Source organism: Bradyrhizobium sp. YCK136, assembly GCF_044570075.1.
In the GTDB taxonomy this organism is placed as follows: Bacteria; Pseudomonadota; Alphaproteobacteria; order Rhizobiales; family Xanthobacteraceae; genus Bradyrhizobium; species Bradyrhizobium diazoefficiens.
This window is the reverse complement of record NZ_CP172424.1, coordinates 5,992,473-6,107,066: the sequence shown is the minus strand read 5'-3', so window position 1 is coordinate 6,107,066 and position 114,594 is coordinate 5,992,473. Positions and strand designations below refer to the sequence as shown.

The following is a 114,594-nucleotide window of genomic DNA, read 5'->3' as shown; positions in this document are numbered from 1 at the left end:
GCTCAGCACCATCTGGTTGACGCCGGTCTTGTGCCCCATCACGGTGAAGGTCGCGAAGATCGCGCAGCCGACGATGTTCCCGAGCACGATGACCGCGATCGTCTCCATCAGCCCAAGCTTCAGGATGATCCCGAGCGCGCCGAGCGCCCAGTTGACCGGCGCGATGTTGGCGCCGGCCCAGATCCACATCTGCTGCGGTCCGGTCGAGTCCCGGTCCGCATCGGGAATTGGCTCGATGCTGTGAATATCAGCGCGAAGTTCGGAATCCGTCATGACATCCCCCAATACGAAGCACGCTTCGCATCGTTGCAGCATAAATCGTGCCATTGGTTGCACAACCGCCGGAGCAGGGCGTGCGCCGATGCCGGATGCAATGAGGTTTGCGCCGGATTGTCATTGGAATTTCAAGCGTGCCCTGAACTCACGCGCCGGTTCGCCACCGTGCCCGGGAGACGCTGATCTCCTCCGCGCGCTTGCGGGTGAGAGGCAAAAGACGTTGCATGGTCCTGCAGCGGTACGATGATAAATTAAGCAGCCCCACCCCAAAGCGCAGCAGCCGCTTCTAATCGAATAGGGCAGCGGCGCTGTCGCGACTTGGGTTGCCGGCCACGATGCGCTGCATCATTTCGATGAAGAGCGCCTGTTCCCGCTGGCTCAAATCGCCGAGCGTCGCACGGTGCGCCCGTCGCGCCGCGCCTTCGATCTTGACCAGAAGCGCGGCGCCTTCAGGCGTCAATCGGCACAGGCGCGCGCGGCGATCGTCCTTGTTAATGGCGCGCTCGACCAGGTTCCGTGCAGCGAGCCGCTTCAGCGCACCGGTCGTCGTGGTGCGATCGAGGGCGATATCGGCCGCCAAAGTGGTCTGATCGGCGGTTTCGCGCACGGCCAGCGCCGAGAGCAGGCTGTATTGCAGCGGCGTGACCTCGAACGCGCCGCACGCTTCCTGAAACAGCGCGACGTGAATCTGGTGCAGCCGCCGGATCAGATAGCCGGGACGTTGCGACAATGGCCAGGGGCGGTGCTTGCCCCCGCTGCGACGCTTCTGTGCTTGCCGCAATGCACGCTCTCCCAACCCAAAAACTCGCTCGCGCTTAGCTCGATTCTCGTGCGCTCGCCACCGCCAGATCATGGCACGAAGCTTGCTTTTGTAAAATACGAAGCATGCTTCGTAATTCGAGGGCGGGGCAACCGCCCGTACGAAATCAAGGAGAGCGCCATGCCTTCTACTGCCAGCTCCGTCACTGCCAGCTTCGACCTTCTGCTGCGAGGCGGTCGCGTGATCTGCCCGGCCTCGGGCGTGGACGGCATCAGGGATGTTGCGATCCGCAACGGCAAGATCGCGGCGGTCGCGCCGGACATCTTGCCGACCAGCGCGAAGGAAGTGGTCGACGTCACGGGCAAGCTGGTGCTGCCCGGGCTGATCGATACCCACGCGCACGTCTATCAATATGTCTCGGGCCGCTTCGGCATGAACCCCGACATGGTCGGCGTGCAGTCGGGCGTGACGACGCTGGTCGACCAGGGCGGCCCGTCCTGCATGACGCTGCCCGGGTTTCGTCATTTCATCGCCGAGCCCTCGGCCTCGCGCGTCTACGCCTTCTTGTCGGCCTATCTCGTCGGCGGACTGGAAGGACATTATTATCCGCAGCTCTATAGCCCCGACGGCGTCGACATCGATGCGACCGTCAAGGCGGCGACGGCCAATCTCGACATCGTGCGCGGCATCAAGGCCCATGCCGAGATCGGCGGCTTCGCGCGCTGGGGCATCCGCGTCATCGAGATGGCGGCGGAGATCGGCAAGCGCGCCGATCTGCCTGTCTATGTCCATTTCGGCCGCCTCTGGGGCCTGCCCGAGAGCGGCGCCAATGGCGAAGATGCCGACACCATCCTCACGCGTGTGATCCCGCTCTTGCGCGAGGGCGACGTTCTCGCCCATCCCTTCACGCGCCATCCCGGCGGCTTCGTCAACCGCGAGGGCGAGGTGCATCCGGTGATCCAGGCGGCGCTCGATCGCGGCCTGAAGGTCGATGTCGGCCACGGCAGCCATTTCTCGTACCGGCTTGCGAAGAAGGCGATCGCCGCCGGCATCATTCCGACCACGCTCGGCGCCGATATCCACGGCTACAACACCCATGTGCCCGCGCCGGCCGGAACGCCCGACCAGCACGAGGACGAGGAGAACCATCCCTTCGCGGGGCAGGCCAAGTTCAGCCTGGTCCAGGCGATGAGCTCGATGATGGCGCTCGGCCTGTCGCTCGAGCAGGTGGTGCCGATGGTCACCGCCAATCCGGCCAAGATGCTCGGCCGCAGCGCGGAGATCGGCGCGCTCAAGGTCGGCATGGACGCCGACGTCTCCGTGCTCTCGGAGAAGAAGGGGCGCTTCATCCTCAAGGACAACGAGAACAACGAGGTGATCGCCGAGCGCCTGCTGCAGCCGGCCTTCTGCCTGCGTGCCGGCGCGCGCTTCGACGCGGTCGCCCCGATCCTGCCGCAGGCCGTCGCGGCGTAAGGCCGGGCGGTGAAGGAGGGCGCGGAGTTGCGCAACGAGCGAGAGTTTCCTTCTGGAAGGTCCGGGCAGGGCGTCGGCGTGCGCCTGCCGCGGAAGGAGGACGACCGCCTGATGCGCGGCCGCGGCCAGTTCGTCGCGGACATCAGGCTTGCGGGCCTTCAGGATGTCGCCTTCGTGCGCAGCCCGCTCGCGCACGCGCGCATCCGCGGCATCCACGTGCCCCAAAATTATCGCGGCAGTGTGTTCACGGCGGCGGACCTCGTCGGCATCAAGCCGATCCGCGCAGTGTCAGGACTTCCGGGCTTCAAGATCTCGGAGCAGCCGGTGCTGGCCACCGGCAAGGTGCGCCAGGTCGGCGAGCTCGTCGCCATGTGTCTCGCGCCGACGCGGGTCGAGGCCGAGGACATCGCGGCCTCCGTGACGCTGGATCTGGAGGAGCTGCCCGCGGTTTATGACATGCTGAAGGCGCGCGAGCCGGGCTCGGCGCTGGTGCACGAGCATTGGGGCGACAACGTCTTCCTCGAGACCAATTACGAGGTCGACATCTCCTTAGCGCTCGACGCGCCGATCAAGGTGACGCGCGAGATCTCCACCGCGCGGCAATGCATGTCGCCGCTGGAGGGCCGCGGCGTGGTCGCGACCTTCGATGCCAGGCTCGACCAGCTCACGCTGCATTCCGCGGCGCAGATGCCGCATATCACGCGCAGCGGCCTTGCCGAATGCCTCGGCATGGAGGAGGGCCAGATCCGCGTCATCTCGCCCGATGTCGGCGGCGGCTTCGGCCACAAGGGAATTCTGCTGCCTGAAGAGGTCTGCCTGTCCTGGCTGACGATGCGCTGCGGCCACCCCGTGCGCTGGACCGAGGATCGCCGCGAGCATCTCGTCGCCAGCTCCAATTGCCGCGAGCATCATTACAAGATCACGGTCTATGCTAACAGCGACGGGACCTTGCGCGGCATCGATTGCGAGGCGACGGTCGATTCCGGCGCCTACTCGTCCTATCCGTTCTCCGCCTGTCTCGAGGCCGCGCAGGTCGCGAGTATCCTGCCCGGTCCGTACAAGATGCCGGCCTATCGCTGCCGCACCTTTTCGGTTGCCACCAACAAATGTCCGATCCTGCCCTACCGGGGCGTCGCGCGCACCGGCGTCTGCTTTGCGCTGGAATTGATGCTCGACCTCGTCGCGGTGGAGGCCGGGCTCGAGCCCGGCGAGGTGCGACTGCGCAATCTGGTGCGCCCCGAACAGATGCCGTTCGACAACATCACCAGGAAGCATTTTGACAGCGGCGATTATCCGGAAGCGATGCGCCGCGCGCTCGCCGCGATCGATGTCGAGGCCATTCGCGCGAAGCAAAAGCAGGGCAGGGCGGATGGCCGCCGCATCGGCGTCGGCGTCTCCATCTATTGCGAGCAGGCCGCGCACGGCACGTCGGTCTATGCCGGCTGGGGCATCCCGATGGTGCCGGGCCATGAGCAGGCATCGGCGCGGCTGACGCCGGATGGCGGTCTCGAGCTGCGTGTCGGCGTGCATTCGCATGGGCAGGGCATGGAGACGACGCTCGCCCAGGTCGCGCATGAAATGCTGGGAATAGACGTCGCAAAGATCCGCATCATCCTCGGCGACACCGCGATGACGCCCTATTCGACCGGCACCTGGGGCTCGCGCTCGATGGTGATGGCGGGCGGTGCGGTGGCGGCGGCCTGCCGCGAGCTCGGCGAACGTGCAAGGCGCATCGGTGCCAAACTGTTGCAGCACGAGCCGGCTTCGGTCGTTTTGCAGAACGGCGAGGTGCGTGGCGCCAACGGCAGCGTTAGTCTGAAGGCGATCGCCCACACCTGGTATCGCCGCCCGCAGGATCTGCCGGCCGATGTCGATCCCGGCGGGCTCGAGGTGACGCAGGGCTACAAGCCCGTGCGCGACAGCGGGACGTTCAGCTACGCCGCGCATGCGGCCGTCGTCGCGGTCGATCCTGATCTTGGCGAGGTGGAAATCCTCGACTACGTGATCGTCGAGGACGGCGGCGTGCTGGTCAATCCGCTGGTGGTCGACGGCCAGATCTATGGCGGTCTCGCGCAGGGCATCGGCACCGCGCTCTACGAGGAGATGCCGTTCGACGCCTCCGGCCAGCCGCTGGCGACGACGCTGGCCGACTATCTGCTTCCCGGCGCGACCGAGGTTCCGGCGGCGCGCCTCGATCACATGGAGACGCCGTCGCCCTATACGCAGTTCGGCGTGAAAGGCATCGGCGAGGGCGGTGCGATTGCCCCGCCCGCCGCGATCGCCAATGCCGTCAACGACGCGCTACGCCCGCTCGGTGTCGAGCTGATGCAGTCGCCGATCACGCCGCATCGCGTCGTCGCGGCTGTGCTGGCCGCTCGCGCGGGCGAAAGGAGCGCGGCATGAAACCGGCGCCCTTCGCTTATGAACGCCCGCGCGATCTCAATTCGGCGCTGTCGATGCTGGCAGCGGCAGGCGGATCGGCGAAGATCATCGCCGGCGGCCAGTCGCTTGGGCCCATGCTCAATCTGCGGCTGGTGCAGCCGGAGCTGATCGTCGACATCTCCGGGCTTGCCGAGCTCAAGCAGGCCGAGCTTCGCGATGGCGGGCTGGTGCTCGGGGCCCTCGTGACGCATGCCGATATCGAGGACGGACGCACGGCCGACGTGACCCGCGGCGCCATGCGCGGCGTCGCGGCCAACATCGCGTACCGCGCCGTGCGCAACCGCGGCACGATCGGCGGCTCGCTCAGCCATGCCGATCCCGCCGCGGACTGGATTTCGGCGCTCGCGGCCTTGGGTGCGCAGGTGACATTGCGCAGTCTTGCCGGTGCGCGCACGATGGCGATCGAGGCGTTTGTCGTCGGTGCGCTAGAATCGGCGCTGCACGCCGGCGAAATCGTCGAGGCGATTCACGTGCCGGCCCGATCGGCCTCCGCGCATTGGGGCTATGCCAAGAGCTGCCGCAAGACCGGCGAGTTCGCCCATGCCATCGGCGCGGTGCTGGTCGACCCGGCCACCGCCACCGCGCGCATCGTGATCGGTGCGATCGATACGGCGCCGATCGTCGTGACCGATGCCGCCGGGTTGTTCGGCGGCCGGATTGCGGCCGACTACAAGCAGCGTTTCGACATCCGCGTCGTCGACGCTCTTCTGATGAAGGCCGGCATCGACGATGCCGCGCAGCGCCATATCCATGTCAGCGTGTTGAAGCGCGCCGTCCTGGAGGCCGCGGCATGAACACGGTCTCGCTTCAGGTCAACCGGCGTGCGGTGGAGGTCTCGGCCGAGCCGCGCACCAGCCTTGCCGATTTCGTGCGCGAAAAGCTCGATCTCACCGGCACCCATCTCGGCTGCGAGCATGGCGTCTGCGGCGCCTGCACGGTGCTGCTCGACGGCGTGCCGGCGCGCTCCTGCATCACCTATGCGGTGGCCTGCGAAGGCGCCGACATCACCACGATCGAAGGCCTCGACGAGGACGAGGTCACCACCGAGTTGCGCGCCGCCTTCACCCGGGAGCACGCGCTGCAATGCGGCTATTGCACGCCCGGCATGCTGGTCTCGGCGCGCGACCTGGTGTTGCGCCTGCCTGACGCCGACGAGCGGCGCATTCGCGTCGGCCTCAGCGGCAATCTCTGCCGCTGCACCGGCTATGTCGGCATCGTGCGCGCCGTGCAGTCCGTGATCGGGACGAGGCGTGCGCGCAACATTGCGCCGCAGGCCGACGGTGGCCGGACCAGTCTCGGCCCCGCCGGATCGGGGCGAGCCGCACCCGATCAAGATCGGCAGTCGCTGCAGCCTACGCGACAGGCGTTAGCGCCGGTGTCAGAGAGTGCTGCACCGGGCAGAATTCCCGACTTCACCCCAGCGACCGTTCTCGATCAGCGCTTCTCGCTGCCGTATCCACCGGCGAAAGTGTTCGCGATGTTCGATGATATCGCGGGTATTGCAGCCTGCCTTCCCGGCGTATCGCTCGCGGCGCCGCCAAGGCCCGAGCATGTCGAAGGCGTGATCCGCGTCAGGCTCGGGCCGATCGCAGCAAGCTTCGAGGGGGCCGCGCGCGTCGAACGCGATCCCGCGACGCTCTCCGGCCGCATCGTCGGCATCGGCACCGACCAGCGCAGCCATTCGGCGACGCAAGGCGAAATCCGCTATCGCCTGATCCCGCTCGATGGCGGCGCGGCGACCGCGGTCGACCCGTCGATCGGCTACACGCTCACGGGCATGCTGGCGCAGGTCGGCCGGCCGGGCCTCGTGCGCGATCTCGCCAGACGCCTGGTCGCTGAGTTCGCGGGAAATCTTGACCGCCACATGTCGGGCGCGCCGTCGGGGGCGGCGGCCCCGGCGGAGCTCAGCTTCTGGTCGCTTGCATCGGACGTTTTGCGTGCTCGGCTCGTGCGCATGTTTGGCCGCGTCTTCACTGGAAAAGGTGGCGCGGAATGATCGGCGCGCTCGCGCCGCGGAGTGACGAAGGCTGGACTGCCTAGAGATCAACAGCGTTGGATTTGGAGAGACAACATGAAACGAGCACTCGGACTGGTTCGGACAATCGCGCTGGCGACGGCCTTGTTCGGCGGCGCGGCAGGGGCGCAGACCATCAAGATCGGCGTCAACGAGCCTCTTACCGGCGCCTTCGCGGCCTCCGGCACCTACGTCGTCAACGGCGCCAAGATCGCCGCCGACGAGATCAACGCCAAGGGCGGCATTTTGGGCAAGAAGATCGAACTGGTGATCGAGGACAACAAGAGCAACCCGACGGAAGCCGCCGCCGTCGCGGAGAAGCTCATCACCAGCGACAAGGTGCCGGTGCTGATGGGCGCCTGGGGCTCGAGCCTGACGCTCGCGGTGATGCCGAAGCTGATGGAATACGAGACGCCGATGGTGGTGGAGACCTCGTCCTCGGGCAAGATCACGACGACCGGAAATCCCTTCATCTTCCGCATCTCGCCGCCCTCGGCGGTCGAGGCCGCGGACCATCGCGGGCTTCGTGCTCGCGATCCTGGTTGCCGGGCTGTGCGGTTATTTCGTCGGACTGCTCTCGTTCCGCGTTCGCGGCGCCTATTTCGTCATTGTCACGATCTCCTTCGCCGAAGTCGTCCGGCTGGTCGCGTTGAACTGGGTCGAACTGACGCAAGGCCCGCTGGCGCTGACCAATATTCCCTCCATCGCACTGCCGTTGCCCGGCTTCGGTGAGCTGACGCTGCGCACCAAGATGCAGAACTACTATCTCGTGCTGGTCGTGGCTCTCACCGCCTATCTTCTGATCACGCGTCTCGTTCATTCCCATTTCGGCCGCGCCATGCGCGGATTGATGGAGAATGAGACGCTGGCGGTCTCCGTCGGCATCGACGTGACCAAGACGCTGACGCTGGCGGCGGTGATTTCCGCCGCGATCGCTGGCGCCGCCGGCAGCCTCTATGCGCACTATATCCGGATCATCGATCCTGAAGTGTTTGCCTTCATCAACACCGTCACCATGGTGATCATGGTCATCAGCGGCGGCAAGGGCTCGCTGGCGGGGCCCGTCGTCGGCGGTCTGATCTTCGGGCTGCTGCCGGTCGCGCTGCGTCCGGTGATGGCGCCGGAGGCGCAGTGGATCGCCTATGGCGGCGTGCTGATCGCCATCCTGTTCGTGCTGCCGCGCGGCATCGTGCCGTCGCTCGCGCAGCGATTTCGCCGGAGACGGAGCGGCACGACGGCGCTGGCGCCGGTGGCGCTCACTGAAACCGCCGTCAAGGAGCGGGCGTGATGACGGCACGCAGCGTTGCCATGACGATCGAGCAGGTCGCGGTCCGTTTCGGCGGGCTCGTCGCGATCTCCGACATGAGTTTCACCGTGGGCGAGGGCGAGATCGTCAGCCTGATCGGACCGAACGGCGCCGGCAAGACTACGGCCTTCAACGTCATGACCGGTTTTCTGACGCCGAGCGCAGGCCGTGTCACCTATCAGGGCACGACGCTTACCGGGTTGAAGCCGCATCAGATCGCGGACCTCGGTCTGATCCGGACCTTCCAGCGCACCAGCGTGTTTCCCAATGACACCGTGTACGACAATCTCCTGATCGGCCTGCATCGTCAGGGCCGGGTCCGGCTGCTCGACGCCATCCTCGGGCTGCCGGGCGCGCGCGCCTCGGAGCGCAGGCTGCGGCAGCGGGCAAGCGAGCTGATCGAATGGGTCGGTCTCGAACGCCGTGCCCACGATGCGGCCGGCTCGCTCTCCTACGGCGAGCAGCGCCTGGTCGGCGTTGCGCTGGCGCTCGCGGCGGAACCCTCGATGCTGCTGCTCGACGAACCCGTCTCGGGCATGAATGCCTCGGAAACCCACCGGTTCGTCGAGCTCATTCGCGACATCCGCGGTCGCGGCATCACGATCCTTCTGGTCGAGCACGACATGCCGATGGTGATGACCGTCTCGGACCGCATCGTGGTGCTCAACTACGGCCGCATCATCGCCGAGGGAGCGCCGGACGTGATCCGCAACGATCCCGCCGTGATCGAGGCCTATCTCGGACATGGAGCGGCGCGTGCTTGAGATCCGCGACATGGTGTGCGGCTATGGCGGCGTCACCGCGCTGCGCGGCATCTCGCTCGACGTGAAGGCCGGGCAACTCGTCGCGTTGATCGGGGCCAACGGTGCCGGCAAGAGCACGACGCTGCGCGCGATTTCCGGCCTCGTGCCGCCGCGCGCAGGCCAAATGCGGTTCGAGGGCATCGACATCACCGGGGCGAGGCCCCCGCGCGTGCTGGCGAGCGGGATCGCGCATTGTCCGGAAGGGCGGCGCGTGTTTCCGCACATGAGCGTCGAGGAAAACCTCGACATGGGGGCTTACCTCCGTCGTGGTTCAGGCGAGATCGCGGCCGATCGCGATCGCATCTATACGGAATTTCCGCGGCTCGCCGAGCGGCGCCGGCAGGCGGCGGGCACGCTGTCCGGTGGCGAGCAGCAGATGCTCGCGATCGGGCGTGCGCTGATGTCGCGGCCGCGGCTGATCATGTTCGACGAGCCTTCGCTCGGCCTTGCCCCCAACATCGTCGAGCGCACCTTTGCGATCATCCGTGGCATTCGCGATGCCGGCACCACGGTACTGCTGGTCGAGCAGAACGCGTTCGCCGCGCTCGAGATGTGCGACCACGCCTATCTGCTCGAGAACGGCCGCATCGTTCTGTCCGGAGCCGGCACCGAGCTGATCGAGAACGAGCATGTGCGGAAGGCCTATCTCGGTGGTTGATCCGGTTGTCCGTTCGGACGAGCCCGGATGGATTCCGGTCTGTGACCTCGGTCGCCTGAAGGCAGAGACGATCGTCCGCGTTGCCGGGCGCGATATGCTTGTGATCTGGAGCGAGGGCGATGTCGTCGCGTGCGACCGTGCCTGCCCCCACGAACAGGCCGATCTTGGTCTTGGACAGGTGACAGCGGGGCGGCTGCAGTGCCCGCGCCATGTCGCATCATTCGATTTGCGCGACGGGGCGATTACAGCGGGCTGGCCAAGTCCGCCATTGCGGCTCTATCCGGTCAAGGTCACGGGAGAGCAAATCTGGGTTGAAGAGCCTGAGCGGCGATCGGGGCGATGATGGCATCATGCCCCTGTTTTGCCCGACGAGTCAAAACGATCCGCGTCGTAGATTTTGCCTTTGGAAACAACGGCGTTCTACTGTGCATGGGGTTGTTTTCGCGTTTTTAGTCCAGCAACCGGCGTGCAGCCTCCACCAGAGCGCCGTCCGGCCGACGCAGCGCCTCGAGGATGGTGAAATGGTCGGCGCCTGCGACCGGAATGAGCTTGCCGGGCGCCTGCGCGGCCGCACGCTTCTCATGAAGGTTGATTGAATCCAGCACCAGGGCGGGGAGTTCGTTGCTGCCATAGGCGATGTCGAGCCGCTTCTGTGTCACGGGCAGGCGAAGCGGCGAGAGCTTGGCGATTTCTTCGTCCGTCAGCTTCAGCGCGCTGTTGAGGCCGGTATCGCGGATCGGCGCCAGATCGTAGACGCCTGATATCGCAAGCCCCGCATGGACACGCGGATGGTCCAGCGCCATCGCCACGAGATGGGCGCCGGCGGACCAGCCCGACAGCACGACCGGCCCGCCGATGCCATAGGATGCGCCATGCGCGGCGAGCCAGTCGAGCGCGCGCGGGATTTCGGCGACGATGTCGGTGAGGGACACCTCGGGCGCCAGCGAATAGCCGGGAATCGCAACTGACCAGCCATGTGCGGCAACGCCTTCGACCAGCATGGCGAACAGCTCGCGCGAATTGCGCTGCCAATAGCCGCCATGCACGAACACCAGGCAGGGCGCATCGGGCTTTGCGGCGGGGTAGAGATCGAGCTTGTTATTCGCCCGCTCGCCGTAACGCAAATCGAGATGGGACTTCAGCGTACCGCGCAGCCGGCTGGAAGCTTCGTTGCGCTCCGCGATCAGGGCAGGGCTGTTCTTGACCGCCGCATTGTTGTCATAGGCGGCGCTGCGTTCCGCCTGGGACAGTTCGGCCCATTTGCTGCGGGGATCGAACGGCCGATGCGTCGAGCTTGTGTTGTTGACCATGGAGTCTCCGAGCGGCCGGTCGTGGCAATGACCGGCGTCGCTCGCTCCTGTCTGCCACGAATCCCGCTCGAATTGCAGATCGCTCGTGCTCAGACGAGGGATGCGCCGTTCGCGGAACTTGTTTCAACTGGCTGTGGAGGGACGGGTCCGGGGCGGCAAAGCCGGCGACGGAAATTGACGCGCAAAGGCGCTCGTCTTCGGCTGAACACGCGATCCGTCGATCACCTCCAGCCGGCCGCAGCGGTTCAGGGTGTGCAGCTTTCGGCCGGGCCATGCGGGTCCCGGCTTCAGGGAGTGGCGGACGATCTGCTTGAATGTCGTGGGCGACAGTTCGATGACCCCCGCCAGGGCGAGCGCCGCGCCGTATCCGTCGGCACAATTCTGGACCGGGCGCCACAGTCTTTCGTTGATGGTGACGAAATTCCCGGCCGGTCGCGTACTCGCGCGATCGATCAGGACCGGGTTGCTGGCATGAGGCAGCCAGGGGCCGAGCAGGTGGTCGGCGTAGTAGATCGCAAGCGAATCCGAATAGCCGCCGGCTCCGTCGCGCCAGGCGCCAAACAGATAGTTCAGGCCGTTGTGCCGTGTGATCGTCGCGTCGGCGAGCTCCAGGCCCGAAAGCAGCGTCGCATGCCGCTCCCATTGGTCCGGAAACCGAACGCATTTGTAGAGGTCGACGTCCCCGTTGATCGAGCTCTCCGGGATCATCCACAACTCGCCGTCGTCCTCGATCAGGAACGGATAGGACAGGTGCCAGGGCTCTTCCAGCACGGGCATGACGTCGCCGACTGGCCCGGTGTCACCGAACTCGATCGCTGAAATGATTCCCTTGCCGACCCGGTGATCGAGATCTTCAAAAAAGACGAACGTTCGTCCACGCCAGGTGACGGGAAAGGGATCGGCGTAGAAGTGGTTTCCGGGATCTCCCAGAACGTTCCAGCGGGGCCCGGAGAGATCTCCGGTCTGCCAGACGCCTGCGCCGTCATTGAAGCGCCATCCGATATGCCAATGCGGGGCGTAGCAGCAGAGGCGATAGATCTCCTTGGCGATCGAGACGGCAAGGCCGCGCACGACGTAGCCAACAGGTCCACGTCGGTTCGTGGCGCCGGCAGGACGCGACAGCTGTGGCAGAATGCGCGGCCGTCCCGACAGGATTGCCGCCACCATGGTCAGGGTTCGCGCCATGACCGTTTCGAGCGCGCCGCTCAGGCCGGCTGCAGTTTCTCCCGACGGGTGGCCGCGATCGAGGACGGCGCCGTCGATCTCGTTGACGATGTCGATCACCGGCATGTCGCCGGCAAGAATGGCGGCGAGCGCGGCGTTTTCTCCTGCAGTTCCGTTGAACAGCGGGCGCAGATACAGCGAAGCCGAGCAGTCCCGATCGCGCGCGCCGCCTGTGAAATCGACGATCACGTCGGCCGTGCCGGTGCGAGCCTGCGTCCGCTCGGGAATGATCTTCAGCCCGTCGGCACCGCCGGGTTTGCCCTTGTGCAACACCATGCGTTCGAGCGCGAACAGCGCGTCGAGACCCGCAGGCCGTGACTCCGCCGTCGCCGTCCAGGCGATCTGGACCGGAACGTCCCGCCCGTCGATCGACAGCGTCTCGCGGTGCATCCACCGCCGCGCATGCTCACGTTCACAGCGAAACTCGATGATCATGTCGAGCCAATCTATTCCAGCGGATCAGGTCAAATGACTTGGCCGAGAATTCGAACATATTCCTCAACCATGGAATCCACCGAATACCGCAACCTCAGGCCTTTGGCGTTTTGTCGCAGTTCGTCGCGCAGGGTTTGGTCGGTCAGGAGTTTCGAGACGGCGGCCGACAGCTTCGCATGATCGGAGGCATCCACGAACAGTGCTGTCGGTTTGCCTTCGAAGGACAGCACCTCGCGCAGGACGGGAAGATCGGTGACGACGGAGGGAACGCCGGCGTTTGCGGCTTCGACCGCGGCGAGGCCGAAAGTCTCGGCTTGTGTCGGAAATACGAACACGTCCAGGCAGGCGAGAAAGTCGGCCATCTGGCGCGGGGTGATTTCCCCGAGCAGATGCAGTCTGTCCGAGACTTTCAAATCATCCGCCAGCTGCCTTAGCCGAACCTCGTCGGCACCCTGGCCGGCCAGTGCGAGATGCCAGGACGGTTGATCCGGCAGCAGGCGTATCGCTGCATCGAGCCGCTTGTGCGGGTGCAGCCTGGCTGCGCAGCCAAGCAATATGCGGTCCGGCGGAAGATTGAACTTCTGTCGCGCAGCTTCCTTCGGCAGGGTGAGGGCCTTGTCGTCGAAGCCGTGCGGGACATGCACCATGCGCGACCGGTAGGCCGCAGGGTAGCGCGAATATTCGCGCTGCATGTCCAGCGAGTTCAGCGTGATGCGGTCGAAGAAGCCGAGGCTGCCCATGACGATGTCGGCCGTGCGGACCGGCCAGCTCATCGACAGTGCGGACGATACCTGATTGGCGACGACGGGCGCGCGGCAGACGAGGCGAGACACGCCCGCGCCGATGACGTTGCCGAAATGCTGAAAGGTCAGAACGGCGTCGGGCCTGGTGGTTCTGATATGACGGCCGAGCGTCCACAGCATTTGCAGCAGGGCCAGCGGGTGTCCCGGCCGGCGCGATGCGCAGTAGAGCGTATCGGGAGGCTCGTCGAAGGAATCCGATTTGCGGAAGAAGAACAGATTGGTGACCCGATAGCCGCGCGCGGTCAGGCCGGCGCCGAGCAGCCTGGAAATCTCCTGGGCGCCCGCATTCTCGGCTTGCGTCTGGACGAGAAGCACGTGCGGCTTTCGTCGGCCGCTGCCCCGACTTGCGAGTGCTGCCGCGGTCGACGGCAGCTTCGGTGCCTCGCCCAGTTCTGCGCCTGGCTGGTAATGCAGCACGGATCCCGACCCGCTAATGAAACGTTCACCTTCTTAACGCCGTACCTATCATGCGAGCGTCGCGCGGACACCGGCTAGCAACAAACGGAGTTAATGCCCTGTCCGCCGGAACAGCATCGTTCACAGGAGAATGGCAGCGGTTTGCGGACGGAGCGAAGCGAGCGCGTTAACCAATTGTTCATCTTCGCGCGGAGGCGGGTAACCGCGGATTAACCATAGATATTTACGGTGGCGCAGGCCACTGAACAGTGCTTGCCAGTTGAATCCGAGTAAAGTCCATGACGTTCGGTCGCCGCGCAGACCCGACAAGTTCCGGATCGACCGGTGTCTCCGCGTCGTGGCAGACTCAAGATGCGTCGAACGGTGAGGCTGGCGGAGCCGCAGCCCGCCTTGGCAGTGTGCTCACTGCCGCAGGCGCGCTCTCCTTCATTCGGGACAATGCTCGCCGTATCCTGGCGCTCGCTCTTGCGATCTTCGCCCTCGGCGTCATCGTTCTGCTGGTGATCCCGGTTCGATTTGCGGCGACCGCGCTGGTCGTCGTCGATCCCCGCGAACAACGCGTGACCGCGGATCAGGACGTTCTGCCAGGCATAGGGCAGGATAGCGCCGCGCTGCAAAGCCTGGTCGAAGTGGCGAAGTCCGACGGCTTTCTCAAGCCGCTGATCGAGCAGCTCAAGATTCGGGATGACGAGGACATTTCCGGGGGACATACCGACCCCGCGCGCCTGCTCGAGAGGTTCCGCAACCGTCTCGACATTTCCCGCCGCGGGCTCACTTACGTCATCGCCATCCGCTTCACCTCGAACCGGCCGGAGCGGGCGGCTTATTATGCGAACGCGATAGCCGAGGCGTTCGTCGCGAGCCAGAGTCGCAACCGCACCGATGCGACCGACGAGGCGGCCGACTGGCTCAGTGGCCGGCTGAAGACATTGAACGACCGGTTGAGGGCGTCAGAGGACGCCGTGGCCACGTTCAAGCTCGAGCACAGGATCGTCAACGCCGGCAAGGATTCCACGACCCAGCAATTGCGCGTGACCGAGCTGTCGCAGCAGGTCGCCGCCGCGCGCGCCCGGACCGAAGAGGCCAAAGCCCGCTACGAGCAGGCGCAGCGCGACGTGAAGGCGAATGTCGAGGGTCCTGCCAAGCAGGATCTCCTGAGCGCGCTGCGCGCGCAGCGGTCGGCGCTCAATGATCAAATCGCGCAGAAGCGCGCGGTGTTCGGCGATCGCCATCCCGACCTCGTCATGTCCTACAGCCAGCTGAACGATCTCAACAGGCAGATCGAGGTCGAGCGGGCCAAGAGCATCGACACCGCAAAGTCGGAGTACGAGGCCCAGCGCGAACAGCAGAAGGCCCTCGAAGGCCAGATGAAGGCGGCTGAATCGCAGCTCCTGGTCGACGGTCAGGCTCTGGTCAGGCTCCAGGAGTTGCAGCGCGACGCCGAGGCGAACAGAAACATCTACGAACAATTCCTGTCGCGCTCGAAGACGACGAACGAGCAGCGTCTCCTGCAGAGCTCCCAGACCAAGATTGCGTCGTCCGCCATTCCGCCGCTTCGCTCGACCCTTCCGCCGCTGCCCTTGCTGCTTGCCGCGCTCGCGATCGGCTCGCTGCTGACATCGACGGCGGTCGTTGCCGCTACGGGACGCCGATCGGACAAGCCCGTCGAAGACGTTCGTGCCCCCGATCCGGCTCCGCGCCAGCCCGCGTCGTGGCCACGCCCGCCCGTGTGGGCCCGCATTCCCGACCTGCTGCCGGGCGATGTGCCCAGAAACATCTGGCAAGGTCCGGTCTCCGCGACGGCTGCGCTCGATCTCGGTCCGCATTTGCGCCCGCTGCTCGACCGGCTGGAGAAATTGCCGGGAGCCCGGGGCAAGGTCGCGCTCGTGATGTCGGTCGGCAAGCGGGCCGGCGGCAATACGGTCGCGCGGTCGCTGAACCGGTGGGCGGTGAACAAGGGGAAGTTGAGCGTCCTGATCCGGGTCGAGCCGGACCTCGGTGGTGCCGCGGTTAGCCTCGTCAAGGAGCAGGCGGACGGCATGACCACGGCGGACTTTCGCAGCGTCGACGCGCTTCTGGGCGCCGGCAAACGGCTCGAGGCGTCGCCCGCGGATGACATTCGTTCGGAGTTCGATCTGATCGTCGTCCACGCCACCTCGCTGGCCTTGCAGCCGGAGGCGGCGGCGCTCGCCGCTCACGCCGATCTGGTCGTCCTGGTCGCTTGCGAAGACGCGGTCGATTCCGCTGCAATGCGCAGGGCAATGGCGGCGCTGTCCCGCTTTGGCAGCGTGCCGACCGGGCTCGTCATCAATCGTGTCCCGCCCGATCCGTCGGCGGCGCGTCGTCGGGGCGAAGTGTTGGGCCTGGCCGGTTGATCGACGCCTAATCGCAGGAGTCGGCACCGCGGACCGCAAAGGCGCCGCGTTTCGATGCCGAGAAGCGCAGAAGCACGAGAATTGAAGGGTCGACTCCGGTTCGCCGGCGACAGAGGATGTTGAGCGCGATGGTCGCGAACGCCAGCGACACGGTCGCCGAGATCGCCGCGCCAAGCACGCCGAGCCAGGGAATCAGGACGAGAAATCCGACCAGCCGCAGTGCGACATTCGCCGCGACGACGGGGACATAGATGCGCTCATGGCCGGTCAGCTGCAGGATCGCCGCGGATGGACCGCCCGCCGCCTGGAAAGCCGTGCCGATCGCGAGCACGATCAGGACCCAGTGCTGTGCGGCGAAATGAGGCCCGAACAGGTTGAGAAGATGGGGGCCGCCGATCCAGATCAGGAGAAGTCCGCTGGCCACGCAAAGTGCGGTCACTTCCGCCATGAGCCGCAACGTTCGCCCGAACTCCTGGTGGTTCTTGCTGAAGTACAGCGAAGGAAGCCGGCGCGCCCCGAAACTGTACAGCGCCGCCGACAGCATGGCGAAGATGTTGGCCAGGCGCGAGGCGGCGAAATAGATTCCAGCGGTCGCCGGATCCAGCATCCAGTAGACCAGGATGACGTCGAAATACTGGTTGGCCGCTTCCAGGATGGACGCGACCCAGAAATGAAGCGCGCTGGCTCTCCAGCGAGAGGTCTCGTAACGCGCCGCTGTGCTGCGCAAGTCCGGCAGGGCTCGCGCAATGGCAATGACCTGCGCGACAAGGCCCACCGACATGGCGATCGTCATCACGGCGAACAACTCGGCGGGATCGAGCTGCCGATGGCCGAACAACATGGCAAGCAGAAACAGGACGACGATGACCCGCCAGAAGAGCTCCCGGTTTCCTTCGCCCATGAGAATGCTGACCAGCGAGCGGGCGATCTGGCTGCCGAGCATCAGTCCGGCATTCACCGCCGTGTAGGCCGAGAGAGCAAGGATCAGCAGCCACCAATCGCCCCTCAAGCTCGCGGCCAACGCGACCGCGGCGATCGCGATCAGCATCGCGACGGAGGTCATCTTGAAGCTCGACAGGAGGACGCCTTTGGTGAGGTCGGGCCTGTCTTCGACCTGATACTCGTTCAAAAATCGCACCAGAAGCGACTCCTGGCCGACCAGCCCCACGACCGCTGCGATCTGGGCAACGGAAAGCCAGGTCGCAAAGATGCCGAATCCATCAGGCGACATCGTTCGCGCCGCCAGCGAGAACAACGCAAACGCAAGCGCGCCGCTGCCAACCTTGAGGAGGATGGTCCCGACAACGCCGCGCGTCACGTCGCGCCGCAGGAACTGGACGATGGATTCGATCATGGACGTTGAGGGACGACTTTCCCCTGGAGATACGCGCTGCGATGGCGGTGACAGCCTAGCATGGTGAAAAACCGCGAGTGTTAATGGGGCCTCTGGAGTCTTGTTGGTTGCGGCCGATGTCGGCGAAACATCCGCTGCGTCACGGTGGGACACCTTCGCTCCGGCTGTCCCAGTTAGAGCGCAGGCCGGCTTCGTCGAAAAGCGGCGTGATGTCGCTCTGACGAGAAGCAGCCATGCGTTCCGCCGTGGCGTTGCCGAAGACCGGTTCTTGTCGAACATCCGGAGCAAGACGCGTGCCGAAACATCGTCCGGCCAGATCGAGTCTTCGGTTCGTTAACCTCGATCGACGGAAATGATCGCGTTCGGTCCTGCGATGCGACATCAGGCGGGATAATTGCAAATGGAACCACCGTTAACCGTGGGAGCCTGGATCATGACGGCGGATAGCACCGTGACCGAACCGATCGCCGCAGCTGCGACCACGACGATCGTTGCGGACGTCGCGATTGTCGGAGGTGGCCTTGCAGGTTCGCTCGCGGCTGCTGTCCTTGCGCGGGCAGGGCATCGCGTCGCGCTGGTGGACAAGCGGGCGGTCTATCCGGACGAGTTTCGGGTCGAAAAGATCGGCGGCCATCAGCTGGAGATGTTCCGCAGGCTGGGCTTCATCCGCGGCCTCGCGAGCGTCGCTTGTCCATACGATCAGGTGCTCAATGTCCGGGAAGGCAAGGTGGTCGATGTCAGCGTCGGCCAGGCTTACGGGCTTCCCTATGCCGGTCTCGTTGCCATGGCGCGTGGCCAGATACCCGATCCGTCCAGTCTGATCGTCGACGAGGTCACCGCAGTCACCTGTAGCGACGACATCCAGCATATCGAGCTCGCCTCCGGGCGCCGCCTCAATGCGCGTCTTGTCGTTCTGGCGACGGGCATGGCCGGAGCCCTCGGCTACAAGCTGGGCATCAGGCGGCGCGTGCTGGCCGCAGGCCACTCGGTCTCGTTCGGCTTCACGATCGTGCGCCGTGACGGCACGCCGTTCGATTTCAAGGCGCTGACCTGTTACGGCGAGCGCACCTCCGACGGCGTCGATTATCTCAGCCTGTTTCCGGTACCCGCCGGCATGCGGGCCAATCTCTTCATGTTCCGCGACCCGACCGATCCGGTCATGCGTGATCTGCGTCGCGACACGGAGGCGACAGTCCTGCGGCTGCTGCCGGGATTGCAGCCCTATCTCGGCGATTTTCGCGTGACGGATCGGGTACAGAACTGGGTGATGGATCTGTCCGTCGTCGAAGGACATCTCCAGCCCGGCGTCGTGCTGATCGGCGATGCGTTTCAGACCAACTGTCCCGCCGCCGGAACGGGCGTCGCCCGCCTGCTGGTGGACGTCGAGCGTCTCTGCACCGAATATGCACCGCGGTGGCTTGCGACCGAAGGCATGGGCAAGGAGAAGATATCGGAGTTCTATTCCGATCGCGACAAGATCGCCGCGGACCAGCAGTCACTGAAGATGGCGCGCTTCCGCCAGGCGCTGACGTCCCGCGACGATATCAGCTGGGACGTGCGGCGACGGCTGCACTTCCTGCGGCGGAGCATTACCCATCGGGTCGATCAGATGCGGCCGGGCTGGCTCGCGCAGGTCCGCAGCGCGCTGCGCGCCTGAGGGCTGAAACCCGCCAGCGCCTCGCGCCGGTCAGCGCGTTGGCGTCGAGGTGCGGGTCGGCGAGAGCCTGACCTCCGAAATTCGCTTCGCGGCAAGTTTGAGCCAGGGCGCCTGCTTCAGTGCGAACAGGGATATCGCGCCTGTGGTGCTGCCGGCCTGCGTGACCGCCCACATCGGCGAGGCCTGCGCGCCGAACAATTTCTTGTATGGCTCGTCGCCAATGGTGAAGTCGAGCATCTGATCTCCGCGCTCGATGCAGTCCTTCGCCACCTGCTCGAACATCAGCGCGCCCAGCGACTGGCTCTTGTATCCGGCAATGTCGAAGGCACTCATGATGACGAGGAAGCTATCGCGGTGGTGCAAGCCGAGCACGGCGGCGATCACCTCGCCATCCATCTTCATGGCATAGAGCCGCGCAAGGGAACCGAGACCGCGGACCGCGACGTCGGAATAGAAGTCGTAATATGCGGGGCGCTGGAGTAGGTCTCCGTCGCCCTGCGCCTGGAACCGCGGACCGCGAAATTTTCTCATTACGTCCAGCGCCTCGAGGACGGCAGCGCCGTCGCTGCAGCACGAGAAGCTCAGCGCGCCCTTCTTCTGGAGCTGCCGATACTTCTTTGCGAGCTCCTTCTGATAGGAACGATCCATCGCACTGGCCCGCCATTGCTCGAATGGGGCGACGAGAACGGTCGCGTAGGCATTGGTGTCCATCGCGACGCGGCGGGGCGCGGCCAGAAGGCTCTCGATCGGCAGCCGCCCGTCCGGCAGCTTGGTCATTCGGAGCAGGTCGAAAGGGCGAACGAGGCGGCGAATCCGGGCGCATGCCTCCGCATCCCCAAGCAGTTCGGAAAACACCGTCGGACTGCAAACCGGCGCCAGATAGTCGGAGACGCGGAGATCTGCGAATTCGACGGTCCGTATCGGACCGCGCCGGATCCGGAGCAGGGGCAGCACCATCGCAAGGGCGCGCGTCGCGCGGTAGCGAACCACGACAACCAGAGGGGTTGCTCCCGCATGAGACGCGAGCCTGCTGTAGAGGCTGTGCAGCCAGAGCGGATGCTGGAACGCGGTGGCGGCCGAGTGGTCGAACAGCTCTGCATAGTCCGCCGACAGGAAGTCGAATGCCGGCTCGACGGCGATATCGAACGTGTTGCCGGGCGTGTTCATGCGTAACCAGGGAGGCCAGGGAATTCGGGAGTGCTCGATCGAGCTGAGGGCTTATAGCAGGGGAGTGACGGTCGAGATACCGAGGTGGTACGATTTGCATCAAATGGACTGAGCCGGGTTCGTATCGTTACCGAAGTCTTAAGGCTTCGCGGCCGCGGAGGCTGCGATGTGGAGACCTGGCCGCGCTAGCAAATAATTAACCGCGTTTAAGGAAGGTCAATCATGGCCAGCCTACAGACCGAGGTGGACTCCGGGGCTCCCGGGAGCGCGATCTGGAAGACGCGCAGCGTTGGCGTTGAGAAGATTGCCAGGGCCGCGATTGGCTGTTCGATCACCATCAACGTCGTCGCGTCGATGGGCACCTTCAACACCGGGCTGTTGCCGGCGGAGCTGACCTATCTGCAGCAGGCTGTCGCGGTCCTGATGTGGGGCGTCCTGATCTACGCCAGCGCATTCGTGCGTCCGCCCCTGCGTTTGCAGTTCAATCCCGATCTGATCGTGCTGGTCGCATTCTACGCCTTCGCCGTCATCTCCGTGTTCTGGACCAGCCTGAATGCCGCCGCGATCATGAAGAGCCTGGCGCTCGCGATGACGACCTTCGGTGCCTTCTGTCTCATCACGCGCATCGACATGGACGAGGTTGTCAGGGCCACGGCGTTGGGCCTTTTCATATTGGTCGCCGCGTCGGCCTTCGTTGCGCTCGCCGTACCCGATATCGGGATAGACCACAGCTGGATGCATAACGGTCAATGGCAAGGCGTCTATGAATCGAAGCAGACCCTCGGTTTCGTCGGCGCGTATCTGATGTTCTTCGCCTGCTATCTGAAGATGAAGGGGCAGGGGTGGCCGGCTTTCCTCCTGACCTTCGTTCTGGCGTCCACATGTGTCCTCGCGTCGGAATCGCGGGGCGCCGGTGCCGTTGCCCTGGCCGCATGCGCATTGCTGTTGACCTCGATGTGGTCGGTCATCTGCATGAGACTCTATGCGGTCCTGCCGTTCGTCATGTGTTTGCTGGCCGGCGCGCTGATCTTCTATTTTTACGCGACGGGGTATGACGCGATCCATGTCGGCGACGCGTCCGTCGATTTGACCGAGCGGACGTTCATCTGGCATTACGCCATCAGCCATTTCGATGACGCGCCGCTGCTCGGCTTCGGGATCAACGGCTTCTGGACGATCCCGTCGATCTACGACTATTTCGAGCAGAACCATGGCTGGGTGCTCGACAATTATCACAGCGGCTATATCGCGATCCTGATGGAGACGGGGTTTCTCGGCTACACGCTCTTCGCCGCGAGCGTCCTGCTGTTTTCGAGCAAGGTTCTCCATCTGATTTCGGCCCGCGCGATCGACCGGTCGCACTGCGCGCTGATCATCGGATTTGCCGTTCTCAGCTTTCAGACCAATTTTACCGAGACGACGTTCCTTCGTTCGACGATGTTCACGTCGGTGCTGCTGGTGGCGTTCTTCTTCGCGACGTGCAGGCCTGTGCCGCAGACCGATCTCTAGTCTCAACGAATGGAAGCAAGATGAGAGCCATCCGCGCTCGCTGGACGAGAAGCGTCAATCTTGCGGCAACGGCAGTTTTCCTCGCGTCGTTTGGCTTCCATGCCAATGGGGCCGGGCAGGCTGCTTCCCGTGACCTGCCGAAATTGGGGCGCGGCATCAATATTCTCGGCTATGACGGGATCTGGGAAGGCGGCCGGAACGCGCCATTCCGCCTGGACAATCTGACGGCAATCAGGAAGGCCGGATTTTCGCACGTCAGGATCAACTTTTTCGGCTTCAAGTTCATGGGCCCGGGGAACGTGCTGGACGAGATCGTTCTGAGGCGGCTCGATGCCGTCATCGAGGACGTCCTTGCAAGAAACCTCATTCCGATCGTTGACGAGCACGACACCCATATCTGCCAACGCGACGTTTCCGAATGCGGCGAGAAGCTCAGGGCATTCTGGCGGCAGATCGCCGAGCGCTATGCCGGAAAATATCCCGCGCTGGTCTTCGAGGTCCTGAACGAGCCTGGCGGGCAAATGACGTCCGGCGACTGGAATTCGCTCCTCAACGAATGTCTTGAAATCATCCGCCGCACCAATCCGGCGCGGCCGGTCATTGCCGCGGTTCTCAATACGGACGACATCCCCGTCGACGACCTGGCTCTGCCGGCCGACGACAGGAACCTGATTGTCACGTTTCACTATTACGCGCCGATACGATTCACGCATCAGGGCGCACCGTGGTCCCCGACGTTTTCGCGGATCGGGCCGCTGGATTGGGGCAGTCCCGACGACGAAGCCAAGGCTGCTGCTGACTTCGAGAAGATGAATCTCTGGGCGGAGAAGGAGAAGCGCCCCGTCTATCTCGGCGAGTTCGGGGTATACGAGCGTGCGCCATCCGACAGCCGCGCAAGATATCTGTCGTTCATGGCGAGAAGCGCCGACCGGCTTGGCTGGTCATGGGCCTATTGGCAATTCGACCATGATTTCGCGGCCTTCGACAGCGCGCGTCAGGCCTGGAAGCCGGACATCCTGCGTGCGCTGATTCCGCCGCAGCGTTGAAGCGGCGGTCGCGATTTCGCTGACAGTCTTGTCGGCCGTCGCGCGAAATCTGCCGCGCTCTCGCCGCTCGCAATCGCCTAGCGTGGCGCGTCGATCAAAACCATGTGGCGATCTCGCGGAGGCGTCGATACGCCGTCTCGCGCGCGGCGAGGATCGGGTCCGCCGGGCCGGTGGTCGGCCCGATCGGCACAAAGCGCACGTCGCTGATGCCAATGAAACGCAGCGCCTCGCGCAAATAGGGTGTCGCCATGTCGGTGCGGCCGCGATTCATGCCGGTGACGAAGTCGCTGCCGCTGGCGAGGATGACGATGGTCGGCCGGTCCTCTAGGAGCGGAAGATAGCCCGACGCCGGGTCGTACCGGAAGGTAAGGCCGGGCTGGACGATGATGTCGAACCACTGCTTGAGCTTGTAGGGGATGCCGAAATTCCACATCGGCGTCGAGATCAGCACGCGTTCGGCGAGCGACAAGCGCGTCGCCATGCGCTCGGCCTCGGCAAAGCTGTCGCGCTGGGCGTCGTCGAAGGCCTGGGCCTTCATCCGCGCATATTTGGCCTCGACAATCGGCCCCCCAAACTCCGGCATCCGCTCCCGCCAGAGATCCATGACGTCGATGTCCCAGTCGGGACCCGCCTTGTGAAATCCGTCAAGGAAGACGCGCGCGCCGGCGCTCGACTCCGAGTCGGGGCGCGGCGAGCAGGAGAGGTGCAGGAGCTTTGCCACCGCTCATCCCAGCGCTCTGATGACGGCATCCGCCCGCGTGACGATGGCGACGTTCTGCATGGCAAAATTGATCGAGGCCGAGTGCCAGTCGGCATTCATGGTCGAGCAGCAATCCTCCGGCACGATCATGAAATAGCCCTTGTCGGCGCCGGTGCGCGCGGTGTGCTCGACCGACATGTTGGTCCAGGCGCCGGTGTTGATGATCATGTCGCGGCCGGTGGCCTTCAGGATCGTCTCCAGCCGCGTGCCCTCCCAGGCACTCATCCGCATCTTCTCGACGACGAAATCGCCGGGCCGGGGCTCCAGGCCCGAGACCGGTGCCGCGCCCCAGCTGCCGCGTACCATCGCCTTGCTGTCGACCAGACCCTCGAACAGCGGCACGTTCAGCGTCACGCCGGGGGCGCCGGGCTCGACCACGAACCAGACATGGATGATGGCGACGCCGCGCGCCCGCGCGGCCTCGGCAAGACGCCGGACATTCTCGACCACATGCTGCTGCTTCGCGTGAGCGGGCGCGCCAGACCCGTCGAATGCGCCGCCATCCATGATGACGTCGTTCTGAAGATCCTGGATGATCATGGCGCAGCGCTGCGGATCGAGCCGCATCTCGCCGTCGGTGAGGATGGGCGCTGCGGCCGCGGGGCCGGCGCTTGCGCCTCCGCCGCCGCGCCTGCCGCTCATATAGGGCTCGTGGCGCGGTCCCACCCTGGTCGGGATGGCATAGACCGAATGCGTCGAGGTCAGATAGAGCGTGCGGAAATCCGGCCCGCCCCAGGCGAGGTTGGCGACGAGTTCGGGTACACGAACCTTGCCGAGCAGTTCGCCGCGTGGCGAGTAGACCCAAACGCCGCCGGGTGCGGTGACCCAGACATTGCCGTGCTGGTCGCACTTCATGCCGTCGGGCAGGCCAGGCTCGAGCTCGGACTTGATGCTACTTGCGAACACCCGCGCATTCGAGAGCGTGCCGTCGGCATTGACGTCGAATACGCGGATCAGCGCCTGCACGGTGTCGTTGACATAGAGCAGCCGTTCGTCGGGCGAGAAGCACAGTCCGTTCGGCTGGTCGAACAGATTGCGGTCGACGACGAGCTTCGGCTCGCCGCCGGGCATGACACGATAGACGCCCTGGAAGCCAAGCTGCCGCGGCCGCTCGACGCCATAGACCGGCATGCGGCCGTACCAGGGATCCGAGAAATAGATTGCGCCCGAGGAGTGCACGCAGACGTCGTTGGGGCTGTTGAGCTCCTGGCCCCCGAAATGCGAGGCCAGCACCTCGCGCCGGCCGTCCGGCCGCTCGCGGATCAGCGACGAGGTGGCGTGCTCGCAGACGATCAGATTGAGCTCGGCGTCGTAGGTCATGCCGTTGCATTTGTTCGACGGGCGCTTGACCTCGGCCACGCCGCGCCGTGCGTCCCAACGCCGCCGAACGTCGCCAGGCATGTCCGAGAACAGGAGGTAGTGATCGATCGGATGCCAGATCGGGCCCTCCGTGAAGTCAAAGCCTGTTCCGACCTGCGCGACCGGCGCATAGGGATCGATCAAGGTCTCGAACTCACTTCGCAAGGTGACATGCGTCATCGGTCGATCCTTCGAGCGCGTCAGGCCGGGAACCAGTTGCGCGGGGGCAGCGACTGCACGATCGGGCCGGGGACCTGGTCGTGCAGACGGCCGACGACCATGCCGCCTTCGATCTTGGCCGGCCTGTCGTGCACCGGCAGCAAATAGCGCGAATTGCTCAGCAGCTTCTTGATCGAGGCCTTCTCCGCCCGGTTGCTGGTGCCGTGGTTGCCGGTCGTCCGCGGCTCCCAGTCGTGAATCTCGTTGAACGGCGTGACGATCTGGTCGTTGAAATCGTAGATCACGTCGCCGCAGATGGTGGCGATCCCGTCGGCGGTCTCGACGATGATGTTCATGGAGCCCTCGGTGTGGGCGTTGGCGGCGTCGCAATAGACGCCGGGCATCAGCTCGATCGGCCCGGTGATCTCCAGATCGAGGAAACGCAGCGCGCTCTTGGTGTGCAGGCGGTCGATCAGGTGCTTGATGTCGGGCGCCGGATATTGCGGATGCATCAGGCCGGAGACCGAATATTCCAGCTCCTTGCGATTGAGGACGACGGTCGTGTTCATCGGAAACAGATCGTCCTTGCCGGCGTGGTCGATATGCAGATGGGTGTGGCAGACGAAGCGCACGTCGCCCATGCGCACGCCATGGCGGGCAAGCTGGTTCTCGATCATGTGCTCGTGGTACTGCAGCCCGCGCATGCCCAGCGTCTCCATGATCTGGTTGGAGCGGTAGCCCGTGTCGACCACGACCGGATATTTGCCGCCGAGGATCAAAAAGCCGAGCGTGAGGACGCGGCGGGTGCGGCCGCAGTCGCGGCCGAGAACCAGAAAGCTCGATTCCAGCTCGATATCGCCATAGTCCAGGATCTTGATCTCCAGCGCCATCCGTGTCTCTCCCTGTCTCGTTTCTTGTCTGTCAAAGCCGGTAGACGCGCGCCGCGGTGGTCCTGAAGATCGCGTCCTGTTGCCCGGTACTCAGCGGAGCGGCCGCCGCGCGAAACGCGCCAACGAGCTCGCGATAGCTGGTCCACAATTTCTCGATCGGAAAATTCGATCCGAACAGGCAGCGTTCGGCACCGAAGGTCGCGACCGTGTCGGTCAGCACCGCGGCGATATGCGCGGGATCGTTGCGGTGGATGAACGTGCCGAGCCCGGACAGCTTCGACACCACGTTCGGACATGCGGCGAGGCGTGCCATTCCCGCGCGCCAGGCCGCGCGGCCTGCCGGCGAAAGATCCTCCAGCATCCCGGCGTGCTGGAGGATGAAGGTCACCTTCGGGCAGGCCTCGGCCATATGCGCGGCATCCGGCATCTGCGGTGTGAACACCTGAAGATCAAAACTCCAGCCGTAGTCGGCGAGGTATCCGACGTTGCTGCGGATCAGGGGGTCGAGACAGAGATCAGGCCGGGTGGCAAACCGATAAAGCGGGTTCTCGTGCCAGTGCAGCTGCATCCGCACGCCACGCACGAGCGGGTAACGCTTGAGGCGGTCGAGCTGCGGGCGGACGTCGTCGACCGCGAAATTGGCATAGGCGACGATGGCGTGGGGCCAGCCTTGCTCGTCCGCGGTCTGCTGCACCCAGGCGGCCTCGTCCTCGAAACGATCGTTGGCCCAGTTGGTCTGGACGTAGACGGAGCGATTGACGCCGGTGCCCTTGAGATCGCCGAGATATTCCTGGATCGGATAGTCGCGCCGGATCGGCTCGTAGGGTCCGAAGATGCGGGGCTGCATGGGGCCGATCAGCCAGGGCAGGTCCGCCTGCCGCCAGATGTGATGATGGCCGTCGACAATCTCGGTCACGCAACTCTCCTTCGTCCCAGTGCCAGGACATGCGCGACGATCGACGCGCTCGACCCGCCGTCGACGAGATCGTCAACGAAGCGTTCGATGGCGACGAGCGCTTCGGTCTGGGGGCGAAAGCCCGGACCCGTTGCGAGCGGCGTCAGCCAGCTCATGCGCCAGGCCCGCCGCGACAGTCTTGCCACGGCGTCGCGCAGCGCGTCGGGTGGGCCGCGCTCCAGCCCGTCCGAGACGACGATAACCGCCGCCCCGCGCGCATAGCCGCCGAACCGCGGCACCGCGAGAAAGGCTTGCAAGGCATCGCCGATCCGGGTGCCGCCGTCCCAGTCGCTGACGAGATGGGCGGCCGCGCTCAGCGCCTGTTCGCGCCGCTTGAGCCGCAGCGCGCGGGTGACACGGGTCAGGCGCGTGCCGAAGGTGAAGACCTCGACATTGGGCGCTGCCTGCACCAGCGCGTGGGCGAGCTTCATGTTCTCCTCGGTGCGGCTCTTCATCGAGCCGGAGACGTCGATCAGCAGCAGAATTTTTCGCGGGCGCTGCCTGCGCTTCAGGTGGCCGAGACGCAGGACCTCGCCGTCGCTGCGCACGGAATCGCGCAAGGTCCGGCGAAGATCGGCGAACGGACCGCGCCGGGCCTGCATGCGCCGGTGGCCGCGTCGCCTGGGCAGACGCCGCGGCGCTTCGCGGGTTAGGCGGCGCAGCGCATCGCCGGGAGAGAGTTGCGCAAAGCGGCGGTCGACCAGCGCCTCGGTACGGGTCGCGGTGAGGCCGGATTCGTTGGCGTCGTCGGAGAGCAGAGGCTCCTCCTCGCCGCGGCCTTCTTCCTGAAGCCGGACGGTCTCGTCGTCCTCGCCGTCGTCATCGCGCGTGACGGCCTCGCTGCCGCGGAAATGGAGGTCGAACAGCCGGTCGAAGGTCGCGCGGCGTTCGGGCGGCGGGCCGAGGGTGGCCAGCGCCGCCTGGCGGATATCGCCGAGATCGCGCGGGCCGAGCAGCTCGATCGCAGTGAGGAACGCGGTGGTCTGTTCCGGGGCGACGGCGAAGCCGTTGGCGCGCAGCAGTGCGACGAAGGAGACGAACACGCGCGCCGCCTGCGGCAGTTGCAGTTCGGGACTCATGCGGTTGCCTCCGCAAGCATCGCATCGAGCCGGGGTGAGATGAAGTGCAGGTCCTCCTCGTCCTTGAGCGCCACGCCGATCGAGCGCCTGAAGGCATCGGGCCAGCGCGCGCCGCCCTTGTGCAGCAAGGTCGCCGCCTCGGCCCAGTCGACGGCTTCAGCGATGCCCGGGGCCTTGCTGAGCGGCTCGCGTCTGAGCTTGCCGACGGCGGCAACGACGGCGCGTGCGGTTGCCTCCGCAACGCTGGAGGCGCGCAGCATCACGATGCGCGCCTCGCGCTCTTCGGTGGGATAGTCGATCCAGTGATAGACGCAGCGGCGGCGCAGGGCCTCGTGCAGGTCGCGCGTCCGGTTCGAGGTCAACACCACGACGGGACGCTCCGCCGCGCGGACCGTGCCGCGCTCGGGGATCGAGATCTGGAAGTCGGACAGGAATTCGAGCAGGAAGGCCTCGAACTCCTGATCGGCGCGGTCGATTTCGTCGATCAGCAGCACGGTGGAATCGGGCGCACGCAGTGTGGCGAGCATCGGCCGTTCGATCAGGAACGTCTCGCCATAGATGTCGATGCTCTCGTCGCCGGCCTGGCGGATCGCGAGCATCTGGCGCGGGTAGTTCCACTCGTAGAGCGCCGCGGACGAATCGATGCCCTCATAACATTGCAGCCGGATCAAACGCCGCCCCAGCACGGCGGCGATGGCCTTCGCCGCCTCGGTCTTGCCGACGCCCGGCGCGCCTTCGAGCAGCAGGGGCTTGCCGAGGGCGAGGCCGAGATAGGCTGCGGTCGCGAGCCCCTCGTCGGCGAGGTAATAGGCCGCGCGCAGCGCCTTCTCCAGCGCTTCGGGGCTGTCGATGCCGACGATGTTGCTGCGGACCGCCATTGCAAGACCTCTAGCGCCGTGCCTGCGGTCGCGCGCCGCCCTGGGATTTGATGGCGCGCAGCACTTTTTCCGGGGTGATCGGCAGATCGTCGATGCGGACGCCGACCGCGTTGAAGATCGCATTGGCGACGGCCGGTAGCACCGGATTGGCGCACATCTCGCCGGGGCCCTTGGCGCCGAACGGGCCATCCGGCGCAGGACGCTCCAGCACGGCGATGTCGTGCGGGCAGATATCGCCGGGGCCGGGCATCAGATATTCGACGAAATCGCGGGGGCCGTGAACGGGATCGGGATAGTAGGGCTCAGGCGTCTCGTAGAGCGCGTGGCTGACGCCCATCCAGGCGCCGCCGACCAGCTGCTGCTCGACCAGGCGCGGATTGAGCGCGCGGCCGAGCTCATAGGCGGAGTCCATGCGCACCATCGCGACCTCGCCGGTCTCGTCGTCCACCTCGACCTCGGCGACCAGGCAGGCATGGGCGTAGCAGGTTGCCGGCGACATCTCGCCGGTTTCCGGATCGACGTTGGAAAGAGGGACGAGGAAGATGCCGCGGCCGGAGATGGTCTTGCCCTGCTTGAACTGCGCGGCGATCGCGACGTCCTTGGTCGAGATCGACCGGTGCGGCGCGCCCTTGACGTGGATGTTGCCGCGCCCGTCGGTCTCGAGATCGGCGGCGTTGACCTCGAGCTCCTCTGCGGCGGCCTCCATCATCACGCCGCGCGCCTCGCGGGCGGCGGCCATCACGGCATTGCCGACGCGGTGGGTGCCGCGCGAGGCGAACGAGCCCATGCAGTGCGGGCCGGTGTCGGAGTCGGCCGTGTCGACATAGACGTCCTCGACCGGCACGCCCAGCGTCTCCGCGCAGATCTGCCGTGTCACCGACTTCATGCCCTGGCCGAGGTCGATCGACGACAGCGCGACGGTGAACTTGCCGCTCGGATTGGAGTGCACCAGCGCCTGGCTGGGGTCGCCGCCGAGATTCATGCCGATGGGATAGTTGATCGACGCCATGCCGCGTCCGCGATGCCGGGTCATCTAGCGCCTCCTGGTGCCGAAGACGGAGGAGAAACGGGTCGCGCCATGCGAGGGCGCAGCGGGCCGCGGGGGAGGCGGCGCCGGTGGTGGCGGCTCGCGCGGCGGCTCGCGGGTGACCGTCGGTGGAAGCCGGTCATAGGTCGTGCGCTGCTGCGCGGCCACAGCCGGCCTTGGGTGCGAATCCGTCGGTGTCGGCGGAATCACGGCGCGGCTGCCGCCGCCGTCCTTGCGCGAGGACGCGCGCTTGAACTCGTCGCGGATCGGCCATTTGGCCTTTTCGGCCGCAACCTGAACACATTCGATCAGCGCGGTGTTCTTGGCTTCGCGCCTGTGCGCCTTCATGTCGCCGTCGCGATAGGCGTTCAGGATGCGGAACTCCATCGGGTCCATGCCGACGAGATTTGCCAGCTTGTCCATCTGACACTCGATGGCAAAATCCATCGCGGTGACGCCGAAGCCGCGCATGGCGGTTGCAGGCGTCCGGTTGGTGAAGACGCAATAGACGTCGCCATAGACGTTCGGGATGGTGTAGGGGCCGGGCAGGTGGGCGGCGCATTTCACGGCCGCGTAGCTGGACAGCCGCGTATAGGCGCCGCTGTCGAAATAGGCGCGGATCTTGCGCGCGACGATGCGGCCGTCGCGCATCACGCCATCCTTGATGTAGATGCGCTCGGCGCCGCGCGGCGGGCCGTATTGCATCTCCTCCTCGCGGCCGAACACGTAGCGCACGGGCCGCCCGGTCAGCATCGCTCCCAGGATCGCGAGCGGTTCCGTCAGCGTGTCCACCTTGCCGCCAAAGCCTCCGCCGACGGTGCCGCCGATGAAGTGGAAGGTGTTGGATGGCACGTCCAGGATCTTGGCGCAGGTGTCGACCGAGAAGAACAGCGCCTGCGTCGAGGTGTAGACGACGTAGCGGCCGTTGGTGTCGGGCGCGGCGATCGCGCCGTTGGTCTCGGTCGGCGCGTGCTCGATCGGCGACATCTGGTAGCGCTGCTCCAGCACGTGATCGGCGGTGGCGAGCGCCGCATCGGCGTCGCCGAAACGCAAGCGCTGGTGATCGTAGACCTCGTGATAGGTGAATGTGTTCTTCGGGTAGGTCTCGTTGACCACGGGCGCGCCAGGCTTGAGCGCGTCCTCGACGTCGAACACCGCCGGCAGCACCTCGTAGTCGACCTTGACCTTGGCAATCGCCTCGAACGCCTCGCGCTCGCTGTCGGCGACGATGGCGACGATCGGCTCGCCCTTGTAGCGGACCTTGTCGACCGCCAGCGAAGGCTCGTCGTCCTTGCCGAAATTGATCAGGCTCAGCAGCGTGTTGAGATTGACCGGCACGTCAGTGCCGCGGATGATCCGGCGCACGCCGGCCGAGCGCTCGGCCTCGGTGGTATCGATACGGCGCAGTCTCGCATGCGCCTCGGTCGAGCGGACGACCTTCAGGTGCAGCATGCCCTGAAGTTTGTGGTCGTTGAAATAGCTCGACGTGCCCGTGACGTGGCCGAGCATGTCCTGGCGCTGCGTCCCCTTGCCGATCTCTTTCAAATTATCGTCGCGCTCGTCGGCGAAGATGTCCTTGCGCAGTTCCAGCATGATGGGGATCCTCAGGCACTCGCTCGGCTGCCGGAAGCAGCGAGGATGGCGTCGATGATGGGCTCGTAGCCGGTGCAGCGGCAGATATTGCCGGAGATCGCCTCGACGACCTCGGCGCGGCTCGGGGCGGGGTTGCGGTCGAGCAGGGCCTTTGCCGCCATCAGCATGCCCGGCGTGCAATAGCCGCATTGGGCGGCAAAATGGTCGGCAAAGGCGCGCTGGAGCGGATGCAAATTCGGGCCCTGCTTCATGCCGTCGAGGGTCTCGACCGCGCGGCCCGCGACGGTCTCGGCCAGCGTCAGGCACGAGAGGTGCAATTCGCCGTCGATCAGCACGCTGCAGGTGCCGCAGCCGCCCTGGCCGCAGCCGAATTTGGGCGTCATGTCGCCGATCAGCTCGCGCAGCGCCACCAGCAGATTGGTGCCGCCGTCGACGAAGATCGCGACGTCGCGGCCGTTGTGACGAAATTGCAGGGGTATCTTGGACATGACGACCTATTCCCTGTCTATTCTTGATCTATTCCTGGCCGGACAGCAGACGCCGCAGATGGACGCCGACGATTTCGCGGCGATACCAGGCGCTGCCGAGCGCGTTGTCGGATGGCGATGTTCCTTCGGTCGCTGCGGATGCGGCGGCCGCGATGGTCGCGGCATCCAGCGAGCGGCCCTCGAGCGCACGCTCGGCGGCGCGGGCGCGGATCTGCGTCGGCGCCATCGAGCCTAGCGCGATGCGGGCGCCCGCGATCCGGCCGCCGCTGACCGGCAGATGCGCGGCAAGGGTGATGACCGAGCCGCCCTTCGGCTTGATGCGCGCGATCTTGCGATAGCGGAAGGCCTCGCTGCTGGCCGGCCGGGTGCAGGACACCGACAGCACCAGCGTCCCGGCCTGGCGGTCGCGCGCCTGCAAGAACTCTTCGATCGGGACGTCGCGCGCGCCAAAGCCGCCCTGCACGGCGACGGTGGCGTCAAGCGCCAGCAGCGCGACGGTGAAATCGCCATAGGGAGTGGGCGCAAAGAGATTGCCGCCGACGGTGCCCATGTTGCGCACGGCGGGACCGCCGATCGAGCGGGCAGGGGCATGCAGGAAGGCGAGGTCCCGTTCGGCGAGGATGCGCGCGAAGGTGACCCCGGCCCCGAGCGTCACGCGCGGACCGGATGCGTCGATCCGGGTCAGCGCCTGGTCGTGGGCGCGAACGACGGTCGAGATCGTCACATCGCCCTCGTTCAGCGCGCGCATCACCAGTGTGCCGCCGCCGAGATAGCGCGCGCTGCGGTCCGAGGACAGCGCCCCGGCCGCCTCGCTGGCGCTGGTGAACGTCTTCACTGTCACGGCCATGATGATGCGGCCTCCTTCAGATGCCGGCGGATCGCCTCGAACCCGGCCTGATAAATGTCTTCGGCGACCATGTGGGTGATGCGATCCTTGTCTTCCGGCCTGGTCGTGAAGCGTGACTCCCAGTGCCAGAAGGTGCGGTCGCCGTCGGTGACCGGCAGCAGCCGGACATGGGCGACGTAGTTGAACATCGGCACCGGCGTATCGAGCAGGCAGTAGCTGAAGGACTGCTCCAGGTCGGACAGCGCCAGAAGCTGCTCCCGCAGCTCGGAGCCGTCCTTCAGCTTGAAGCGCCTGACACAGCCGATCTTGTCGGAGGGCTGCGCACGCTCGATCATGGAGGTCGCAACCGCCGGGTGCCAGCGGTCGTGCCCGTTGAAATCGCGCAGCACGGACCACGCCGCATCGGTCGGCGCGTCCAAAATCGTGCTTTTGACGATATGCGGCACGGGTGTCAGCCTCCGAACACGCGCTTCAGCGCGTCAAACCCGCCCTGGAACACGCCGCCGCCGATATTGTTGACGAGCTCCGTCTCGCGCTCCGGCGCGCAGTCGAACTCGGCGGTCCATTCCATGAACGTCTGGTCGCCGTCGGTGACGGGCGTGAGCCGCAGGGTGGCGACGTAGTTCTCCACGCCCATTGGCGATTCCAGGATCGAATAGGTGCAGAACATGTCGTAGTCGGAGAGGCCGAGCAGCTTCTCGCGGATGCGGTCGCCGTTGCGCAGGCGAAAATCCCTGACGCAGCCGATCTTGTCCGAGGGCTCGCCGCCCTCGATCCGGCTCTCCGCGATCGCCGGGTGCCAATTCGGCAGGCCGTTGAAATCGCGCACCCGCGCCCAGACGCGGTCGTTGCGGGCGTTGACGACGGTGGAGACGTAGACGCGGGCCATGAACGCGATCCTCAGCTCTTCTTCCGCGGCCCGCGCTCGGCCGGCGGTTCGCCGCCGCCCTCAGTCGCAGGCGGGGAGGCGGCTGGCTTGTCGCCGCCGCCCTTGCGCGCGGACTCCTTGATGCCCTGCATGTCGCGGGCTTCGCGGATCAGGCCCGGCATCTTGGCGAGGCTGCCGCCCTCGACGCCGATGTCGGCGAGGATCGAATCGATCAGAGGCGCCTGGACGCGGTAGCGCAGCGCCGAGTCGATCACCTCGTCGGTGGCGCTGCGGCCGCCATTGCCGCCATGGCCATTGCCGTTGAGCCCGTCGACCTGGAGGATGCGGATGCCCTCGATCTTCTCCATCGGCTTGACGCTTTCGCGCACGATGCCTTCGATGCGGTCGAGCAGCTTTCGGCGGAACAGCGAGTAGCGCGCCTGATCCGTGAGGACGTTCTCGGCCTCGTTGAGCATCCGCTGCGCTTCGGCCTCGACGGTGGCGCGGACACGCTCGGCGTCGGCCGCGATCCGGGTCTCCTCGGCCTGCTTCTCGGCGAGCAGCACCTCGACCGTCTTGCGCCGCCTTGCGATCTCGCTCTCGCGCGCGGTGATGACGCGCTCGGTGGCTTCCGTCGCATGGATGCGGGCTTCCTCCGCGGCAGCACGCGCTGCGGACTCTTCCAGCGACTTCTGATGAATCGCGATGGCCTTCTCCATCAGCACCGTCTCGACGTCCTTTTCGCGGTTGACCTCGAGCTTGCGCAGCTCGCGCTCGCGGCCGATGCGCGCCTCATCGAGGCCGCGGTCGGACGCGATCCGCGCGCGCTCCACCTCTTCGCGCGCGGCAATCTCGGCTTCCTGCAGCGACTGGACGCGGGCGACCTCGAGCTGCTCGATGGCGCGGCGGCGCTCGATCCGCGCCGCTTCCAGCGCCTGCTCGCGCGACACGTCGGTGGTCTCGACGTCCTTGCGCGCGACGATCTCGGCCTGCTTGACTTGGCGGTCGGCGTCGATCCGTTCCGAGCGCTTGGTGGAGAGCGCGATGACGCGGTCCTCATCCGCGATCTCGATCGCCTTCTTCTGCTCGATATTGAGCACCTCGCGCTTCTTGGACGAGTTGATTCGCTCCGCCTCGAGCGCGAGATCGACCCCGATGCGCTGGCGCTCGATCGCGTCGCGCCGCTTCAGCTCGGCGGCCTCCAGAGCGCCGGTGCGCTCGATTTCGAGCGCGCGGGTTTCGCGCTCGGCCTAGATGCGCTCGGCCGCAACGGTCTTCTCCTGCACGATCCGGGCGGCCTCGATCGCTTCGCGCGAGGCGATGTCGGCTTCCTCGACGGCGCGGTTGCGGGCGATTTCCAGCGAGCGCACCCGCTCCTCCTGGGCGATGCGGGAGGCTTCGGTCGCCTCGCGCGCCGCAATTCCCGCGACATCGAGCGTCTGGTTGCGCTCGATCTCGAGCTGCCGCGTGTTCTGCTCGGCGGCGATGCGCTCGGCGGCCAACGTCCGTTCGCGGGCGATACGGGCGGTCTCGACCGCGCGCTGCGCCTCGATCTCGGCCTCCTGGATGGTGCGGACCTGCTGGATTTCCAGGGCGCGGGTCCGCTCGTCCGAGGAGATGCGCTCGACATTGACCGTCATGGTCTGGGCGATGCGCGCCTTCTCGGTGGCTTCGCGTGCGGCGATCTCGGCCTCGTCGACGGCGCGGGTGCGCTCGATCTCGCGGCGCCGCGTCTCCTCCTCGTTGGCGATGCGGGCATCGGTGACGACGCGGTCCTGCTGGATGCGGGCCTTCTCGATCGATTCGCGTGCGGCGATCTCGGCCTCCTCGACGGTGCGCATGCGCTCGATCTCGCGCTGGCGCACCTCGCGCTCCGAGGCATATCGAGCGCTGGTTGGCGATCCGGGTCTTCTCGATTTCCTCGCGCGCCAGCAGCTCCTTTTCCTCGATGGTGCGGGTTCGCTCGATCTCCTTCTGGCGGGTCTCGCGCTCCGAGGCGATGCGGGCCTCGGCAATGGCCTGGTCATTGGCGATCCGCGCGCGCTCGATGGTCTCGCGGGCGGAGATCTGGGCCTGTTCGGCCTCGGTTTCGCGCAGTGCGCGTTCGCGGGCGACTTCCGTGCGCTGGAGCGCGCGGCGCATCTCGATGTCGCGTTCCTGCTCCAGCCGCGCGGTCTCGCTCTCGCGCTCGATCTCCAGTGCCTGCCGCTCGGCCTCGAGATTGCGGGAGCGGATCTTGATCATCGAGTCCTGCTCGATGTCGTTGCGCAGCTTGCGCTTGGCCTCGATGTCCTCCATCAGGCGGGTCAGGCCTTCGGCGTCGAACCGGTTCGACGGGTTGAAGAATTCAAGATCGGTCTGATCGAGATCGGTGATCGCGACGGATTCGAGCTCGAGTCCGTTCTGGGCAAGTGCCTCCGCCGCATTGGTCTTGACGCGCACGACATAGTCGCCGCGCCGTTCGTGCATCTCCTCCAGGGTCATTTCGGACGCGACCGACCGGATTGCGGAAATGAACTTGCCGGCCAGCAGCGCGTGGAGCCGTTCGGGCTCCATGGTGCGGCGGCCGAGTGTGGCGGCCGCGATCGAGACGGCCTCCTTTGTGGCCTGGACCCGGACGTAGAAGTCGGCTTCGATGTCCACGCGCATGCGGTCGCGGGTGATCACGGCGTCCTGGCGGGAGCGGACGATGCCCATCGGCAGCACGTTCATGTTGACCGGCGTGTAGTCGTGGATGAACGGCAGCACGAAAGCGCCGCCGTTGATCACCACGCGCTCGCCGAGGAAGCCGGTCCGGACGAATGACGTCTCCTTGGAGGAGCGATGGTAGAGCCAGTTCACGATGTAGACGGCCACGACGATCACGATGATCGCGACGATCAGCCAGAGGATCAACTCGCCGACCAATATCCCTGACATCTTGTCCTCCCTCGAACCCAAAAGGCGTTATCGCGCGCCGATGGCCTTGAATTGACGCACCTGTTCCGTCAGGGCGCGCTCCACGGGCAGTCGTTCCATCGAGGACGCGCCGTAGAAGCCGTGACAGTTGCGGGTGTTCTTCATGATGAAATCGGCGTCGGCGGGATCGGCGATCGGCCCGCCATGCGCGAGCACCAGAATGTCCGGATTGACGCTGAGCGCGGCAGAGGCCCAGGTGTCGATGCGCGCCGGGCAGTCCTGCAATTTCGGCGCGGTCTGCGCCCCGATCGTGCCGCCGGTGGTGAGCCCGAGATGGCAGACGATGATGTCGGCCCCGGCGATCGCCATCGCGGCGGCTTCCTTCTCGCTGAAGACGTAGGGCGTGGTCAGCAGGTCCTTCTCGCGCGCCTTCGCGATCATGTCGATCTCGAGCGCATAGGACATCCCGGTCTCTTCGAGATTGGCGCGGAACACGCCGTCGATCAGGCCGACGGTCGGAAAGTTCTGCACGCCGGCGAAGCCGAGCGCCTTCAACTGGTCGAGGAATACGTCCATGTCGCGGAACGGATCGGTGCCGTTGACGCCGGCGAGCACCGGCGTCTTGCTGACGACGGGCAGCACCTCGCCGGCCATCTCCAGCACGATGGCGTTGGCATCGCCGTACGGCATGAGCCCCGCGAGCGAGCCGCGGCCGGCCATGCGGTAGCGGCCGGAATTGTAGATGACGATGAGATCGACGCCGCCGGCCTCCTCGCATTTGGCCGAAAGCCCGGTGCCGGCGCCGCCGCCGACGATCGGCTCGCCCCGCCTGGCCATGCCGCGAAATCGCCTCAGGAGTGCTGCGCGCTCAAACCTGGCCATCGGTCACCTCGCTAGTCTCCGGCGCGCCCCGGTGCGGCCGAACAGCGTTCGGAACGCAGCTGCGATGGTCGAGGCGAACTCGGGATCGTTGATGTTTCTGGGGACGCGAATGAGCTGACGGTGGCCGGTCTGCCGCACCGTACGCTCCAGCGTGCGGAACAGCGCGGCGTCGGCATCCGGATCCCAGAACGGCCGGCCACGGGTATCGAGCGCGGAGACGCCGCGCTCGGGCAGGAAGAAGCGCACGGGCCCGTCCATCTGGTTCAGCTTTTCGCCGATCCAGCGGCCGAGGCGCTCGTTCTCTTCGGCCGTGGTCCGCATCAAGGTCACCTGCGGATTGTGGACGTGGAACTTGCGGCCCCGGTAACGCTCCGGGATGGTGTCGGGCGCGCCGAAATTGACCATGTCGAGTGCGCCGACCGAGCCGACATAGGGCGCGCGGGTGCGGATGATCGCACCGAAACGATCCTCGGTCGCGGGAAACACGCCACCCATCAGGAGGTCGCAGACTTCGGTCGTGGTCAGGTCTATGACGCCGGCGAGCTGGCCGGTCTCGATCAGCTTCTCCATCGAGCGGCCGCCGACGCCGGTGGCGTGGAAGACGAGGCACTCGAAATCCTCGCGCAGATCGGCGGCGATTCTCTGCACGGCCGGCGTCGTCACACCGAACATGGTGATGCCGATCGACGGCAGGCTGGCGGCGGTCGCGCGCTCCCTGGCTTCGCGCTGATCGAGGCGCGCCTTCACCATGCCGGCGATGGCATTCGCACCGTTCGAGAGCACCGCGCGCGAGATCGCGTTGAGCCCCTGCACGTCGGTGACCGAATACATCATGGTGATGTCGGCGGGCCCGACATAGGGCCCGACATCGCCTGAGGCGACGGAGGAGATGATCAGCTTCGGCACGCCGACGGGCAGGGTACGCATGCCCGGCGCAACGAGCGATGCGGCACCCGAGCCCCCGGCCGTGATCACGCCGGCGATATTGCCTTGCCGCCGCAGCCAGTTGGCGAACGCATCCGCCATCGCGGTCACGGCGGCGCCGCGGTCCGGGCCGAACACGGCCGAGCCGCCGCGTCCGTGGTTCAGCGCGATCTCCTGTGCGGAGACATCGCAGCTCGCGTGCCTGCCGCTGGTGGAGACGTCGACCAGGCGTGTGCGCAGGCCGCTCTCGGTGATGATGTCGCGGATGAAGCGCAGCTCGGCGCCCTTGGTGTCGAGCGTGCCGACGACCAGCACCACCGGCGGTCCGGATGCCTGCGCGGTCGCCGGCTCGCGCTTGCGCCGCGCGGTCTCGTCGAGACGCGAAACCTGCGTCGAAAGCGTGCGTGCGGCCGCTTCGATCCGCGCGATCGGGACCGGCTGCGACCAGCGTGTCGGCAAGGTGGGGTTGGAGATGTAGATCCGGATCGGCCCGCTCGGGCGCGAGGGCTGCGGGGCCGGCCTCGGCTCACTGCCGGCAGCGGCCGCGTCGACATCCGGCTCGAGGGCCGCATGCAGTCCGACACCGAGCAGGCGCTGCTGGAGCTCGCGATCGGCGGCAAGCCGTGCCGAATCGATGATGCGGTTGATGCGGCCGTTGACCATGATCGCGACATTGCGCGAGATCGCGGTGGCGACGCCGATGTTCTGCTCGATCACCAGCACGGCCATGTCGCCGTCCTCGCCGAGCCGCAGCAGCATTTCCTCGACCTGCGCCACGATGACGGGCGCAAGCCCCTCGGTCGGCTCGTCCATGATCAACAGATGCGGATTGGTGAGCAGTGCGCGCGAGATCGCGAGCATCTGCTGCTCGCCGCCGGAGAGCTGGCCGCCGCCATGGTCCTTGCGCTCGGCGAGGCGCGGGAAGGTGTCGTAGATGCGCTCGACGGTCCAGGCACCGGATCGCATGCTGGCGGCGAGCCGCAGGTGCTCGTCGACGCTGAGCGAGCGCCAGAGGCGGCGGCCCTGCGGCACATAGCCGACGCCGAGGCGGGCGATGTGGGCCGGCGAGCGCCGCGTGATGTCCTCGCCGCGGATGCGGATCGACCCGCCGCTGACCGGCACCAGTCCCATGATCGCCTTGCACAGCGTGGTCTTGCCCATGCCGTTGCGGCCGACGACGGAGAACACGCCGCTCTCCAGCGCGAGGTCGACGCCTTGCAGCGCGTGCGAGTGGCCGTAGTAGACGTCGAGGCCGTGGACCTCGAGCGCGGCGGCTGTGCGGCGGGCCTCATTCATGGCCGCCTCCGAGGTAAAGCTCCTGCACCTCGGGATCGGACTCGATCTCCTGCGGCAGGCCTTCCTTGAAGACGCGGCCGTTGTGCATCATCGTGACGCTCTCGACGACGCGCAAGGCGACGTCCATGTCGTGCTCGATGATGATGTAGCCGATATGGGCGGGCAGCGAGGTCAGGATCTCGATCAGCTCCTGCCGTTCGGTCGGGGACAGGCCCGCGGCCGGTTCGTCGAACAGCACGAAGCGCGGGGCGCCGGCGAGCGCGAGCGCGATCTCGAGCTGGCGCTGCTGGCCATGCGCGAGCTCGGCGACGCGCTGGTCCTTCACCGCGGTCAGGTGCACGGCCTGCACCAGGTTGTCGGCTGCGTGCATCAGGGCGTCGTTCTGTCCCGGGCGCAGGAACGAGAAACGTCCGCGCGAGATGCCGCGGCAGGCGAGATAGACGTTGTCCTGCACGGTGAGGCCGGGGAACAGCGCCGAGATCTGGTAGGTCCGGCGCAGCCCGCGGCGGATGCGTTCATAGGGCGGGAAGTGGGTGACGTCCTCGCCGAAGAAGCGGATGGTGCCCGAGGAGGGCGGAAAGTCGCCGGTGATGCAGTTGAACAGCGTGGTCTTGCCGGCGCCGTTCGAGCCGAGCACGGCGCGCCGCTCGCCGGGACGCACGGTAATGGTGACGTCGGTCAGCGCCGCCAGCGCGCCGAACAGGCGCGTCACGCCGCGCAGCTCGAGCGCGGCGCCGGCGCCGGCGGCGGAGAGGCGTTGGGCGACGCTATCCATGGCCGCTTGCTCCGCCCGAACGGCTCGTCGTGGGGCGCTGGCTCTGGCGCCAGCGCTGCCACAGGCCGATCACGCCGTCCGAGGACCAGAATACGATGGCGAGGAAGCCGAGCCCGATCAGCAGCCGGAAACGGTTGCCGTCGAGCCCGAACTTGATCAGGACATCGAGCGCGAAGGTGCGCAGCAGCACGAAGATCAGTGCGCCGATGAAGGGACCGATCGGGCGCGTGATGCCGCCGACCACGGCGATGATCAGCACGTCGATGCAGGCGCCGACGCTGACCGAACCCGGCGAGATCTGGCGGTAGTTCCAGACCTGGAGTACGCCGGCGAGCGCGGCGACGAAGGACGCGAAGGCGTAAGCCGCGACGCGATGCGCATTGACGTTGAAGCCGAGCGCGGCCATGCGGCGGGGATTGTCGCGCACGCCTTGCAGCGCCAGGCCGAACGGTGCGCGGGAGATGTAGTCGACGGCGAAGTAGCACAGCGCGGCAACCGCGAGCACGATATAGTAGAACGGGATGTCTGCGCGCCAGTTGACGCCCCAGAAATGCGGCGTCGCGACGGTGTTGATGCCGGTGTGGCCGTTGAAGATCGCCCAGTTCTGGTTGGTGAAATAGTAGAAGGCCGCGCCGATCGCGAGCGTGATCATGATGGTGTAGATGCCTTCGGTGCGGACGGCCAGCGCGCCGCCGAGCGTGCCGAAGATGGTCGCGAGCGCGAGCGCCATCGGAACCGCGAGCCACCACGGCCAGCCGAGGCTGATATTGGTGTTGGCACTGACGCCGAACACGGCGACCATGTAGGCCGCAAAGCCGGCGATGGTGAGCTGCATCAGGCTGACCATGCCGCCGTAGCCGGCGAGGAACATCAGGCTCAGCGCGATAATGCCGAGGATCAGCGTGGTGGCGAAGATCTCGATCAGGAAGAAGCCGTTGGCGATCAGCGGCATGATCAGGAGGAGGACCGCGACGATCCAGGCGGCGGGATTGTCGATCTCCGGCCATGCCCGCGCGGAACGCTCCGCCACGGCGGCGGGGCGGACGGTAACGCGGGCGTCGTGGGCGAGGGACATGTCAGCGCCTCGCCAGGAGGCCCTGCGGCCGGATTGCCAGCACCAGCACCATGATCAGGAAGGTCACGACGATGGCGTAGGTCGGGATGTAGACCGAGCCGAGCTGCTCGGCGAGGCCGATGATGAGCGCGCCGAGCGCCGCACCGGGGATCGATCCCATGCCGCCGACGATCACCACCACCAGCGAGGCCAGCAGGAAACGGATGTCCTCGCCGGGGGACAGCGACTGGAAGGTGCCGCCGACGACCCCGGCGATGCCGGCAAGCCCTGCGCCGAACGCGAACACCAGCACGAAGACGAGCTGGATGCGCACGCCGGTGGCGGCCAGCATGTCGCGATCGTCGACGCCGGCGCGGATGATCATGCCGATCCGGGTGCGGTTGAGCGCGAGCCACATGCCGACGCCGATCACGACGGACGCCGCGAAGATCACCAGCCGCACCACCGGATATCGGAGATGGACCGGCTCGCCCGAGGATTTCACCGCCGTGATCAGCGGCAGATCCACGGGCCCGATCAGCCAGCTCGGGGTCTGGATCTGGTAGAAGTCGCCGCCGCAGGCCCAGAGCATCAGGTCGGCAAACACGATCGAGAGCCCGATCGTCACCATGGTCTGCCTGAGGTCCTGGCCTTCCATGCGCCGGAACACGATCACCTGAAGCAGCACGCCGACCAGCGCGGTCAGGACGAAGGCAACGATGAAGCTGAGGAGCCAGGAGCCGGTGGCTGTGCTGATGGCGTAGCCGACATAGCCGCCGAACAGATAGAGAGAGCCGTGCGCCAGGTTGACGTTGCGCATCAGGCCGAAGATCAGCGTGAAGCCGCTCGCGACGAGGAAGTAGAGCCCGCCGAGCGTGATGCCGTTGAAGACGGCGTTGAGGAAGACGCGCTTGCGCCCGATTGCCTCTTCGAGGCCCGGCGGCCAGACTGCGAAGATCAGCCACAGCGCGATGGCGATCGCGATGATCGAGATCAGCGCCCAGGCGGGATGGCGTTCGATGAAACGGCTCATTTGCGCCGCCCGCTTGTCCAGGCGGCGCGCCGAAGCTCCACCGAATGCAGGTCAGACAGCCTTGCAGCGGCTGCTCGCCTCGCCATGAACGTGCGCTCCCGTCGTCGCGACCATCTGGGGGTCGCGTTGCGCTCATCCTAGCCGGGCTTTAAGTGCGACATTTGATCGTGAGTATCTTTTCGCGCGGCGGTCAGGCGCGCAAGACCTTGGCGGCGCGACGATAGTCGGTCGGAGCCATCCCCACATTGGCGGCGAAGAAGCGGGTGAAGCCGCTCTGCGAGGAGAAGCCGAGATCGAAGCCGATATCGGCGATCGGTGCCTCGCTGGCGACCAGCGCTTCGAGCGCCTGTTCCATGATCAGCGTGTTGAGATAGAGGTTCGGCGTGACGCAGCCGGTAGAAGTGAGGTCGCGACAGGCCGGACTCGCGCGCGATGGTGTCGAGCTCCATCTCCGCCCCCGGACTCTCGGACATCAGCTTGATGCATTTGCGCACGCGGAAGTCGGTCACGGCGCCGCTCGCCCGCGCATCGCGTACGGTCTCCGCCTGTTGCCAGCTTTCATCGTAGCAAATGTCGATCAGCCGCCGGAGCTCGGAATCGAGGCTGGAGAGCGATGGTGCGCCGCACACCAAGGCGGCTGTTCGCCGGATGTGCTTGTCGAGCGCGACAGTGCGCTTGAACTGCGTGCGGCCGAAGCGCAGCCGGTCGGTGCCCGATGCATCGGGCGCAAACCATTCGGGATTGACATAGAGCACGAAGAAGATCGCGCCGCCGTCGAGGTCGGTCGGCAGAAAATTGTGCGGCTCCCAGGGATTGACGGCAACGACCGAGGTTTCGTTGAGATCGTAGTGGCCGGCGGAGACATCGATGCATGCGGGCATGCCGCCGACATGGAAGATCAGATGACCTTCACGATGCGCGTGGATATTGAAAGGGCGGTTCAACTGATAAACCGTCGCCCGACCGAACCGGCCGTGGAAGACGGCGAGCGCACGGCTCATGCCTTCCCTCCCGAATGTTCTTGTCTTTTCAGCCAGCGTTCAACAACGCCGCCGAGATTGCAAGAGCGGAGAGCGCCCGCGTCAGCAAGTCGCTCCCCGCTCGTCTGCTGCCGATGTGATGCGTCAGTATTTCTTACATTCCGGCACGGTGCGGCTCGGCAGCCCGATCTTCGAGAACACGGCCGGGTCGTAGCCGAGCGTCTGGTTCACGTTCGGGATCACCTTCACGACCTTGCTGAACAGCGCGCCCTTGCCATCATCGACGACTTCGGTGACGAAGTTGGTGCCGATCGCCTGACGATTGGAGTCGAGCTTGATCTTGCCGTTCGGCGCGTCGAGCTCGATCTTCGCGAGCGCAGTCCTGAACTTCGATTGGTTGTCGCTGAGATCGCCATTGACCTCGCGCAGCGCCAGGATCAGGGCCATTGTCGAGCCATAGTAATTGGTCGCGAGCAGTGACGGGCTTGGAAAACGCTTGTTGGGCGGGAAGGCGTCCTGATAGGCCTTCACGAACTTCTGCCAGCCCGGATCCTCCCAGGTATCGGCCTGGCCGCTCGCAGCGATGGTGCCGATCAGCGCGTTCTTGGCATTCCCCTTTGAAGACAGGATGGTCTGGTCGATCATGATGGAGCCTCCCATCAGATGCGCCCTGCCGCCGGCCTGCTGATACTGATTGAGGAAGTTGACGGCGTCCGCCCCGCCAAGCCCGAGATAGATGGCATCGACGTCGTCGGGCAGCGCGGCGATGACGGAGGCAAAGTCCTTGGTGCCGAGCGGAACCCATTGCCGGTTGGTGACCTGGCCTCCGGCGCCGCAGAACTCGAGCACGAGGCCGAACACCTGGGTGTAGATGAAGGAGTAGTCTTCGCCGACGGTCGCGATCTTGCGATACTTCTTGTCGTCATAGGCGTATTTGCCGAGGCCGACCTGCCACTGCGCGCCGTCCATGTTGTAGCGGAAGAAGTTCGGGGCGGGATCGACATAGGTCGTTTCCTGGGCGCCGGATGCCGCATTGATGAAGGTCAGCTCGGGATGGGTCTTTGCAAAGTTCTTCACCGCGATACCCTCGTCGCCGGAGAGCGGCGACAGCAGGATCTGCACCTTGTCCTGCTCGATTAGCTTGCGGACGGCGCGCACTGCCGAATCCGGCGTCGCGTCGGTCGATGCGACGATGAACTCAAGCTCCTTGTCGCCGATTTTCTTGCCCAGCACGTTGAGTGCCGTCTGGTGGCCGCGCATGCCGTCCTCGCCCAGCACCGTGTAGGTGCCTTCGAGGGTTGCGGTCACGCCCACCTTGATCTTTTCCTGGGCGATCGCCGCGCTCGAAAGAAACAGGCTGCTCAGCGCAAGCAGTCCCACACCGCATTTCGACATTGTGCTCCTCCCTGTGTCGTCGCTTTGTTGCCGCGCCGAACCGGGCGCGACGCCCGTGGCTCTCGAACGGCCCGCGGCTTTGGAGGGAAGCTAGCTGAAGTCGAATGCGGTGCCTGCGTGGGCGCCGTGTCCGGTTTGACGGGCAGTCTCATTTTTGAATGTTGCGGCGCAAGTGATTTTGCAGTGCAATCGGCGACCGTGCCGCGCCCTGATGCACCCACCGTCCTCAAGGCATCTCACACCCAGCCGCCATCCACGACGTAGTGCTGAGCGGTGCAGGCGGAGGCCTCGTCGGAGGCGAGGAAAACGGTGAATTTCGCGATCTCGTCCGGCACCAGCCGGCGCTTCAGGCACTGTCGCTGCTGCAGTTCGATCTCGCCCGCCGGCGTCATCCATTTCTCGAGCTGGCGCTCGGTCATGATCCAGCCCGGCGCGATCGCGTTCACCCGAATATTGTAGGGACCGTAGTCGCGCGCGAGGGAGCGCGTGAGGCCGACGACGCCCGACTTGCTGGCCGTGTACGCCGCCATGCCGCCCTGTCCGGCCATCCACGACACCGAGCCGAAATTGATGATGGCGCCGGCCTTCGCCGCCTTCATGTCCGGCAGCACGGCTTGCGCCGCAAAGAACTGGTGCTTCAGGTTCACCGCGATGCGGTCGTCCCAATATTCCGGCGTCATCTCCTCGGTGTTGTGCCGTTCGTCATGTGCGGCATTGTTGACGAGGATGTTGATCGCGCCGTGGGCGTTGCGCGCCTCCGCGACGCCGGCGCGCAACGCAGCGATATCGGTCAGGTCGACGCGCTGGAAATGCGTAGCCAGATCCTGATCCGACAGCTCGCGTGCCAGGTGTTGGCCCTCGTCGGCCTTGATGTCGAAGAACACGACATTGGATTTCTGCTGCGCGAAGCGCCGCACGATCGCAGCGCCAATCCCCGATGCGCCACCGGTGACGAGAACGACCTTGCCGGCAAGGTCGGAATAAACGGCGGCCATGGGCACCTCTTTTTCTTGTGTTGCGGGCGGTGCAAGGCGCCGCCCTGTTGTGCCGCCAACCTTAGCCGCTATCGCCGTGAGGTCCATAGATCAGAATTTTAGTTGCGTACCTCAAAAATCGAAGGCAGGATTGCAGCCAAAGAATAAGAGCCGATCGGGAGGGATGTGATGAGACTGCTCGGGAAGCTGGGACTCGCCGCTGCCGCATGCCTGCTTTGGGCCAACTCTGCCGCAGCCGACACGACGGTCAAATGGCTCCACATCGAGGCCAATCCGGCCCAGGTGAAGATCTGGGAGGAGGTCGCGCGCGCCTATGAGGCGTCGCATCCGGGCGTCAAGGTCGAGATGCAGTTCCTCGAGAACGAGGCCTACAAGGCCAAGCTGCCGACCATCCTGCAATCCAAGGATCGGCCGAACATCATCTACAGCTGGGCCGGTGGAGTCCTGAAGGCGCAGATCGAAGCCGGCGTCCTCGACGACATCACTGATTCCGTGAAGGGTTACAGCGACAGCCTGACGCCGGCAGCGCTCGCTGCCTTCACCGGCAATGGCCGCGTTTATGGACTTCCGACCGCGCTGTCGCAGGTCGGCTTCCTCTGCAACAGGGAACTGATGGCCAAGGCGAAGGTCGATCCCGCGGGGATCAAGAGCTGGGATGATCTGCTTGCCGCCGTCAAGACGTTGAAGGCCGCAGGCGTGACGCCGATCGTGGTCGGCGGCGCCGACAAATGGCCGTTGCACTTCTATTGGACGCATCTTGCCGTGCGCATTGGCGGCAAGCCGGCCTTCGACGCGGCGCTGCGCGGCGAGAACGGCGGCTTCGCCGGCGAAACCTTCCAGAAGTCCGGCGAGCTGTTCAAGCAGCTCGTCGATCTTCAGCCGTTCCAGAACGGTTTCCTGGGCTTCAAGAATCCGCAGGCGGTCGGTTATTTCGGCGACGGCAAGGCGGCAATGACGCTCGCCATCAGCACCGTCTATCATCTGCAGCGCGCGCTCGCCGCCGACAAGGTGGGCCTCTCCGAGGACAAGATCTGCTGGTTCGACTTCCCGGTCGTCTCGGGCGGCAAGGGCGCGCCGACCGACACGCTCGGCGGCATCACCGGCTGGCTGATCACCAAGGGCTCGCCGAAGGAGGCGGTCGACTTCCTGAAATACTTCGTCTCCAGGGACGTACAGACGCGGCTTGCGGCGGGCAATTTCATCATCCCGGTGGTGCAGGGCGCGGATGCCGGCCTCAACAATTCCTTCATGAAGCTGATCGCGGCCAATCTGGCGAAGTCGAACTATCACCAGAACTTCTACGACCAGAGCCTCGGTCCCTCGGTCGGTCGCGTCGTCAATGACGTTACTGCCGAAATCGCCGGCGGCAGCATGAGCCCGCAGGACGCCGCGAAAGCGATCGAGGCGGCCTGGAAGCAGGGTAACTGACGGTGGCGCGACCGATCGCGAGCGCGCCGGCGATGGGCGTTGCGCAGACATCGGTCTCGCCGACGGCGGTGCGCGCCCCCGGCTGGGACGGCCGCTTCACGGTGCTGATCCTGTTCCTGCCGCCGGCGCTGCTGTTGTTCACGCTGTTCGTGGTGGTGCCGATCGGCGAGGCGGCCTGGTACTCGGCCTTCAACTGGAACGGCTTTGGCCGGCCGACCAACTGGATCGGCTTCGACAATTACCGCTTCGTGCTGGAGACGCGCGCCTTCTGGCTCGCGCTGCGCAACAACGGGCTGATCATCGCGGTCTCGCTGCTGATACAGCTGCCGCTGGCGCTCACGCTCGCCTTGATGCTCGCCGAGCGCTTTCGCGGGGCGGTGGCGCTGCGCATGCTGTTCTTCATGCCCTATATCCTGGCCGAGATCGCAACCGGGCTGATCTTCTCGTTCGTCTACGACGGAGACTACGGCCTGGTCGCTTCGATCTGGCGCACCTTCGGCGCCGAGCCGCCGCATCTGCTGGCCTCGACCGACACGGCGATGCTGGCGGTGCTGATCGTCATCGTATGGAAGTATTTCGGCTTCCACATGATGCTGTTCATCGCCGCGCTTCAGGGCCTCGACAAGAGCCTGGTCGAGGCGGCCACCATCGACGGGGCGACGCGGTCGCAGACGCTCCGCCACGTCGTCATCCCGTTGCTCTATCCGACCATCCGGCTCTCGGTGTTCTTCGCCATCATCGGTTCGCTGCAGCTGTTCGACCTGGTGATGCCGCTGACGCGCGGGGGACCTGCGGATTCCTCCAACACGATGGTGAGCTTCCTCTACAACAACGGCATCTCGCGCATGCGCGTCGGCTATGGCAGCGCCATCGGCGTCATCCTGTTCGTGATCTGCGTGACCTTTGCCTTCACCTACAAGCGATGGTTCATGCGCGATGAGTAACACTGAGACCACCCGTGCCGCGTTCGATCCCGCCGTGCTGTTCAAGGCGCTGTTCCTCGCCGTGATCGCCGTCTTCGTGCTGGTGCCGCTGCTCGCGACCCTGCTCGGCGGCTTCAAGTCGCTCGGTGAGCTGCGCGTCAATCCGTTCGGCCTGCCAAGGCACTGGGAATGGCAGAACTATGCCGACATCCTGTTCTCAGCGCGCTACTGGCAGCTGCTCCGCAACTCGCTGGTCATCTCGACGCTCGCGGTGGCGCTGACCCTGATCGTGGCTTCGATGGCCGCGTTCACCTTCGCTCATGTCAGGTTCTACGGCTCATCGATGCTGCTGAGCTACCTGACGCTCGGCCTGCTGTTTCCCGCCGCGACGGCGGTGTTGCCGCTGTTCATCAAGGTGCGCGATCTCGGGCTGCTCGATACGTATTTCGGCGTCGCGCTGCCGCAGGTCGCATTCAGCCTGGCCATGAGCGTGCTGCTGCTGCGGCGCTTCTTCAAGGACATTCCCTATGAATTGCTCGAAGCCGCGCTGGTGGACGGCTGCAGCTACATCAAGTTCTTTCGCTACGTGACGCTGCCGCTGTCACGGCCGATCCTTGCCACCGTCGGCACCATCACCTTCGTCAACAGCTGGAACGCCTATCTGCTGCCACTGGTGATGCTCAACACCGATGCGCTCTATCCCTGGCCGCTCGGTATCATGGTTTATCAAGGCGAGTATTCGTCCGAGTGGCACCTGATCCTGGCCTTCATCACGCTGACCATCCTGCCGACGGTCATTCTCTTCCTTCTGGCGCAGAAGCACATCGTTGCCGGCCTCACCGCAGGCGCGGTCAAGGGATGAACGGAATCTCGCGGAGATCACAATGAGAAGAATAGGCGTCGGAATCATCGGCTGCGGCAATATCAGCACCGCCTATCTGAAGGCGGCCCAGCGCTTCCCGGTCATGGAGGTCAAGGCGCTCGCCGACATGCGCAGCGATGCCGCGGAGCGCCAGGGCGCGGCCTTCGGCCTGCCGGGGATGCGGGTCGATCAGTTGCTGAGGCGCGACGACGTCGAGATCGTCATCAATCTCACGGTGCCGCTCGCTCACACCGACGTCAGCCTCGCCGTGCTCAATGCCGGCAAGCATGTCCATTCCGAGAAGCCGCTCGGCATCAACGTCGCGGAGGCGCGCAAGGTGATCGATCTCGCGGCGCAGAAGAACCTTCGCGTCGGCTGCGCGCCGGATACGTTCCTCGGCGGTGGACACCAGACCGCGCGCAAGCTGATCGACGACGGTGCGATCGGCACGCCGGTTGCGGGCAGCGCCTTCTTCGGCTGTCCCGGCCGCGAGCGCTGGCATCCGGCGCCGGGCTTCTATTACCTGCGCGGCGGCGGGCCGATGCTGGACATGGGGCCGTATTACATCACCGATCTCGTCCAGCTGCTCGGCCCGGTCGCGAGCGTGATGGGCTCGACCGCGCGTCCGAAATCCGAGCGCGTGGTGACCAGCCAGCCGATGAACGGCACGCTGATTCCGGTCGAGGTCTCGACCCATGTGGCGGGCACGCTCGAATTCGAGAGCGGGGCGGTCGTCTCGATCGCGATGAGCTTTGATGTCCCGAAGCACCGGCACGCGCCGATCGAGATCTATGGCGACAAGGGCAGCATGCTGGTGCCGGACCCGAACCGCTTCGGCGGCGAGGTGCAGGTCGCGAGGACCGGCGGTGAATGGGAGACGGTGCCGCCGACGCACGGCCATGTCGACGGTGAGTTCCGCTCGATGGGCGTCGCCGACATGGCCGCCGCGATCCTGAACAACCGGCCGCATCGCGCCAGTGGCGCGCTCGCCTTCCACGTGCTGGAGGTGATGGAGGCGTTCCAGACCTCCGCCGACGACGGGCGGCGCGTCAAGATCGAGAGCCGCGTCGAGCGGCCGGCGATGCTGCCGGCCGGACGCGAAACCGGACAGATCGACTGAGGACAGAAACATGCGCAAGGCAATGATTGTTTGGGGTGGCTGGCCGGGACACGATCCGGATCTCTGTGCCTCGATGATCCGCGGCTGGCTGAAGGCGGAAGGCTTCGAGGTGCGGATCGAAACCACGACGGCGGCGTTCGCCGATCCAGCGATTCACGATCTGTCGTTGATCATCCCGATCTACACCATGTCGAAGATCGAGAAGGCGGAAGCGCTCAATCTCTGCGCGGCGGTGCGCAGCGGCGTCGGGCTCGCCGGCCATCATGGCGGCATGTGCGACGCGTTCCGCGATTCCGTCGACTACCAGTTCCTGTGTGGCGGGCAGTGGGTCGCGCATCCCGGCAACATCATCGACTACAAGGTCGACTTGACGAAGCCGGACGACCCCATCATGAAGGGCCTGAAGAGTTTCGAGCATCGTTCAGAGCAGTATTACATGCATGTCGACCCCGCCAACGAGGTGTTGGCGACGACGACCTTCACCGGCGAGCACGCGCCCTGGATCGAGGGCGTGGTCATGCCGGTGGTGTGGAAGAAGCGCTACGGCGCGGGCAGGGTATTCTACTCCTCGCTCGGCCACCGCGCCTACGAGCTCGACGTCCCTGAGATCCGGACGTTGATGATCCGCGGCATGCTGTGGGCGGCGCGCGAATGACAGCCGGCGCGGCGCAGCCGGTGCTTCGCGCGACGCTCGAGGATGTCGCGCGCGCGGCGGGCGTTTCGCTCGCCACCGTCGACCGCGTCGTCAACCGGCGCGAGGGCGTGCGCGCCAAGACGGTTGCGCGCGTCGAGGCCGCGGTCGCCAAGCTCGGCTATCGTGCCGACGTCGCGGCCGCGCGGCTTGCCCGCGGCCAGACGTTCCGCTTCGCGTTCGTGCTGCCGACCGGCAGCAACAGCTTCATGACCAACCTGACCGAGCAGGTCCAGCGCACCGCGGACTGGCTCGCCGGCCAGCGCGGCTTCATCGATATTCTCCATGTCGACGTGTTCGATCCGGACGTGCTGGCCAGCGCGCTGGAAAACCTGTCGCCGACCTATCAAGGCGTCGCCGTCATCGCGCTCGACCATCCGAGGGTACGCGCCGCGATCGACGAACTCGTGGGCCGCGGGGTCGCCGTGGTGACCCTGGTGTCGGACGCGCCGAGCTCGCGCCGCCTGCACTATGTCGGGATCGACAACCCGGCCGCGGGCCGGACCGCGGCCACCCTGATGGGACGCTTCCTCGCCGGCAACGAGGGGACGGTCGCGGTGATCGCGGGCTCGCTGTCGCTGCGCGATCATACCGAGCGGCAGTTCGGCTTCCACCAGATCCTGTCCAGCGAGTATCCGGATTTGCGCGCGCTCCCGGTCATCGAGGGGCGCGACGACAGCGACCGAACGCGGAAGCTCACGGCCGCGCTGCTGGCGCGCCATGCCGATCTCCGCGGCATCTATTGCTGCGGCGCCGGGAACCGTGGCATCGCCGATGCGCTCGAGGCCTCGGGCCGCGCGCGCGAAGTGGTCTGGATCACCCATGAGCTGACCCAGCACACGCGGCGCTTCTTGGTCCGCGGCACGCTCGACGCCATCATCAACCAGGACCCCGGCCACGAGGCGCGGTCCGCAGCGCGCGTCCTGCTCGCGCATTGCTCGGGTGAGCCCATCAGCCCCGACCAGGAACGCATCCGCATCGACATTTTTCTGCGGGACAATCTGCCGTAACTGCGAGCTCTGATGCGCGGCCGCTGCTCTCGCCCGATCGAGCCGGCGAGGGCGGTTCAGCCTCCGCCTTGCCAGCCGGCGGTCGCGGAGAGGGCGCGCGCGTGGGCGCTCAGGGCCGTCGCTGTCGGACCTTTCAGGTCATCGTCGAGAATACCGATGGGTCCCATCATCGTGATGGCCGCGATCATGAATCCGCCCTGGTCGAAGATCGGTGCGGACAGGGAGGTGAAGTTCGGCAGCAGCGCGTCACGACAACGGCTGATGCCGTCGCGCCGGATCGTGTCCATCATCTCCTCCACCTCGGCCTTGGTGGTTGGCGCGTCATCGACCCGCGTCTCGCGCGAGCGTTCCTCCTTGAGCTCCTGATCCAGCATCTCGCCCGTCAGCGAGCGCGGCAAATGTGCAAGAAAGTTTCGCCCCAGCGCGGACCGCAGCAGGCTCAGGACGCTTCCGACGCGCAGCTCGATGATGGGCCGGCTGGCTCCGCCCTCGACGCGATAGATGATGGTCGGTCCGCGATTGCCCCACACGCCGAGAAATACGGTGTGGCCGATCGTCGTTGCGAGTTCGGTCATGGCCGGCCGCGCGACGGCGAAGACGTCGAATTGCTCGATGGCCGCCATGCCAAGCTTCAATGCGTAGGGGCCGAGGGCATAGCAGCCGGTGTCGCTCTCCTGTCGGACGATGCCCACCGCCTGAAAGCTCACGAGATAATAGTGGACGTTGGCCGCCGACATTCCGGTGTTGGCGGCGATCATCTTCAGCGGCACGGGCCGCATTTCGGTCCTGAGGTAGTCGAGGATCTTGAAGCCGATCTCGATCGACTGAATGCCGCGCCGTCCGGGCCGTTCCGCCTTGGTGATCTTGCCGGGTTTGGCTCCTCGTGCGGATGCGGGCGCCGGATCCGGCGGACGGGGTCGGCGCGGCTTCTTCACTGAAAATCCTTATAGATCAGGGCGTTATGGCGGGTGTCGTGCTGGCGCATTATTGGGCGCGTCGCGCCGGATATTCAAGCTTGCTGTATTTGACGATATCATATGTATATGACTAAATAAAATTGCCTGAAGCGGGGCTGGGTTTGGCCGCGGGCGCAAACAGGGGAATGACGATGGATGCACGAGCGACGGCGGTACCCGCCGACCAGAATCTGACGCGCAGCGAGGAGCGGCAGGTCGTTCTCGCCTCGACCCTCGGCACCGTGTTCGAGTGGTACGACTTCTTCATCTACGGCTCGCTGGCCGTGTTCATGAGCTCGGTATTGTTTCCGCCGGACAACCCGACCGCCGCCGTGCTTGCTTCGCTCGGTGCTCTTGCGGCAGGCTTCGTGATCCGGCCGATCGGCGCAGTGGTCTTCGGCCGCATCGGCGATCTGGTCGGTCGAAAATATACCTTCCTCATCACCATCGTGATGATGGGCGGCGGCACGGCCTTGATCGGCTTCCTGCCCACCTATGCCAGCGTGGGTCATGCTGCATGGATCTCGCTGGTCATGCTGCGATTGATCCAGGGCCTCGCGGTCGGCGGCGAATATGGCGGTGCCGTCATCTACGTTGCGGAGCATTCGCGTCCAGACCGGCGCGGGCTTCTGACCGGCTGGATCCAGATCACATCGTCGGTCGGGCTGGCGCTCTCCATTGCGGTCATCATCGGCACGCAGAGCGTCATGAGCGAGGCCGACTTCAAGGCCTGGGGATGGCGCGCTCCCTTCATCATCTCGATCGCGATGCTGGCGTTCTCGATCTATGTCCGAGCCAAGCTGCATGAATCGCCCGTCTTCACGCGTCTCAAGGCCGAGCGTCGCCTGTCCAGGAGCCCGGTCAGAGACACCTTCGCCCGGTGGTCCAGCCTTCGCCTGGTGTTGATCGCGCTGTTCGGTGTGACCGCGGGGATGGGGTCAACCTACTTCACCGGCCAGTTCTACGTGATGATCTTCATGCAGCAGATCGCAAGGATCGACCTGCAGACATCCTATACCCTGATGGCCATCGGCCTCGTCATCGGTGCGCCGGCTTTCGTTTTCTTCGGCTGGCTGTCCGATCGGGTCGGACGCAAATGGCTGATGATGACGGGTCTCGTACTTTCGGCGCTGTGCTACCGGCCGATGTTTTCGTCGCTGCTGGAGGCAGCAAACCCGCAGCTCGTGGCTGCGACGCGCAGCGCGCCGGTGACGGTGCACGCCGACACCACCAGCGAAGCATGCCGGTTCGGCCTTGCGGCCGCATTGCTGAGCTCGCATGGCGATCACGGCAAGCCTTGCGTCCAGGCCAAGAAGCTGTTGATCGGAAGCGGCATCAACTTCAGCTATGCCGCCCCGGTCGACGGCCAGGCCGTAGCCATGACGGTCAACGGCAAGACGATTGCCGGATACGATGCGGCGGCTTATCGCAAGGCCCTGTCCGAGGCGGGTTACCCCGCCAAGGCGGATCCCGCGAAGGTGTCGTCAGCCTACATCGTCTTTCTGCTGGTCGTCATGACCGTCATCGTCGCGATGGTCTATGGGCCGGTGGGGTCGTTCCTGGTCGAGGTGTTTCCGGCCAACATCCGATACACGGCACTTTCGTTTCCCTACCACATCGGCGCCGGCATCTTCGGTGGCTTCCTGCCGTTCTTTGCAACCTATCTTTCGCTCGCGGTCGGCGACGTGTTTGCGGGGCTCTGGTATCCGGTCGTCATTTGCACGGTCGTCGCCGTGATCGGATCGATCATGCTGCCGAACAGGCCGCAAATCGAGACGGATCACTGAGTATGACATGCTGGCGGGCCGCGGCAGCGGCCCGCTCTCCGTTTCCGTGCCCGGGATGACATGATGGATAGCAGCCGACCGAACACCTACAAGGCGGCCGTCGTTCAGGCCGCGTCAGATCCGACAAGCTCGCTGGTGTCGGCGCAAAAGGCCGCGGCCCTGATCGAGAAGGCCGCTGGTGCCGGCGCCAGGCTGGTCGTTTTCCCCGAAGCCTTCATTGGCGGCTATCCCAAGGGAAATTCGTTCGGCGCTCCCGTCGGCATGCGCAAGCCCGAAGGACGCGAGGCGTTCCGTTCGTATTGGGAGCGGCCATCGATCTCGATGGCGTGGAGGTCGAGACGATCGCTGCGGCGGCGGCCGCAACCGGTGCCTTTACGGTCATCGGCTGCATCGAGCGAGAGCAGGGCACGCTCTACTGCACGGCCCTGTTCTTCGACGGGGCGCGCGGGCTCGTCGGCAAGCACCGCAAGCTGATGCCGACCGCGGGCGAGCGGCTGATCTGGGGGTTCGGCGACGGCTCGACCATGCCGGTGTTCGAGACCTCGCTCGGCAATATCGGCGCGGTGATCTGCTGGGAGAACTACATGCCGATGCTGCGCATGCACATGTACAGCCAGGGCATCAGCATCTACTGCGCCCCAACCGCGGATGATCGCGACACTTGGCTTCCGACCATGCAGCATATCGCCCTGGAGGGACGCTGCTTCGTCCTGACGGCCTGTCAGCATCTCAAGCGCGGCGCCTTCCCGGCGGACTACGAGTGCGCGCTGGGTGCCGATCCCGAGACCGTGCTCATGCGCGGCGGCAGCGCCATCGTCAATCCGCTCGGCAAGGTGCTGGCGGGTCCATGCTTCGAGGGGGAGACCATCCTGTATGCCGACATTGCGCTCGACGAGGTGACGCGCGGCAAGTTTGATTTCGACGCCGCGGGGCACTATTCCCGTCCGGACGTTTTCCAGCTCGTCGTCGACGATCGACCGAAGCGGGCAGTATCAACCGTCAGCGCCGTTCGCGCGCGCAATTGAGGGACCGATGCTCTTCGACATGGGCCAGCTTCCGGCGGATATCCGCTACAAGATTCTCACCGCGACCGTTACGCCGCGCCCCATCGCGTGGTGACGACCCGTTCCCGGGACGGCGCCGCCAATGCCGCGCCCTTCAGCTTCTTCAACGTCCTCGGGCATGAACCGCCGACGGTCGTGCTCGGCCTGCTGCGTCATCCGAACAAGGGCTTGAAAGACACGGCGCAGAATATCGTCGAAACGGGCGAGTTCGTCGCTCACCTGGTGTCGCACCAGATGGCTGAAGCCATGAACGCGACGGCCGTCGATGCTCCGGCCGGTGTCGACGAGATGGAGATCGCGGGACTTCAAACATGTCCTTCGCAGATGGTTGCGCCTCCGCTCATCGAGGGGTGCCCGGTGGCGTTCGAATGTCGCTCCCTCTCGGTTCACGAGACCGGGCCCCGGCAGATCGCGGTGATCGGCGAGATCGTCTGTGCTCATGTGGCCGAGCAGTTCGTGATCGATGCACAGAGAGGCTATATCGATACGGTCGGCCTCGATCTCATTGCCCGCATGCACGGGTCGGGCTGGTATGCGAGGCCCCGCGATCTCTTCCAGCTGGTGCGGCCGGCGCCGATCGAATAGGCGGCCGGCGCCGGGACCTCCCGCCATGGCCGCCCCATGAGCCCCTTGCGCCCGATTGACATCCAATTATTACATGTCTAAAAATATGCAAATTCATATAATTCGTGAGATGCCTGAATGGACGCGCATCCGCTCAAGCTCAGGGTCAGGTCGTATGCCGCGGAGACACCGTTCGTACGGAGCCTTGTGCTTGGCGTGGAGGACGGCCCCGTGCCGCCATGGCAGGCAGGCGCACATATCCGCGTGGCGCTCCCGAACGGAGGCGACCGGCCGTACTCGCTGATGGCCCTGCCGGGTCTTGCCGAGGATGCGCTGGCGCTCGGGGTGCTGCGCGAGGAGGCCTCGACCGGCGGCTCGCAGTTCATGCATGCGCTGAAGATCGGCGATGTCGTCAAGGCAAGCGCGCCGGTGAACAATTGTTATCTGCACGAGGGGCCGGCGCCCGCGCTGCTGTTTGCCGGCGGCATCGGTGTCACGCCAATCCTGTCGATGGCGGCGGAGCTCACCGCCCGCGCAAATCCGTTTCGCCTGCACTACGCCGGCCGCACGCAAGGACTTCTGGCGTTCCTGCCGCATCTGCGGGACATTTGCGCCAAAGGTCTGTCCGTTCATTACGACAGCGACGAGTCCCGTCTGGATCTTGCCGCGGCGCTCAAAGGAGCCGCCGCGAACGCCCACATCTACGTCTGCGGTCCGGCGGGAATGATCGACGCCGTGAAGGCGGCCGCGCATGCCGAGGGCGTTTCGGCGGACCGCATTCACTACGAGCTCTTCAAGGCGGAGCAGCCGTCTTCACCCGACCTGCCGTTCGAGGTCGAGATCAGATCGACCGGACAGGTCGTCGGCGTCGCAGCCGGCCAAACCATTATCCAGGCGCTGGAGGCGGCGGGGCTCGACGTGCTCTACGATTGCCAGCGCGGCGATTGCGGCATCTGCCAGTGCGGCGTGGTCGAAGGGGTACCCGACCATCGCGACGTCATCCTGAGCGACGACGAGAAGGCCTCCAACAAGGTCATGCAGATCTGCGTGTCGCGCGCGAAGTCGGAACGTCTGGTGCTGGATTTGTGAGGGAGGCGAGGGACGCCATGGCGAAATACGGAAGGGATGCCCACGCGATTGCCGCGCTGGTGCGCGAGGCTGAGGTTCATCGCGACGTCTATGTCGACCCCGAGATCTTCGAGCTCGAGATGGAGCATCTGTTCCCGAACAGCTGGGTCTATGTCGGGCATGCCAGCCAGTTGGCGAAGCCCGGCGATTTCATCACCGCCATGATCGGCCGCCAGCCGGTGCTGGCGAGCCGCCATACCGACGGCTCCATCCATGTGTTCTACAATCGCTGTCCGCACAAGGGCGTGAAGATCGCCTCCGAGCCCTGCGGCAACACCGGAAAGTTCTTCCGCTGTCCCTATCACGCTTGGTCCTTCAAGACCGACGGCTCGCTGCTCGCGATCCCGCTGAAGAAGGGCTATGAGGGCACCGGCTTCGCGACACCCAGGCGAATGAGGGGCTGTCCAGGGTCAAGAACGTCGTGATCCATCGCGACTTCATCTTCGCACGGCTCAGCGAAAGCGGCGTCTCCTTCGAGGACTATTTCGGCGAGAGCCTTTCGACCATCGACAACATGGTCGACCGCTCGCCGGAGGGGAAGCTCGCCGTCATGGCGACGCCGATCCGCTACATGCACACCTGCAACTGGAAGATGCTGGTCGAGAACCAGACCGACACCTGCCATCCGATGGTGGCGCATGAGAGCTCGGCCGGCACTGCGGTCAAGGTCTGGAAGCGCGAGCAGGGCGATTCCACGGAAACGCCGATGGCGGTGCAGCTCTACGGTCCCTTCATGAGCCCGTACGAGTTCTACGAGCAGAGCGGCATCAGGATCTGGCCGAACGGCCATGGCCACACCGGCGTCGCCAACTCCATCCATTCGAACTACTCGGATGTCCCGGGCTATCTCGACCGGATGGTCGCGGCCTACGGCGAGAAGCGGGCGCACGAGATCCTCGGCGAGGTCAGGCACAACACCGTCTATTTCCCCAACATCATGGTCAAGGGCGCCGTCCAGATCCTGCGCAACTTCATCCCGATCGCGGTCGACAAGACGCTGGTCGAGAGCTGGGTCTATCGCCTGGTCGGCGCGCCCGACAAGCTCTACGAGCGGGCGCTGATGTACAACCGCTTCATCAACGCGCCGACCTCGATCGTCGGCCACGACGACCTCGAAATGTACGAGCGGGCGCAGGAAGGCCTGAAATCCAACGGCAATCAATGGGTCAATCTGCGGCGGCTCTACGAGAGCCATGAAGAGCAGGACGTCACGGCGGTGATCAACGGCACCTCCGAGCGGCAGATGCGCAACCAGTTCCACGCCTGGGCGAAATTCATGACCATGGACATGGACAAGCGTGTCGAGGCCGCCGAATGATCACCGAGAAGACGATCACGGACTTCATCTATCGCGAGGCCGAGCTGCTCGACACGATGCAGTGGCAGGCCTGGCTCGATCTGTTTCACCCCGAGGGGCGCTACTGGATGCCGCTCGAATGGCAGCAGCAGGATCCGGTGCTCCAGCCGTCGCTGATGTATGAGGACCTGCTGCTCCTGAAGGTGCGGGTCGAGCGTCTGGCCGGCGAGCGCACCTTCAGCCAGAAGCCGAAGAGCCGTTGCCATCATCTTTTGCAGGCGCCGCAGATCGTGGCGTGCGACAAGGCTGCCGGCGTGTTCAAGGCGCGGACGTCCTACATCTACACCGAGACGCGCGGCGACATGCTGGAGCGCTATTCGGGATGGGCCTCGCACGATCTCGTCCAGGTCGGCGATGCCCTGAAGATCAAGCTCAAGCGCGTCGATCTCGTCAATTTCGACGCGCCGTTCGGCAACATCCAGCTCTTCATGTGAGACGAATTTGACCGCTGCGACCACAGTCTACGCCCGCTTTCGCGAGACCGCGCTTCGCCGCGGCGAGGCGGGCTTCCTCAACGTGCTGCCGGAGACGGCCGCCATCTACGGCATCGCGGCGGGCGAGATCACCTATCGCGCCATGCTCGAGCGGGTCGAGCGCTGGCGCGCCGCGTTCGCGGGCCGCGGCTACGGCGAAGGCCACAGGGTCGGGCTGCTGCTCCAGAACAGGCCGGTGTTCGTCGAGCTGTGGTTCGCGCTCAACGCGCTCGGCGTCTCCGTGGTGCCGATCAATCCGGATTTGCGGCTGAGCGAGCTCGAATACATCATCGCGCATTCCGAGATGAACGCGGCGTTCGTGCTTGCCGAGCGGCGCGACGAGGTCGAGACGGCGGCGCGCCAGGCCGGTCGGCCGATCCCCGTCGTGACCAGCGAGGACGACGCGCCCGCGCCATTCGGCGGCGTGCGGCCGGCGAGCACGGGTGACGGCGCGACCGAATGCGCGCTGCTCTATACGTCGGGGACGACAGGTCAGCCCAAGGGCTGCGTGCTCACCAACACCTATTTCCTGCATTCCGGAAACTGGTATCGCGACGTCGGCGGGCTGATCGCGCTCAAGCCCGACGGCGAGCGCATGATCACGCCGCTGCCGCTGTTCCACATGAACGCGATGGCGGTGTCGCTGATGGCGATGCTGTCGGTCGGCGGCAGCCTGACCATGCTCGATCGCTTCCATCCGCGCAGCTGGTGGGCTTCCGTGCGCGACAGCCGCGCGACCTGCCTGCATTATCTCGGCGTCATGCCCTCGATGCTGATGAGCGCGCCGCCGTCGGAGCAGGACCGCGCGCACACCGTTCGCTTCGGCTTCGGTGCCGGCGTCGACAAGCTGCTGCACTCGCCGTTCGAGGACCGCTTCGGCTTTCCGCTGCTGGAGGCCTGGGCGATGACCGAGACGGGCAGCGGCGGCGTCATCGCCGCCAACGTCGAGCCGCGCAAAATCGGCACCAGCTGCTTCGGGCGACCCGCACCCGAAGTTGACGTTCGTATCGTTGATGACAGCGGCAATGACGCCCCAATTGGGACGCCGGGCGAGCTCCTGGTGCGGCGGGCTGGCGCCGACCCGCGCTACGGCTTCTTCCGGGAGTATCTGAAGAACCCGGAGGCCACCGCCGAGGCGTGGGAGGGCGGCTGGCTGCATACCGGCGATATCGTGTCGCGCGATGCGGACGGCGACCTCCATTTCGTCGATCGCAAGAAGAACGTGATCCGCCGTTCCGGCGAGAACATTGCCGCGGTCGAGGTCGAGTCCGTCCTCAACCGCCATCCTGCGATCCGGCAGGCCGCGGTTGCGGCGACGCCCGATCAGGTGCGCGGCGACGAGGTTGCCGCCGTCATCATCGCCGAGGAGGCCGGCGCCGGCCGCGCGCTCGCCGAGGACGTCGTCCGCTGGAGCCTGGAGCAGATGGCCTATTACAAGGCGCCGGGCTGGATCTGCTTCGTCGACAGCCTGCCGCTGACCGCGACCGAGAAGATCCAGCGCGGCGGGCTGAAGGATTTTGTCGCAAGGTTGATGCGCGATGGCGCCTTCTTCGACCTCCGCGACCTCAAGCGGCGTCAGGTCTGACGCGGGGAGGGAGGCGATCATGAGCGAGATACGCACCACACTCATTACCGGCGGCAATTCGGGGATCGGCGAGGCGCTGGCGAGAAAGCTCGTCGAGAAGGGGCAGCGCGTGGTCTCGGTCGGGCTGGAAAAGCCGAACTGGACCCATGATCTGCTCGCGGCCTATCGCGCCGACCTGACCGACATCGCGGAGACGCGCGCGATCGCGCAGGAGATCGGCCGGAATCACGCCATCGACTGCCTCGTGCACAATGCGGGCGTCATCCTGCCGAATCTGCTGCCCGACGCGAAGCCGGAAGACATTCTGATGCTGGCGCAGTTGCACCTCGGCGCGCCGATGCTGCTGACCCAGGCGGCGCTGGAAGGGATGCTGTCGCGTCGCTTCGGGCGCATCGTGTTCGTCTCTTCGCGGGCGGCGATGGGCGCGGCGACGCGCTCGGCCTATTCGGCGACCAAGGCCGGCGTGCATGGCATGGCGCGGACCTGGGCGCTGGAGCTCGCCGCGAGCGGCATCACCGTGAACGTGGTCGCGCCGGGGCCGATCCTGACCGACAATTTCTGGGGCGTCATTCCCAAGGGCTCCGAGCAGCAGGCGCGTATGGCGCGCAACGTCCCGGTCGGGCGGCTCGGCTCGCGCGAGGACGTGGCGCACGCCATCACCTTCTTCCTCGACGAACGTTCCGATTTCGTCACCGGCCAGGTGCTCTACGTCTGCGGCGGTACCAGCCTCGTGGGCCTGGGGCCGTAAGCGCTATTCGGCGGGCAAAATCGGACGCCGCCGATTGACGGTCATCTAGCGGGAGCTATCCGGCCGACACTCCGCGCTGCGTGACGGCCCCGCATTGTGCACGTCAACGGATTATCCGGTCGACAACCCGTGCGGCACGGTCGATCTCCCTCTCATTCCATGCCGCAAATCCAAGAAACAATCCTCGCTCTTTTGATTTGTGAAACAGCTTGCCCTAGAACGGGCGATATTGCGCCAGCCTCGAAGAGTTGTGCCGTAAGTTTCCCCGGCTTGAAGGGCGTGGACGCCATCGGCGGCCAAGCTGCGCGGCACATGGAGGCATTGGCCGGTGGTCGGGCGTCCGCTCGTAATGAGCGTTCTCACCCCCCAGACAGTTGCAGCAACAAGGTCTGCTCACTCCCGGCGACAAGAGCAGCGTCCCCTCCAGCAAGAGCATCTTTCTGGCTCTCTGTATTTTTTAGAACTGGCCCTTTTCATAGAGCCACCTGAAACCTTATGCAAAATGCAAATTTGGTCGCGCTATTTGAGCGGAATGTCCCAGGGTTTACTTGCGATTCCAGACGTTGGCATCATGAGCGCCGCCATCAGCCTCAATGACCCCGTTGAGGCATCGTAGTTTCTGGCAATGGGCCTAATCTTCGGCGGGATCGCTCTTGGCGCATCAAGAACGGAACTCAGAGTGATGATATGCGGTCCCACCTCCAACCGCGCGGTGCATGCAGACCCGACAATCTAGTGGAGCGGATATGATTGGATTGTTCTTCGAAGTTATGCCGCGACCAGGACACGAGCAGGCCTATTTCGATATTGCCGCCGGTCTACGACCCGAATTGGACAAGAATCCCGGCCTTCTGTTCATTGACCGCTTCAAAAGCGTCGGTCGGCCAGGCATCGTGCTTTCGCACTCTCACTGGCGCGATGAGGCAAGCCTTGCCGGATGGCGTACCCACGCAAAGCATCATGCCGCGCAAATCGCGGGAAGAAAGCTGCACTTCGAGGACTATCGCCTGCGCATCGGCCAGCTCGTCTGCGAGTGGACTCCTCAAGCCGGCGCTCCGCGTCAATTCGAAACCACCAACAGCTACAACGACCCGGTTCTGCGGCCAGAACGATTCATGATCGTTTCCACCGCCAACTCGCCCATCCAAGCGGGCGTTGAAGGTGACATTCTGGCGAGCATTTCTCGCGAGCGAGAATACATCGTCCTGGCCCTGGCATCGTCGCTTGCAGACGGGCTTCGAATGGCAGAGGAATTCTTGTTGGCAGGCGTCGTGACATCGATCCGATTGTATCTCGTGTCTCGCGACTACGGCATGTTCGATCGAAAGGAGGCGCCTCAATATTATTCGCCCGTGACCCAGGTTCAAGAGCATGGCTCGAAGCCGACTGATGCTGGTTTGTGACAGCACACGGTGGAGAGATGACGAACGAGCGACGTAAGATTACTGTCGGGCTGCTGTTTGGAGGGCGCTCGGCTGAGCACGAAGTCTCCAGGGCATCCGCTGCCAATATCCTTCGAGCTCTGAACAGCGATCGCTATGACGTTTATCTCATAGGCATATCGCGAGATGGTCGCTGGTTTGCCTGCGATTCAGGGAATGGCGCGGGAACGGGTTCTACAGCGCTCACAATTTCGGACGAGGCACCGGAGATCGGCCTTGTGCCGGGCGGGCGAGGCCGCCTCGTTCATTGCGACGGACCAACAGGAAGTGACGCGGGGAGTATCGACGTTGCATTTCCGATCTTGCACGGGCCGAACGGAGAAGACGGGACGGTGCAGGGAGCACTGGAATTAGCCGACGTGTCGTTCGTCGGTTCGTCGGTGACGGGTTCTGCCGTGGCGATGGACAAGGAAGTTTCCAAGCGGCTGATGCGCGACGCTGGCCTTCCCGTGGTGCCGTTCCTAACAACGACTGCCTCGTCCCGAATCGAATACGCTGCGGCAGTTGCCGCGCTCGGGACGTCGGATTTGTTCGTAAAGCCCGCCAATCTAGGAATCATCGGTCGGCGTCTCCCGCGCGCGGTCCGAGGAGGAATTCGCAGCGTCGTGCGCTCTCGCGTTCCGCTACGACCGCAAGATCCTGGTCGAGCAAGCTCTGAACGGAGCGCGGGAGATCGAGTGTTCTGTCCTGGAGGAATCGACAGGTGATATTCGAGCGTCTGGGCTCGGCGAGATTGTTCCCGCGAGCGAGCACGGCTTCTATTCGTATCAGGCAAAATATATCGACGCCGATGGCGCCGCTCTGCACATCCCGGCAGACCTTCCCCTGCTACAGGCTCGCCGTCTTCAGGAACTTGTCGTTGAAGTCTTCAACGTGCTCTGCTGCGAAGGTATGGCCAGAGTCGACTTCTTTGTCCAAGGCGATGAAGTCTTTGTCAACGAGGCGAACACGTTGCCAGGGTTCACATGGAGCAGCATGTACCCCAAGCTTTGGGAAGCAAGCGGCTTGTCTCAAACCGACCTCATGGACAAGCTAATCGCGCACGCGTTTGCGCGCCACGAGCGACGTCGTGCCTTAAGCTTCGGTTGACAAGAATGCGGCGGATAGGACCCAACCAAGGAGCCCTCTGATCTCGCCGCGGAACCAGAGCGACGCGTTACATCTGCATCCGCGTGTTGCCGGCTGGGCAGTGGCGCCGAGGGGAAATATGAGGAAGACGGTGTGACGCACGATCTATTTGAAGGCATGGACCGATGATGAACCTTAAGATCGAGCGCGCGTTCAAGACGGATTTGCCATTCGTGATGATGACCGAACGGTCGGAAGGATACCATACGCTAGTCGGCCGGTGGGACGAGGCGCGGCATCTGGCGGCTATCGATGACAATCACTATGCCTATTTCATTGCCAGGGATTGCGCGGCTTCTGTTGGATTCGCCATTGTCCGGGATTGGGGGGCTCCGGAGAGAGTGACCTGTCTGAAACGGATAGCGGTGTCGAACCCTGGCAAGGGGCTAGGGAGGCGGCTCGTTCGCGCGGTTGTTGGCACCGTCTTTCGGGAAACCGAAGCTCACCGTGTTTGGCTAAGCGTTTTTCCAGAAAATGAACGAGCCCGCAGAGCGTATGAAGCTGTGGGCTTCAAGGCAGAAGGCATCGCACGTGGCAGCGCCTATTTTGGAGGAATCCATCGCGATGAATTGATAATGGCCGTCCTCAGAACGGAGTGGACTGCGGTTTAGGCAGGCGACGTAGCCCCATGATCGACTTGCCGGGGGATCTCCATACTCATTTCAAACGCAAAGAAACGCTGATCGAGAATGGGTAATCGTCATCTTAGAGCTGGCCCCGCAAATTCGGACAGTAGCTTGAGTGGATTTTCTGCCTGACAGCGGCGAGGATTCTTGCTGCGAATCAGGAGCGAAGATGACGAAGAAGAGCCGCCGGACGCATTCTCCGGCATTCAAGGCGAAGGTTGCTTTGGCTGCGGTCAAAGGCGACAAGACACTGGCGGAGCTGGCGCAGCTGTTTGATGTTCATCCGAACCAGATCACGATCTGGAAAAACCAGCTCCTGGAAGGCGCCGCCGGCGTGTTTGGGCATGACAAGACATCGGCCGAGACGCCGGTCGATTTGAAGGCGTTACATGCCAAGATCGGCGAGCTGGCGTTGGAAAACGATTTTTTGTCCGGCGCGCTCACCAAGGCGGGCCTGCTGAGCGCAAAGCGATGATCGACCGCGATCATGATCTTTCTATCGTGCGCCAGGCGAAGGTCCTGAAGCTGGCTCGCAGCACGGTCTACTATGAACCTCGGCCAGTTTCGGCCGAGGACCTTGCCTTGATGCGTCGGCTCGATGAGCTGCATCTCGATTATCCCTTCGCGGGAGCGCGTATGCTGCGATCGTTGCTGCGGCGGGAGGGCGTATACGCCGGTCGCCGCCACATCGCGACGCTGATGAAGCGCATGCGGATCGAGGCGGTCTATCGTCGCCCGAACACGAGCAAGCCGGCTCCGGGTCACAAGATCTACCCGTACCTGTTGCGCGGATTGAAGATCGAGCGGCCCGACCATGCGTGGGCAATGGACATCACCTACATTCCGATGCGGCGTGGCTTCGTCTATCTCGCGGCGGTCGTCGATGTGTTCAGCCGACGGGTCCTGGCCCATCGCGTCTCGATCACAATGGAGGCGGCCTTCTGCGTCGAAGCGGTCCAGGAGGCGTTGGCGAAGCACGGCAGGCCCGAGATTTTCAACACGGATCAGGGCAGCCAGTTCACCAGCCTCGAGTTCACCGATGTGCTGCTGGACGCGAAGATCGCCATCAGCATGGACGGCAAGGGCGCCTGGCGCGACAACGTGTTTGTCGAGCGGCTCTGGCGCACGGTCAAATACGAAGAAGTTTATCTCCGCGCCTACGACAGCGTGTCCGAGGCGCGAGCGTCAATTGCCAAGTATCTGGCCTTCTACAATCAGGGACGCCCTCACTCGAGCCTTGACGGGCGCACGCCCGACGAGGCTTACTTCGGCACGCAAGCTATGGTGATGGCCGCATGACCGTCGCCGACGGTTTTGTCGTCGCTCTGGTCGGGCTACGCCCTCCCGACGCAACGACAAAACCGTAAAGCCCCGCGTTCAGCATAACCCGGCAGGAATCCACTTAAATCCAGCGGGGCGCTGTCCAAACAACCGGGGCCAGCTCTTCTTGGCCTGCAGCCCGGCCCCCCGAGGTTTCTGCAATGACCACAGCGAAAACCCGCCTTGCATACATGGGCGCCGGCGTCGCCGTCGTGATCTGGGGAGCTACTCCTGCAGCAACCGCCATCGTTGCCCGCGAATTGTCACCTGGGTTGATCGGGTTGGCGCGGCTGTTGCTATCGGCCGCCATTCTCATCCCCATCGCCGTCTCATTGAAGCCAGAACTCCCGAGCGACCGGGGTGGCTGGATCGCGCTGCTGATCAGCGCCCTGGTCGGGTTCGCCGGATCATTCGTCCTGCAGGGCGTCGGCATTGCACGCACCAGCACCTCGCACGCCGCCCTCGTCCTTGCCTTGGCTCCGATCTTCACGGCGACCGTCCATTTCCTGCTTTCCCGCTGCTGGCCAAGGCCGCTCTGGTGGCTTGGAAGCGCGATCGCGCTCATGGGCGTGGCAATTCTCATTCCCGGCCGCAACCCTGCCGGAAGCGTGGCAGCGCCGACGCTCTTCGGCGACCTTCTTGTTCTTGCCGGTACGGTCACGGTCAGCGTTGGCTATGTCGCAGGCGCACGGCTCTCAGCGCGGATCGGCCTGTTCGCGGCGACCTGCTGGTCGCTTCTTCTCGCTGGGTTGATCACTCTTCCCGCATTTCCGGCCTTGGCTTCCGCTCTTGGTCAACTCTCGTTCGCCGTCTGGGGCGCGCTCGGTTTCCTGGCCGTCTTCTGCACGCTGATCGGCTTTGCAGTGTGGTTTTGGGCGCTTGAGCACGGTGGCGTCACCTCGATCGCCCCGCTTCAGTTTGGCCAGCCGCTGGTGAGCCTCGTGATCGCCGTAGCTTTCCTGTCTGAGGATATTTTCCCGGCGACCTTGTTGGCGTTGAGCCTGGTCATCCTCGGCGTCCATTTATCACGTCGAGCTGCTTGATCCTGCTCCACTTTCTGGAGAGGAAGGCTGTCAAAACGAAGCTGGATGTATCCATCAGGGAAACCGCGTCCCCAACCGCTGGCTTTCCCCGCGACAAACGCGGAACGCGATTGCGCGGAGATGCTCAAGCAACAACGTCAGATCTGGTTCTGGCGGATGTTCTCGACCATCTTGGCCAGCACCCGCGCGCAGACCTCGATGTCGTCAGGGGCGATGCCTTCGATCAGCTTGTCATAGTTGTTCGCCATGACCGGCCAGATCTTGCGCAGCAGCGCTTCGCCGTCAGGCGTCAGACCCACGACGCGGCGGCGCTGGTCCTCCTCCGCGATCTCGCGCTTGACGAGGCCCGACGTCACCATGGATTCGACCATGCGGCTCGCCGTCGACTGCTCGGTCACAGCGAGAACGGCGATCTCGTTGACGGTGAGGGTCTTGTAGATGAACAGCACCGACAGCGTCCGGAACACGACATTGTTGACGCCATGCTCGCTCAGGTCGCGGTTCTGGTCGAGATTCCAGCGATTGGCGAGCCGGTTGAACAGATACGGGATGTAGGTCTGCAGCTGGTCCCTGGTCCTCGGCGGACCCGACTTCCATCTGCTCTTGGATTCTCTGGCCATTATCTCTTGCGACTTTGCTTCTTGCCGTCAGTGTGAAGTTTTGAAGAAAGGGATTTCAGCACGGACAGCGCGGTATCCAGCTCCTGGGCCGAAACTTTCTCGAGCCGTTTGCCGAGATGCTTCTTGTGGATTTCGGCTGCCTTCCTGAACAGCGCTTCGCCTTTCGGCGTCAGGCGCACGATGAAGGACCGCCGGTCCTCGCTCGACATCTCCCTGCTGATGAGGTCGTCGGCGAGAAGACGCTGCACGAGGCCCGACACATTGCCGCCGGTCACTTTCAGGTTTTGCGACAACTGACCGAGCGCAAGCCCATCCCGGTAGCGATCGAGCTGGGCCAGCACGTCGAATTTTGCGAGCGACAGGCCGAACTCGGAGTTCAGCATCGAATTCAGCGAGGCGAACAGCTCGCCGTGCAGCGACAGCAATTGAAGCCAGAGCCGGGTTTCAATCTGCCCGGGGACGGGAACAATGTTCTCTTTGAGTGCTGCCGGCATCGCATGACCATCGAGGACAAGGTGTCTCGTCAATTGGAGGGATTATCGCGGGTCTTTCGCTCCGATTAGCAACCTGAGAATCGCAGTCAAGCCGTTTGATCCTGACGTTCTCCGGTCCGAACGGCAATCCAATCCTGTGCTGGGCTCGACCCGCATCACGCAAAAGTCTTGATGGTCTGGATCACGCCGTCGAGCTCCTTGCCGGCGCTGTCCTTCAGCGCAGCCTCGCGCAGGCGCCGCGCCCAGTCGGCGGCATCCTCGCGTCGCTCGACCAGCTTGATCGCCGCCAGCGTCTTGTCGAATTTCGACAGCCCCCGGCTGTGAGTATCGGAATAGCCTTTCACGAGGCGGCGGCATTGCAGGATCTCGACACCGAGCTGGTAGTTGGTGCCGACCGCGTCGGTGGCGGCCTTGAGCCATCCGTCCCGGTGCGCCGTCTCGATGGCGTGCCGCAGCGAGCGGCGGCGCAGGCCGCGTAGGCCGCCCACGAGATAAAGCGCCAGGAACCAGGGCAGCGAGTAGGTCCGCACCCGGCGCCCCCGGTTGACGCGGCGATCGAGCCAGCCGAGCAAGCGCGGCCTTTCGCCAAGCCAGCGACCGAAGCCCGCGGGAAGCACGCCCATGACCTCCTCCATGCGGGGATGCATGAACTCGGTGGTATGGAGCACCTGGCCTTCCGACATCTCGAGCTCGCTCTCGATGCGCGCGCGGCGGCCGGCGCGCGTCTTGAGGTCGGCGACGCGGATGACGTCGTCATAGCTCATGGCGTTGGCGAGGTACTTTGCCGCGGCTTCCGTGAAGGCATAGGTCCGGGCCGCACCGCCGGCGCTGCGGTCGGCCGCGTGCAGCGTCCTGAGAATGTCGAGATACTCGGTGCCATAGGCGACGTCCTGGAAGTCGACCACCTTCTTCAGGCCGGCGCGGGCCATGGTGAGCGCGGGCTCGGGCAGCTCCTGCGTCAGCCTTGCGACAAGCCCGGCGAGATCCGGATCGGGCGTTGCGGGAGAGGGGATATTGTCGGCCTGTTTCGGTTGCGGCGGCGCCACAACGTCGGGTGAGCCGGTCTTGACCCGGTCGAAGGCGGCCTCGAAAGTCCCGATGCTGGCCTTCGCGCCTTTCCCACCCGCGCGGATGACGTCGAGATAGCTGTCGCGGCTGAAGGGCAGCACACTGGCCGCCGCGAGCGCGCCGAACATCGCGGCCGAGATGACGCTGCCATGCGCGATCGCCAGCGCGTTCAGGTCGAAGATGATCTCCGTCTTGGCGGCGATCCCGATGGCGCCGGTGACGGCGCCGCCGTCGGCGATGCCGTTGCCCGGCGCGATCTTCTCGCCGATCGCAAAGGACCGGTGGTTGGATGCGATCAGCGTGGTGCGGTCCGGCGTCACAAGGCCGCGCAGGATCGATCGGCCGGCCTCCATGAATTCCGCCGCCATCACCACGTCGACGTCGCCGGGCGTCGGCATCAGCGACAGGATCGGCTTGCGGCCGTCGAGCGGCGGCATCGTCTCGATATAGTAGATCGTGGCGCCGGTGCGCTGCGCGACGCCGGGCACCGAGGTCGACTGCGCGACCCAGCCGTGGTTCTCGGCAAGCTGGACGATCCAGTCGGTCAGGACGCCGCCGCCCTGACCGCCCATCGCGACAATCGCGATCGAGATCGGCCGCTCAGTTGCCTCGCCCGCGGCGGGGAGGGCCAGCCGGATCGTCTCGTCCCTCATGCCAGTGCCTCGAGCGCCGGACGCCGGCGATCGCGCCGCCGTTGCAGCCAGCCGATCACGGCCATCGCGACTTTGGATTTGAACATGTCCCAGCGGGTCGGATTATGGATGACGTCGGCGCGGTAGAACGAGGGGCAGAGCACGGCGGCCTCGGAGACCTCGCCGCAATTGCCGCAGCCGACGCAGGAATTGTCGATCGCCGCGACCGGATCATCGCGCAAGGGATCGTCGAGCTGCTTCACCGACAGCGATGGGCAGCCGGAGAGCCGGATGCAGGCGTGGTCGCCGGTGCACACGTCCTCGTCGACGCCGAAGCGCTCCTTGACGGTGCGCACCCCGTCCTTGATCGCCTTGTTGATCTGCGGCTTCACGCGGCGCTGCTTGTTCAGCATGCATTCGGAGGATGCGACGATGACCTTGGGACCTTCGTCCTTGGTCGTCAGCGCTTCCTTCAGCGTGTCGCGCATCTTGCCGACGTCATAGGTGCGGTCGATCTGACGCACCCATTGGCCGCCGATGCCCTTCACGGCCTGCACGATCGAATTGTTGGTCTTGCGCCGCTTGTTGGTCGCGCGCGACGACAGGATGTCCTGACCGCCGGTCGCCGAGGTGTAGAAATTGTCGACGATGACGAACACGCCGTCATGCTTGTTGAACACGGCATTGCCGATGCCGCTGGTCAGTCCGTTGTGCCAGAAGCCGCCGTCGCCCATCACCGCGATCGAGCGCTTGTCGGCCTTGACGTTGAAGGCCGAGGTCGAGGCCGGGCCGAGGCCGAAGCCCATGGTGGTCGCGCCGATATTGAAGGGCGGCAGGATCGAGAACAAATGGCAGCCGATGTCGGCGGAGACGTGGTGCTGGCCGAGCTCTTCCTCGACCAGCTTCATGGCGGCGAAGATCGGCCGCTCCGGGCAGCCGGTGCAGAGCCCGGGCGGGCGCGCCGGCACGACCTGGTTGAGCTTCTCGACTGCGGGGTGATTGAGCACGGGCGCGGCGTCCGGCGCCGGCGGCCGGTTGCCGAGCAGTCGCGGCTCGGTCTTCTCCAGGAATTCCCTGACGCCGCCGAGCAGGACCTGCGCGGTGTAGTCGCCGCCCATCGGCAGCACGTCCTTGCCATGGATGCGCGCCTGGATGTCCCTGCGGCGCAGCACCGTGTTGATCGCCTGTTCCAGATATTCCGGCTGGCCCTCCTCGACGATGAGCACGGCATCCTTGTCGACGCAGAACTCCGCGACCTCGGTGTCGATCACGGGGTAGGTGACGTTCATGACGTAGAGCGGAACCTGCGTGTTGCCATAGGCATCCGACAGCCCGAGATATTGCAGCGCGCGGATCACGTTGTTGTACATGCCGCCCTGCATGATGATGCCGACCTTGCCGTGCTTCGGTCCCATCCACTCGTTCAGCTTGTTGTCCCGGATGAAGCCAACAGCCGCGGGCATGCGCGTCTTGATCTTCTCCTGCTCATGCTCATAGGCCGCCGGCGGCAGCACGATGCGGTTGACGTCCCGCTTGGGATTGTTGAGCGCGTCCTTGATGGTATGCGCCGGCTTGACGTTGTCCTTGCAGGCGAAGGTGCCGTGCATGTGACAGGCGCGGACGCGAACCTCGAGCATCACCGGGGTGTTCGAGACCTCGGAAAGCTCAAAACCCTTCTCGATCAAATTGACGATGCATTCATGGTCGGGGCGAGGGTCGAGCAGCCACATCTGCGATTTCATCGCAAAGGCGTGGGTGCGCTCCTGCATGATGGAGGAGCCTTCGCCGTAGTCCTCGCCGACGATGATCATGGTGCCGCCGGTGACGCCGCCCGAGGCCAGATTGGCCAGCGCGTCGGAGGCGACGTTGGTGCCGACGGTCGACTTCCATGCAACCGCGCCGCGCAGGGGATACATCACCGAGGCCGAGAGCATCGCCGCCGCGGCCGCCTCGTTGGCGGAGCTCTGGAACACGACGCCGAGATCGTCGAGCACGTCCTTGGCGTCGGCGAGCACGTCCATCAGGTGCGAGATCGGCGAGCCCTGGTAGCCGCCGACATAGGCGACGCCGGATTGCAGCAGCGCCTTGGTGATGGCGAGGATGCCTTCGCCGCGGAACGTATCGCCGTCGCCGAGCCGGAGATCCTCGACTTCGCGAGCAAAAGACCGTTCAGCCATTGCACCCTCCAGAAATATGCGATAGCATACGTTTACATGTGAAGTAAGTCAACGCCGCGCCATGCTATCACGCTTGCGGATCTTCTCTCCGGCAAGGCGGTCATGAGCCAGCGACAGGGTAGGGCCGATGCTGAAGCTGCCTCGCTTTAGAGCTGCCGCCGTCCAGGCTTCATTTGTCTATCTCAACGCCTGCGCGACAGCGGACGAGGCGGCTTCACCGGTCCGTGAAGCCGCAGCGAATGCACGACATCGTCGATCTGCGGGTCAATCGGCGTCCGCTGGCGCCGCTTGGCCCGCGCGCAAACCGGAATGAAAGCTCGGGACGCGTCGCACCGACGACGCTACGAGACAGGACTTGGAGGATAGGATGCGCGAAAACACCATCGGCCGGGCCAATGTCGAGGACACCCCCGAGCTCAAGGCCTATTACAAGGATCTCGAAAAGTACGAAGCCGGCGCGCTTTGGACGGTCGCCAACAAGATCGAGCCATGGGCGCCGCAATCGGCCTCCGTTCCCGTGCTCTGGCGCTACAGCGATCTGCGCGAGCACGTGCTGCGTTCGGTCGAGCTGGTCTCGCCGGAGAAGGCGGGACGACGGGTGATCTACCTCAACAATCCCGGCCGCCGCGACGTCTCGGCCGCGGTCGGCTGGCTCTATTCGGGATTGCAGGTGATGCACCCCGGCGAGGTCGCATCGGCCCACGCGCACTCGGCCTCTGCCCTGCGCTTCATCATGGAAGGGGCGGGCGCCTACACCATCGTCGACGGCCACAAGATGACCCTGGGGGCGCGGGATTTCGTGCTGACGCCGAATGGCACCTGGCACGAGCATGGGGTCGACGGCAACGGCTCGGTCTGCATCTGGCAGGACGGCCTCGACATCCCGCTCGTCAATGCGCTGGAGGCGAACTTTTTCGCGGTCCATCCGAAGGTGCAACAGGAAGACTCCGGCTATCCCGTGGACGACATGACCAAGACCTGGGGCAATCCCGGGCTGCGGCCGGCGGATTCGAAATGGTCGAAGGGCTATTCCCCCATGTTCAAATACGAGTGGGAGCCGACCTACGAGTCCTTGCGGAAATACGCCGCCGCAACCGACGGCTCGCCCTATGACGGCATTCTCATGAACTACGTCAATCCGATCACCGGCGGGCACGTGATGCAGACGATCGGCGCGAGCATGCAACTGCTCCGGCCGGGCGAGAAGACGAAGTCGCATCGGCACACCGGCAGCTTCATCTACCAGGTCGCCAAGGGCCGAGGCTATTCGATCATCGGCGGCACGCGTTTCGCGTGGGAGGAGCGCGACATCTTCTGCGTTCCCTCCTGGGCCTGGCACGAGCACGGCAATGCGTCGGAGAGCGAAGACGCCTGCCTGTTCTGCTTCAACGACCTGCCTGTCATCGAAAGTCTCGGCTTCTATCGTGAAGAGGCCTATGGCGATAATGCCGGCCACCAGCCAGTGGCTGCCTGACGTACCCTCGCAGAATTCAAACGAAAGAGCCGGATAAAGCTTCATGCGCCTTGTTACCTACACTTTGGGCTCCAGCGGTGCCCGTCTCGGGGTCCTCGTTGACGGATTGGTCGTGGACGTCGAGCACCTCGGTGCGTCGCAAGGCTTTGCATGGCCGAGCGACATGCTGTCGCTCATCGACAACAGCGTGACACTGCTGCCGGCGCTCAGGGAATGCCTGGACAATACCAATGGACGCCTGCCGGCCGGCTCCGCCGTTCCGGTCGAGGACGTCAAGCTGCAGGCGCCGATCCCGCGTCCGCGAAAGAACATCTTCGGCATCGGGCTGAACTACCGCGCGCATGTGGCGGAATCCGCCAAGAGCCTGGATACGGACAAGGATCTGCCGAAGCAGCCGGTCGTCTTCTCCAAGCCGCCGACTTCCGTGATCGGCCCGGGCGCGGCGATCCAGCACAACGCGAAGATGACGCAGCAGCTCGACTGGGAGGTCGAGCTCGCCGTCATCATCGGCAAGACCGCGACGCGCATCGCGACCGAGAAAGCGATGGAGCACGTCTTCGGTTATTCGGTGATGATCGACATTTCCGCGCGCGACAATCGCCGCGCCGGCCAGTGGATCTTTTCCAAGGGCATGGACACCTATGCACCGTTCGGCCCGTGCATCGTCACCGCGGACGAAATTCCCGATCCGCATGACCTGCGGCTCTGGCTGACCAAGAACGGGGTCATGAAGCAGGACTCCAACACCAAATACATGATCTTCGACATCCCGGTGCTGATATCGGACATTTCGTCGGGCATGACGCTCGAGCCGGGCGACATCATCGCGACCGGAACGCCCGAAGGCGTCGGGGCCGGCATGAGCCCGCAGGAATGGCTGTGGCCGGGCGACGTGGTGGAAGCGGGGGTCGACGGCGTCGGTGTCATCAGGCACCCCGTTGTCGCGATCTGATGACGACGTTTTCGTTCGATCGCGAGCTGAGGTTCGGCGATTGCGATCCCTCGGGCATCGCGTACTTTCCGTCCTATCTGAACATCCTCAACGGCGTCGTCGAAGAGTTTTGGGCGGAGATCGGTTTTCCCTGGCCGGAATTGATCACGGTTCGGAAGATCGGAACGCCCACGGTGCATCTGACTTGCGACTTTTCCCGGCCGTCGATGTTCGGCGATCGCCTGACGTTCGGATTGCGCATCGCCCGGGTCGGCGGATCGTCGCTCCATCTGGAACATGTCGTCTCGGGCGCGAATGGCATGCGCTGGCGCGCCCGCCAGGTCGTTGCCGCGACCTCGCTGCTGGATCACCATGCGATCCCGTGGCCCGATGACATTCGCGCCGCGCTCATGGCGCACGTGAGCGAGGGCGAGGGCGCTGAGGCAACGCCGGCATGATCTCGCTCTTCATGACGTTCTCCGATCCTTCTGGTGAACGGTGGATTCGTTCCGACGAGGTTGCCGCCGTCGCTGAGCTGGTCGGATCGATCCCTGGGATGACCGAGGGCCTGCTGTTCACGCCGCTGCAACAGTCGGTCGATCATCCCTACAAAGCCGATGGCTCGGGCCCTGTGCTTGCGCTTCAACTGCGCTTTCCGACCTGCTCATATGCGAAGCGGCGATGGATCGCGGCGGCGTCTTGGCCAGCTTGGCGACAGGTGCCGGATTGTCAGGCCTCGCCGGATTGTACGTCACGCATCAGGTGATGGTGACGCGGTCATTCCCCGTCGATGTCGCCGAACATCCGGCAGGAACGACAACTCCGTGCAGTTACCTCGTGCACTATCCCGGCCCGGCCGAGGACATGAACGCCTGGAACCTGCATTATCTGGAGCACCACCCGGCGATCATGCGGACCTTCCCTGATGTCCGCCAGATCGAGATCTACACCCGCATCGATTGGGTCGACCGGCTGCCGTCGCAGCGGGTCGAGCACATGCAGCGCAACAAGCTGGTGTTCGACAGCCCGCAATCCCTCGCGCACGCGCTCGGCTCCGACGTGATCAAGCGCATGCGCGCGGACTTCGTGAAATTCCCGCCATTCGCTGGCGGCAACAAGCATTTTCCGATGCTGACGCGGGCCGTGCGGCCCCCGCGAGATCCGAGAGCACGGTGAGATCAAGTTGACGTGCCGCGTAGCGAGGCGCGAACCTCGTCGACGGTGCGCTTCGGGTCCTGGAGGTGAGGGTAGTGCCCGATGCCGGGAAGAAGCGCCAACTCGGCGTCGATCCTTGCGGCGAGCTCTATTCCCATCTCCTTCTTGATGTAGAGGTCCTTCTCGCCCCAAACCACCTTCACCGGGGTTTTGAGCCGGGCTAGTTGCGATTTGAAGTGGTCTTGGTCTCGCGTGAAGTGCGAGTAGTAGTGGGAGAACGCGTCTACGGTCGTCATCGCGCCGTGGCTCCATCCGTGGGACATGTCGTCCCTAAACTGCTGCGAAACTTCGAACTGCGCTTCCTTGGGCAAGCCTCTTGTGAAGATGTTTTCCAGGATCTCGTCGCGGTTGCTGTTCATGTTGGCGCGGACCTGCTCCATGGCAGGCCCCGCCTTCAGATTTTGCAGCTTCTCGGACATGAACTGCGGCCTGTTGAACGGGGCGAAGTCGCCAACGATGATTGTCCTTGCGATATCGGGTTTTTCCACCGCCAGCAGGAGTGCCGGTAGGGCCCCGATGTCCGTTGCGTAAATCGTGAGCCTCGACGTGTCGATGCCTGCTTTCACGATGTACTGATCCAGAACATGCGCGTAGTCCTTCGGCGCATAGGAGAACCTGTCGACCATTGGCCTCGATGAAAGACCGTAACCCGGCCAATCGAAAGCGTGGACTTCGTAGTCGTCGGCGAGGGCCTCGGCAATGTCCTTCCAGGCGGACAGGGTCTCCGGAAAGCCGTGCAGAAAGAGAACGGTCCCCTTCGGTCTCGGGTTACGCAGAACCACTCTTCTGAGCGTGATGTCTTCGTTGATCTCGAAGAAATCGATTGTTGTGTTGTTGATCCGGTATGACATGATCAGCGTCCTTTCGTCCCGTTATCCGATCAGCGTGCAGGCCAAGTTGATCTGGAGTCTGAAAGAAGCTCGGCAGAGAACTTCCCGGCGCCTCCTGGGGCTTACGTCCCGAGTGCTGCCTGTGGCGTGTTCCGAAAGCTGATCGCCATGCGATTGTAGGCGTTCATCAGGCCAATCGCGATCGTGAGGTCCACGAGTTCTCGCTCGTCGAACACGGCGCGGGCGTCCTGATAGGCTTCATCCGGCACGCCGGTATCCGCGACGCGCGTCACCGTTTCGGCCCACGCAAGGGCGGCGCGTTCACGCTCGTCGAAGAGGGCGCCGGCTTCCTTCCACGCCTGCACCAGCGCGATCTTTTCGATCTTCACTCCCTTCTTGAGCAGGTCACGGGTGTGCGTATCGAGGCAGTACGCGCAATTGTTAATCTGGGAAATTCGCAGGTAGACCAGCTCGACCAGCGTAGGGGAAAGGCCGCTCTGCATGACGTAGCCACGGACACCGCCCAGCGCTTTCACGCCTGCCGGTGCAATCTGATTGTAGTCGAGACGCTGACTCATGTTTTGTTCCTTGGTGATGAATTCTGCTCGATGGAGATCATTTCGTGCTCCCTTGGTTTGGGCAGAATGTTCAGATCTATTTGCGCAGCGGCCGGAAGCCTACGCGAACCTCTTGCGTGAAAAGCTGCGGCTGTTCCCAGGCCGCAAAGTGTCCGCCTTTGTCGACCTTGTTGTAGTGGATGAGCTTGTGGTAGGCCCGCTCGGTCCAACTGCGCGGAGCCTGGTAGATTTCGCCGGGAAAGACGCTCACGGCGGTGGGAATCGAGATGTTGACCGCGTTCAGCGCGCTCATTCCCTTGTTTTCCCAGTAGAAGCGGGCCGCCGAGATCGCGGTGTTCGTCAGCCAGTAGAGCGTGATGTCGTCGAGGACGTCGTCGCGGGTCACGGCGCCGGCTGGATGCCCGTTGACGGTGCGTCCGAGCACGGCCGAAGTGATCGCCGCCGCCGGCTGCGCGTCACCGTCGCCGTGATCGAGAATCCACGCGGCCAGGCCGACCGGCGAATCCGCCAATCCGTAGAGTGTCTGCGGCCGGGTCGCCATCATGGCGGCGTAGGCAAAATGCTTGGCGCGGAAATCCTTCACCTGGTCGAAGGCGTGTTGCTCGTCGGCCGAGAGACCGGAGGGTGCCTCACCGCTCTGCAGCGCCTTGGTGATCTCCGGCGGAATCGTGCCGGGGAAGTTGGTGTGGATGCCCAGCAGTTCCGGCGGCGCCTGCTCAGCCATCGCATTGGAAATGAGGGCGCCGATGTCGCCGCCCTGCGCGACAAAGCGTGCGTAGCCAAGGCGCTTCATCAGCGCGACCCAGGCGCGCGCGACGCGGGCAGGGCCCCAGCCGCTGGTGGTTGGCTTGCCCGAAAACCCGTAACCGGGAACTGACGGGATCACGACATGGAAGGCGTCCGGTGCGCTCGCGCCGTACGCCGTGGGATTGGTGAGGGGATCGATGATCTTCAATTGCTCGATGATCGAGCCTGGCCATCCATGCGTGACGATGAGCGGCAGCGCATCTTCGTGCTTCGAACGAACGTGAATGAAATGAATGTCCAGCCCGTCGATCTCTGTGATGAACTGCGGCAGGGCGTTCAGCTTTACCTCGATCTTTCGCCAGTCGTAGTCCGTCGCCCAATAGCGCGCGAGGTCCCGGAGGATCGCAAGCTGCACGCCCTGCGATTCGTCGGCGACTGTTTCCTGCTCCGGCCACCTCGTCGCGTTGATGCGTCTGCGCAGATCGATCAGCGCCTCTTCTGGAACGTCGATCCGGAAGGGGCGGATTTCGTCAGCTGTGGCCGCCGGCGCCGGGTGCGCGGGGAAAAGGCTCGCGGCGGCCGCCGCGGCCATTCCCACCGCGGCGGAACGCAAGAGCTGGCGCCGGTCCGGGTTGATGACTTCAGAAACTGATTGCGCACGCATTGGGACTCTCCCTCACTCTTTCGGTTGGGTGACGTCGCAGCCGCGGCTCAGACCGGGAGCGGCTGGCCGGCCTGCTCACGGGCGATGTAGTCGGCGTACCAGTCCGGCCAGTTCGCATCGTACTGACCGCCGTTCCGCTTCTCGTGCTCGCCGTGTGCCGCGGACGCACGCCGGAGCGCGCTCGCAAGCTCGGTCGAGGAGGTGAATGTCGTGTCTGCTGCCTCGACGCGTCCCGGCAATCGCGTGGTCACCTCCTGGAACAGCCAGCCGTTGCCGTCGGGATCGTGGAACGAAACGTACGAACGATAGCTGCGGTGCGCGGGCTCCGCACCACCAATCCGACGTCGCCCGAACAGATAGGGTTCGTCCGGGCCGGTGTGCACGTCGCCTCCGGCGTGGAAGACCTCGCTGACCTCGACGCCGCGATCGCGCAGATCGTTTCGCGCAGCTTCGATGTCGGAGACGACCAGGTACAGGCCCTGGGCGGAGCCGGGTGCCGCCGCGGTGACGTTCTTGCCGAAAATGACCGAGGAGGGGGAGCCGGGCGGCGTGAATTGGATCACGCGGTAATCATCAGGCCCCGCGAAATCGGCATCGAGCCTCCATCCGAGGTTTGCATAGAACTCCTTGGCACGATCGACGTCGGAGACGGGGATCACGACGACTTCGAGCTTCATGTCGATCGTTGGTGCTCTGGTGGTCTTGTTTGCATTTGTGACTGGCATGGTTCTCTCCTAATTTATCCCGTATACGATATAATCGGGTGCGAGTCATAAAGTGCCGCCAGGCTCTGATGTCAACCCTTTCGATTTAATCGGATGCGATATATATGCATGCGAGACCCCACATGTCTGTGTCTGAAAGGGCGTCCACAATGAGCCTTACGAACGGTCTCAGAGCCGATTCCAAAGATAATTCAATAGACAATCAGAACCAGGAACCGGCCGCGGGCGACCGGAGCCTCGCTGATTTCCTGTGCTTCGCGATCTATTCGGCCAACCTCGCCTACGGGCGGGCCTACCGGCAGGGCCTCGAGGAGCTCGGCCTGACCTACCCGCAATGGATCGCCATCGTGGCGCTGTGGGAGCAAGATGACCAGACCGTGAGTGAACTCGGCGACAGGATGTTCCTGGAATCCAACACCCTGACGCCGATACTAAAAAAACTCGAGGGGATGGGCTATTTGCGCCGCCAGCGCGATCCCGCCGACGAGCGGCAGGTGCGCGTCAGCCTCACCGACGCCGGCCGACGCCTGCGCGAGAAAGGCATGCACATGAATCTCGTGAAGTCGAGCGGGCTCAAGCAGGATGATTTCGCGCGGCTGCAGAAAAGCGTCGTCACGCTCCGCGACAATTTGATCAAGGCGACGAAGGACGAGTGACAGGCCCTCTCCCTGTGAATCGGTCAGGGATCTGGACGTCAAGCGGGCAGGGCGTCACCTGCGTCCGAACAGTCCTCCCAGCACGCCGCCGATCAGTCCACCGGGACCGCCCCCACTGTGCTGATGGTGCGCACCCGCGCGACGGCGGGCCGAACGGTCGTCATCGGATTTATCGCTGCCGCTGAAGCTGGCATGCGCCGCCGAGGCGGACTCGGTCAGTAGCGCCTGATGTTGCAGCGGATTCAGGAAGCCAGTCCTGGGATAGCCGCGTGCCGCCTGCCAGCGCGTGATGACGGCGCGGGTCGACACGTCGAACCGTCCGTTGACCTTGGTGTCGAAACCGAGACCGGTCAGCCGGCGCTGCACGTCGCGACGCTTTCCCTTGTTGAGGCCGATCTGATCTTCGGTTTCCTGAGTTGCCTCACCGGCAACGATCGCCGGATCGATGGATGCGATCAGTTCGCGGTCGGTCGTGCTCGGACCGGCTGCGGCAGCATTTGCACCGAGGAGAATTCCCAAGAAAATTCCCAAGACTGATAACGCGAGGATGAAGACGCGCAATGGCATATCCTTCGCTGATCTTGAGTCTCGCAATGATTTCGCGTTGAACACCTGTATCGGCTCAAATGCGCCGCTGTGACACTCGAATTTCGGGTGGTGTCTAAATCAAAGGTCAACTCCGGGTTCCGTCGCTGGCAACTGTTACAGGAGGCACTTGTTCCTTGGCGGGCGTAGCTTGTTACACGGAATTGCGTCGGGACTGCCCGACAGGCGCTTGGCTAACGACCTCGGCACGTTGGGATGCGCACAGGCGGTCATCCGTTCTGGCGCACATTTCGGACCCACGTCGACATCGCGGCACTTCCGGAAAGAGTCCAACAGCGGATGCTCGGGATTTGGGCTGCCGCCAAGTCGCGCCTGCTTGCGAGAGTTCACGGTCAATTTCGTCCGCCGGTTGCACGGATGGTCGATCTGGTATAGTTTCGTGTTAATTCGAGCTTTTGCTTTTTTACCTGTGACTTTTTACTTACCGGATATCGGTAATGATTTACCAGAACGTCGACAGAATTGCTGTCGGTATGCGTTTCAGGATGAGCAAGCTTGGTGCCGTTCGATGCCCGGAGCTTGCTGACCGGAGCGGCATCGTCATTGACGTGAGCCGTCGTACCACGGGCCTCACCGTGCTGTTCGATGGCGCCCGAAGACCAACTTGCCTGCACAGAGATTTCATATCGCCCATCTCGGATGGGGAGGTCGCCGCACCTTCCATCGCTTCAGACGAATGAGGGTCCGTGAAGTTTTCAAAACCGCGCGAATGGTCTAGGCACGACGCGCAGCGATTGACGGCTCTTGCGCGTCAGAAAACCTGCGCCGGAGACATCGCCCGGGAGCTTGATCGCCATGTCACTTCAGTAAGAAAGAAGGCACGCGAACTCGGCTTGCTACTCCCGAAGCGGGCCGTCGTCTCGCAAGTACGTGGGAAGTGAAATCATTCAATGTGGCGCATCGCGCGCCACCGCCGGGATGATGGCATCATGCCCCTGTCTTGCCCGACGGGTCAAACGATTTCGAAAAAACAGCAGTCCCTGCACCGGGCCATCAAGCCATTGATATCGCTGTCCCCGGCTACTGTGCATGGGGTTGTTTTTCGACTTCTTGTTGTGCGGCCTGCAAGAGCCGGCCCTAGTGTCCGCCGAGATAGGCCGTGATCAGCCGGGGATCATGGATGAGATCCTTGGCGGGGCCTGACTGCACCACCTCGCCGGTTTCGAGAACGTAGCCGTAGTCGGCCGTCTCCAGCGCGGCGCGCGCGTTCTGCTCGACCAGCAGGATCGACACGCCGAGGTCGCGCAGCGACGCGATGGTGCCGGACATCCTCCCGATATCGTTGCCCTGAAACACCAGGCGGCCGCGCGATGCGAGCAGCCCGATGGCGGCCATCAGCAGCGTGGTCTTGCCGGCGCCATTCGGGCCGATGACGGTGACGATCTGCCCTTCCTCGACCGACAGCGAGACGTTGCGGACCGCTTCGACATTGTCGTAGCAGACGGTCACGTCGGTCATCGAAAACATCTCGCTCACGCGACGCCTCCAAGATAGGCCTCTTGAACCCGCTCGTCGCTGCGGATCGCCGCTGGAGCGCCTTCGCAGAGCTTTGAGCCGAAATCGAGCACCACGATGCGGTCGACCAACGACATCACGAACTCCATGTCGTGCTCGACGATCAGGATGGTCAGGTGGTCCGACCGCAGCGACCTGAGCAGCTCCGCAAGCCGCAGCTTCTCCTGGCGGCGAAGGCCGGCCGCCGGCTCGTCCAGCACCAGCAGCGCCGGGTCCGCGGCGAGCGCACGGGCGATCTCCAGGATGCGCTGATTGCCGAGCGGCAGATTGCCCGCGAGCTCGAACGGTTTTTCGCCGAGCCCGACGCGCTCGAGCTGCATCAGGGCCTCGTGCCGCGCGCTGGCCTCCTCGCGCTGGTTGAGGCGGAAGGCGCTGGCGAACAGGCCGGTGCTGGTGCGGGCGTAGGTGCCGAGCATCACGTTTTCGAGCAGGCTCATGCGCGGCCGCAGCTTCACATGCTGGAAGGTCCGCGCGATCCCGGCCTTGACGATGCGGGATTGCGCGTCGCGCGTGATGGGGCGTCCCGCAAAGACGATCTCGCCCTTGTTGACCCGCAGCGCGCCGGTCAGGCAATTGAACATCGTGCTCTTGCCGGCGCCGTTCGGGCCGATGACGGCGAGGATCTCGCCGGACCGCACCTCGAAGCTGACATTGTTGACGGCGACGAGGCCGCCGAACCGCCGCTCGGCACCATCGACCTTCAGAAGCAGTTCGCCCGGGGTCGGCTGCGCGCGGCGGGGCAGGGACGGCGCCGGCAGCGGCCGATCGCGCCGGACCTTCGGCAGAAAGCGCGCAACGAACGGCACGATGCCCTGCCGCGCCCATTGCAGGAACAGGATGAACAATGCGGAGAAGGCGACGATCTCGAGCTGACCGGAGGCGCCCTTGGCGATCAGTGGCAGATAGTCCTGCACGCTGTTCTTGAGCAGGGTGACGACGGCGGCACCGACGACGCCGCCGAGAAGGCTGCCGGCGCCGCCGACCATCGACATCATCAGATATTCGATGCCCATGCCGGCATCGAACGGGCCGGGGCTGATGAACCGGCTCATATGGGCGTAGAGCCACCCTGAGAGCGAGGCCAGGAAGGGCGCGATCACGAAGGTCACGAGCTTGATCTGGAAGGCGTTGATGCCGAGGCTCTCGACCAGCGTATTGCCACCGCGGAGCGCGCGCATGGCGCGGCCGAGCCGCGAGTCCAGCAAATTATATCCGAGCAGCAGGACGGCGGCGACGATGCCCCAGATCAGGAAATAGATCTGCGCGCTCGAGACCAGCGCGATCGATCCGATGCTGATCGGCGGGATCGACGAGATGCCGTTGAAGCGGCCGAGCCCCTCGACATTGCCGAACAGGAAGCCGATCGCGAGGCCCCATGCGACGGTCGAGAGCGAGAGGAAATGGCCCTGAAGCCGCAAGGTGACGACGCCGAGGATGGACGCCACCGAGCAGGTCAGCGCCACGCCGAACAGGAGGCCGAGCCACGGGGAGTACCCGTTCAGCGCGGAGACCCAGGCCGTTGCATAGGCCGCGACGCCGACGAACGCGGCCTGGCCGAACGACACGATGCCGCCGACACCGGTGAGCAGGGCAAGGCCGATGGCGACCAGCGAATAGATGCCGATGTAGTTCATCAGCGTGATGCTGAACGGACTGAGCACGAAGGGGGCCACCGCCAGACACACCAGCGCCGCCATTGCCGCAAGCTGAATTTGGAAGCGCGTCATTCCTCGATCTCCTCCTCGGAATGCAGCGAGGCGAGCGATCGCCAGATCAGGATCGGGATCAGAAGCGAGAACACGATGACGTCCTTCAGCGCGCTGCTCTCGAAGGATGCGAAGCTTTCGAGAATACCGACGCCGACGGCGCCGATCGCCGCGCCGGGATAGCTGGTCATGCCGCCGACGATGGCGCCGACGAAGGCCTTGAGGCCGATCAGGAAGCCGGAATCGTAGAACACGGTGTTGACCGGTGCGATCAGGATGCCCGATACGCCGGCCATCAGCGAGCCCAGCAGATAGGCGATCGTGCCGGCGCGGGCTGGCCGTATTCCCATCAGGCGGGAGCCGGTCCGGTTCACGGCGGTGGCGCGCAGCGATTTTCCGACCAGCGTGAAGTCGAAGAAGAGGAATAGCAGGCCACTGAAGACGAGGGCTGCGATCACGATCAGCATGGTCTGGCCCGAGACCAGCACGCCGGCGAACTCGGCCGACAACGACGTCAGCGGTTCGGTTCTGACGCCTTCAGGTCCGAAGAACAGCAGCCCCAGGCCCACCAGCGCGAAATGCAGCGCGACCGAGACCGTCAGGAGCAACAACACCGTTCCGTCCGCGATGGGGCGGAAGACGATCCGATCCAGCAGCGGAGCGATCGGCGTGATCAGCATCAAGGCAAGCACGAGCCTGACGGCGAGCGGAGGATCGGCGCGCATCGTCAGCCAGGCGAGGCCAACCACGGCCACCGGAAGCGCGAGGTAGAAGAAGAGCGCGCGCGGCAGCAGCCGGGTTTCGCCGGCGCGTACCAGCGAGATGATCTCGATCAGGGTCGCAAGGCAGGCCAGGATGACCACCAGCGCCCCCGTGCCCGGAAAGCGCTTCGCATCGAGGGCCGCCAGCGTCAGCGCGGTGAACGCGGCGATGTCGCCGAAGGGAATGAAGATGACCCTGGTCACCGTGAAGATGAGGACGGTCCCGATCGCCACCAGCGCATAGACTGCGCCGGTGGCGATCCCGTCGATCGCAAGAATGGCTGCGATGTCACTCGTCATTGAGACGTCGTTCCCCCGTTCTGACTGTCTGCCGCCTTCCGACTACGGCGCGTACTTCCAGGCACCGCCGGTCAGCCGCACCACGACGAGCGCGCGTTCGTCGACGCCGGTCACCGCACCGGGCTTGAAGTTGTAGACGGCATGCACGCCCGGCAGCTCCTTGGTGCTGAGGATCGCGTCCCGCAACGCAGCGCGGAATTCCGCCGTTCCGGGCTTGGCGGTCTTGAGCGCGCGCTCGGCGGCGTTGGCGAAGATCAGCCAGGCGTCGAAGGAGTAGGCGGAGAAGCCGTCCGTGGTCGGGATGTTATGGGTCTTCTGGTAGACGCTGCGGAAATCCAGCGCGATCTTCTTGGCAAAGTGCTCGTCGGGAAGCTGCTCGGCGACGATCACGGGACCCGCGGAGACCTGAATGCCGTCGGCCGCCTTGCCGCCGACGTTGACGAAGTCCGGATTGACCAGCGCGACGGTACCGTAGGTGTTTCCCTTGAAGCCGCGTTCGGCGAGGCTGAGCAGAGGCAGCGCGCCCTGGGTGCCCGAGCCGCCGTCCAGCACGGCGTCCGGCCGCGCCGCAAGCACCTTCAGGGTTTGCGCGGTGACCGAGGTGTCGGTGCGGGCATAGCGCTCGTTGGTCTGGACCTTGATGTCGCCGGCGGCTTCGGCGGCCTTGGCGCCGTTGTAGACGAGGTCGCCCCACGCGTCGGAGAAGCCGATATAGCCGATGTTCTTCATGCCGTCGCGCTTCATGCGGTCGGCGACGATCTTGACGAGGAGTGAAGCCGGCTGCGGCACCGACACCACCCACTGCTCCGGCGTATCAGGCAATTTGGCGATCGGCGAGACCGCGATCATCGGCACCTTCAGCTCGCTCGCCACGGCCGCCATGGCGATGGTCGAGGGGGCCGTCGCGGTGCCGATCAGGAGGTCGACTTTCTCTTCCTCCACCAGCTTGCGCGCATTGCGGGTCGCGGCCGACGGGTCGGAGCCGTCGTCGAGCTGGATCAGGCGAATGGTCTCGCCGTTGATGGTCTTCTTGTATTCATAGGCGGCGTTGATGCCCCGCCCATAGGGGATTCCGATCGACGAGCCGTTGCCGCTGAGCGAGGTGACGAAGCCGATCGTGATGTCGGCCTGCGCAGCCGGGGCTGCGAAGACGCCGGCGACAAGTGCAAGTAGGCTCAGAGTCTTGCGCATTTGCGTTCTCCTCCGTTGATGCTGGATAGGAATGCCTTGATGCCGCCGCGCGGGGAGCCCGAACGACGAACGAACCGATTGAAAGCATTGCTGCAGCGCCAAATTCCGGGCGCGGCCGAAGAGAGTTTGCTCGGGCGGGCGTCAGCAGCCATGGCCCTGGTTGCCGTTCGAACAACGAGCCCATCGGCGAATGCGGGCGGGCTTTTTCTGAAGCAATGAAAGGTCGTTGGCCCTGCCGCGATGCGCGACCGGCGGTGCTGCTGCCGGCTGTTCGAGCACGGCGACTGTCCACACGATCGAGTCTCTCAAAATCGGTGCCCTGCAACATCATTGTCATGGCCACCGGTCCTTGACCGGCGAGGAATTACTTAAAGCCTAAAGTATTATCGGTAGGGCCGTCAACACGTGTCACGGTGCTGTCAGAAAAAAATGTCGTTGCATACAATTTCGCCAGAGCGCGGCGCTTCTTTGCCATTCGATTGGACGAAAAGGCCGTGCCTGCCTTGCCGTAGCGGTGGCCGTCGCCGGCGCCGCGGCGTGCATTTGACGCGCGAATTAGTTTATGATTGAAATATATTCATCGGCAGCCGACGACCGATCCTCCGATCACCGCTTGAGGAGAAGGACGATGCGCATCTTCTGGCAGAGCTTCGTTGATGCGAGCGTGAACGCGCCCTACATGGCGCGGCTGTCGGAGTACCTCAACAACATCGCCGCATCCGGCACGACAGTTCATGTCGAGGGCATTACGCCGCCGGACCGCGAGTTCGGGCGGCTTGCGGAATTGCGCTGTGCCGTCCAGGCGATCGACAATGGCATCGCGGCCGAGGAGGGCGGGTTCGACGCCTTCGTCATGGGGCACTTCCAGGATCCGGGTCTCTACGAGCTGCGCTCGACGCTCGACATTCCCGTGATCGGGACCGGCGAGGCGACGTTGCTGGCGGCCTCGCAGCTCGGCCGGCGATTAGGCCTTGTGACGCTCGATCCTGTCTTCGAGGTCTGGCATTACGAGCAGGCCGAGCGCTATGGTCTCGGCGATCGCGTGGTCCACGTGACGGGCCTTGGCTGCAAGCCGGCGGATTTCGCCGATGCGTTCGCCGGAGATCAGGCCGCGCAAGCCCGCATGATCGCGGATTTTGTCGCCTGCGCACGTCCGCTGGTCGAGCGCGGCGCCGACGTCGTGATCCCCGCCGGTGTGCTGCCGGGCCTCCTGATCGGCAGGGAGCATGGCCTGAAGGTCGGCCACGCGCCCGTGGTCAACTGCGCGGCCGTGGCCCTGAAGAGTGCGGAGATGTGGGTGCAGCTCCGGAAGCTCAATGGCACCGAGCCCAGCCGCGGGCCGAGCTTCAAGCGGGCCAGCGCACAGGCGCGCGACGATTTTCGCGCACTTCTCGCCCGCAACAGCCGCCAGTCCCGGTGAACCAGCCTTGGAGAACCAGCCATGATGACTCCCGAAAAGATCCTGTACGAGACCGAGGTGACAGCGACCGGAGGTCGGGATGGCAAGGCCGCCAGCACTGACGATCGGCTGTCGGTCTTGCTGTCCGTGCCGAAATCGCTGGGCGGCCCCGGCGGCGAGGGCACCAATCCCGAGCAGCTCTTTGCGGCCGGCTATGCCGCGTGCTTTCTCGGTGCGGTCAAGCTGGTCGCGCGCACCCGCAAGGTCGCGCCATCCGCCGAGCCCTCGGTGACCGCGAAGGTTGCAATGGGGCCGGTCCCCGTCGGATATGCGCTCGCCGTTGAACTGAAAGTCAACCTGCCGGGTGTCGAGAAATCTGTGGCCGAAGAGGTCGTCGCCGGCGCGCACGAGCGTTGCCCCTATTCGAACGCAACCCGCGGCAATATTGCCGTGAAACTGACGGTGGTCTCAGGCGGATGAACGAGGCGGGCGCTCGGTGACCAATTCCTTACGCACACCGTACGACGGCGTCGTGATTGCGGCTCCCGTCACGATTCCCTATGTGCGCTACTCCATCGAAAGCGCGCAGTGGTGGATCGGCCGTGCGCTCAGCGCTCTCTTCGCGCAGGCCGGCATCAAAGCCTCCGACATCGACGGTCTGTGCGTCTCCAGCTTCACCATGGGGACTGACAGCGGGATCGGATTGACGCAGCACTTCGGGCTCTGCGTGCGATGGCTGGATACGATCCCGCTCGGCGGCGCCAGCGCGGTCGCGGGATTGCGAAAGGCGGCGCGCGCGGTTCAGGCCCATGACGCCGACATCGTGGCGTGCGTGGCGGGTGACACCAACCACGTCGATTCCTTCCGGCTGACGCTCGAGAATTTCTCGCGCTTCAACCAGGATGCCGTCTATCCCTATGGCGCGGGCGGCGCCAATGCGAGCTTCGCGCTGATCGCGCGCAACTATATGCGCACCTTCGGCGTCACGCGGGAGGATGTCGGCAGGATCGCGGTCGCCCAGCGCGCCAATGCGCTGCGCAACCCGCACGCATTGATGAAGGCACCGTTGACGCTCGAACAGTATCTCGCGGCCCGGCCGATCTCCGATCCGATCCACCTGTTCGACTGCGTGATGCCCTGCGCCGGCGCGGAAGCGTTCCTCGTCATGCGCGAAGATACCGCGGCATCGCTGGGGCTGCCTGCGGCGCGACTGCTGTCGACGATCGAGCGGCACAATGCCTTCGCCGACGATCCGATGCAGGTGCGCGGCGGCTGGGCGATGGACATCGGCGAACTCTATGCGATGGCCGGCGTGAAGCCTGATGATCTCGATGTCGTGCAGACCTATGACGACTATCCCGTCATCACGATGATGCAGTTCGAGGATCTCGGCTTCTGCAAGAAGGGGGAGGGGGCCGAGTTCGTGCGCCAGCACGATCTCACCATCGATGGCGACTTTCCGCACAACACCTCGGGCGGACAACTCTCGGCCGGGCAGGCCGGCGCGGCCGGCGCCTATCTCGGCCTCGTCGAAGGGCTGCGGCAGGTTCTGGGGACTGCAGGCTCCACCCAGGTCAGGAATGCGAACCTCGCCTTGGCCTCGGGGTTCGGTATGATCAATTACGACCGCGGTCTCGCCTCGGGCGCCGCGATCTTTGCAGGGCCGTCGCGATGATAGAGCCGATCAAGCCGCCCCGGCGCAAGAACCCGCTGCTGCGGACGCGGCTGCCTGCTTCGCCACCGCGACCGCGCAGCAGGACGTCGCATGGGTTCACGCGGGCAGCCGCCGAAGGCCGCTTCATGCTGCAGCAGTGTGATGCCTGCGGTGCCTTCGCCTATCCCGCGCGGGAGGCTTGTCCGTCTTGCCTGTCGGCCAACCTCGCGTTCGCCGATGCGCCACGACGAGGCGTCCTTCTCGCGGAAACGACGGCACGCGTGCCGAGCGACGTCTATTTCCGCGAACGGGCGCCCTGGCGCATCGGCCTCGTCAAGATGGACTGCGGTCCGACGATCGTCGCACATCTCCATGCCGACGCCGCGGAGGGCGCGCCCGTCCGCATGTCGTTTCAACTCGACAAGAGCGGCCAGGCGGTGGCTTTTGCCCATCCCGAGGGGGAGACTCCCAACATGGCAGACGACAAGCAGTGGCGGGAAATGACGGCCGATCCGAAATTCCGGCGCGTGCTCGTGACCAACGGCCGCAGCGTGATAGGCCAGGAAGCCGTCGCCGCATTGAAGGCGGCAGGCGCCAAGACGGTCTTTGTCGGTGTTGCCGAACCATGGCGGCCTTTCGCCGGCGAGAATCTGCTGCGCGGTCAGGACGGGATCGAAATCGTGACCCTTGATGCGGCCGACGAGAAATCCGCAGCTGATCTCGCCGCCGACATCGGCGGCAAGGTCGATATCCTCGTCAACACGACGGAATATGTGCGGCCGGGCGGCCTGCTCGACCGCAGGGGCACGAGCATCGCACGGGACGAGATCGACCAGGCCTATCTCGGCTTCATCAACCTCGCGCAGGCCTTTGGCCCCGGCATGCGGATGCGGGGAGCCGATGGCATCAATGCACGGCGCGGGTCGCTACGGCCTGCAATGCCTGTGCAACCTGGATCAGCTTCCGGCCACCGGGGCTGTCATCGTCGCCTCGCCGCTGAAGATCCAGAACGGCTCCGGCAGTCCGCTTCGCGTCATCGCGCTGGTTTGGTCAACCTGAACTGAATCCATGGCTTGCCAATCGGAACAAGACATTCTCACGAAGGACAGGTGCCATGAACTTGATCAAGAGTCTGCTGGCCTCCACTGCGTTGCTTCTTGCCGTCCCGCACATTGCGCAAGCCGATATTCTCGTCGGTTTCGTCACCGGTCTCAGCGGACCGGTATCCTCGATCGGCATTCCGAACGCGAAGGGGATCGCGGCGGGCCAGGCCTATGTCGGTGAGATCGGCGGCGAGAAGGTGCGGGTCATCCAGCTCGATGACGGCTCCGATCCGACGTCGTCGGCGCGCAATGCCCGCAAACTCGTCGAGCAGGAAAAAGTCGATGTCCTCATTGGCACGTCCGGTGCGCCCCAGACGCTCGCAATGGCGACTGCGGCTATCGAGATGAAGATTCCGATGATCGCGGTGTCCCCGATCGCGCCGGTGCCGCCGGGCGAGGGCGGTCCCTGGGTCGTGCAGACGCCGCAACCGACGCCGCTGCTGTTGCAGGGCATCGTCGACAACATGAAGGCGAAGGGATTGAAGAGCGTCGCCTTCATCGGCTTCTCCGACGCGTTAGGTGACCTCTTCTACGATTCCCTGGTGCAGGCCGCCAAGTCGGCGGACATCAAGGTGATCGCCAATGAGCGCTACGCGCGTTCGGACTCTTCGGTCACGGCCCAGGTGCTGCGCGCGATCGCCGCGCATCCCGATGCGATCATGCTGGGTGGAACGGGAACGCCCGGTGCGCTGCCGGTCATCGCGCTGTCCGAGCGCGGCTACAAGGGGCCGCTCTACGGCAATCACGGCATGATCAGTGCCGATTTCCTCCGTCTTGCCGGCAAGGCCGCCAACGGCATCATCTGTCCGACCGGACCGGTGACCGCGGCGGAGCAGCTTCCCGCCAGCAATCCGATTCAGAAGGTTGCGCTGGATTTCCGTGCGGCCTTCGAGAAGGCCAACGGCGAGGCGCCGACGGATTCATTCTCGTCCTATTCCTTCGACGGCTGGCTGGTGTTCGCCGATGCCGCCAAGCGTGCGATGGCAACCGGCGCCAAGCCCGGCTCGCCGGAATTTCGGACCGCGCTTCGTCAGGCGCTGTTCACGACCAAGGAGGTCGTGGGGACGCAGGGCGTCTACACCTACACGCCGGCTGATCGGCATGGCGTCGACGATCGCTCGCGCATCCTGGTCCAGATCGAGGACGGCAAATACAAGCTGTTGCCCTGAGGCGGACGCATGATCGTGGCGGAAAACGAGGGGCCGGCGAACGCCGGCGCAGCGGCCGGACGGGAGAACGCGACGCCGGCCTGGGCGCGCGCGGTGACGTCGTTTCCACCGTCGGAGCGGATCCTTTCCACCATCCTCACGCGGCAGGCGGAACGCTATGGCGATCGCGTCCTGCTGGTCGCGGGCGAGACGCGCTGGACCTTTGCGCAGACCGCGGCGATCGCGGCCGCGGCGGCCCAGGCGCTCGTCAATGCGGGGATCAAGCCGGGCGATCGGGTCGCGCTGATGTGTTCGAACCGTCCGGAGTTTTTACAGGTCTACCTTGGCTGTGCGTGGCTCGGGGCCATCGCGGTCCCGATCAATACAGCGCTCCGCGGCTTCCAGCTCTCCCACATCTTCCGCAACTCGCGTCCCGCGCTCCTTGTCGTCGAGGCTCAGTTCGTTGCCGCGATCGAGAGTGTCGAGGCAGGTGTCGAGCTGCCGCCTCGGACCTGGATCGTCGGAGCTGCCGGCGGGGCGGTCGATGCCGGGCTTTCCGCGTTGCCATTGCCGGCTCTCGGAGCCGCGGCCCCGGCGGGCGCCGTGCGCCCCGGCGACACCGTTGCGATCCTCTACACATCGGGCACGACGGGGCCTGCAAAGGGTGTGTGCTGCCCGCAGGCGCAACTGTTCTGGTGGGGCATCTATTCGGCGCGGGCGCTTGGCGTTCGCGAGGGCGATGTGCTGTTCACGACGCTGCCTTTGTTTCACACCAACGCGCTGAATGCGTTCTACCAGGCGCTCCTGAACGGATGCACCTACGTGCTGGAGCCGAAGTTCTCCGCCTCCGGCTTCTGGGCCGCCGCGCAACGGCACAATGCGACGGTCGGCTATCTGCTCGGTGCGATGGCGTCGATGCTTCTGGCGCAGCCGAAGAATCCGAACGATTCGGCGCATCGTCTTCGCGTTGCGCTTGGCGGCGGCGTGCCGCCGCAAATCCACGCGCCGTTCCTCGAGCGATTTGGCGTGCCGCTGGTCGACGGCTATGGCTCGACCGAGACCAATTTCGTGTTTGCAGGAACGATCCCATCCGATCGTCCAGGGACGATGGGCTATCTCGCCAACGGGATCGAGGCGCGGATCGTCGACGAAAATGATTCAGCGCTTGCTGACGGACAGGCCGGGGAGCTGCTGCTTCGCGCAAAAGAGCCCTTTGCTTTCGCCACCGGCTATTTCGGCATGCCGGAGAAGACGGTCGAGGCGTGGCGAAATCTGTGGTTTCACTCGGGCGATCGGGTCGTCCGGGATGCTGACGGACACTATCGCTTCATTGACCGCATGAAGGATTCGATCCGCAGGCGCGGCGAGAACGTATCATCCTGGGAGGTCGAGCAGACCATCCAGTCCCATCCCGCGGTCGCCGCTTGCGCGATCTACCCGCTGCCGTCGGAGCTGGGTGAGGACGAGGTTGCGGCTGCGATCCTGCTGGAGCCGGGCCAATCGCTGGGGCCCGTCGACATCGTCAGGCATTGCGAAGGGCAGATCGCCTATTTCGCCATCCCGCGCTATGTGCGCATTCTGAGCCAGATGCCGCTGACGGAGAACGGCAAGATCAAGAAGGGCGCGCTGCGTGACGCCGGCGTCACCGCGGATACGTGGGATCGCGAGGCGGCCGGAGTAAGATTGCGACGCTGACTGTCGCGTCAGCTCAGGGTTTTTGCAGCGCGTCCCTGACGGCGCCCTTGAGGTCGTCGAGCTCGCCGATCAATCCGTCGAACCGGTCCGCCGGGAAATCCGCCAGCAGCTCGGCGAGCCATGCGCCGTGGCTCTTGGCCATTCGCCTGAAGGTCTTGCGGCCTTCGACCGTCATACAGACGATCTGCACGCGGCGGTCGAGGTTCGACGCCGTGCGGGTGATGTATCCATCCGCGACCAGGCGGTCCACGATCGGCGTGAGGTTCCCGGCCGAGACCATCAGGCGCTTGGGCAGCTCTCCCAGCACGAGTCCGCTCGGCTCGCGGTCGAGCTGGGCGAGAACATCGAAGCGGGGCATGGTAAAATCGAACTCTTCACGGAACCGGCGCCGCAGCTCCCCCTCGATCAGGGTCGTGCAGGCGAGCAGCCGGAGCCAGACTCGCGTTTGAGCCCTGTACTCGGCCTCCTGATCCGCTCCATTCCTGGCTGAAACAGGCGTGGACTCCTTCGCGAGCGCCAATCGAATCTCCCGGGCTTGGTGGCCTGATGAAAGCTGGTGCAGCTCCCGTGGATGCCCGCAAGATAGTTCGTGCCAAAAGTAAATTCAAGGCTGAGCCCGGGTGCCTCGGAATTGGCTCTGCCGTGTCCACTTTGCATTGTTTCTCAAGATCGGCGCGGTGGCGCCGGGCGCGTCGCCCAGGCTCCTTGCAGAACCCACCTTGACAAGGCCCATGCCGACAAAATACTTTATGCTTAAAATAATTCGAGCGAGAGCTCAGGCACACGGCGCGGCGCGCGAAAGCGAGGGATCATGCGCATAGTCTGTATCGGCGGCGGCCCGGCGGGTCTCTATCTGGGCCTGCTGATGAAGCGCCGGCATCCGGAGCACGTCATCACGGTCGTCGAGCGCAACAAGCCCTACGATACGTTCGGCTGGGGAGTCGTGTTCTCCGATGCCATGATGACCGCGATGCGCCTTGCCGACCCCGAGAGCGCGACCGAGATCGAGGACGCCTTCAATCACTGGGACGATATCGAGCTCGTCTTCAAGGGCACGCGCCAGCGCACGACCGGCCATGGCTTCATCGGTATCGGGCGCAAGCATCTGCTCAATATTCTTCAGAGGCGCTGCGAGGTGCTGGGTGTCGAGCTCGTCTTCGAGCGCGACGTCGAGTCCGATCTCGAATTTCCCGAGGCCGACCTGATCGTCGCCTGCGACGGCGTCAATTCCAGAATCCGCGCGCGCTATGCCGAGCAATTCCAGCCCGACATGGTGATCCGGCCGAACCGCTACATCTGGCTCGGCACCAAGAAGGCGTTCGACGCCTTCACGTTCGATTTTCAGAGGACCGAGCACGGCTGGTTCCAGGCGCACATCTACAAGTTTGACGCGGAGACCTCGACCTTCATCGTCGAGACCACGGAAGAAGCCTACAATGCCCACGGGCTTGGCGAGCTCGATCAGCAGGCCTCGATCGATTTCTGCGAAAAGATCTTCGCCGAGACGCTCGATGGCGCGAAGCTCCTGACCAACGCCCGCCATCTGCGCGGCTCGGCCTGGCTCAATTTCAGCCGCCTGATCTGCGGCAAATGGAGCGTGTTCAACGGCAAGTCTCATGTCGTGCTGATGGGAGACGCCGCGCACACCGCGCATTTCGCGATCGGGTCGGGCACCAAGCTCGCGCTCGACGACGCCATCGAGCTCGCCAATCAGTTCGATCGCCACGGTCACGGCCGCGCCGGCATCGAAACCGTGCTGGAAGCGTATGAGGAGGTGCGCCGCGTCGACGTGGCGCGCATCCAGAACGCGGCGCGCAACGCCATGGAATGGTTTGAGGTGGTCGGCCGGCGCTATGCCGATACGCTCGAGCCGCCGCAATTCTTCTATTCGATGCTGACGCGCTCCCAGCGCATCAGCCACGAAAACCTTCGTTTGCGCGACCGCACCTGGCTGGAAGGTTTTGAGCGCTGGTTCGCCGCGCGCTCGGGCATCGCTGTCAAGGACGGCGAGCGGGTGCTGCCGCCGATGCTGACGCCGCACCGCGTGCGCGGCCTTTCGCTCGCGAACCGCATCATGGTGTCGCCAATGGCGATGTATTCGGCTGAGGACGGGCTCATCAACGACTTCCACATCGCCCATCTCGGCGCGCGCGCCATGGGTGGCGCTGCGCTGATCTTTGCCGAGATGACCTGCGTTTCGCCGGATGCGCGGATCACGCCGGGTTGCCTCGGGCTCTGGAACGATGCGCAAGAGGCGCAGTGGCGCCGACTGGTTGGCCTGATCCACAGCCTGGGACACGCCAAGGTCGGAATCCAGCTCGGCCATGCCGGGCGCAAGGGCGCGACCAGAGTGCCATGGGAAGGGATCGATCAACCCCTTGAATCCGGTGAATGGCCTCTGATCTCCGCGTCGGCCTTGCCGTATCTGCCCCACAGCCAGTTGCCGCGCGCCATGGACCGCGGCGACATGGACCGCGTGCGCGACGATTTCGTCGCGGCAACACATCGTGCGGCGTCGGCCGGCGTCGAGTGGCTCGAGCTCCATTGCGCCCACGGCTATCTGCTGTCGAGCTTCCTGTCGCCGCTGACCAACCGGCGCACGGACGAATACGGTGGCAGCCACGAGAACCGTGCGCGCTTTCCGCTCGAGGTGTTCAAGGCGATGCGCGCGGCGTGGCCGTCCGATCGGCCGATGTCGGTGCGCCTGTCCTGCCATGACTGGACCGAAGGCGGCAACATTCCGGCCGATGCGGCGATCTTCGCCGCGATGTTCAAGGAGGCGGGTGCGGACGTGATCGATTGTTCGTCGGGGCAGGTCTGGAAGGAAGAGCGGCCGATCTATGGACGCCTGTTCCAGACGCCGTTCGCCGACCTGATCCGCAACGAAGTCGGCATCGAGACCATTGCAGTCGGCGCGATCTCCGAGGCCGATCACGCCAACTCGATCCTCGCGGCCGGCCGCGCCGACCTCTGCGCCATTGCGCGGCCGCATCTGGCCGACCCGGCCTGGACGTTGCACGAAGCCGCGCGCATCGGCATCACGTCGGTCAATTGGCCGAAGCAGTATCTGTCCGCCAAGGGGCAATACGAAAGCAATCTGGCGCGCGCCGCGGCAGCTAGCGCGCAGTGAGCGGAGGAGGGATCAGATGAGCGCCGTGGCAAAGGTCATCAAGCGCGACTGGCTGGACTGGCCGTTTTTCGAACCGCGCCATCACACGATCGGCGAGCGGCTCGACCGCCTCGTGCAGTCGGGGGCGCTCGAGACAATCGATCATCGCGATGTCGATGGCGCCTGCCGCAAGCTCGTGCGCGCGATGGGCGAGGCGGGCCTGCTCGATTGCGCGGTCGCGGCGCCCGACGGCGATGCGACAACGATCGATTCCCGCTCGATCTGCCTGTCGCGCGAGTCGCTCGCCTATGCCGACGGCCTCGCCGATTTCGCCTTCGCCATGCAGGGGCTCGGCTCCGGTGCGATCGCGCTCGGCGGTTCGGCCGAGCTGCGCAAGGCCGTGCTGCCGAAGGTTCGCTCCGGCGAATGGCTTGCGGCCTTCGCGCTGTCCGAGAAGGAGGCGGGATCGGATGTCGCGGCGATGTCCTGCGCGGCGCGCGCCGACGGCGACGACTACGTCATCGACGGCGAGAAGACCTGGATCTCCAACGGCGGCATTGCCGACGTCTACACGCTGTTCGCCCGAACGGGCGAGGCGCCGGGCGCCCGCGGCATCTCGGCTTTCGTCGTCTTTCCCGATGATCCTGGTTTCGGTATCGCCGACCGCATCGACGTCATCGCGCCGCATCCGCTGGCGACGTTGCGCTTTGCCAATTGCCGGATCCCGGCGAGCCGTCGCCTCGGCGCGCCGGGCGGCGGGTTCAAGCTGGCGATGCAGACGCTGGACATTTTTCGCGCGTCGGTCGCGGCCGCTGCCCTCGGCTTCGCCCGGCGGGCGCTCGACGAGGCGCTGTCGCACGCGCGCAGCCGACGCATGTTCGGCGCGACGCTGGGAGATCTCCAATTGACCCAGGCCGCGCTCGGCGACATGGCAACCGACACCGACACCGACACCGACGCTGCCGCGCTCCTGACCTATCGCGCAGCCTGGCGCCGCGATGTCCAGAAGCTTCCGACGACGCGCGAAGCGGCCATGGCGAAGCTGACGGCGACCGAGACCGCGCAGCGCGTCATCGACCGCGCGGTTCAGATGTTCGGCGGACGCGGCGTGCGCAAAGGTGAGGTGGTCGAAAGCCTCTACCGCGAAATCCGGGCGTTGCGCATCTACGAGGGCGCGACCGAGGTTCAGAAACTGATTGTGGCGCGTGATTTACTGAAATCGCGCTGAGACGATAGAGAGAAGCCGATGAGTGTGACGAGACAGCCGGGCGCAGCGGCGCCCGACATGGCGAACGGTTTGCAGGTGCTCCAGCCAGGTGGCTGGCCGCAGCCAAAGGGATATGCGAACGGCATGATGGCCGACGGGCGCTTCGTCGTGACCGGCGGCGTCGTCGGCTGGGACGTTTCAGGCCGGTTTGGCGATGGATTTGTTGCGCAGGTCCGCCAGGCGCTCGAGAACGTCGTCGCGATCCTGGCCGAAGGCGGCGCAAGGCCGGATCATCTGGTTCGTCTGACCTGGTATGTCGTGGACATGGACGAATACGTCTCCAATCTCAAGGCGCTCGGCAAAGCCTATCGCGAGGTGATCGGCACCCACTCTCCGAGCATGGCGCTCGTTCAGGTCGTGCGTCTTGTCGAGCCGTCAGCGCGCGTCGAGATTGAAGCGACGGCTGTCGTTCCGCGCTGAAGGATTGCGGCCTACAGGGCTGGTTCGACGTGGGCCCGGATCGCATTTCGCGGGATATCGATCCAGCCATGCTCGCGGGCCTTGGCTACCATCTCGGCATATTGCCGATCCCAGCTTGCATCGTTGGGGCGGCCCTCCAGGGTGGGGACCAGATCAATCGAGACGAGCGCATCGCGATCATCAAGAAGCGTGATCCCGGTCCGGGCCAGCACTTCCGGCGATGCGCCGGCATGCAACACCAGCTTGAACTTGCGAAAGTCGAGCGGTTCGTCCAGTCGGACGCTGCCGCCGGCGAAGCATTCGATGATCACGGTGCCGCTCCTTTGATTCTGGCGCACCGGGACGCGATGGTACCGGCCTCGGCAGGCCTGAAGTCCATTTAACCCTGCGGCAACGCGCGCAGCGCGCCCTGAAAATTGACCAGGGGATTGCCGTTCCCACCGCGGGTGGCCACGATCCTGCCGATGAAGAGGCCGTGCGTGCCGACCATTTGATGATGGTGCAGCACGCATTCCAGCGCGCCGATCGCAGGCTCGAGCAATGGCACGTCAAGCACGCCTTGCTCCCACGGCGCCGTCGCGAAGCGGTCGATGCCCTTGGCGCCACCGGCGAAACGCAGCGCCAGATCTTCCTGCCCGCTGCCGAGGAGACTGATCCCGAAGCGGCCGTTGGCTAGGATGGCGGTGTGGGTTTCGGAGCTCGAATTGACGCCGACGAGCAGGCAGGGCGGGTCCATGCACAGCGAGGTCACGGAGCTGACCGTCAGCCCGCGCCGCGCCGTCTCTGTTCCCGTCGCCACGATTGCGACGCCGCTCGCGAGGTTACGCATGGCCAGCCGAAACTCCGCGGCTTCGACTGAGCGGAAATCGGTCATTTGAGACATCTGACATCCCATGACGTACCTCCGGGCTCGCTTCTCGCCGGTTGCGTTACGCCGAAACGGCTTCGCCTGCGACCTTGCCACGGCCGGATTTCAGCTCTTTCCGGATCGCGGGAATGATCCTGCTGCCCCATAGCTCGATCTGGCGCAGCATCGTGCGCTGGTCGAAATCGCCGAGCTGGGTCTGAAGCGCGATGTGGGTCGGTCTGAGAATGCTGATCTCTTCCAGCATGCGGTCGATCACCTGGTTGACGCTGCCGACGGGCAGGTTGTCCCGCATCGTCTCCAGGCTCATGTCGTTCGGCCCGGCCTCTTCCTTGATCAGATAGCCGTCGTCGCTCTGGGCGCGTCGGAACTTCAGGCTTTCGGAGAGCCGGCGCTGGAAGCGCGCATTGTCCAGATACGACTGGATCTCGCTGTCATTGTCGCTGGCATAGGCGCAGCGCAGGAAGCCGAAGCGCGTGTCGTCGATGGAGCGGCCTTCGTTGGCGGCGATCCCTTCGAGGCGTTCGCGCAGGGCCTTGATGGCATCGAGGCCGTTCAGCAGCGCAGTGACGAACAGATTGTGGTTGTCGCGAATGGCGCGGCCGAGCGTCTCGCCATGGCCGGACGTGACCCAAATCGGCGGCATCGGCTTCTGCACCGTGCGCACCGCGATGGCGGTCGGCGGCATCTTCAGGTGCTCGCCGGAATAGGAGAAGATGCGCTGCTGCATGCCCGCGTGAAGGACGTCGTAGAATTCGGCGAACAGCGCGTGCGAATGTTCGAGGTCCACGCCAAAGCGGTCGAACTCGAACTTCTGGTAGCCCGAGCCGATGCCGAGATCGAGACGCCCGTTCGAGACCGTGTCGGCAAAGCCGATTTCGCCGAGCAGCCGCGCCGGGTGATACAGCGGCAACACGCAGACGGCGGTGCCGAGCCGGATGCGCTTGGTCAGGCCGGCGCAGTGCGCGACCATCATCAGCGGCGAAGGGCAGAGGCTGTAATTGTTGAAATGGTGCTCGGCATACCAGGCCGTATCGAAGCCGGCCTGCTCGGCGGCTACGGTCTGCTCGACGGCGTTGTTGATGACCTGCTGCGAGCTCTGATGATAGCCGCGCTGCTGCGCCAGAATGAATACGCCGAATTCCATCAGTTGCTTCCTCCACCTGATCGTGGTCGCTCTTGCGATCCGTTCTCAGCAAGCTACGGGCTTGAGCGTTTTCGAACAATTGACGTATTCTGAGCATGTCCTTTGCAGAATCTGAAAAGATCGATGAATCGCCTCCAGGCCATGGAATTGTTCGTCAGTGCCGTCCGTGAGGGCAGCTTTTCCGCGGCCGGGCGCCGTGTCGGGCTCTCCCCGGCGTCCGTGTCGCGCTACATCGGCGAGCTCGAGGCGCAGCTCGGCGTGCAGCTCCTGAACCGCAGCACGCGCCATCTCGGATTGACCGACGCCGGCAAGATCTTCTTCCAGCGGACCGAGCAGGTCCTGCACGGTATCGAGGATGCCGAAGCCGCAGCGCTTTCGTTGCAGACCGCGCCGCGCGGAACGCTACGGGTGCACTCGCGGACGCTGTTCGGCATCAGGGTGCTCTCGCCGCTGATCCCGGGCTTTCAGAAGCTCTATCCGGAACTGAAGGTGGAGCTGCGCCTGTCGGAGCGCCGTCCCCAGCTTCGCGAAGATGAATTCGACGTCGATTTCCAGATCCAGGCGGCGAAAGACCCAGGCCTCATGCAGCGAAGGCTGCTGCGGAGCGAGCGGATTCTCGTGGCCTCGCCAGACTACGTCGGCCGGATGCCGAAATTGCGTGAGCCGGAGGACATCACCCGCCACAATTGCCTGACCTACTGGATGGGCCCTGATGATGTCGTCTGGAAGTTCATGCGCAGGAACAGGCTGCGCGAGATTGTCGTGCCGTCGTCCTTCGGCAGCAACAATGGTGTGGTGCTGTGCGATCTCGCCGTTGCCGGCCACGGCATCGCCCTGTTGGACGACTATACCGTGGCGGAACAGCTGAAGAGCGGGCGCCTGGTCCGCCTGTTGCCGGGCTTCCGGGTGACGAACTCCACCTTCGACGAAGGAATCTACGCGACTTTCCTCCAGAGCAGCTACCTGCCGGAGAAGATCAGGGTCTTCGTGGACTACATGGCCGAGAACGTGCCAAGGCAGGTCAAGAGATCGGCGCAGTAGCGGAGGGGCCGCTCAGGCCGGGCCAAACCGGTGCGCCGGCAGTCCGCGAACGCCAAGGCCTTCGACGGCGAACAAGCCGCCGGCATCCGGGCGGTCATCGCCTAGAGCGTGGCTGCGCGAGATCGGAGCTATGGCTGATTTTGGGTGACGCGGCCTGATCAGGCGGCGTGGCTTTCAGTGTTCGGAATGACTTCGATTCCGTCGATGAACTTTACACCGGCGATGACTTTCGGCAACTGGTTCGTGCTCTTCAATCGCCGCCAGGTCTTCGATGCGGCGTCGATGAGCTTGAACACCATCAGCTTCGCAGTTTGTTGCGACAGCGATCCCTTGGTCCGCACCGTTCGGTGGCGCACCGTGGCGAAGACGCTCTCGATCGGGTTCGAGCTGCGTAGGTGGATCCAGTGCTCAGCAGGGAAGTCGAAGAAGGCGAGCAGCGCATGGCGATCCTTGATCAGGCACTCCACCGCACGTCCGTATTTGACGTGGTATTTCTCGACGAAGACGTCGATCGCGGTTTCAGCTTCGGCCCGGTGTGGGGCCAGATAGATGTTCCGCAGGTCGTTCTTCATGGGGCCCTGCACGGATTTGGCGACCTTGTCGAGTACGTTGCTCACTTTATGGCACCAGCATCGTTGGTGCCGCGTGCCGGGAAAGGCCTCGTCCAGTGCCTTCCAGAAGCCGAGGGCGCCGTCGCCGATGGCGAGTTGCGGGGCAATCCGTAACCCGCGTTGCCGCAGGTCGATCAGGAGTTCGCGCCAGCTCTGCGCGCTCTCGCGCACGCCGACCTGGAAGCCGATCAGCTCCTTCTTGCCTTCCGGCGTGGTGCCAATCAGCACCAGCATGCATTCGCTGTGATCTTCCATGCGGGCCTGCAGGTACACGCCATCGGCCCAGATGTAGACATAGCGACGCGCCGACAGATCGCGTCTCTGCCAGCGTTCGTACTCGACCTGCCAATCGGCCTTCAGGCCGGCGATCACCGAAGGCGACAGGTTCGGCGCATCCTTGCCGAGCAGCGCCGAGAGCGCCTCCTGGAAGTCGCCGGTCGAGATGCCGCGCAAATAGAGGACCGGGATCAAGGCATCCAGGCTCTTCGTCCGCCGCGCCCATAGCGGCAGGATTGCCGAACTGAAGCGGAGGCGGTCGCCTGGCCCGCTCGCTCCGCGGTCGCGGACCTTGGGACGAGCGACCTCCACCGGACCGATGCCGGTCGCAATCTCGCGCACCGGACCGTGCCCATGTCGGACCAGGCGCGCTCGACCGTCGGGCAGCGTCAGATTGGCCGTGCTGGCCAGAAACGCGCCAACCTCGATCTCGATCGCCCTGGCAAGCAGGTCCCGCGCGCCGGCTCGAACGATATCGGTCAGTGGATCATCAACCGCGGACGGCTGACGGAAAGCAAGAACATTGGTAGTCTCGGTCATGGCGTATCGCTCTCCTCGAGAGGTTCTGGCAGGCTCGTCACCCGCCTCGATACGCCGCCTTCCTCACACCGTCATCACCCAGATTCCGCCATAGCTCGCGAGATCGATGTCACGTACAGAATATCGAGATCGGTTCCCCCGAACGTCACGCTGGTCGGATGGCGGATCGGCATGTCGATCGTCCGCACGATCGTCCCGTCAGGCGAAAACCGCGCGATCCTGCCGATGCGCACGAGGACCGACCAGATATACCCCTCCGCATCGATCGTCGCGCCATCGCACCCGGAGTCTTGCGCCTCCGTGCTGACGAAGACGCGTTTGTTCGTGAGGGGGCCATCCTGGCTGTAGTCATAGGCCCAGATGATCCGTCTTGCGCTGTCGGCGAGATAGAACGTCCGTCCGTCGGGGCTGAAGCACGGTCCGTTGCTCACGGCGAGGTCCGTCTCCAGCAGCTCCAGCGCGCCCGATGCGTCCAGGCGGTAGAGGCCGCCGAGCGGCGCTTCATCCGGGGCGCGGTCGCCGTGCATCGTGCCTGCCACGAACCGTCCATAGGGATCGGCCTTTCCGTCGTTCAGCCGCACCTTCGGGTGGTCGAGCCCGATCGACGGACCTTCGGTCAGCACGCGCATGTCGAAATCGTAGCGCGCAAATCCGTGGCGTAGTGCGAGCACAGCGCCGCGGTCGCGCCGCAGCGCCAGCGACCCGATCGGCGCGGGCGCGCTGAATTGCTCGGTCGCGCCGGTGACGGGGTCGAAGGCGCGGATCAATCCGGCCAGGGCGTCGATCCAGAAGAGGCGCTGTCGGCGCTCATCCCAGACGGGGCTCTCGCCGAGCTGGTCCTTCGTCGTGCCGATTCGCGTGATCCGGACCGCGCTCATGGTTCCTCGCGCAGGGATCGCCGGGCTTGACCGATCGGTCCGTGAAAACCTAGTTTCATTCTAAAGGCCCTCATGTTGGCGCCAGGCTGACGAACGGATTGCGGAGTTCATGACCGAACTGTCAACGATGAAGGATGGCGTTGCGAACCAGGCCGAGGCCTCGGACCGCGTGCTTCAGATCCTCGCCGAGGCCGGGCGGCTGTTCGCCAGCAAGGGATTTGAGGGGACTTCGATGCGCGACATCGCGCTCGCCTGTGGCATCTCCAAGTCGCTCCTCTACCATCATTTCTCCAACAAGGACGAGATCTACGCGCGGGTGGCGGTCGGCTCGACGCTCGAACTCTACCTTTTCGTGCGCGACCGCATTCCCGACGGGCCGCCGTCGCAGAAGATTCGTGCTTTCATGGTCGCCACGGCGGAATACTTCCGGCGCTATCGCTGGGCCTGGATCGCCTCCACGACCGCCTTCTGGAACGATCCCGACCGACGGCGGCACAAGGAGAGGCTGACGCGCCGCGACCGTTTCGAGAACTTTCTGCGCGGCCTGATCCAGGAAGCCATCGACGCCGGCGAAATCCGCAAGGTCGACGTTCCCATGACCGGGCGGCTGATCCTCTCCTCGCTCAATTGGATGCATCGCTGGTACAATCCCAACAAATCCGCAACCCCGGAACAGATCGCGGAGATCTTCTTCGACATGCTGTTCAACGGGCTGCGGAGCGGGGAGTTGATCGAGCTTCCCGGCGCCGAGCCGCCTCGCGCCGGCCGGCGAAAATCACGCTGACCGGTGGCGGCACCGCGTGCAACGCCTCATTCCAGGGCGATGTTCTGCGCCTTGATCACCGGTCCCCAGAGCGCGGCGTCCTTGGTCAATTGGGCGTCGAGCCGCTCCGGTGCGCGCCGGTATCGACCATCAGGCCATCGGTTTCGAGCTGCTTTGCGATCTCGGGCTTCTGCATCGCGGCGTTGGCTGCCGCGTTCAGCCGCGCGATGACATCGCGCGGCGTGCCCGCCGGAGCGTGGAGCGCGGTCCAGAACGATGCCGTGAGGTCGGGATAGCCGGATTCGGCCAGCGTCGGTATCTCGGGCAAGCTCGTCATGCGCTTGTCCGAGGAGACCGCGAGGATGCGAAGCTGGCCGCCGCGCGCATGCTCGATCACGGCGGCGGGCGTTGCGAAGTTGAGATCGCATTCTCCTGACAGTGTCTCCATGATGGAGGCCGGATTGTTGCGATAGGCAACCTCGGTGACGGCAAATCCCATCGACTTGCCCATCATGATCCCGAACAAATGCGTGACGCTGCCCGGACCGAGCGTGGCGTAGAACAGCGGCTTGTCGCGCCCCTTGGCGTAGGTGACGAAGCTCTTCACGTCGGCGGCCGGCGTCCGTGCGTTCACGGTCAGCGACAGCGGCCCGTTGCAGAGCATGGCGACCGAGGCGAAGTCCGCGAGCTTGTAGGGCAGGTTCTTGCGGAGCAGCACGTTCAGCGAAATCGGCCCGGTGCCGCCGGCCAGCAGGACCGATCCGTCCCTCGGTGCGCGCGCCACATATTGCGATCCGACGATACCGTTGGCGCCGGGCTTGTTGTCGACCAGGACGGGCTGGTCCAGCGTTTCCGCCATGGCCTTCGCGATTGAGCGCATCAGGCTGTCGATGGAGCCGCCGGGCGCATAGGGCACGATGATGAAGATCTGCGACGCGCGGGCCCTCACGATTGCAGGCGCGCCAAGCGGGGCGACGAGGGCGCCGGCGATGAGAGTTGTCGCCTGGCGTCGGCTGATCCTGGGCATGGGAGTCCTCCTCACGGTCGTTCTTGCTTGTCGCGAAATCTAATAACTGACCGATCGGTCGGTCAATAGGACATCGATAGGATATTGCAAGTCGCCGCGCTTGATGTTACCAGCGACAAAAAGCTGACCGATCGGTCAGGAATAGCAAGCAAGACAAACACAAGACAAGCAGAAGCCCAGGAGGAAGCCATGTCAGGAGATATCGTCACCCTCGAAGTGTCCGATCACATCGCGCTGGTGACGCTGAACCGTCCTCCCGTGAACGCGCTCGATCGTGCCATGCGCGATCGCATCGTGAGCGTGTTCGACGAGATTTCCGAGCGTAGCGATGTCCAGGGTCGCGATCCTGACCGGAGCCGGAAAGGTGTTCTGCAGCGGCGCGGATCTGAAGGACCGTCCGGACCCGACCAAGATCGGCGCGTTTCACAGCCACAACCGGATCACACGCGAGACCGGCAATTGCATTCGCGAATGCTCCAAGCCGGTCATCGCGGCGATCAACGGCGTTGCGCTCGGCGCCGGTGTCGGCCTGATGGCTTCCTGCGACATCTTCTACGCCTGCGAAGAGGCCGTCTTCGGCATGCCCGAGATCAACGTCGGGCTCGCCGGCGGTGCCGCCATGCTGAACACGTTGTTCGGCCGCTCCCTGATGCGCCGCATGTTCTTCACCGGCTATCGCGTGCCGGCCGCCGAGCTCTATCGCCTCGGCATCATTGAGGCTTGTACGACCAAGGAGAACCTGATCCCCGAGGTGATGAAGCTCGCCCGCGAGATCGCTTCGAAGAGCCCGATCGCGATGGAATATGCCAAGAATGCGGCGAACATGGTCGAGCTGATGCCGCCGCGCGATGCCTACCGCTTCGAGCAGAACATCACGATGGCTCTCTCCAAGACCGAGGACGCCAAGGAAGCGCGGATGGCGTTCCTGGAGAAGCGCACGCCGGTGTTCAAGGGGCGCTGAGATGCGGCCGGGAGAAGGTCTCGACGCGCTGATGTCGCCGCGCTCGATCGCGATCATCGGCCTCGCAGGAGGCGACCAAGATCGGCGGTCGGCCGGTCGACCTGTTGCGCCGCCACGGCTATGCAGGCCGCATCTATCCGGTCAACCCGAAGGCTGTGACGGTGCAGGGACTGAAGGCCTATGCTTCCGTCGCCGAAGTGCCGGAGGCGCCGGATCTCGCCATCATCGCGGTCGATGCGGAGCGCGCCGGCGAGGCCGTGGAACAATGCGCGGCCCGCGGCGTCCGCAGTGTCGTCGTGTTCTCGTCGGGCTTTGCCGAGCTCGGCGAGCAGGGCCGCGCGATGCAGGACCGGCTGCGCCTGGCCGCGCGCAACAGCGGCATGCGCTTGCTGGGGCCGAACTGTCTTGGCGCGGTCAGCGTCGCCGAGAAGAGCATCGCGACGTTCTCGATCGTGCTCGAGCACAGCATGCCGGCGGCCGGCTCGCTCGGCATCGTGTCGCAGAGCGGCAATCTCGGCAGCTACACCATGCGGCTCGCCAGCGAGCGCGGCGTCGGCGTCAGCCGCTTCGTCACCACGGGTAACGAGTGCGACGTCGATATCGCCGACGGTATCGCCTGGATGGCGCGCGATCCCGCCACCAAGGTGATCCTGTGCTGCCTCGAGGCGTGCCGCGATGCCGGCCGCCTGATCTCCGCACTTGAAGAGGCGCGCGATGCCGGCAAGCCCGTCATCGTCATGAAGATCGGCACGTCCGCGGCAGGCCAGGCCGCTGCGGCTTCGCACACCGGGGCGATGGCGGGATCGGACGCGGTGTTCGACGCGCTGTTTGCCCGCTGCGGTGCGGTGCGCGTGCGCAGCATCGACGAACTCATCGATCTCGGTCATGCGGCATCGATCCTGCTGCCGGACCGGCTGCCGAAGGGGCCGGGCGTGGCAATTCTCACGGCGTCGGGCGGCTTCGGTGTGCTGCTCGCGGACGCCGCGCAGTCGGTCGGGCTGACATTGCCGGAGCTCGGCCAGGAGACGCAGCGCCAGATTCTTGAGCTGGTGCCCTTTGCATCGGCCCGCAACCCGGTCGACACCACGGCGCAGATGTCGAGCCGCCCAGATCTTCTGGAGAAGATCATGACGGCCGTCGTGGCGGACGATCGGGCCGATACGGTGATCCTGCCGCTGCCGTTCTCGCTGCATCTGCCGCGCTTGCGCTCCATCTACATGGACACGCTGCGCAACATCCGCGCGCAGTTCCCCCAGCGTCCGATCGTCCTTTGCGTCGACGGCCCGGAGGACGCGCTGACCGAGCTGCACGCGCTGGGCTTTCCGACGGTGGAAAGCTTCGATGGCTGCTGCGCAACTATCGCTGCCTTGGTGCGGCTGCAGGCGGTGTCGAAACGTCCGCAGGACGCGCCAGCTGTGATCGAGCAGGCGGGGCCGCTGGCAGCCGATGCATTCCGCCACGAGCTCGGCGCCAAGCGCGCACTTGCCGAGGCCGGTGTGCCGGTGCTGGCCGAGCGTCTGGTACAGGATGCGGATGCAGCGGCGCGCGCTGCCACCGAGATCGGTTATCCCGTGGTGCTAAAGATCACCTCACCCGATCTGCCGCACAAGACGGAAGCCGGCGGGGTGGTCGTGGGCGTTGGCTCGGAAGCCGAAGTCCGGCGCGCTTTTGCCAAGATGCTCGACCGCGTCGCCATCAAGGCGCCCAACGCGACAATCGACGGTGTGATCGTGGCGCCGATGGCCAAGGGGGTCGCCGAGCTCATCCTCGGCAGCCGCATCGATCCGGTGTTCGGGCCGGTGGTGATGGTCGGTCTCGGCGGCATCTTCGCGGAGATCCTCCAGGATTCCGCCGTGCAGATGGCGCCGGTCAGCGAGACGCAGGCCATGGCGATGCTGAAATCGCTTAGGGCGTTCGCGGTGCTCGACGGCGCGCGTGGCCGGCCGCGCGCCGACCTCGATGCCGCGGCCCGGGCCGTTGCCGCGTTGTCGCGCTTTGCTGCCGCGCATACCGACACGATCGCGGAGATCGACGTCAACCCGTTGCTCTTACGCGCCAAAGGCGAGGGAGCCGTGGCGCTCGACGCGCTGCTGATCCCGCACGGCGAAGGGCCAAGCCAGGATCGACACTGAACTCTAAGACAAGAGGCCGCAGAAGCGGTCCAGAGGAAACGCAGGAAGCAGGAGGATAAGTGATGAGATCGACGATTGCCGCGCTGGGCATGATTGCCTTGCTGCTGACGCATGCGCCGGTGTCCGCGCAGGGCATATCGGGCGATGTGGTCAAGATTGGTATCATGAATGACCAGAACGGTCCCTATGCCGACAATTGCGGCCTCGGTTCGGTCGCGGCCGCCAAACTCGCGGTCGGCGATTTCGGTGGAGCGGTCAATGGCAAGAAGATCGAGCTCGTGATCGCCGACGACCAGAACAAGCCAGATGTCGGCGTCGCCATTGCGCTGCGGTGGGTCGACAATGAAGGTGTCGATGCCATCGTCGGCTGCTCGGCGTCGTCGATCGCGCTTGCGGTGCAAGACATCATGAAGAACCGCAAGAAGCCGTACATGCTGGCCGGCACCGCGGGATCGTTCTTCACCAACGACAAATGCTCGCCCATGACCACGCAGTGGGTGGTCGATACCTATGCCCAGCCGAAAGCCACGGTGAAGGCCCTGCTCGCGCAGGGTATCGACTCCTGGTTCTTCCTGACGGTCGATTATGCCTTCGGCAAGGCCTGGCAGGCGGACGCGACGAAGTTCATCCAAGCGGGTGGCGGCAAGGTGGTGGGCTCGGTGCTGCATCCGCTCAACTCGTCGGATCTATCCTCATTCCTGCTGACGGCACAGGCCAGCGGCGCCAAGGCAATTGCGCTCGCCAATTCGGGTGCGGATTTCGCCAATGCGATCAAGCAGGCCCAGGAGTTCGGGCTGACCAGGACGCAACTCCTCGTTCCCCTCGGCCTCATGATCAGCCAGACGCATGGCATCGGCCTCAAGGACCTCCAGAACGTGCGGCTGACGACGCCGTTCTACTGGGACATGACGCCGGAGAGCCGGGCGTTTGCCAAACGTTATGCCGAGGCGACGAACGGTCAGCTTCTCAACGAGGGCAAGGCGGCCACCTACAGCGCCATCACGCATTATCTGAAGGCGGTGGCCGCCGCCGGCTCCGACGACGGCGATGCCGTGATGCGGCAGATGAAGAACACGCCGATCAACGATTTCGAGATGAACAACGTCAGCATCAGGGCTGACGGCCAGGTGATGCGTCCGCTCTATGTCGCGCGGATCAAGGCTCCGTCGGAGTCCAAATACACCTACGATTATTACGAGATCACCGGCACGATCGCGCCGGAGGATGCGTGGCGGCCGGCCTCGGAGAGCGCCTGCGATCTGCTCAAGTCGCAGTGAAGAACGGACAGGCGGCCCAGACATGACGGCACGTATGGCGAAGGCGGGAAGCAGGCGATGAGTGTAGTTGAAGCGGTGTCGACGTATCCGGTCGCGAGCGAGAGCCTGGCGGGCGCGGCCTATCGCGATGCGGTGCATCGCTGGCTGCATGCCAATCTGCCCGCCAGCTTCCGCGGCGACAGTGCCGCATTCGCGCCGCCCACGCTCCAGCAGTCCGTGACGTGGGAGGCGGCGATGTACCGCGCCGGCCTGACCGGCATTACGTGGCCCCAGGCCTATGGCGGGCACGGCCGCTCCTTGCGCGAGCATTTGATCGCCAATCAGGAGATCGGCGCGCTGGCGATGCCGGAGAGCGTCAACTCGATCGGCAAGGAACTCGCCGGTCCGATCATCCTGGCCGTCGGCAGCGAGGAGCAGAAACGGCGGTTCCTGCCCGCCATCCTCGAGATGCGCAACATCTGGTGTCAGGGATTTTCCGAGCCCGAAGCGGGGTTCGACCTTGCCGGGCTTCGCACTCGCGCCACGCGAAATGGCAACGACTGGCAGATCACCGGCCAGAAGATCTGGACCAGCGGCGCGTACCGGGCGCAACGCTGTCTCGTGCTCGCCCGCACCGGTCCGCTGGAGGATCGTCATCGCGGCCTTGCCATGTTCGCGGTGCCGCTCGATGCCGACGGCGTGCGCGTGCGCACCATCAAATCGATCGACGGACGCGAGAGCTTCTGCGAGGTCTTCTTCGACGACGTCGAAGTGGCCCAGGCCGATGCGATCGGCGCGCCGGACGAGGGCTGGGCCGCAGCCATCCGCGTGCTGGAGATCGAGCGGGCGACCAACCGCATGTACCGCGCCTGGCGCTTCGAGAACGAACTGCGCCACCTGATTTCGGCTTGCAAGACGGACCCGGCGCTGTCGGCAATGGTCGCGGACCGGCATTACGCCGTCAGGCTCGGCGAGGTCGCCGTCGAGATCGAGGTGCTGAAGGCGCATGTCGAGACGGCCGTCGAGGCGCTCGTCAACGGCGACAAGATCGGAGCGCGCGGCAGCCTTGCGAAGCTCTATTGGAGCGAATCGCATCAGCGCTTTGCGGCGCTTGCGATTGAACTGCTCTCGCAGGCATCGCTGCCGCAGAACCCGGCGATCACGGTGGCGCGGCGCCGGTTCGAAGCCATCTACCTTCAGGCGCGCGCCGAGACGATTTATGCCGGCACGACCGAGATCCAGCTCGGCATCATCGCCGATCGCATCCTCCAGCTGTCGCGAGGCAAGTGATGGTCTTCCCGCGCATTGCCTCGTCGCGAACAACAGGGAGCCGGTGATGTCCGACGGACGGGGGCAGGCGGGCTTGTTGAAGGATCGTCTCGTCGTGGTGACGGGAGCGGGCCAAGGGATCGGGCGCGCCATCGCGTTGGGCGCGGCCGCTGCCGGGGCAAGGGTCGTCGTGACCGATCTGCGGCAGGACCGGGCAGATTCCGTTGCGCGCGAGATACGGGATGGAGGCAAGGAGGCAATCGGCTGTTCGCTCGACGTGACTGATGCTTTGGCCTGCGGCGAGGTGGCCAGGCGGGTCGACGAGGAGCTTGGCCTCGCCGACGTCGTCGTCAACAACGCCGGGATCATCATCCGCGAGCCGATCGACAGCCCGCGCGCTCACGAGAATTGGCGGCAGGTGTTCGACGTCAACGTCAACGGCACCTTCAACGTGGTTCATGCGTTCATTCCCGCGCTGCGCAAATCGCGGGGAACCATCATCAACGTTGCCTCGGTCGCGGCCTTCGGTGGCATGGGTGGTACGCTCGGCTATTCATCGTCCAAGGGTGCGGTGAGGCTGTTCACGCAGGCGCTTGCCCGCGATCTCGCGGCTGATGGCATCCGGGTCAACGCCGTCGCGCCCGGCATCATCGCGACCGGAATGAGCGAGAGCACCCGCGAGAATCCGGCGAGGCTGTCCGGCCTGATGGCGCGCACGCCGTTGAAGCGCGTGGGACAGCCCGAAGAGATCGCAGCGCCCGTGATCTTTCTGGCCTCGGCGATGGCGTCCTATGTTAACGGCGTCATCCTGCCCGTCGACGGCGGGTATCTTGCCTAGTGAGCAATTGTAGTCGCGCAGTTTTCGAAGAGGACAATGATGACCATGGCCGAAGGACTTCAGCCCGACGAGTTCGCGGCAACCGCGGCACGCGCCGTGACCGCATGTGCAGGCTTGGCTGTACGCGAACAGGCGCAAAATCTCGCCGGTGACGGTCTGCTCGGCGTCATCGCGGATGAGGAGGTGGGGGGACTGGCCCTGCCGCTCGGCTTTGCGGTGCCGGTGATCGCGGCCGCTCATGCGGGATTGCTCGGATTTCCGCTCCTGGAGACCATCCTCGTCGGTCGCCTGCTGCAGTCGTCGCTGACGCGTCTTGCCGCCGCGATCGTTTCCGGCGAGACATTGGCGACGGTCGCCTGGCAGGGTGAGGCCTTCGCCGAACGGGAAGGCGGGTTGCAGGTGCTGAGCGGCACGGTCGCGCGCGCGGCCTGCGCGGCGAAGGTCGACTACATCCTGGTACGGATGAACGCGGGCACCGCTGCATTGATCCCGACTGATGCCGAAGGCGTTCTGGTGGAGGAAGCGGCCGGCCTCGATCTGACCGTGCCGGAGCATGTGGTGCGGCTCCAGAAAGTTGAAGTCCCGATCGGCTCCGTCCTGCCAGCTGGCACATGGGATTTGCTCAACTCGGACGCCAACGTGCTCCGCGCCGCCGCTATCCTGGGATCGGCCGAAGCATGCCTGGCGCTCGCGCAGGAACATGCGTCGACGCGCCGCCAGTTCGGCCACGCCCTGTCCTACAATCAGGCCATCCGCCATGCCTTGGCGCGCCAGAAGCTCGGGCTCGAAAGCATCCGTCATGCGATCACGCGCAGCCTGTCCGAGGGCGGCGGTCCGGTCCAGCGCGATGCGGCGTTCCTGGCTGCAGCGACCTATGGCAGCTCGATCAGCGAGGGCGCGCTACAGATTCACGGCGGCATGGGCTTCACATGGGATGTGCCGGTGCATCGCCATCTGCGCCGCATCCGTACGCTTCAGGCCCAGGGCGATGCCAGCGGTCTGATCAGCACGTTCGGCCGCCGTTACGTATCGGAAATTGCACCGTTCGCCGAGGCGGAAGCATGAAGGAGACGACCATGACCGAGACCAGGGATCAGACGCTCGCGGGGCGCGTCGCACTTGTCACCGGCGCCGGAAACGGCATCGGCCGTGCGACTGCGCTTCGGCTCGCCGGACGCGGTGCGATCGTCGGTGTCAACGACCTGAAGCCGGAATTCGTCGATGGCACGGTGGACGCGATCAAGGCGGCCGGCGGCAAGGCCGTAGCCGTCACGCAGGACGTGTCGAGCCGCGACGGCATGCGGCAGGCGGTGCTTGGATTGGCGGAGCAGCAGGGGCGTTTCGACATCCTCGTCAACAACGCGGCCTGGGTCCGCTATCAGTCGGTCGCGGACATCGCGCCGGAGACTGTCGAACGCATGCTCAACATCGGTTTCAAGGCGGTGATGTGGGGTATCCAGGCCGCCGCCGAGGTCATGGATGCGGAACGCGGCGGCGCGATCGTCAACGTCGCTTCGGTGGCCGGCCTGATCTCGGCGAAGAACAGCATCGTCTACAGCGGCATCAAGGCGGGCGTCATGGGCATCACGCGCGCTGCCGCAGCCGAGCTCGGTGCGCGCAACATCCGCGTCAACGCCGTGGCGCCCTCGGCGATTCCGACCGAAGGAACGATGCGCAATCGTAACGCCGAACTCGATGCACGCCGCGTCGCGAGAACGCCGCTGGGGCGGCTCGGCACGGTCGACGATATCGCCAAGGCCATCTGCTTCCTCGCCGGTGACGAGAGCGGCTTCATCTCGGCGCAGGTGCTCACCGTCGACGGCGGCATCACCCTGACGAACATTGCCTGACGGGACCATTACGATGTCCGATCTGACGCCGGAACAGCAGGTTCTGAAAGATGCCTACGTCAAGGCGCGGGGCTATTGGCGGCCCTGGACGGAGGGGCTGCTGCGGCTCGATCCGGCGTTTCTCGACGCATACGGAAAATATGCGGGTTATGCCGCAGAGAAGGGACCGCTGTCGCCCAAGATGCGCGAGCTGATCTACGTCGCGCTCGACGGATCGGCGACGCACCTGTTCCGATCCGGCCTCGCGCTGCATCTTCGCCTTGCACTTCAGGAGGGGGCGTCGGCGCGGGAGATCATCGACGTGTTTCGCCTCGCGACGGTTCAGGGGCTCGATGGCTGCAATCTCGGCATCGGCATCCTAGCCGAGGAATTGGCGAGCGCGGGGCTTCAGGTCGGTCATCCCGAACTGACGCATGAGCAGACGGCGCTGCGGGATGCCTATGTGGCGCAATTCGGGGATTGGCCCGATTTCTGCGAGCAATGGCTGCGGGGCGATCCCGGCTATTTCGCCGTCTTGCTGGATCTCCTCGCGGGCGGGCAGACCGGGGATGGTCTCGACCAGTGCTCGCAATGTCTGATCTCGCTCGCATTGAACGCCTGCTTCACGGCACTCAATCCGCATGGACTGCGGGTGCAGATCAGGCGGGCTTTGCGGCTCGGCATCGGCCAGCGGGAGATCCTTCAGGTTCTCCAGATGACTGCACATCTTGGCGTCCATGCCTGCGCGATCGGCGTACCGGTTCTGATGGAAGCCCTCGACGAGCGTTCCTCGAAGGCCGGTGCCGGCGAGGAGAGCAAGGGACCGGGAGAGGGAGGAGGACGGAAGTGAAGGGATTGGCGATCCGCAATCACAGGGCGTTCGCGTCTGGCGCTCTGTTCCTCACATTTGCGGTCTTATTCTTCGTGGCGGCGCTGAACTATCCCGCGGGGACAGCCGCGCGAATGGGGCCGGGCTATTTCCCGCGCCTGCTCGCAATCGTGCTCGCGGCCATCGGTCTGGTCGTGATCCTCAGTGCCATGAAGCCGGCCGCGGACG

At 64.8% G+C, this 114,594-nt stretch carries 99 protein-coding genes and 9 pseudogenes (2 of these 108 running past the window's edge); 59 read left to right on the top strand and 49 right to left on the bottom strand.

Going from position 1 to position 114,594, the window contains the following annotated elements:
* A protein-coding gene (locus ACFLEY_RS29655) for a cytosine permease (RefSeq protein ID WP_063824281.1) crosses the window boundary here: on the bottom strand, positions 1-273 show its beginning. 1,146 nt of this gene lie to the left of the window's left edge; only the first 273 of its 1,419 coding nucleotides appear in the window; it begins with the start codon at positions 271-273; its stop codon lies off the left edge, out of view.
* 289 nt (positions 274-562) lie between these two features.
* Positions 563-1,057 carry a MarR family winged helix-turn-helix transcriptional regulator gene (locus ACFLEY_RS29650; RefSeq protein ID WP_060911340.1) on the bottom strand — a complete coding sequence of 165 codons (495 nt, stop codon included), beginning with the start codon at positions 1,055-1,057 and terminating at the stop codon, positions 563-565.
* A gap of 159 nt (positions 1,058-1,216) precedes the next feature.
* Between ACFLEY_RS29650 and ACFLEY_RS29645 the strand changes: the two genes are divergently transcribed.
* From ACFLEY_RS29645 to ACFLEY_RS29605, 9 genes and pseudogenes are all read left to right on the top strand, one after another.
* Positions 1,217-2,509 carry an amidohydrolase/deacetylase family metallohydrolase gene (locus ACFLEY_RS29645; RefSeq protein ID WP_060911341.1) on the top strand — a complete coding sequence of 431 codons (1,293 nt, stop codon included), beginning with the start codon at positions 1,217-1,219 and terminating at the stop codon, positions 2,507-2,509.
* A 9-nt stretch (positions 2,510-2,518) separates the two neighbouring features.
* On the top strand, positions 2,519-4,912 hold the full coding sequence (locus ACFLEY_RS29640) for a xanthine dehydrogenase family protein molybdopterin-binding subunit (protein WP_060911342.1): 2,394 nt from the start codon (positions 2,519-2,521) through the stop codon (positions 4,910-4,912).
* Complete coding sequence (locus tag ACFLEY_RS29635; RefSeq protein ID WP_060911343.1) at positions 4,909-5,745, top strand: xanthine dehydrogenase family protein subunit M; 837 nt, start codon at positions 4,909-4,911, stop codon at positions 5,743-5,745. The genes ACFLEY_RS29640 and ACFLEY_RS29635 overlap by 4 nt, the downstream gene beginning before the upstream one ends.
* Entirely contained in the window at positions 5,742-6,947 is a 1,206-nt protein-coding gene (locus ACFLEY_RS29630) for a 2Fe-2S iron-sulfur cluster-binding protein (protein WP_396604274.1), read from the top strand. The genes ACFLEY_RS29635 and ACFLEY_RS29630 overlap by 4 nt, the downstream gene beginning before the upstream one ends.
* Positions 6,948-7,022: 75 nt before the next feature.
* Positions 7,023-7,490, top strand: a pseudogene (locus ACFLEY_RS29625) (ABC transporter substrate-binding protein); the annotation flags it as partial.
* Positions 7,480-8,253, top strand: a pseudogene (locus ACFLEY_RS29620) (branched-chain amino acid ABC transporter permease); the annotation flags it as partial. The pseudogenes ACFLEY_RS29625 and ACFLEY_RS29620, both read left to right, overlap by 11 nt.
* The gene (locus ACFLEY_RS29615; RefSeq protein ID WP_060911346.1) at positions 8,253-9,035 is read left to right on the top strand and encodes an ABC transporter ATP-binding protein; all 783 of its coding nucleotides are present in this window, start codon (positions 8,253-8,255) and stop codon (positions 9,033-9,035) included. The pseudogene ACFLEY_RS29620 and the gene ACFLEY_RS29615, both read left to right, overlap by 1 nt.
* On the top strand, positions 9,028-9,732 hold the full coding sequence (locus ACFLEY_RS29610; protein ID WP_028172051.1) for an ABC transporter ATP-binding protein: 705 nt from the start codon (positions 9,028-9,030) through the stop codon (positions 9,730-9,732). Before ACFLEY_RS29615 ends, ACFLEY_RS29610 begins: the two co-directional genes overlap by 8 nt.
* Complete coding sequence (locus ACFLEY_RS29605) at positions 9,725-10,075, top strand: Rieske (2Fe-2S) protein (RefSeq protein ID WP_309142058.1); 351 nt, start codon at positions 9,725-9,727, stop codon at positions 10,073-10,075. Before ACFLEY_RS29610 ends, ACFLEY_RS29605 begins: the two co-directional genes overlap by 8 nt.
* A gap of 106 nt (positions 10,076-10,181) precedes the next feature.
* On the opposite strand, the gene ACFLEY_RS29600 is transcribed toward ACFLEY_RS29605, so the two are convergent.
* From ACFLEY_RS29600 to ACFLEY_RS29590, 3 genes are all read right to left on the bottom strand, one after another.
* Positions 10,182-11,042, bottom strand: a complete 861-nt coding sequence (locus tag ACFLEY_RS29600) for an alpha/beta hydrolase (RefSeq protein WP_060911347.1) — start codon at positions 11,040-11,042, stop codon at positions 10,182-10,184.
* 123 nt (positions 11,043-11,165) lie between these two features.
* Positions 11,166-12,701, bottom strand: a complete 1,536-nt coding sequence (locus tag ACFLEY_RS29595) for a hypothetical protein (protein ID WP_396604273.1) — start codon at positions 12,699-12,701, stop codon at positions 11,166-11,168.
* 29 nt (positions 12,702-12,730) lie between these two features.
* Positions 12,731-13,921: a glycosyltransferase family 4 protein gene (locus ACFLEY_RS29590; protein WP_060911349.1), complete on the bottom strand. Its 1,191-nt coding sequence runs from the start codon at positions 13,919-13,921 to the stop codon at positions 12,731-12,733.
* Positions 13,922-14,199: 278 nt separating this feature from the next.
* On the opposite strand from ACFLEY_RS29590, the gene ACFLEY_RS29585 reads away from it, so the two are divergent.
* Positions 14,200-16,296 (top strand): GumC family protein, encoded by a 2,097-nt coding sequence (locus ACFLEY_RS29585; RefSeq protein ID WP_060911350.1) that lies wholly within the window; start codon positions 14,200-14,202, stop codon positions 16,294-16,296.
* A gap of 7 nt (positions 16,297-16,303) precedes the next feature.
* On the opposite strand, the gene ACFLEY_RS29580 is transcribed toward ACFLEY_RS29585, so the two are convergent.
* Complete coding sequence (locus ACFLEY_RS29580) at positions 16,304-17,650, bottom strand: lipopolysaccharide biosynthesis protein (protein WP_060911351.1); 1,347 nt, start codon at positions 17,648-17,650, stop codon at positions 16,304-16,306.
* Between the two features lie 433 nt (positions 17,651-18,083).
* Here ACFLEY_RS29580 and ACFLEY_RS29575 point away from each other — a divergent pair, with 433 nt between their 5' ends.
* Positions 18,084-19,307, top strand: coding sequence for an NAD(P)/FAD-dependent oxidoreductase (locus ACFLEY_RS29575; RefSeq protein ID WP_060913018.1), 1,224 nt, complete (start codon positions 18,084-18,086; stop codon positions 19,305-19,307).
* A 30-nt stretch (positions 19,308-19,337) separates the two neighbouring features.
* On the opposite strand, the gene ACFLEY_RS29570 is transcribed toward ACFLEY_RS29575, so the two are convergent.
* Positions 19,338-20,474 carry a GNAT family N-acetyltransferase gene (locus tag ACFLEY_RS29570; protein WP_011086149.1) on the bottom strand — a complete coding sequence of 379 codons (1,137 nt, stop codon included), beginning with the start codon at positions 20,472-20,474 and terminating at the stop codon, positions 19,338-19,340.
* Between the two features lie 222 nt (positions 20,475-20,696).
* Here ACFLEY_RS29570 and ACFLEY_RS29565 point away from each other — a divergent pair, with 222 nt between their 5' ends.
* Positions 20,697-21,983: an O-antigen ligase family protein gene (locus ACFLEY_RS29565; RefSeq protein WP_011086150.1), complete on the top strand. Its 1,287-nt coding sequence runs from the start codon at positions 20,697-20,699 to the stop codon at positions 21,981-21,983.
* Between the two features lie 20 nt (positions 21,984-22,003).
* Positions 22,004-23,029, top strand: a complete 1,026-nt coding sequence (locus ACFLEY_RS29560) for a glycoside hydrolase family 5 protein (RefSeq protein ID WP_211433318.1) — start codon at positions 22,004-22,006, stop codon at positions 23,027-23,029.
* A gap of 94 nt (positions 23,030-23,123) precedes the next feature.
* On the opposite strand, the gene ACFLEY_RS29555 is transcribed toward ACFLEY_RS29560, so the two are convergent.
* The 21 genes and pseudogenes from ACFLEY_RS29555 to ACFLEY_RS29455 form a co-directional block, all read right to left on the bottom strand.
* Complete coding sequence (locus ACFLEY_RS29555; protein ID WP_060911352.1) at positions 23,124-23,750, bottom strand: FMN-dependent NADH-azoreductase; 627 nt, start codon at positions 23,748-23,750, stop codon at positions 23,124-23,126.
* Positions 23,751-23,753: 3 nt separating this feature from the next.
* The gene (locus ACFLEY_RS29550; protein WP_060911353.1) at positions 23,754-25,328 is read right to left on the bottom strand and encodes an isochorismatase family protein; all 1,575 of its coding nucleotides are present in this window, start codon (positions 25,326-25,328) and stop codon (positions 23,754-23,756) included.
* Between the two features lie 20 nt (positions 25,329-25,348).
* A complete protein-coding gene (locus ACFLEY_RS29545; protein ID WP_060911354.1) occupies positions 25,349-26,197 on the bottom strand; it encodes an MBL fold metallo-hydrolase in 849 nt (282 codons plus the stop codon).
* Positions 26,198-26,228: 31 nt separating this feature from the next.
* A complete protein-coding gene (locus ACFLEY_RS29540) occupies positions 26,229-27,113 on the bottom strand; it encodes an amidohydrolase (RefSeq protein WP_060911355.1) in 885 nt (294 codons plus the stop codon).
* Positions 27,110-28,231, bottom strand: coding sequence for a VWA domain-containing protein (locus ACFLEY_RS29535; protein ID WP_060911356.1), 1,122 nt, complete (start codon positions 28,229-28,231; stop codon positions 27,110-27,112). Before ACFLEY_RS29535 ends, ACFLEY_RS29540 begins: the two co-directional genes overlap by 4 nt.
* Positions 28,228-29,109 (bottom strand): MoxR family ATPase, encoded by an 882-nt coding sequence (locus ACFLEY_RS29530; RefSeq protein WP_011086157.1) that lies wholly within the window; start codon positions 29,107-29,109, stop codon positions 28,228-28,230. The genes ACFLEY_RS29535 and ACFLEY_RS29530 overlap by 4 nt, the downstream gene beginning before the upstream one ends.
* Positions 29,110-29,119: 10 nt before the next feature.
* Positions 29,120-30,142, bottom strand: a complete 1,023-nt coding sequence (locus ACFLEY_RS29525) for a xanthine dehydrogenase family protein molybdopterin-binding subunit (RefSeq protein WP_011086158.1) — start codon at positions 30,140-30,142, stop codon at positions 29,120-29,122.
* Positions 30,143-31,729, bottom strand: coding sequence for a xanthine dehydrogenase family protein molybdopterin-binding subunit (locus tag ACFLEY_RS29520; RefSeq protein ID WP_060911357.1), 1,587 nt, complete (start codon positions 31,727-31,729; stop codon positions 30,143-30,145). It lies immediately after the preceding gene.
* An 11-nt stretch (positions 31,730-31,740) separates the two neighbouring features.
* Positions 31,741-32,217, bottom strand: a complete 477-nt coding sequence (locus tag ACFLEY_RS29515; protein WP_027548905.1) for a (2Fe-2S)-binding protein — start codon at positions 32,215-32,217, stop codon at positions 31,741-31,743.
* A 28-nt stretch (positions 32,218-32,245) separates the two neighbouring features.
* Positions 32,246-33,064, bottom strand: a complete 819-nt coding sequence (locus ACFLEY_RS29510; RefSeq protein ID WP_011086161.1) for a xanthine dehydrogenase family protein subunit M — start codon at positions 33,062-33,064, stop codon at positions 32,246-32,248.
* Positions 33,055-33,510: an SRPBCC family protein gene (locus ACFLEY_RS29505; RefSeq protein WP_011086162.1), complete on the bottom strand. Its 456-nt coding sequence runs from the start codon at positions 33,508-33,510 to the stop codon at positions 33,055-33,057. Before ACFLEY_RS29505 ends, ACFLEY_RS29510 begins: the two co-directional genes overlap by 10 nt.
* Before the next feature lie 5 nt (positions 33,511-33,515).
* Entirely contained in the window at positions 33,516-33,953 is a 438-nt protein-coding gene (locus ACFLEY_RS29500; RefSeq protein WP_011086163.1) for an SRPBCC family protein, read from the bottom strand.
* An 11-nt stretch (positions 33,954-33,964) separates the two neighbouring features.
* A pseudogene (locus ACFLEY_RS29495) lies at positions 33,965-36,851 on the bottom strand (flotillin domain-containing protein).
* 27 nt (positions 36,852-36,878) lie between these two features.
* The gene (locus ACFLEY_RS29490; protein WP_060911358.1) at positions 36,879-37,712 is read right to left on the bottom strand and encodes a phosphoenolpyruvate hydrolase family protein; all 834 of its coding nucleotides are present in this window, start codon (positions 37,710-37,712) and stop codon (positions 36,879-36,881) included.
* Between the two features lie 3 nt (positions 37,713-37,715).
* Positions 37,716-39,932, bottom strand: coding sequence for an ABC transporter permease (locus ACFLEY_RS29485; RefSeq protein WP_211433319.1), 2,217 nt, complete (start codon positions 39,930-39,932; stop codon positions 37,716-37,718).
* Positions 39,925-40,707, bottom strand: a complete 783-nt coding sequence (locus ACFLEY_RS29480; RefSeq protein WP_211433320.1) for an ABC transporter ATP-binding protein — start codon at positions 40,705-40,707, stop codon at positions 39,925-39,927. The genes ACFLEY_RS29485 and ACFLEY_RS29480 overlap by 8 nt, the downstream gene beginning before the upstream one ends.
* Entirely contained in the window at positions 40,700-41,782 is a 1,083-nt protein-coding gene (locus ACFLEY_RS29475; protein ID WP_060911359.1) for a branched-chain amino acid ABC transporter permease, read from the bottom strand. Before ACFLEY_RS29475 ends, ACFLEY_RS29480 begins: the two co-directional genes overlap by 8 nt.
* Before the next feature lies 1 nt (position 41,783).
* Positions 41,784-42,794, bottom strand: coding sequence for a branched-chain amino acid ABC transporter permease (locus tag ACFLEY_RS29470; RefSeq protein WP_060911360.1), 1,011 nt, complete (start codon positions 42,792-42,794; stop codon positions 41,784-41,786).
* 190 nt (positions 42,795-42,984) lie between these two features.
* Positions 42,985-43,795, bottom strand: a pseudogene (locus ACFLEY_RS29465) (helix-turn-helix domain-containing protein).
* Positions 43,796-43,918: 123 nt separating this feature from the next.
* Entirely contained in the window at positions 43,919-45,169 is a 1,251-nt protein-coding gene (locus tag ACFLEY_RS29460) for an ABC transporter substrate-binding protein (protein ID WP_060911361.1), read from the bottom strand.
* Positions 45,170-45,405: 236 nt separating this feature from the next.
* On the bottom strand, positions 45,406-46,164 hold the full coding sequence (locus ACFLEY_RS29455; protein WP_396604272.1) for an SDR family NAD(P)-dependent oxidoreductase: 759 nt from the start codon (positions 46,162-46,164) through the stop codon (positions 45,406-45,408).
* A 168-nt stretch (positions 46,165-46,332) separates the two neighbouring features.
* On the opposite strand from ACFLEY_RS29455, the gene ACFLEY_RS29450 reads away from it, so the two are divergent.
* Genes ACFLEY_RS29450 through ACFLEY_RS29425 form a run of 6 tightly spaced genes read left to right on the top strand, consistent with a single transcriptional unit; the run spans position 46,333 to position 52,198 of the window.
* Positions 46,333-47,592 (top strand): extracellular solute-binding protein, encoded by a 1,260-nt coding sequence (locus ACFLEY_RS29450; RefSeq protein WP_060911363.1) that lies wholly within the window; start codon positions 46,333-46,335, stop codon positions 47,590-47,592.
* Positions 47,593-47,594: 2 nt separating this feature from the next.
* Entirely contained in the window at positions 47,595-48,536 is a 942-nt protein-coding gene (locus ACFLEY_RS29445; RefSeq protein WP_060911364.1) for a carbohydrate ABC transporter permease, read from the top strand.
* Positions 48,529-49,377, top strand: a complete 849-nt coding sequence (locus tag ACFLEY_RS29440; RefSeq protein ID WP_060911365.1) for a carbohydrate ABC transporter permease — start codon at positions 48,529-48,531, stop codon at positions 49,375-49,377. Before ACFLEY_RS29445 ends, ACFLEY_RS29440 begins: the two co-directional genes overlap by 8 nt.
* 22 nt (positions 49,378-49,399) lie before the next feature.
* The gene (locus tag ACFLEY_RS29435) at positions 49,400-50,497 is read left to right on the top strand and encodes a Gfo/Idh/MocA family protein (protein WP_060911366.1); all 1,098 of its coding nucleotides are present in this window, start codon (positions 49,400-49,402) and stop codon (positions 50,495-50,497) included.
* 10 nt (positions 50,498-50,507) lie between these two features.
* Complete coding sequence (locus ACFLEY_RS29430; RefSeq protein ID WP_060911367.1) at positions 50,508-51,152, top strand: ThuA domain-containing protein; 645 nt, start codon at positions 50,508-50,510, stop codon at positions 51,150-51,152.
* Positions 51,149-52,198: a LacI family DNA-binding transcriptional regulator gene (locus ACFLEY_RS29425; RefSeq protein WP_060913019.1), complete on the top strand. Its 1,050-nt coding sequence runs from the start codon at positions 51,149-51,151 to the stop codon at positions 52,196-52,198. The genes ACFLEY_RS29430 and ACFLEY_RS29425 overlap by 4 nt, the downstream gene beginning before the upstream one ends.
* Before the next feature lie 56 nt (positions 52,199-52,254).
* Here the strand turns inward: ACFLEY_RS29425 and ACFLEY_RS29420 are convergent, their stop codons facing one another.
* Positions 52,255-53,133 carry an IclR family transcriptional regulator gene (locus ACFLEY_RS29420; protein ID WP_049832418.1) on the bottom strand — a complete coding sequence of 293 codons (879 nt, stop codon included), beginning with the start codon at positions 53,131-53,133 and terminating at the stop codon, positions 52,255-52,257.
* A gap of 173 nt (positions 53,134-53,306) precedes the next feature.
* Between ACFLEY_RS29420 and ACFLEY_RS29415 the strand changes: the two genes are divergently transcribed.
* From ACFLEY_RS29415 to ACFLEY_RS29355, 13 genes and pseudogenes are all read left to right on the top strand, one after another.
* Positions 53,307-54,941 (top strand): MFS transporter, encoded by a 1,635-nt coding sequence (locus ACFLEY_RS29415; RefSeq protein WP_063824321.1) that lies wholly within the window; start codon positions 53,307-53,309, stop codon positions 54,939-54,941.
* A 60-nt stretch (positions 54,942-55,001) separates the two neighbouring features.
* A pseudogene (locus tag ACFLEY_RS29410) lies at positions 55,002-55,966 on the top strand (nitrilase).
* An 87-nt stretch (positions 55,967-56,053) separates the two neighbouring features.
* On the top strand, positions 56,054-56,590 hold the full coding sequence (locus ACFLEY_RS29405; RefSeq protein ID WP_396604271.1) for a flavin reductase family protein: 537 nt from the start codon (positions 56,054-56,056) through the stop codon (positions 56,588-56,590).
* A 117-nt stretch (positions 56,591-56,707) separates the two neighbouring features.
* Positions 56,708-57,658: a PDR/VanB family oxidoreductase gene (locus tag ACFLEY_RS29400; RefSeq protein WP_060911369.1), complete on the top strand. Its 951-nt coding sequence runs from the start codon at positions 56,708-56,710 to the stop codon at positions 57,656-57,658.
* Positions 57,659-57,675: 17 nt separating this feature from the next.
* Positions 57,676-59,015 (top strand): annotated as a pseudogene (locus tag ACFLEY_RS29395) (Rieske 2Fe-2S domain-containing protein).
* Positions 59,012-59,488, top strand: a complete 477-nt coding sequence (locus ACFLEY_RS29390) for an aromatic-ring-hydroxylating dioxygenase subunit beta (protein ID WP_060911370.1) — start codon at positions 59,012-59,014, stop codon at positions 59,486-59,488. The pseudogene ACFLEY_RS29395 and the gene ACFLEY_RS29390 overlap by 4 nt, the downstream one beginning before the upstream one ends.
* 7 nt (positions 59,489-59,495) lie before the next feature.
* The gene (locus ACFLEY_RS29385; RefSeq protein WP_211433321.1) at positions 59,496-61,112 is read left to right on the top strand and encodes an ATP-dependent acyl-CoA ligase; all 1,617 of its coding nucleotides are present in this window, start codon (positions 59,496-59,498) and stop codon (positions 61,110-61,112) included.
* A 19-nt stretch (positions 61,113-61,131) separates the two neighbouring features.
* Entirely contained in the window at positions 61,132-61,860 is a 729-nt protein-coding gene (locus ACFLEY_RS29380; RefSeq protein WP_060911372.1) for an SDR family NAD(P)-dependent oxidoreductase, read from the top strand.
* A 746-nt stretch (positions 61,861-62,606) separates the two neighbouring features.
* Positions 62,607-63,263, top strand: a complete 657-nt coding sequence (locus tag ACFLEY_RS29375) for an antibiotic biosynthesis monooxygenase (protein ID WP_063824282.1) — start codon at positions 62,607-62,609, stop codon at positions 63,261-63,263.
* Between the two features lie 17 nt (positions 63,264-63,280).
* Positions 63,281-64,391: pseudogene (locus ACFLEY_RS29370) on the top strand (D-alanine--D-alanine ligase family protein).
* A gap of 164 nt (positions 64,392-64,555) precedes the next feature.
* On the top strand, positions 64,556-65,041 hold the full coding sequence (locus ACFLEY_RS29365; protein WP_060911374.1) for a GNAT family N-acetyltransferase: 486 nt from the start codon (positions 64,556-64,558) through the stop codon (positions 65,039-65,041).
* 184 nt (positions 65,042-65,225) lie between these two features.
* Positions 65,226-66,355, top strand: a protein-coding gene (locus ACFLEY_RS29360) for an IS3-like element ISRj2 family transposase (protein ID WP_085967151.1) whose coding sequence is annotated in 2 segments (ribosomal slippage) — positions 65,226-65,478 and positions 65,478-66,355 — 1,131 coding nt in all. Because the reading frame shifts where the segments join, the coding sequence is not laid out codon by codon here.
* A 182-nt stretch (positions 66,356-66,537) separates the two neighbouring features.
* Positions 66,538-67,419: a DMT family transporter gene (locus ACFLEY_RS29355; protein ID WP_060911375.1), complete on the top strand. Its 882-nt coding sequence runs from the start codon at positions 66,538-66,540 to the stop codon at positions 67,417-67,419.
* A 137-nt stretch (positions 67,420-67,556) separates the two neighbouring features.
* Here ACFLEY_RS29355 and ACFLEY_RS29350 read toward each other — a convergent pair whose 3' ends face one another.
* From ACFLEY_RS29350 to ACFLEY_RS29335, 4 genes are all read right to left on the bottom strand, one after another.
* Positions 67,557-68,039, bottom strand: coding sequence for a MarR family winged helix-turn-helix transcriptional regulator (locus tag ACFLEY_RS29350; RefSeq protein ID WP_011086192.1), 483 nt, complete (start codon positions 68,037-68,039; stop codon positions 67,557-67,559).
* Positions 68,039-68,533 (bottom strand): MarR family winged helix-turn-helix transcriptional regulator, encoded by a 495-nt coding sequence (locus ACFLEY_RS29345; RefSeq protein ID WP_060911376.1) that lies wholly within the window; start codon positions 68,531-68,533, stop codon positions 68,039-68,041. The genes ACFLEY_RS29350 and ACFLEY_RS29345 overlap by 1 nt, the downstream gene beginning before the upstream one ends.
* 155 nt (positions 68,534-68,688) lie before the next feature.
* On the bottom strand, positions 68,689-70,254 hold the full coding sequence (locus ACFLEY_RS29340) for an indolepyruvate oxidoreductase subunit beta family protein (RefSeq protein WP_060911377.1): 1,566 nt from the start codon (positions 70,252-70,254) through the stop codon (positions 68,689-68,691).
* Positions 70,251-72,410, bottom strand: a complete 2,160-nt coding sequence (locus tag ACFLEY_RS29335; RefSeq protein WP_060911378.1) for an indolepyruvate ferredoxin oxidoreductase subunit alpha — start codon at positions 72,408-72,410, stop codon at positions 70,251-70,253. Before ACFLEY_RS29335 ends, ACFLEY_RS29340 begins: the two co-directional genes overlap by 4 nt.
* A gap of 367 nt (positions 72,411-72,777) precedes the next feature.
* On the opposite strand from ACFLEY_RS29335, the gene ACFLEY_RS29330 reads away from it, so the two are divergent.
* The 4 genes from ACFLEY_RS29330 (at position 72,778) to ACFLEY_RS29315 (ending at position 75,991) form a co-directional block, all read left to right on the top strand.
* Positions 72,778-73,884: a cupin domain-containing protein gene (locus ACFLEY_RS29330; RefSeq protein WP_060911379.1), complete on the top strand. Its 1,107-nt coding sequence runs from the start codon at positions 72,778-72,780 to the stop codon at positions 73,882-73,884.
* A gap of 43 nt (positions 73,885-73,927) precedes the next feature.
* Positions 73,928-74,836 (top strand): fumarylacetoacetate hydrolase family protein, encoded by a 909-nt coding sequence (locus ACFLEY_RS29325; protein ID WP_011086197.1) that lies wholly within the window; start codon positions 73,928-73,930, stop codon positions 74,834-74,836.
* The gene (locus ACFLEY_RS29320; protein WP_011086198.1) at positions 74,836-75,273 is read left to right on the top strand and encodes a thioesterase family protein; all 438 of its coding nucleotides are present in this window, start codon (positions 74,836-74,838) and stop codon (positions 75,271-75,273) included. Before ACFLEY_RS29325 ends, ACFLEY_RS29320 begins: the two co-directional genes overlap by 1 nt.
* A 223-nt stretch (positions 75,274-75,496) precedes the next feature.
* Entirely contained in the window at positions 75,497-75,991 is a 495-nt protein-coding gene (locus ACFLEY_RS29315) for a hypothetical protein (protein ID WP_396604270.1), read from the top strand.
* 2 nt (positions 75,992-75,993) lie between these two features.
* On the opposite strand, the gene ACFLEY_RS29310 is transcribed toward ACFLEY_RS29315, so the two are convergent.
* The 4 genes from ACFLEY_RS29310 to ACFLEY_RS29295 all read right to left on the bottom strand — a co-directional run bounded on the left by ACFLEY_RS29310 (position 75,994) and on the right by ACFLEY_RS29295 (position 79,574).
* Positions 75,994-76,881 carry an alpha/beta fold hydrolase gene (locus tag ACFLEY_RS29310; RefSeq protein ID WP_060911380.1) on the bottom strand — a complete coding sequence of 296 codons (888 nt, stop codon included), beginning with the start codon at positions 76,879-76,881 and terminating at the stop codon, positions 75,994-75,996.
* A 101-nt stretch (positions 76,882-76,982) separates the two neighbouring features.
* On the bottom strand, positions 76,983-77,438 hold the full coding sequence (locus ACFLEY_RS29305) for a carboxymuconolactone decarboxylase family protein (RefSeq protein WP_011086201.1): 456 nt from the start codon (positions 77,436-77,438) through the stop codon (positions 76,983-76,985).
* A gap of 76 nt (positions 77,439-77,514) precedes the next feature.
* Positions 77,515-78,849 carry an epoxide hydrolase family protein gene (locus ACFLEY_RS29300; RefSeq protein WP_060911381.1) on the bottom strand — a complete coding sequence of 445 codons (1,335 nt, stop codon included), beginning with the start codon at positions 78,847-78,849 and terminating at the stop codon, positions 77,515-77,517.
* A 47-nt stretch (positions 78,850-78,896) separates the two neighbouring features.
* Positions 78,897-79,574 carry a VOC family protein gene (locus ACFLEY_RS29295; RefSeq protein WP_028172004.1) on the bottom strand — a complete coding sequence of 226 codons (678 nt, stop codon included), beginning with the start codon at positions 79,572-79,574 and terminating at the stop codon, positions 78,897-78,899.
* A 149-nt stretch (positions 79,575-79,723) separates the two neighbouring features.
* On the opposite strand from ACFLEY_RS29295, the gene ACFLEY_RS29290 reads away from it, so the two are divergent.
* A complete protein-coding gene (locus ACFLEY_RS29290; RefSeq protein WP_249162839.1) occupies positions 79,724-80,230 on the top strand; it encodes a MarR family winged helix-turn-helix transcriptional regulator in 507 nt (168 codons plus the stop codon).
* A 54-nt stretch (positions 80,231-80,284) separates the two neighbouring features.
* Here the strand turns inward: ACFLEY_RS29290 and ACFLEY_RS29285 are convergent, their stop codons facing one another.
* Positions 80,285-80,791: a peptidoglycan-binding domain-containing protein gene (locus ACFLEY_RS29285; RefSeq protein WP_060913021.1), complete on the bottom strand. Its 507-nt coding sequence runs from the start codon at positions 80,789-80,791 to the stop codon at positions 80,285-80,287.
* A gap of 482 nt (positions 80,792-81,273) precedes the next feature.
* On the opposite strand from ACFLEY_RS29285, the gene ACFLEY_RS29280 reads away from it, so the two are divergent.
* A complete protein-coding gene (locus tag ACFLEY_RS29280; protein ID WP_060911382.1) occupies positions 81,274-81,516 on the top strand; it encodes a hypothetical protein in 243 nt (80 codons plus the stop codon).
* Positions 81,517-81,913: 397 nt separating this feature from the next.
* On the opposite strand, the gene ACFLEY_RS29275 is transcribed toward ACFLEY_RS29280, so the two are convergent.
* Genes ACFLEY_RS29275 through ACFLEY_RS29260 form a run of 4 tightly spaced genes read right to left on the bottom strand, consistent with a single transcriptional unit; the run spans position 81,914 to position 86,309 of the window.
* Entirely contained in the window at positions 81,914-82,312 is a 399-nt protein-coding gene (locus ACFLEY_RS29275; protein WP_060911383.1) for an ATP-binding cassette domain-containing protein, read from the bottom strand.
* Complete coding sequence (locus ACFLEY_RS29270) at positions 82,309-84,078, bottom strand: ATP-binding cassette domain-containing protein (RefSeq protein ID WP_060911384.1); 1,770 nt, start codon at positions 84,076-84,078, stop codon at positions 82,309-82,311. The genes ACFLEY_RS29275 and ACFLEY_RS29270 overlap by 4 nt, the downstream gene beginning before the upstream one ends.
* On the bottom strand, positions 84,075-85,118 hold the full coding sequence (locus tag ACFLEY_RS29265; RefSeq protein ID WP_060911385.1) for a branched-chain amino acid ABC transporter permease: 1,044 nt from the start codon (positions 85,116-85,118) through the stop codon (positions 84,075-84,077). The genes ACFLEY_RS29270 and ACFLEY_RS29265 overlap by 4 nt, the downstream gene beginning before the upstream one ends.
* A gap of 42 nt (positions 85,119-85,160) precedes the next feature.
* Complete coding sequence (locus ACFLEY_RS29260) at positions 85,161-86,309, bottom strand: ABC transporter substrate-binding protein (RefSeq protein ID WP_060911386.1); 1,149 nt, start codon at positions 86,307-86,309, stop codon at positions 85,161-85,163.
* 628 nt (positions 86,310-86,937) lie between these two features.
* Between ACFLEY_RS29260 and ACFLEY_RS29255 the strand changes: the two genes are divergently transcribed.
* From ACFLEY_RS29255 to ACFLEY_RS29225, 7 genes and pseudogenes are all read left to right on the top strand, one after another.
* On the top strand, positions 86,938-87,729 hold the full coding sequence (locus ACFLEY_RS29255; protein ID WP_060911387.1) for an aspartate/glutamate racemase family protein: 792 nt from the start codon (positions 86,938-86,940) through the stop codon (positions 87,727-87,729).
* 21 nt (positions 87,730-87,750) lie between these two features.
* The gene (locus tag ACFLEY_RS29250) at positions 87,751-88,188 is read left to right on the top strand and encodes an organic hydroperoxide resistance protein (RefSeq protein WP_060911388.1); all 438 of its coding nucleotides are present in this window, start codon (positions 87,751-87,753) and stop codon (positions 88,186-88,188) included.
* 16 nt (positions 88,189-88,204) lie between these two features.
* The gene (locus ACFLEY_RS29245) at positions 88,205-89,383 is read left to right on the top strand and encodes a thiolase family protein (protein WP_060911389.1); all 1,179 of its coding nucleotides are present in this window, start codon (positions 88,205-88,207) and stop codon (positions 89,381-89,383) included.
* Positions 89,380-89,718: pseudogene (locus ACFLEY_RS29240) on the top strand (Zn-ribbon domain-containing OB-fold protein); the annotation flags it as partial. The gene ACFLEY_RS29245 and the pseudogene ACFLEY_RS29240, both read left to right, overlap by 4 nt.
* 553 nt (positions 89,719-90,271) lie before the next feature.
* Positions 90,272-90,421 (top strand): annotated as a pseudogene (locus ACFLEY_RS29235) (cyclase family protein); the annotation flags it as partial.
* A gap of 55 nt (positions 90,422-90,476) precedes the next feature.
* Entirely contained in the window at positions 90,477-91,634 is a 1,158-nt protein-coding gene (locus ACFLEY_RS29230; protein WP_060911390.1) for an ABC transporter substrate-binding protein, read from the top strand.
* Between the two features lie 9 nt (positions 91,635-91,643).
* Positions 91,644-93,308: an ATP-dependent acyl-CoA ligase gene (locus tag ACFLEY_RS29225; RefSeq protein ID WP_060911391.1), complete on the top strand. Its 1,665-nt coding sequence runs from the start codon at positions 91,644-91,646 to the stop codon at positions 93,306-93,308.
* 13 nt (positions 93,309-93,321) lie between these two features.
* On the opposite strand, the gene ACFLEY_RS29220 is transcribed toward ACFLEY_RS29225, so the two are convergent.
* The gene (locus ACFLEY_RS29220) at positions 93,322-93,828 is read right to left on the bottom strand and encodes a MarR family winged helix-turn-helix transcriptional regulator (RefSeq protein WP_011086218.1); all 507 of its coding nucleotides are present in this window, start codon (positions 93,826-93,828) and stop codon (positions 93,322-93,324) included.
* 291 nt (positions 93,829-94,119) lie between these two features.
* Here ACFLEY_RS29220 and ACFLEY_RS29215 point away from each other — a divergent pair, with 291 nt between their 5' ends.
* From ACFLEY_RS29215 to ACFLEY_RS29205, 3 genes are read left to right on the top strand one after another with little or no spacing between them, the layout of a single operon-like run.
* The gene (locus ACFLEY_RS29215) at positions 94,120-96,438 is read left to right on the top strand and encodes a bifunctional salicylyl-CoA 5-hydroxylase/oxidoreductase (RefSeq protein ID WP_060911392.1); all 2,319 of its coding nucleotides are present in this window, start codon (positions 94,120-94,122) and stop codon (positions 96,436-96,438) included.
* 16 nt (positions 96,439-96,454) lie between these two features.
* Entirely contained in the window at positions 96,455-97,645 is a 1,191-nt protein-coding gene (locus ACFLEY_RS29210) for an acyl-CoA dehydrogenase family protein (protein ID WP_060911393.1), read from the top strand.
* 18 nt (positions 97,646-97,663) lie between these two features.
* Positions 97,664-98,104, top strand: coding sequence for a RidA family protein (locus ACFLEY_RS29205; RefSeq protein WP_060911394.1), 441 nt, complete (start codon positions 97,664-97,666; stop codon positions 98,102-98,104).
* An 11-nt stretch (positions 98,105-98,115) separates the two neighbouring features.
* Here the strand turns inward: ACFLEY_RS29205 and ACFLEY_RS29200 are convergent, their stop codons facing one another.
* The 3 genes from ACFLEY_RS29200 to ACFLEY_RS29190 form a co-directional block, all read right to left on the bottom strand.
* Entirely contained in the window at positions 98,116-98,415 is a 300-nt protein-coding gene (locus tag ACFLEY_RS29200; RefSeq protein ID WP_060913022.1) for a hypothetical protein, read from the bottom strand.
* A 68-nt stretch (positions 98,416-98,483) separates the two neighbouring features.
* Positions 98,484-98,978 (bottom strand): flavin reductase family protein, encoded by a 495-nt coding sequence (locus tag ACFLEY_RS29195; protein ID WP_060911395.1) that lies wholly within the window; start codon positions 98,976-98,978, stop codon positions 98,484-98,486.
* A gap of 55 nt (positions 98,979-99,033) precedes the next feature.
* Positions 99,034-100,116, bottom strand: coding sequence for an LLM class flavin-dependent oxidoreductase (locus ACFLEY_RS29190; RefSeq protein ID WP_060911396.1), 1,083 nt, complete (start codon positions 100,114-100,116; stop codon positions 99,034-99,036).
* A 123-nt stretch (positions 100,117-100,239) separates the two neighbouring features.
* Between ACFLEY_RS29190 and ACFLEY_RS29185 the strand changes: the two genes are divergently transcribed.
* Positions 100,240-101,157: a LysR family transcriptional regulator gene (locus tag ACFLEY_RS29185; RefSeq protein ID WP_028171985.1), complete on the top strand. Its 918-nt coding sequence runs from the start codon at positions 100,240-100,242 to the stop codon at positions 101,155-101,157.
* 158 nt (positions 101,158-101,315) lie between these two features.
* Here the strand turns inward: ACFLEY_RS29185 and ACFLEY_RS29180 are convergent, their stop codons facing one another.
* Both ACFLEY_RS29180 and ACFLEY_RS29175 read right to left on the bottom strand, forming a co-directional pair.
* Positions 101,316-102,584, bottom strand: coding sequence for an IS256 family transposase (locus ACFLEY_RS29180; protein WP_038952271.1), 1,269 nt, complete (start codon positions 102,582-102,584; stop codon positions 101,316-101,318).
* A 74-nt stretch (positions 102,585-102,658) separates the two neighbouring features.
* Positions 102,659-103,462, bottom strand: a complete 804-nt coding sequence (locus tag ACFLEY_RS29175) for an SMP-30/gluconolactonase/LRE family protein (protein WP_396604269.1) — start codon at positions 103,460-103,462, stop codon at positions 102,659-102,661.
* A 109-nt stretch (positions 103,463-103,571) separates the two neighbouring features.
* On the opposite strand from ACFLEY_RS29175, the gene ACFLEY_RS29170 reads away from it, so the two are divergent.
* Entirely contained in the window at positions 103,572-104,246 is a 675-nt protein-coding gene (locus ACFLEY_RS29170) for a TetR/AcrR family transcriptional regulator (protein ID WP_011086227.1), read from the top strand.
* A gap of 85 nt (positions 104,247-104,331) precedes the next feature.
* Here ACFLEY_RS29170 and ACFLEY_RS29165 read toward each other — a convergent pair whose 3' ends face one another.
* Positions 104,332-105,252: a tripartite tricarboxylate transporter substrate binding protein gene (locus ACFLEY_RS29165; RefSeq protein WP_249162840.1), complete on the bottom strand. Its 921-nt coding sequence runs from the start codon at positions 105,250-105,252 to the stop codon at positions 104,332-104,334.
* 328 nt (positions 105,253-105,580) lie between these two features.
* Here ACFLEY_RS29165 and ACFLEY_RS29160 point away from each other — a divergent pair, with 328 nt between their 5' ends.
* The 9 genes from ACFLEY_RS29160 to ACFLEY_RS29120 all read left to right on the top strand — a co-directional run.
* Entirely contained in the window at positions 105,581-106,213 is a 633-nt protein-coding gene (locus tag ACFLEY_RS29160) for an enoyl-CoA hydratase/isomerase family protein (protein WP_249162841.1), read from the top strand.
* Between the two features lie 104 nt (positions 106,214-106,317).
* The gene (locus ACFLEY_RS29155) at positions 106,318-108,345 is read left to right on the top strand and encodes an acetate--CoA ligase family protein (protein WP_249162842.1); all 2,028 of its coding nucleotides are present in this window, start codon (positions 106,318-106,320) and stop codon (positions 108,343-108,345) included.
* Between the two features lie 62 nt (positions 108,346-108,407).
* The gene (locus ACFLEY_RS29150; RefSeq protein WP_063824284.1) at positions 108,408-109,622 is read left to right on the top strand and encodes an ABC transporter substrate-binding protein; all 1,215 of its coding nucleotides are present in this window, start codon (positions 108,408-108,410) and stop codon (positions 109,620-109,622) included.
* A 57-nt stretch (positions 109,623-109,679) separates the two neighbouring features.
* Complete coding sequence (locus ACFLEY_RS29145) at positions 109,680-110,891, top strand: acyl-CoA dehydrogenase (protein ID WP_060911397.1); 1,212 nt, start codon at positions 109,680-109,682, stop codon at positions 110,889-110,891.
* A 46-nt stretch (positions 110,892-110,937) separates the two neighbouring features.
* Complete coding sequence (locus tag ACFLEY_RS29140; protein WP_060911398.1) at positions 110,938-111,708, top strand: SDR family NAD(P)-dependent oxidoreductase; 771 nt, start codon at positions 110,938-110,940, stop codon at positions 111,706-111,708.
* Positions 111,709-111,744: 36 nt separating this feature from the next.
* Positions 111,745-112,773 carry an acyl-CoA dehydrogenase family protein gene (locus ACFLEY_RS29135; RefSeq protein ID WP_211433525.1) on the top strand — a complete coding sequence of 343 codons (1,029 nt, stop codon included), beginning with the start codon at positions 111,745-111,747 and terminating at the stop codon, positions 112,771-112,773.
* 11 nt (positions 112,774-112,784) lie between these two features.
* Positions 112,785-113,558: an SDR family NAD(P)-dependent oxidoreductase gene (locus ACFLEY_RS29130; RefSeq protein ID WP_011086235.1), complete on the top strand. Its 774-nt coding sequence runs from the start codon at positions 112,785-112,787 to the stop codon at positions 113,556-113,558.
* A gap of 13 nt (positions 113,559-113,571) precedes the next feature.
* The gene (locus ACFLEY_RS29125; RefSeq protein WP_060911400.1) at positions 113,572-114,387 is read left to right on the top strand and encodes a carboxymuconolactone decarboxylase family protein; all 816 of its coding nucleotides are present in this window, start codon (positions 113,572-113,574) and stop codon (positions 114,385-114,387) included.
* Positions 114,384-114,594, top strand: partial view of a tripartite tricarboxylate transporter TctB family protein gene (locus ACFLEY_RS29120; RefSeq protein ID WP_211433526.1) — the beginning only. Its footprint extends 257 nt past the window's final position; 211 of the gene's 468 nt are visible here — the first part of the coding sequence; the start codon lies at positions 114,384-114,386; the stop codon falls past the right edge of the window. Before ACFLEY_RS29125 ends, ACFLEY_RS29120 begins: the two co-directional genes overlap by 4 nt.

Coding starts and splice junctions, on each gene's coding strand:
- ACFLEY_RS29255 (WP_060911387.1), top strand. CDS start 86,938: ATGCGCATCTTCTGGCAGAGCTTCGTTGATGCGAGCGTGAACGCGCCC.
- ACFLEY_RS29415 (WP_063824321.1), top strand. CDS start 53,307: ATGGATGCACGAGCGACGGCGGTACCCGCCGACCAGAATCTGACGCGC.
- ACFLEY_RS29215 (WP_060911392.1), top strand. CDS start 94,120: ATGCGCATAGTCTGTATCGGCGGCGGCCCGGCGGGTCTCTATCTGGGC.
- ACFLEY_RS29450 (WP_060911363.1), top strand. CDS start 46,333: ATGAGACTGCTCGGGAAGCTGGGACTCGCCGCTGCCGCATGCCTGCTT.
- ACFLEY_RS29165 (WP_249162840.1), bottom strand. CDS start 105,252: ATGCCCAGGATCAGCCGACGCCAGGCGACAACTCTCATCGCCGGCGCC.
- ACFLEY_RS29140 (WP_060911398.1), top strand. CDS start 110,938: ATGTCCGACGGACGGGGGCAGGCGGGCTTGTTGAAGGATCGTCTCGTC.
- ACFLEY_RS29145 (WP_060911397.1), top strand. CDS start 109,680: ATGAGTGTAGTTGAAGCGGTGTCGACGTATCCGGTCGCGAGCGAGAGC.
- ACFLEY_RS29230 (WP_060911390.1), top strand. CDS start 90,477: ATGAACTTGATCAAGAGTCTGCTGGCCTCCACTGCGTTGCTTCTTGCC.
- ACFLEY_RS29280 (WP_060911382.1), top strand. CDS start 81,274: ATGATTTACCAGAACGTCGACAGAATTGCTGTCGGTATGCGTTTCAGG.
- ACFLEY_RS29225 (WP_060911391.1), top strand. CDS start 91,644: ATGATCGTGGCGGAAAACGAGGGGCCGGCGAACGCCGGCGCAGCGGCC.
- ACFLEY_RS29160 (WP_249162841.1), top strand. CDS start 105,581: ATGTCCAGGGTCGCGATCCTGACCGGAGCCGGAAAGGTGTTCTGCAGC.
- ACFLEY_RS29335 (WP_060911378.1), bottom strand. CDS start 72,410: ATGGCTGAACGGTCTTTTGCTCGCGAAGTCGAGGATCTCCGGCTCGGC.
- ACFLEY_RS29560 (WP_211433318.1), top strand. CDS start 22,004: ATGAGAGCCATCCGCGCTCGCTGGACGAGAAGCGTCAATCTTGCGGCA.
- ACFLEY_RS29250 (WP_060911388.1), top strand. CDS start 87,751: ATGATGACTCCCGAAAAGATCCTGTACGAGACCGAGGTGACAGCGACC.
- ACFLEY_RS29290 (WP_249162839.1), top strand. CDS start 79,724: ATGAGCCTTACGAACGGTCTCAGAGCCGATTCCAAAGATAATTCAATA.
- ACFLEY_RS29545 (WP_060911354.1), bottom strand. CDS start 26,197: ATGGCGCTGGAGATCAAGATCCTGGACTATGGCGATATCGAGCTGGAA.
- ACFLEY_RS29580 (WP_060911351.1), bottom strand. CDS start 17,650: ATGATCGAATCCATCGTCCAGTTCCTGCGGCGCGACGTGACGCGCGGC.
- ACFLEY_RS29630 (WP_396604274.1), top strand. CDS start 5,742: ATGAACACGGTCTCGCTTCAGGTCAACCGGCGTGCGGTGGAGGTCTCG.
- ACFLEY_RS29550 (WP_060911353.1), bottom strand. CDS start 25,328: ATGACGCATGTCACCTTGCGAAGTGAGTTCGAGACCTTGATCGATCCC.
- ACFLEY_RS29380 (WP_060911372.1), top strand. CDS start 61,132: ATGAGCGAGATACGCACCACACTCATTACCGGCGGCAATTCGGGGATC.
- ACFLEY_RS29375 (WP_063824282.1), top strand. CDS start 62,607: ATGATTGGATTGTTCTTCGAAGTTATGCCGCGACCAGGACACGAGCAG.
- ACFLEY_RS29600 (WP_060911347.1), bottom strand. CDS start 11,042: ATGGTCAACAACACAAGCTCGACGCATCGGCCGTTCGATCCCCGCAGC.
- ACFLEY_RS29435 (WP_060911366.1), top strand. CDS start 49,400: ATGAGAAGAATAGGCGTCGGAATCATCGGCTGCGGCAATATCAGCACC.
- ACFLEY_RS29455 (WP_396604272.1), bottom strand. CDS start 46,164: ATGGCCGCCGTTTATTCCGACCTTGCCGGCAAGGTCGTTCTCGTCACC.
- ACFLEY_RS29515 (WP_027548905.1), bottom strand. CDS start 32,217: ATGTCCAAGATACCCCTGCAATTTCGTCACAACGGCCGCGACGTCGCG.
- ACFLEY_RS29315 (WP_396604270.1), top strand. CDS start 75,497: ATGGATCGCGGCGGCGTCTTGGCCAGCTTGGCGACAGGTGCCGGATTG.
- ACFLEY_RS29170 (WP_011086227.1), top strand. CDS start 103,572: ATGACCGAACTGTCAACGATGAAGGATGGCGTTGCGAACCAGGCCGAG.
- ACFLEY_RS29575 (WP_060913018.1), top strand. CDS start 18,084: ATGACGGCGGATAGCACCGTGACCGAACCGATCGCCGCAGCTGCGACC.
- ACFLEY_RS29425 (WP_060913019.1), top strand. CDS start 51,149: ATGACAGCCGGCGCGGCGCAGCCGGTGCTTCGCGCGACGCTCGAGGAT.
- ACFLEY_RS29440 (WP_060911365.1), top strand. CDS start 48,529: ATGAGTAACACTGAGACCACCCGTGCCGCGTTCGATCCCGCCGTGCTG.
- ACFLEY_RS29470 (WP_060911360.1), bottom strand. CDS start 42,794: ATGAGCCGTTTCATCGAACGCCATCCCGCCTGGGCGCTGATCTCGATC.
- ACFLEY_RS29510 (WP_011086161.1), bottom strand. CDS start 33,064: ATGGCCGTGACAGTGAAGACGTTCACCAGCGCCAGCGAGGCGGCCGGG.
- ACFLEY_RS29295 (WP_028172004.1), bottom strand. CDS start 79,574: ATGCCAGTCACAAATGCAAACAAGACCACCAGAGCACCAACGATCGAC.
- ACFLEY_RS29365 (WP_060911374.1), top strand. CDS start 64,556: ATGATGAACCTTAAGATCGAGCGCGCGTTCAAGACGGATTTGCCATTC.
- ACFLEY_RS29520 (WP_060911357.1), bottom strand. CDS start 31,729: ATGCTGGAACTGCGCAAGGACATCTTCGCCGACGAGCGCGACGATAAT.
- ACFLEY_RS29430 (WP_060911367.1), top strand. CDS start 50,508: ATGCGCAAGGCAATGATTGTTTGGGGTGGCTGGCCGGGACACGATCCG.
- ACFLEY_RS29135 (WP_211433525.1), top strand. CDS start 111,745: ATGATGACCATGGCCGAAGGACTTCAGCCCGACGAGTTCGCGGCAACC.
- ACFLEY_RS29595 (WP_396604273.1), bottom strand. CDS start 12,701: ATGATCATCGAGTTTCGCTGTGAACGTGAGCATGCGCGGCGGTGGATG.
- ACFLEY_RS29125 (WP_060911400.1), top strand. CDS start 113,572: ATGTCCGATCTGACGCCGGAACAGCAGGTTCTGAAAGATGCCTACGTC.
- ACFLEY_RS29490 (WP_060911358.1), bottom strand. CDS start 37,712: ATGGCCAGGTTTGAGCGCGCAGCACTCCTGAGGCGATTTCGCGGCATG.
- ACFLEY_RS29535 (WP_060911356.1), bottom strand. CDS start 28,231: ATGAGTCCCGAACTGCAACTGCCGCAGGCGGCGCGCGTGTTCGTCTCC.
- ACFLEY_RS29130 (WP_011086235.1), top strand. CDS start 112,785: ATGACCGAGACCAGGGATCAGACGCTCGCGGGGCGCGTCGCACTTGTC.
- ACFLEY_RS29150 (WP_063824284.1), top strand. CDS start 108,408: ATGAGATCGACGATTGCCGCGCTGGGCATGATTGCCTTGCTGCTGACG.
- ACFLEY_RS29400 (WP_060911369.1), top strand. CDS start 56,708: ATGGACGCGCATCCGCTCAAGCTCAGGGTCAGGTCGTATGCCGCGGAG.
- ACFLEY_RS29635 (WP_060911343.1), top strand. CDS start 4,909: ATGAAACCGGCGCCCTTCGCTTATGAACGCCCGCGCGATCTCAATTCG.
- ACFLEY_RS29305 (WP_011086201.1), bottom strand. CDS start 77,438: ATGAGTCAGCGTCTCGACTACAATCAGATTGCACCGGCAGGCGTGAAA.
- ACFLEY_RS29310 (WP_060911380.1), bottom strand. CDS start 76,881: ATGTCATACCGGATCAACAACACAACAATCGATTTCTTCGAGATCAAC.
- ACFLEY_RS29300 (WP_060911381.1), bottom strand. CDS start 78,849: ATGCGTGCGCAATCAGTTTCTGAAGTCATCAACCCGGACCGGCGCCAG.
- ACFLEY_RS29565 (WP_011086150.1), top strand. CDS start 20,697: ATGGCCAGCCTACAGACCGAGGTGGACTCCGGGGCTCCCGGGAGCGCG.
- ACFLEY_RS29205 (WP_060911394.1), top strand. CDS start 97,664: ATGAGTGTGACGAGACAGCCGGGCGCAGCGGCGCCCGACATGGCGAAC.
- ACFLEY_RS29615 (WP_060911346.1), top strand. CDS start 8,253: ATGACGGCACGCAGCGTTGCCATGACGATCGAGCAGGTCGCGGTCCGT.
- ACFLEY_RS29475 (WP_060911359.1), bottom strand. CDS start 41,782: ATGTCCCTCGCCCACGACGCCCGCGTTACCGTCCGCCCCGCCGCCGTG.
- ACFLEY_RS29530 (WP_011086157.1), bottom strand. CDS start 29,109: ATGGCGGTCCGCAGCAACATCGTCGGCATCGACAGCCCCGAAGCGCTG.
- ACFLEY_RS29190 (WP_060911396.1), bottom strand. CDS start 100,116: ATGGAATTCGGCGTATTCATTCTGGCGCAGCAGCGCGGCTATCATCAG.
- ACFLEY_RS29390 (WP_060911370.1), top strand. CDS start 59,012: ATGATCACCGAGAAGACGATCACGGACTTCATCTATCGCGAGGCCGAG.
- ACFLEY_RS29485 (WP_211433319.1), bottom strand. CDS start 39,932: ATGAATGAGGCCCGCCGCACAGCCGCCGCGCTCGAGGTCCACGGCCTC.
- ACFLEY_RS29185 (WP_028171985.1), top strand. CDS start 100,240: ATGAATCGCCTCCAGGCCATGGAATTGTTCGTCAGTGCCGTCCGTGAG.
- ACFLEY_RS29570 (WP_011086149.1), bottom strand. CDS start 20,474: ATGAACACGCCCGGCAACACGTTCGATATCGCCGTCGAGCCGGCATTC.
- ACFLEY_RS29585 (WP_060911350.1), top strand. CDS start 14,200: ATGACGTTCGGTCGCCGCGCAGACCCGACAAGTTCCGGATCGACCGGT.
- ACFLEY_RS29270 (WP_060911384.1), bottom strand. CDS start 84,078: ATGACGCGCTTCCAAATTCAGCTTGCGGCAATGGCGGCGCTGGTGTGT.
- ACFLEY_RS29345 (WP_060911376.1), bottom strand. CDS start 68,533: ATGCCGGCAGCACTCAAAGAGAACATTGTTCCCGTCCCCGGGCAGATT.
- ACFLEY_RS29330 (WP_060911379.1), top strand. CDS start 72,778: ATGCGCGAAAACACCATCGGCCGGGCCAATGTCGAGGACACCCCCGAG.
- ACFLEY_RS29350 (WP_011086192.1), bottom strand. CDS start 68,039: ATGGCCAGAGAATCCAAGAGCAGATGGAAGTCGGGTCCGCCGAGGACC.
- ACFLEY_RS29340 (WP_060911377.1), bottom strand. CDS start 70,254: ATGAGGGACGAGACGATCCGGCTGGCCCTCCCCGCCGCGGGCGAGGCA.
- ACFLEY_RS29480 (WP_211433320.1), bottom strand. CDS start 40,707: ATGGATAGCGTCGCCCAACGCCTCTCCGCCGCCGGCGCCGGCGCCGCG.
- ACFLEY_RS29180 (WP_038952271.1), bottom strand. CDS start 102,584: ATGACCGAGACTACCAATGTTCTTGCTTTCCGTCAGCCGTCCGCGGTT.
- ACFLEY_RS29460 (WP_060911361.1), bottom strand. CDS start 45,169: ATGTCGAAATGCGGTGTGGGACTGCTTGCGCTGAGCAGCCTGTTTCTT.
- ACFLEY_RS29500 (WP_011086163.1), bottom strand. CDS start 33,953: ATGGCCCGCGTCTACGTCTCCACCGTCGTCAACGCCCGCAACGACCGC.
- ACFLEY_RS29645 (WP_060911341.1), top strand. CDS start 1,217: ATGCCTTCTACTGCCAGCTCCGTCACTGCCAGCTTCGACCTTCTGCTG.
- ACFLEY_RS29195 (WP_060911395.1), bottom strand. CDS start 98,978: ATGACCGATTTCCGCTCAGTCGAAGCCGCGGAGTTTCGGCTGGCCATG.
- ACFLEY_RS29210 (WP_060911393.1), top strand. CDS start 96,455: ATGAGCGCCGTGGCAAAGGTCATCAAGCGCGACTGGCTGGACTGGCCG.
- ACFLEY_RS29325 (WP_011086197.1), top strand. CDS start 73,928: ATGCGCCTTGTTACCTACACTTTGGGCTCCAGCGGTGCCCGTCTCGGG.
- ACFLEY_RS29260 (WP_060911386.1), bottom strand. CDS start 86,309: ATGCGCAAGACTCTGAGCCTACTTGCACTTGTCGCCGGCGTCTTCGCA.
- ACFLEY_RS29355 (WP_060911375.1), top strand. CDS start 66,538: ATGACCACAGCGAAAACCCGCCTTGCATACATGGGCGCCGGCGTCGCC.
- ACFLEY_RS29175 (WP_396604269.1), bottom strand. CDS start 103,462: ATGAGCGCGGTCCGGATCACGCGAATCGGCACGACGAAGGACCAGCTC.
- ACFLEY_RS29320 (WP_011086198.1), top strand. CDS start 74,836: ATGACGACGTTTTCGTTCGATCGCGAGCTGAGGTTCGGCGATTGCGAT.
- ACFLEY_RS29265 (WP_060911385.1), bottom strand. CDS start 85,118: ATGACGAGTGACATCGCAGCCATTCTTGCGATCGACGGGATCGCCACC.
- ACFLEY_RS29525 (WP_011086158.1), bottom strand. CDS start 30,142: ATGACCCGGCATCGCGGACGCGGCATGGCGTCGATCAACTATCCCATC.